Origin of the sequence: Bifidobacterium criceti (assembly GCF_002286935.1) — a bacterium.
GTDB lineage: Bacteria > Actinomycetota > Actinomycetes > Actinomycetales > Bifidobacteriaceae > Bifidobacterium > Bifidobacterium criceti.
This window is the reverse complement of sequence record NZ_MVOH01000006.1, coordinates 173015-288357: the sequence shown is the minus strand read 5'-3', so window position 1 is coordinate 288357 and position 115343 is coordinate 173015. Positions and strand designations below refer to the sequence as shown.

96 protein-coding genes, 5 tRNA genes and 1 pseudogene are annotated in these 115343 nt (G+C 63.6%); 80 read left to right on the top strand and 22 right to left on the bottom strand.

All coding sequences use genetic code 11. From position 1 onward, the window contains the following. Nucleotides 1-3 precede the first annotated feature (3 nt). Complete coding sequence (locus tag B1526_RS02930) at nucleotides 4-2556, top strand: GAP1-N2 domain-containing protein (RefSeq protein ID WP_095614595.1); 2553 nt, start codon at nucleotides 4-6, stop codon at nucleotides 2554-2556. 96 nt (nucleotides 2557-2652) lie between these two features. On the opposite strand, the gene B1526_RS09080 is transcribed toward B1526_RS02930, so the two are convergent. Beyond that, entirely contained in the window at nucleotides 2653-3102 is a 450-nt protein-coding gene (locus B1526_RS09080) for a hypothetical protein (protein ID WP_157908682.1), read from the bottom strand. Between the two features lie 154 nt (nucleotides 3103-3256). Here B1526_RS09080 and B1526_RS09075 point away from each other — a divergent pair, with 154 nt between their 5' ends. Together B1526_RS09075 and B1526_RS02920 are read left to right on the top strand one after the other, a co-directional pair. Then, complete coding sequence (locus B1526_RS09075; protein ID WP_157908681.1) at nucleotides 3257-3676, top strand: hypothetical protein; 420 nt, start codon at nucleotides 3257-3259, stop codon at nucleotides 3674-3676. Nucleotides 3677-3724: 48 nt separating this feature from the next. Further along, nucleotides 3725-4507 carry a hypothetical protein gene (locus B1526_RS02920; RefSeq protein ID WP_095614594.1) on the top strand — a complete coding sequence of 261 codons (783 nt, stop codon included), beginning with the start codon at nucleotides 3725-3727 and terminating at the stop codon, nucleotides 4505-4507. 63 nt (nucleotides 4508-4570) lie between these two features. Here the strand turns inward: B1526_RS02920 and B1526_RS02915 are convergent, their stop codons facing one another. Continuing rightward, complete coding sequence (locus tag B1526_RS02915; RefSeq protein WP_157908680.1) at nucleotides 4571-5785, bottom strand: helix-turn-helix transcriptional regulator; 1215 nt, start codon at nucleotides 5783-5785, stop codon at nucleotides 4571-4573. A 341-nt stretch (nucleotides 5786-6126) separates the two neighbouring features. Between B1526_RS02915 and B1526_RS02910 the strand changes: the two genes are divergently transcribed. Continuing rightward, nucleotides 6127-8256, top strand: a complete 2130-nt coding sequence (locus B1526_RS02910) for an oleate hydratase (RefSeq protein ID WP_095614592.1) — start codon at nucleotides 6127-6129, stop codon at nucleotides 8254-8256. Beyond that, nucleotides 8253-9248, top strand: coding sequence for a zinc-binding dehydrogenase (locus B1526_RS02905; protein ID WP_095614591.1), 996 nt, complete (start codon nucleotides 8253-8255; stop codon nucleotides 9246-9248). The genes B1526_RS02910 and B1526_RS02905 overlap by 4 nt, the downstream gene beginning before the upstream one ends. A 114-nt stretch (nucleotides 9249-9362) precedes the next feature. Here B1526_RS02905 and phoU read toward each other — a convergent pair whose 3' ends face one another. Continuing rightward, nucleotides 9363-10043, bottom strand: coding sequence for a phosphate signaling complex protein PhoU (gene phoU, locus B1526_RS02900; RefSeq protein ID WP_095614713.1), 681 nt, complete (start codon nucleotides 10041-10043; stop codon nucleotides 9363-9365). A gap of 161 nt (nucleotides 10044-10204) precedes the next feature. On the opposite strand from phoU, the gene B1526_RS02895 reads away from it, so the two are divergent. Further along, nucleotides 10205-11494, top strand: a complete 1290-nt coding sequence (locus B1526_RS02895) for a sensor histidine kinase (RefSeq protein ID WP_164470451.1) — start codon at nucleotides 10205-10207, stop codon at nucleotides 11492-11494. A 28-nt stretch (nucleotides 11495-11522) separates the two neighbouring features. On the opposite strand, the gene B1526_RS02890 is transcribed toward B1526_RS02895, so the two are convergent. Next, nucleotides 11523-11783, bottom strand: coding sequence for a DUF2530 domain-containing protein (locus tag B1526_RS02890; RefSeq protein WP_095614590.1), 261 nt, complete (start codon nucleotides 11781-11783; stop codon nucleotides 11523-11525). Between the two features lie 136 nt (nucleotides 11784-11919). On the opposite strand from B1526_RS02890, the gene manA reads away from it, so the two are divergent. Beyond that, nucleotides 11920-13278 (top strand): mannose-6-phosphate isomerase, class I, encoded by a 1359-nt coding sequence (gene manA, locus B1526_RS02885; RefSeq protein ID WP_095614589.1) that lies wholly within the window; start codon nucleotides 11920-11922, stop codon nucleotides 13276-13278. A 181-nt stretch (nucleotides 13279-13459) separates the two neighbouring features. Here manA and serC read toward each other — a convergent pair whose 3' ends face one another. Continuing rightward, nucleotides 13460-14599 (bottom strand): phosphoserine transaminase, encoded by a 1140-nt coding sequence (serC, locus tag B1526_RS02880; RefSeq protein ID WP_095614588.1) that lies wholly within the window; start codon nucleotides 14597-14599, stop codon nucleotides 13460-13462. A 313-nt stretch (nucleotides 14600-14912) separates the two neighbouring features. On the opposite strand from serC, the gene B1526_RS02875 reads away from it, so the two are divergent. The 3 genes from B1526_RS02875 to B1526_RS02865 all read left to right on the top strand — a co-directional run bounded on the left by B1526_RS02875 (nucleotide 14913) and on the right by B1526_RS02865 (nucleotide 18405). Then, on the top strand, nucleotides 14913-15941 hold the full coding sequence (locus B1526_RS02875) for a CHAP domain-containing protein (protein WP_095614587.1): 1029 nt from the start codon (nucleotides 14913-14915) through the stop codon (nucleotides 15939-15941). Between the two features lie 194 nt (nucleotides 15942-16135). Beyond that, a complete protein-coding gene (locus B1526_RS02870) occupies nucleotides 16136-16930 on the top strand; it encodes a C40 family peptidase (protein WP_095614586.1) in 795 nt (264 codons plus the stop codon). A 428-nt stretch (nucleotides 16931-17358) separates the two neighbouring features. Further along, nucleotides 17359-18405 carry a universal stress protein gene (locus B1526_RS02865; RefSeq protein WP_162287924.1) on the top strand — a complete coding sequence of 349 codons (1047 nt, stop codon included), beginning with the start codon at nucleotides 17359-17361 and terminating at the stop codon, nucleotides 18403-18405. Between the two features lie 134 nt (nucleotides 18406-18539). Here the strand turns inward: B1526_RS02865 and B1526_RS02860 are convergent, their stop codons facing one another. Beyond that, on the bottom strand, nucleotides 18540-18953 hold the full coding sequence (locus B1526_RS02860) for an OsmC family protein (protein ID WP_095614585.1): 414 nt from the start codon (nucleotides 18951-18953) through the stop codon (nucleotides 18540-18542). Nucleotides 18954-19194: 241 nt separating this feature from the next. On the opposite strand from B1526_RS02860, the gene B1526_RS02855 reads away from it, so the two are divergent. The 3 genes from B1526_RS02855 (at nucleotide 19195) to B1526_RS02845 (ending at nucleotide 21389) form a co-directional block, all read left to right on the top strand. Continuing rightward, nucleotides 19195-19995, top strand: a complete 801-nt coding sequence (locus B1526_RS02855) for a thymidylate synthase (RefSeq protein ID WP_201260118.1) — start codon at nucleotides 19195-19197, stop codon at nucleotides 19993-19995. A gap of 105 nt (nucleotides 19996-20100) precedes the next feature. Further along, complete coding sequence (locus tag B1526_RS02850) at nucleotides 20101-20784, top strand: dihydrofolate reductase (RefSeq protein WP_095614583.1); 684 nt, start codon at nucleotides 20101-20103, stop codon at nucleotides 20782-20784. Between the two features lie 110 nt (nucleotides 20785-20894). Further along, nucleotides 20895-21389, top strand: coding sequence for a low molecular weight protein-tyrosine-phosphatase (locus B1526_RS02845; RefSeq protein ID WP_235607014.1), 495 nt, complete (start codon nucleotides 20895-20897; stop codon nucleotides 21387-21389). Nucleotides 21390-21554: 165 nt separating this feature from the next. Here the strand turns inward: B1526_RS02845 and galE are convergent, their stop codons facing one another. Further along, complete coding sequence (galE, locus tag B1526_RS02840; RefSeq protein ID WP_095614711.1) at nucleotides 21555-22568, bottom strand: UDP-glucose 4-epimerase GalE; 1014 nt, start codon at nucleotides 22566-22568, stop codon at nucleotides 21555-21557. Between the two features lie 280 nt (nucleotides 22569-22848). Here galE and trmB point away from each other — a divergent pair, with 280 nt between their 5' ends. The 5 genes from trmB (at nucleotide 22849) to B1526_RS08955 (ending at nucleotide 26736) form a co-directional block, all read left to right on the top strand. Further along, a complete protein-coding gene (gene trmB / locus B1526_RS02835) occupies nucleotides 22849-23700 on the top strand; it encodes a tRNA (guanosine(46)-N7)-methyltransferase TrmB (RefSeq protein WP_095614710.1) in 852 nt (283 codons plus the stop codon). 100 nt (nucleotides 23701-23800) lie between these two features. Further along, nucleotides 23801-23872 (top strand) — tRNA-Glu (locus B1526_RS02830). 353 nt (nucleotides 23873-24225) lie between these two features. Continuing rightward, nucleotides 24226-24807, top strand: a complete 582-nt coding sequence (locus B1526_RS02825; RefSeq protein ID WP_095614581.1) for a BUD32 family EKC/KEOPS complex subunit — start codon at nucleotides 24226-24228, stop codon at nucleotides 24805-24807. Between the two features lie 313 nt (nucleotides 24808-25120). Beyond that, the gene (gene fucO / locus B1526_RS02820; protein ID WP_095614580.1) at nucleotides 25121-26272 is read left to right on the top strand and encodes a lactaldehyde reductase; all 1152 of its coding nucleotides are present in this window, start codon (nucleotides 25121-25123) and stop codon (nucleotides 26270-26272) included. Nucleotides 26273-26331: 59 nt separating this feature from the next. Next, nucleotides 26332-26736: a hypothetical protein gene (locus B1526_RS08955; protein WP_133088417.1), complete on the top strand. Its 405-nt coding sequence runs from the start codon at nucleotides 26332-26334 to the stop codon at nucleotides 26734-26736. Here B1526_RS08955 and B1526_RS02810 read toward each other — a convergent pair. Beyond that, nucleotides 26733-27437, bottom strand: a complete 705-nt coding sequence (locus B1526_RS02810) for a nitroreductase family protein (RefSeq protein WP_157908679.1) — start codon at nucleotides 27435-27437, stop codon at nucleotides 26733-26735. The genes B1526_RS08955 and B1526_RS02810 overlap by 4 nt on opposite strands. Before the next feature lie 407 nt (nucleotides 27438-27844). On the opposite strand from B1526_RS02810, the gene B1526_RS02805 reads away from it, so the two are divergent. The 5 genes from B1526_RS02805 to B1526_RS02785 all read left to right on the top strand — a co-directional run bounded on the left by B1526_RS02805 (nucleotide 27845) and on the right by B1526_RS02785 (nucleotide 34012). Continuing rightward, nucleotides 27845-28492, top strand: coding sequence for an HAD domain-containing protein (locus B1526_RS02805; RefSeq protein ID WP_095614709.1), 648 nt, complete (start codon nucleotides 27845-27847; stop codon nucleotides 28490-28492). A gap of 244 nt (nucleotides 28493-28736) precedes the next feature. Then, on the top strand, nucleotides 28737-30482 hold the full coding sequence (locus B1526_RS02800; protein ID WP_162287923.1) for a PASTA domain-containing protein: 1746 nt from the start codon (nucleotides 28737-28739) through the stop codon (nucleotides 30480-30482). Between the two features lie 89 nt (nucleotides 30483-30571). Then, complete coding sequence (locus B1526_RS02795) at nucleotides 30572-31477, top strand: cutinase family protein (RefSeq protein WP_095614576.1); 906 nt, start codon at nucleotides 30572-30574, stop codon at nucleotides 31475-31477. A 165-nt stretch (nucleotides 31478-31642) separates the two neighbouring features. After that, entirely contained in the window at nucleotides 31643-33076 is a 1434-nt protein-coding gene (locus B1526_RS02790) for a DUF2130 domain-containing protein (RefSeq protein WP_095614575.1), read from the top strand. 162 nt (nucleotides 33077-33238) lie between these two features. Further along, a complete protein-coding gene (locus B1526_RS02785) occupies nucleotides 33239-34012 on the top strand; it encodes a GntR family transcriptional regulator (protein WP_162287922.1) in 774 nt (257 codons plus the stop codon). Between the two features lie 121 nt (nucleotides 34013-34133). Here B1526_RS02785 and B1526_RS09070 read toward each other — a convergent pair whose 3' ends face one another. Beyond that, a complete protein-coding gene (locus B1526_RS09070) occupies nucleotides 34134-34538 on the bottom strand; it encodes a hypothetical protein (protein WP_157908678.1) in 405 nt (134 codons plus the stop codon). Between the two features lie 199 nt (nucleotides 34539-34737). On the opposite strand from B1526_RS09070, the gene B1526_RS09065 reads away from it, so the two are divergent. The 4 genes from B1526_RS09065 (at nucleotide 34738) to B1526_RS02765 (ending at nucleotide 35873) form a co-directional block, all read left to right on the top strand. Then, nucleotides 34738-35481, top strand: a complete 744-nt coding sequence (locus tag B1526_RS09065; protein WP_157908677.1) for a DUF4190 domain-containing protein — start codon at nucleotides 34738-34740, stop codon at nucleotides 35479-35481. 98 nt (nucleotides 35482-35579) lie between these two features. Then, a tRNA-Asp gene (locus B1526_RS02775) sits at nucleotides 35580-35653 on the top strand. 35 nt (nucleotides 35654-35688) lie between these two features. Then, a tRNA-Asp gene (locus B1526_RS02770) sits at nucleotides 35689-35762 on the top strand. A 35-nt stretch (nucleotides 35763-35797) separates the two neighbouring features. Next, nucleotides 35798-35873: transfer RNA gene (locus B1526_RS02765), tRNA-Phe, on the top strand. 445 nt (nucleotides 35874-36318) lie between these two features. Here the strand turns inward: B1526_RS02765 and B1526_RS02760 are convergent. Then, a pseudogene (locus B1526_RS02760) lies at nucleotides 36319-37230 on the bottom strand (glycosyltransferase); the annotation flags it as partial. A gap of 85 nt (nucleotides 37231-37315) precedes the next feature. Here B1526_RS02760 and B1526_RS02755 point away from each other — a divergent pair. From B1526_RS02755 to B1526_RS02710, 10 genes are all read left to right on the top strand, one after another. Continuing rightward, nucleotides 37316-38905 (top strand): AI-2E family transporter, encoded by a 1590-nt coding sequence (locus B1526_RS02755; RefSeq protein ID WP_095614572.1) that lies wholly within the window; start codon nucleotides 37316-37318, stop codon nucleotides 38903-38905. Continuing rightward, nucleotides 38905-40200, top strand: a complete 1296-nt coding sequence (locus B1526_RS02750; protein ID WP_095614571.1) for a glycosyltransferase family 2 protein — start codon at nucleotides 38905-38907, stop codon at nucleotides 40198-40200. Before B1526_RS02755 ends, B1526_RS02750 begins: the two co-directional genes overlap by 1 nt. 78 nt (nucleotides 40201-40278) lie before the next feature. Continuing rightward, nucleotides 40279-41160, top strand: coding sequence for an ABC transporter ATP-binding protein (locus B1526_RS02745; protein WP_407640983.1), 882 nt, complete (start codon nucleotides 40279-40281; stop codon nucleotides 41158-41160). A gap of 2 nt (nucleotides 41161-41162) precedes the next feature. After that, nucleotides 41163-42875 (top strand): ABC transporter permease, encoded by a 1713-nt coding sequence (locus tag B1526_RS02740; protein WP_162287921.1) that lies wholly within the window; start codon nucleotides 41163-41165, stop codon nucleotides 42873-42875. 29 nt (nucleotides 42876-42904) lie between these two features. Beyond that, nucleotides 42905-44377, top strand: a complete 1473-nt coding sequence (locus B1526_RS02735; protein WP_095614568.1) for a D-alanyl-D-alanine carboxypeptidase/D-alanyl-D-alanine-endopeptidase — start codon at nucleotides 42905-42907, stop codon at nucleotides 44375-44377. 3 nt (nucleotides 44378-44380) lie between these two features. After that, complete coding sequence (gene tilS / locus B1526_RS02730; RefSeq protein WP_095614567.1) at nucleotides 44381-45508, top strand: tRNA lysidine(34) synthetase TilS; 1128 nt, start codon at nucleotides 44381-44383, stop codon at nucleotides 45506-45508. Beyond that, nucleotides 45471-46034, top strand: coding sequence for a hypoxanthine phosphoribosyltransferase (gene hpt / locus B1526_RS02725; protein WP_095614566.1), 564 nt, complete (start codon nucleotides 45471-45473; stop codon nucleotides 46032-46034). Before tilS ends, hpt begins: the two co-directional genes overlap by 38 nt. Continuing rightward, a complete protein-coding gene (gene ftsH / locus B1526_RS02720; protein ID WP_095614565.1) occupies nucleotides 46031-48121 on the top strand; it encodes an ATP-dependent zinc metalloprotease FtsH in 2091 nt (696 codons plus the stop codon). Before hpt ends, ftsH begins: the two co-directional genes overlap by 4 nt. Nucleotides 48122-48222: 101 nt before the next feature. Further along, on the top strand, nucleotides 48223-49110 hold the full coding sequence (locus B1526_RS02715; RefSeq protein WP_095614564.1) for a hypothetical protein: 888 nt from the start codon (nucleotides 48223-48225) through the stop codon (nucleotides 49108-49110). A gap of 23 nt (nucleotides 49111-49133) precedes the next feature. Continuing rightward, entirely contained in the window at nucleotides 49134-49682 is a 549-nt protein-coding gene (locus B1526_RS02710; RefSeq protein ID WP_235606999.1) for a DUF3180 domain-containing protein, read from the top strand. 30 nt (nucleotides 49683-49712) lie between these two features. Here B1526_RS02710 and B1526_RS02705 read toward each other — a convergent pair whose 3' ends face one another. The 3 genes from B1526_RS02705 to B1526_RS02695 form a co-directional block, all read right to left on the bottom strand. Further along, nucleotides 49713-50642, bottom strand: a complete 930-nt coding sequence (locus tag B1526_RS02705) for an acyl-CoA thioesterase (RefSeq protein WP_095614708.1) — start codon at nucleotides 50640-50642, stop codon at nucleotides 49713-49715. 277 nt (nucleotides 50643-50919) lie between these two features. Next, nucleotides 50920-52596, bottom strand: a complete 1677-nt coding sequence (gene ettA / locus B1526_RS02700) for an energy-dependent translational throttle protein EttA (RefSeq protein WP_095614562.1) — start codon at nucleotides 52594-52596, stop codon at nucleotides 50920-50922. 180 nt (nucleotides 52597-52776) lie between these two features. Next, nucleotides 52777-54075, bottom strand: coding sequence for an O-acetylhomoserine aminocarboxypropyltransferase/cysteine synthase family protein (locus B1526_RS02695; RefSeq protein ID WP_095614561.1), 1299 nt, complete (start codon nucleotides 54073-54075; stop codon nucleotides 52777-52779). Nucleotides 54076-54300: 225 nt separating this feature from the next. Between B1526_RS02695 and B1526_RS02690 the strand changes: the two genes are divergently transcribed. From B1526_RS02690 to B1526_RS02680, 3 genes are all read left to right on the top strand, one after another. Then, on the top strand, nucleotides 54301-54825 hold the full coding sequence (locus B1526_RS02690) for an NAD(P)H-dependent oxidoreductase (RefSeq protein ID WP_095614560.1): 525 nt from the start codon (nucleotides 54301-54303) through the stop codon (nucleotides 54823-54825). Nucleotides 54826-55389: 564 nt separating this feature from the next. Next, nucleotides 55390-56739 carry a xylose isomerase gene (gene xylA / locus B1526_RS02685; protein ID WP_095614559.1) on the top strand — a complete coding sequence of 450 codons (1350 nt, stop codon included), beginning with the start codon at nucleotides 55390-55392 and terminating at the stop codon, nucleotides 56737-56739. Between the two features lie 368 nt (nucleotides 56740-57107). Continuing rightward, nucleotides 57108-58805, top strand: coding sequence for a glycoside hydrolase family 43 protein (locus B1526_RS02680; RefSeq protein WP_095614707.1), 1698 nt, complete (start codon nucleotides 57108-57110; stop codon nucleotides 58803-58805). A 13-nt stretch (nucleotides 58806-58818) separates the two neighbouring features. On the opposite strand, the gene B1526_RS02675 is transcribed toward B1526_RS02680, so the two are convergent. After that, entirely contained in the window at nucleotides 58819-59844 is a 1026-nt protein-coding gene (locus tag B1526_RS02675) for a LacI family DNA-binding transcriptional regulator (protein WP_095614558.1), read from the bottom strand. A gap of 289 nt (nucleotides 59845-60133) precedes the next feature. Between B1526_RS02675 and B1526_RS02670 the strand changes: the two genes are divergently transcribed. From B1526_RS02670 to B1526_RS02655, 4 genes are all read left to right on the top strand, one after another. After that, on the top strand, nucleotides 60134-61417 hold the full coding sequence (locus B1526_RS02670) for an ABC transporter substrate-binding protein (RefSeq protein ID WP_095614557.1): 1284 nt from the start codon (nucleotides 60134-60136) through the stop codon (nucleotides 61415-61417). Between the two features lie 85 nt (nucleotides 61418-61502). Next, nucleotides 61503-62567 (top strand): carbohydrate ABC transporter permease, encoded by a 1065-nt coding sequence (locus B1526_RS02665; protein ID WP_095614556.1) that lies wholly within the window; start codon nucleotides 61503-61505, stop codon nucleotides 62565-62567. Then, nucleotides 62564-63469, top strand: a complete 906-nt coding sequence (locus B1526_RS02660; RefSeq protein WP_095614555.1) for a carbohydrate ABC transporter permease — start codon at nucleotides 62564-62566, stop codon at nucleotides 63467-63469. Before B1526_RS02665 ends, B1526_RS02660 begins: the two co-directional genes overlap by 4 nt. A 76-nt stretch (nucleotides 63470-63545) precedes the next feature. Further along, entirely contained in the window at nucleotides 63546-65174 is a 1629-nt protein-coding gene (locus B1526_RS02655; RefSeq protein WP_095614706.1) for a glycoside hydrolase family 43 protein, read from the top strand. 215 nt (nucleotides 65175-65389) lie between these two features. On the opposite strand, the gene B1526_RS02650 is transcribed toward B1526_RS02655, so the two are convergent. After that, nucleotides 65390-66937 (bottom strand): xylulokinase, encoded by a 1548-nt coding sequence (locus B1526_RS02650; RefSeq protein WP_095614705.1) that lies wholly within the window; start codon nucleotides 66935-66937, stop codon nucleotides 65390-65392. Nucleotides 66938-67079: 142 nt separating this feature from the next. Here B1526_RS02650 and B1526_RS02645 point away from each other — a divergent pair, with 142 nt between their 5' ends. Both B1526_RS02645 and B1526_RS02640 read left to right on the top strand, forming a co-directional pair. Next, nucleotides 67080-68303, top strand: a complete 1224-nt coding sequence (locus B1526_RS02645; RefSeq protein ID WP_095614554.1) for an ROK family protein — start codon at nucleotides 67080-67082, stop codon at nucleotides 68301-68303. 289 nt (nucleotides 68304-68592) lie between these two features. Beyond that, nucleotides 68593-69204, top strand: coding sequence for an ECF transporter S component (locus B1526_RS02640; protein ID WP_095614704.1), 612 nt, complete (start codon nucleotides 68593-68595; stop codon nucleotides 69202-69204). 372 nt (nucleotides 69205-69576) lie between these two features. Here B1526_RS02640 and B1526_RS02635 read toward each other — a convergent pair whose 3' ends face one another. Beyond that, on the bottom strand, nucleotides 69577-70533 hold the full coding sequence (locus B1526_RS02635; RefSeq protein WP_133088412.1) for a hypothetical protein: 957 nt from the start codon (nucleotides 70531-70533) through the stop codon (nucleotides 69577-69579). A gap of 555 nt (nucleotides 70534-71088) precedes the next feature. Here B1526_RS02635 and B1526_RS02630 point away from each other — a divergent pair. Then, the gene (locus B1526_RS02630) at nucleotides 71089-72003 is read left to right on the top strand and encodes a hypothetical protein (protein WP_095614552.1); all 915 of its coding nucleotides are present in this window, start codon (nucleotides 71089-71091) and stop codon (nucleotides 72001-72003) included. A gap of 88 nt (nucleotides 72004-72091) precedes the next feature. Here B1526_RS02630 and B1526_RS02625 read toward each other — a convergent pair. Both B1526_RS02625 and rpmE read right to left on the bottom strand, forming a co-directional pair. After that, a tRNA-Ile gene (locus B1526_RS02625) sits at nucleotides 72092-72168 on the bottom strand. A gap of 121 nt (nucleotides 72169-72289) precedes the next feature. After that, entirely contained in the window at nucleotides 72290-72502 is a 213-nt protein-coding gene (gene rpmE / locus B1526_RS02620) for a 50S ribosomal protein L31 (protein WP_095614551.1), read from the bottom strand. Between the two features lie 508 nt (nucleotides 72503-73010). Between rpmE and prfA the strand changes: the two genes are divergently transcribed. The 11 genes from prfA to B1526_RS02565 all read left to right on the top strand — a co-directional run bounded on the left by prfA (nucleotide 73011) and on the right by B1526_RS02565 (nucleotide 85857). Continuing rightward, on the top strand, nucleotides 73011-74102 hold the full coding sequence (gene prfA / locus B1526_RS02615) for a peptide chain release factor 1 (RefSeq protein ID WP_095614550.1): 1092 nt from the start codon (nucleotides 73011-73013) through the stop codon (nucleotides 74100-74102). Nucleotides 74103-74361: 259 nt separating this feature from the next. Continuing rightward, entirely contained in the window at nucleotides 74362-75297 is a 936-nt protein-coding gene (prmC, locus tag B1526_RS02610) for a peptide chain release factor N(5)-glutamine methyltransferase (protein ID WP_095614703.1), read from the top strand. A gap of 89 nt (nucleotides 75298-75386) precedes the next feature. Further along, a complete protein-coding gene (locus B1526_RS02605) occupies nucleotides 75387-76046 on the top strand; it encodes an L-threonylcarbamoyladenylate synthase (RefSeq protein ID WP_095614549.1) in 660 nt (219 codons plus the stop codon). Further along, nucleotides 76043-77347, top strand: a complete 1305-nt coding sequence (locus B1526_RS02600) for an MraY family glycosyltransferase (RefSeq protein WP_235606998.1) — start codon at nucleotides 76043-76045, stop codon at nucleotides 77345-77347. Before B1526_RS02605 ends, B1526_RS02600 begins: the two co-directional genes overlap by 4 nt. Nucleotides 77348-77543: 196 nt before the next feature. Next, nucleotides 77544-79085, top strand: coding sequence for an IMP dehydrogenase (gene guaB / locus B1526_RS02595; protein ID WP_095614702.1), 1542 nt, complete (start codon nucleotides 77544-77546; stop codon nucleotides 79083-79085). A 403-nt stretch (nucleotides 79086-79488) separates the two neighbouring features. After that, nucleotides 79489-80133 (top strand): oligoribonuclease, encoded by a 645-nt coding sequence (orn, locus tag B1526_RS02590; RefSeq protein WP_095614548.1) that lies wholly within the window; start codon nucleotides 79489-79491, stop codon nucleotides 80131-80133. 14 nt (nucleotides 80134-80147) lie between these two features. Beyond that, nucleotides 80148-80993: a Cof-type HAD-IIB family hydrolase gene (locus B1526_RS02585; protein ID WP_407640982.1), complete on the top strand. Its 846-nt coding sequence runs from the start codon at nucleotides 80148-80150 to the stop codon at nucleotides 80991-80993. Then, entirely contained in the window at nucleotides 80993-82420 is a 1428-nt protein-coding gene (locus B1526_RS02580) for an ATP-dependent DNA helicase (protein ID WP_095614547.1), read from the top strand. Before B1526_RS02585 ends, B1526_RS02580 begins: the two co-directional genes overlap by 1 nt. Before the next feature lie 70 nt (nucleotides 82421-82490). Further along, entirely contained in the window at nucleotides 82491-83000 is a 510-nt protein-coding gene (locus tag B1526_RS02575) for a permease (protein WP_235606997.1), read from the top strand. A gap of 75 nt (nucleotides 83001-83075) precedes the next feature. Continuing rightward, nucleotides 83076-84878, top strand: coding sequence for a proline--tRNA ligase (locus tag B1526_RS02570; RefSeq protein ID WP_235606996.1), 1803 nt, complete (start codon nucleotides 83076-83078; stop codon nucleotides 84876-84878). Nucleotides 84879-85206: 328 nt separating this feature from the next. After that, nucleotides 85207-85857: a single-stranded DNA-binding protein gene (locus B1526_RS02565; RefSeq protein ID WP_157908676.1), complete on the top strand. Its 651-nt coding sequence runs from the start codon at nucleotides 85207-85209 to the stop codon at nucleotides 85855-85857. A gap of 59 nt (nucleotides 85858-85916) precedes the next feature. On the opposite strand, the gene B1526_RS02560 is transcribed toward B1526_RS02565, so the two are convergent. Beyond that, nucleotides 85917-87989 (bottom strand): M13 family metallopeptidase, encoded by a 2073-nt coding sequence (locus tag B1526_RS02560; RefSeq protein WP_095614544.1) that lies wholly within the window; start codon nucleotides 87987-87989, stop codon nucleotides 85917-85919. A gap of 301 nt (nucleotides 87990-88290) precedes the next feature. Between B1526_RS02560 and B1526_RS02555 the strand changes: the two genes are divergently transcribed. The 3 genes from B1526_RS02555 to B1526_RS02545 all read left to right on the top strand — a co-directional run bounded on the left by B1526_RS02555 (nucleotide 88291) and on the right by B1526_RS02545 (nucleotide 91481). After that, the gene (locus B1526_RS02555; RefSeq protein ID WP_095614543.1) at nucleotides 88291-88899 is read left to right on the top strand and encodes an HdeD family acid-resistance protein; all 609 of its coding nucleotides are present in this window, start codon (nucleotides 88291-88293) and stop codon (nucleotides 88897-88899) included. A 199-nt stretch (nucleotides 88900-89098) separates the two neighbouring features. After that, entirely contained in the window at nucleotides 89099-89905 is an 807-nt protein-coding gene (map, locus tag B1526_RS02550) for a type I methionyl aminopeptidase (RefSeq protein WP_095614542.1), read from the top strand. Nucleotides 89906-90185: 280 nt separating this feature from the next. Then, nucleotides 90186-91481 (top strand): citrate synthase, encoded by a 1296-nt coding sequence (locus tag B1526_RS02545; RefSeq protein WP_095614541.1) that lies wholly within the window; start codon nucleotides 90186-90188, stop codon nucleotides 91479-91481. Between the two features lie 52 nt (nucleotides 91482-91533). Here B1526_RS02545 and rlmH read toward each other — a convergent pair whose 3' ends face one another. After that, nucleotides 91534-92013: a 23S rRNA (pseudouridine(1915)-N(3))-methyltransferase RlmH gene (rlmH, locus tag B1526_RS02540; protein ID WP_095614540.1), complete on the bottom strand. Its 480-nt coding sequence runs from the start codon at nucleotides 92011-92013 to the stop codon at nucleotides 91534-91536. Nucleotides 92014-92117: 104 nt separating this feature from the next. Then, the gene (dapD, locus tag B1526_RS02535) at nucleotides 92118-93107 is read right to left on the bottom strand and encodes a 2,3,4,5-tetrahydropyridine-2,6-dicarboxylate N-succinyltransferase (RefSeq protein WP_095614539.1); all 990 of its coding nucleotides are present in this window, start codon (nucleotides 93105-93107) and stop codon (nucleotides 92118-92120) included. A gap of 155 nt (nucleotides 93108-93262) precedes the next feature. Here dapD and B1526_RS09365 point away from each other — a divergent pair, with 155 nt between their 5' ends. The 14 genes from B1526_RS09365 to B1526_RS02470 all read left to right on the top strand — a co-directional run bounded on the left by B1526_RS09365 (nucleotide 93263) and on the right by B1526_RS02470 (nucleotide 108404). After that, nucleotides 93263-93397: a hypothetical protein gene (locus B1526_RS09365; protein WP_268802220.1), complete on the top strand. Its 135-nt coding sequence runs from the start codon at nucleotides 93263-93265 to the stop codon at nucleotides 93395-93397. A gap of 139 nt (nucleotides 93398-93536) precedes the next feature. Beyond that, the gene (gene prfB / locus B1526_RS02530) at nucleotides 93537-94667 is read left to right on the top strand and encodes a peptide chain release factor 2 (protein WP_095614538.1); all 1131 of its coding nucleotides are present in this window, start codon (nucleotides 93537-93539) and stop codon (nucleotides 94665-94667) included. A gap of 100 nt (nucleotides 94668-94767) precedes the next feature. After that, nucleotides 94768-96135: a cell division ATP-binding protein FtsE gene (gene ftsE / locus B1526_RS02525; protein WP_095614537.1), complete on the top strand. Its 1368-nt coding sequence runs from the start codon at nucleotides 94768-94770 to the stop codon at nucleotides 96133-96135. Next, nucleotides 96132-97055, top strand: a complete 924-nt coding sequence (gene ftsX / locus B1526_RS02520) for a permease-like cell division protein FtsX (RefSeq protein WP_095614536.1) — start codon at nucleotides 96132-96134, stop codon at nucleotides 97053-97055. Before ftsE ends, ftsX begins: the two co-directional genes overlap by 4 nt. 126 nt (nucleotides 97056-97181) lie before the next feature. After that, the gene (locus tag B1526_RS02515; protein WP_095614535.1) at nucleotides 97182-98621 is read left to right on the top strand and encodes a CHAP domain-containing protein; all 1440 of its coding nucleotides are present in this window, start codon (nucleotides 97182-97184) and stop codon (nucleotides 98619-98621) included. A 163-nt stretch (nucleotides 98622-98784) separates the two neighbouring features. After that, complete coding sequence (gene smpB / locus B1526_RS02510; RefSeq protein ID WP_095614534.1) at nucleotides 98785-99279, top strand: SsrA-binding protein SmpB; 495 nt, start codon at nucleotides 98785-98787, stop codon at nucleotides 99277-99279. Nucleotides 99280-99429: 150 nt separating this feature from the next. Next, nucleotides 99430-100365 carry an ABC transporter substrate-binding protein gene (locus B1526_RS02505; protein WP_095614533.1) on the top strand — a complete coding sequence of 312 codons (936 nt, stop codon included), beginning with the start codon at nucleotides 99430-99432 and terminating at the stop codon, nucleotides 100363-100365. Between the two features lie 267 nt (nucleotides 100366-100632). Further along, nucleotides 100633-101553 (top strand): ABC transporter substrate-binding protein, encoded by a 921-nt coding sequence (locus tag B1526_RS02500; protein WP_095614532.1) that lies wholly within the window; start codon nucleotides 100633-100635, stop codon nucleotides 101551-101553. A 52-nt stretch (nucleotides 101554-101605) separates the two neighbouring features. After that, nucleotides 101606-102592: an amino acid ABC transporter permease gene (locus B1526_RS02495; RefSeq protein ID WP_095614531.1), complete on the top strand. Its 987-nt coding sequence runs from the start codon at nucleotides 101606-101608 to the stop codon at nucleotides 102590-102592. A gap of 59 nt (nucleotides 102593-102651) precedes the next feature. After that, entirely contained in the window at nucleotides 102652-103479 is an 828-nt protein-coding gene (locus B1526_RS02490; RefSeq protein ID WP_095614530.1) for an amino acid ABC transporter ATP-binding protein, read from the top strand. 126 nt (nucleotides 103480-103605) lie between these two features. Then, the gene (glmS, locus tag B1526_RS02485) at nucleotides 103606-105498 is read left to right on the top strand and encodes a glutamine--fructose-6-phosphate transaminase (isomerizing) (protein ID WP_095614699.1); all 1893 of its coding nucleotides are present in this window, start codon (nucleotides 103606-103608) and stop codon (nucleotides 105496-105498) included. A gap of 62 nt (nucleotides 105499-105560) precedes the next feature. Continuing rightward, entirely contained in the window at nucleotides 105561-106307 is a 747-nt protein-coding gene (locus B1526_RS02480) for a pseudouridine synthase (protein ID WP_095614698.1), read from the top strand. A 195-nt stretch (nucleotides 106308-106502) separates the two neighbouring features. Further along, the gene (locus B1526_RS02475) at nucleotides 106503-106907 is read left to right on the top strand and encodes a hypothetical protein (protein ID WP_095614529.1); all 405 of its coding nucleotides are present in this window, start codon (nucleotides 106503-106505) and stop codon (nucleotides 106905-106907) included. Nucleotides 106908-107027: 120 nt separating this feature from the next. Next, nucleotides 107028-108404 carry an extracellular solute-binding protein gene (locus tag B1526_RS02470; protein ID WP_235607012.1) on the top strand — a complete coding sequence of 459 codons (1377 nt, stop codon included), beginning with the start codon at nucleotides 107028-107030 and terminating at the stop codon, nucleotides 108402-108404. Nucleotides 108405-108543: 139 nt separating this feature from the next. Here the strand turns inward: B1526_RS02470 and B1526_RS02465 are convergent, their stop codons facing one another. Continuing rightward, nucleotides 108544-109305 carry a type III pantothenate kinase gene (locus tag B1526_RS02465; RefSeq protein ID WP_095614527.1) on the bottom strand — a complete coding sequence of 254 codons (762 nt, stop codon included), beginning with the start codon at nucleotides 109303-109305 and terminating at the stop codon, nucleotides 108544-108546. Nucleotides 109306-109604: 299 nt separating this feature from the next. Between B1526_RS02465 and B1526_RS02460 the strand changes: the two genes are divergently transcribed. Genes B1526_RS02460 through B1526_RS02440 form a run of 5 tightly spaced genes read left to right on the top strand, consistent with a single transcriptional unit; the run spans nucleotide 109605 to nucleotide 114709 of the window. Next, nucleotides 109605-111191: an ABC transporter substrate-binding protein gene (locus B1526_RS02460; protein ID WP_095614697.1), complete on the top strand. Its 1587-nt coding sequence runs from the start codon at nucleotides 109605-109607 to the stop codon at nucleotides 111189-111191. Nucleotides 111192-111213: 22 nt separating this feature from the next. Next, a complete protein-coding gene (locus B1526_RS02455; RefSeq protein WP_095614696.1) occupies nucleotides 111214-112173 on the top strand; it encodes an ABC transporter permease in 960 nt (319 codons plus the stop codon). A gap of 55 nt (nucleotides 112174-112228) precedes the next feature. Beyond that, the gene (locus tag B1526_RS02450) at nucleotides 112229-113101 is read left to right on the top strand and encodes an ABC transporter permease (RefSeq protein ID WP_235607011.1); all 873 of its coding nucleotides are present in this window, start codon (nucleotides 112229-112231) and stop codon (nucleotides 113099-113101) included. Next, complete coding sequence (locus tag B1526_RS02445; RefSeq protein WP_095614525.1) at nucleotides 113082-113894, top strand: ABC transporter ATP-binding protein; 813 nt, start codon at nucleotides 113082-113084, stop codon at nucleotides 113892-113894. The genes B1526_RS02450 and B1526_RS02445 overlap by 20 nt, the downstream gene beginning before the upstream one ends. Further along, the gene (locus tag B1526_RS02440; protein ID WP_095614524.1) at nucleotides 113891-114709 is read left to right on the top strand and encodes an ABC transporter ATP-binding protein; all 819 of its coding nucleotides are present in this window, start codon (nucleotides 113891-113893) and stop codon (nucleotides 114707-114709) included. Before B1526_RS02445 ends, B1526_RS02440 begins: the two co-directional genes overlap by 4 nt. Nucleotides 114710-115343 lie beyond the last annotated feature (634 nt).

Sequence of the window (115343 nt, the reverse complement as noted above, 5' to 3'; positions counted from 1 at the left end):
GCGATGATGCAAGCAGAGCAAGTGATCTACACGTCATGCCGCCAAGGTATTGACGGCAATGCCTCCGGATTCCAGAACTACTCGTATTCGCCGCATATGCACGACTGGATCGCCGCCGGCAATGGCATCGGCGTCATGCAGTCGTATACGCCGCCACGCCGTGACGACTATCCGGCGTTGCCGACGAAGGACGAGGCGCAATCCCTGTATCCAAGGCGGTGGTGTTTCGGACCATTGACCGGTCCTGACGGATTGTACGGCATGGCCGTGTGTTCGTACATCGGCCGCGATTATCCGGAAGGTTCGGTGCGCGGAGGCAACTTCATCAGCCATACGACGGCATTGCCGGCCGCACAAGTCGATGCCTATCCCTGCGGTTTCCTGTCATCCCCATCGTTCCTCACATGGATGGATGCCGAAACGGCAAGGAAGGACGAGCGTCCCGCATTGTTGGAGCCCCTCGGCATCACGCCTGCCGATGGGGTCACGATCGACGATGTGCGGGAGTTCCTTGACGAGGATGATCATGGGGAAGCAGCGAAGCTGCTGTTGGAGGCGCTCATCGCCGATGGTGATGATGACTTCAGCCGCAAGATCCTCATCAACGCGTCCGAACATGATTTCGCGCTATGGATCGCCGCGATGCAGTACGCGTTGCCGATACGCCAGGCGCTCACCTATGGGTTCTCGAGTTACGAATACGATCCGTTGCGTTCGCCGTTCCATCTGATCCGCGCCGTCGATGGTATGAACGGTTCGATCGACAGTCCCGCACTTTCGTACTGTGACCTCTTCGATGTGGATGCCGGGAGGTTCCCCGACCGTGAGTATCAGGAAGGGCTTGATGGGTTCGCCGACTTCGTCATCACGATGCTGCGGTATTCACAGGATGGTCTGGATTCGTTCCACACATTCCTTGATGCGACATCGTATGCCGCACTCGATGCGCAACTCGTGACGGCCTATGACCTCTACCGCATCATGATGGGGTCGCATCCAGTGACCGAACTCGATGCGGGGCAGGTCGCCGCGTGCGGCGAATTCGTGCTGCGATACGGCGCACCGTCCCAGCGCGCCGCATTCGCCGAATGCCTTATGGATGCATTGACGTCGGATGAACGTCCCGAAGCATGGTGCGCCGCGGCGACTGGCACCGTCGTCTCGTTGACACAGGACAACGAGCCGTTGCGCGCCGCATTGTGCAACGCGGCTGTGCAGGCTTGCGCGGACATCATCGCGAACGGTGTGGGTTCGCAGCGGCTCTACCGTCAGACGCACTCAGTGGGCGAACGATTGTTCTCGATTGCCGGCGGCGATTTGGATATGGAACTGTTCCATGCGATTGACGGCGAGGACCTCATCGGGGCGGCGTCGGCCACAGGTGTATCCGGTACGCAGAGCCAAGGTGTGCCATGGACGTTTGACGTGTATGCGTCGATGGTCACCTCGGTCATGTTCAATCAGTTGGACAAAGGACTGCGATTGCCGTTGGGTGTCCCCGGTTGCCAGATGGTGGCCGCATTCCAAGGCGATGTCCCCGCAGCCATCCTCCGTCTCATCGACACGGCGACGGCGCAGCCGGACTTCGCGACCGGCGTCGCGATGGTCGAGATGCTCATCGGCCGATGGAACGTACGTCTTGAACTCATTGTCATGCTCTCATTGCTTGTGATCGAACGCCGGGCGGCTATGGGCGTGGAACAAGCCGCAATCGGCGCGCTTGAGCGGGTATTCGCCACTTCCGCGACGGAAGGGCGTGTGTATTGCTGCAAGGCGCTCATGGTGGATCGGCGCGGGGACATCGTGAACCGTTTTGCTGACGGCCTCGCGTCACGGATCGACATATGCGATGGCACCGCGTCGGCGCGTGCCGCCAACGATGTATGCGAACTGTGCGGACGGTTGGGCCTTCCAATCCCGAATGTCGTGGTGCTTGCGCAACAACAGGCGGCGATCGCGCAGTTGTCGGCGCTCATGCAGCAACGCAAGCCGGATGCGATGGCGGTGCAGCAGGCATTGCGAACCGTGAGCGCACAAGGTGCGCGGTTGCCGATCTCCGATCTTGATACGGACAATCAGCGGAAATATCTCGCGGCGATCGCGCAACCACTCGCCACATGCGTGACCGATTCCGTAGATATCGCCGCCGTGCAGCTCAATGCAGTACCCGCGATGTTCATACAGCCGTATATGCGTCACGTGTTCGCATATGTCATCGTGCACAACGACGCCGCGAATACGCTCACGTTGCTCGCCTTGGATGCGGCGATGCTCAATGCGAAACCGGAGACGGGACAGGCACAGGTGGAGCGTTTCGCTGACATCGTCGGCGATGATATGACGAACAACGCCAATGTACATACGAACAACCTCGTCAAACTCGTCGACGATCCGAAGAGGAAAGCCAAGTTCGTCGCGCACTATGAAAAGTCACTCGGCAAGCGGTTCCCGGAGCGTGCCTTCGCTGCCGCATGGGGGAGGATTGCGCCCAAGTTGGGGCCGCGACAAGCGGGTGGTGTGTTCGGCTTCTTCACGAGGAAACGTGCCGACAAATAGCGTGCGTGCATACCGCCAACGTGACATGGCGATGCAAGCGCACGACCTATGAACAGGTCCCACACCCGGACGGGTCACATGGGATCACGCATGGGATCACAGTGAGAAAGGATTCATGATGTCCAGCAGTACAGGTGGTTCGCCATTCGGCAGCGCCGGTTCGCCATTCGGTAGTGGGGGGTCGCCATTCGGCAGTGCTCCGGCACCTGCTCCGGCTCCCACCCCGGCGCCCGCGCCCGCGCCAGGTGGTTCGCCGTTCGGCAGCGCCGGTTCGCCATTCGGCACCGGAGGGTCTCCATTCGGCGCAGGGACAGCGCCCGCTCCGGCCCCGGCACCCGCGCCGGCTCCCGCTCCAGCGCCAAGTGGTTCGCCGTTCGGCAGTGCGGGCTCGCCGGTCGGCACCGGAGGTTCTCCATTCGGCGCAGCTCCAGCTCCCGTTCCCGCGCCGGGGGCCGCGTCCGCTTCCGCTCCAGCACCAAGTGCCGCGTCGACGCCTGCACCGGCGGCGACCACTGCGAAACCGAAAAAGACCCGGGGAACGCGCATCGGTGCGAAATGGAAGGCGCGCACGGCCGCTGCGAAAGCCGCAGCCTCGTATACGCGGCGCATCAGTTTCGTGTCGCTTGCCGTAGCCTTATGTGCATCGCTGAGTTACTATCTGCTGTTTCCCGTGTTCGCGTGCATGGGGCACAGGTTGCCGATGACGATGGACAATTTCGGACGGATGTACCAGCTGCTCAGTGGTCAGCATTTCCTGTTGTTCGGCGGATCGCTCATCGTCCTGCTCGTGTTCCAACTGGTGTTTGCGATGTGCTATCTCGGCGTCATCTACATACCGGATTTCGATTTCCGTATCATATGCGCCGCGTTGGGTATCACGATGGCTGGGTATACGGTGTACGTCGCGGTCACGCTCAACCATGAGCTCTTCCTGCGTCTTTCCTTATACCACAACTACGACTTGTACCTCATCGATTCGGCTGTCAGTGGCGTCGCCCTCCTCGCGGCCGCATTCGCCGCGAAACTCGCGGAAAACCGTGGAAACAATATCGGTCGTATCGCGTTGTGGACACTTGAGGGATTGCTTGTCATCGTCGCCGTCGGCGCGTGCTTCTACTGAGCGTCCCACCACACACCCACGAACAGAACAATGGAGTGAACCACGATCATGCAACAGTTCTACAAACGGATCATCGTCTTCGTCTGCCTCATCTTCGGCCTCGGATTCGGATTCATCATGATCCGCAGTTCGATCGATGCGGAAACCGGCAAAAGCTTCGCCGACGCGATGTCGGTGCTGCCGTTCAGCGACACGATTCTGCATTGGCTGCGCTCGTTCCTGCCGCTTGACGCGACGGTGTTCGATATCCAGCAGCGACGCCCCTTCGTCATGCAACTGCTCATCCTGCTCGTCGAAGCCGTCGTCCTCTCACCGATCTTGCTCGCGATCAACAATCTCATGGGGCCGATCCTGTTGCGCACACGCGCGAACGAATACTCGGTCACCGGTGATTGGAACGCATCCCGAACGAAGGACAAGATCGTCCGACGCCTCGTCAAACTGCTGCTCATCACAATCATCGTGCCGCTCGTGGCGTTCTTCTCAGGCTATCTGCTCGATATGCTCTTCGGATGGGTGAATGGATTGTTCATCGTGTGGCGCGTGCTGTGCTATGCGCTCGCGTTCGTCATCGTCGTCGCGATCGCGCTGATACCGGTGTTCCTTGAGAACTCGCGGAAGCGGTTCGTCGCGTTCGGCGTCTCCGCGCTCCAGCGCATCCTCTATGTGTTCATCACGAATGTCGTCATCCTCGCTGTTGTCGCGTTGCTTGTCGCAGGCGCCTCCGGCTGGGATTTCATGGTCGGTCTGCTCGTCATGCTCGCGTGGATGACGTGCTATTCCGACACCGATGGTTTCCTCGCACACAAAATCGTGCGCGCGAGTGCGTGAACGATGGTTGATACGCGCGGGGGCACGCTCACGTTCCGTCCAGCGTGCCCCCGCGCCCCACCGCTATCCGCGCTGTGAATGCGCCTCCGCGCCGCGGTCGTCCTCCTTCTTCGCGCCGCCGTGATTCTCCATGAGCTGCCAACCCAGCTGTGCGAGCCGCTTGCGCACATGCGCGGGTTTGACGATGGTCGTCGGGAACCAGGACTGGTACTGCAGGACCCAGAACAGCAGGCCCATCTCCGGGGCCCTGACGTCCACGAGGTAGCTGGGGCTGCCGTTGATCCATTTGTCGTTCGGCAGTCGCCGCACTTGTGCGCTTTCGAACCATTCATACAGCACGGTGAGCATGCCCTCATTGATGATGAGCGTCGCGTCGATCATCGGTCCCATCGTCATGTGCGGACGCGACCTCGCGAATCCGGCGGGCGTGAAGGGAATGTGCTGCTCCGAGAACGCCATCGGCACGCCTTCGACGTCCCATGTGTCCGCGGGCACGGCGATCGCCTCGTCGGTCTCGCGGATGTTCACGATGCGGTCGATGACGAAACAGTAGAGGTTCGTATGGTTGTCGTCCGGTTCGTCCTCCGTCGGCAGCTCCCGGTCGTGGAACCAACCGATGAGATAGTATTCGCCGCGCTTCGTCACCATGCCGTAGGGGTCGATGCGGTACAGCTTCGCGCGTCCGTGCCCGTCGGTGCGCAGGACCGGTTTCCTGTCCGCCCCGTAGACTTGGTAGTTGAATTCGACGCAGTGCCCGTCCCGCGTCGCGCGGTCGATGGCGCCGACGGTGCCGAGGAACTCGATGTCCACGTATTTGTTGCTGCTGATGTTCGCCTCATACGCCACGGAATCGCCGTTTTGCCCGCGGCCGGTGATCTCGTCGAGCTTGCCGATCAGGTCGGACAGCGCCTCGCGGTCGATGCGCGAGAGCATGAGCGAATCGGCGAGCAGCCTTGTCTCGGCTCCCGACAGGAACGGCTCCATATACCATCCCGGCTTCGCGTCCGGCGTCTGCTTGAGCGCATCCTCGATGTCGACCTTGCTCACGCGCCGGCCGAGGATGGGGTGCTTCTGGATCGACAACCAATGGATCTGGTTGTAGATCGTGCGCGTCGACGGCGCGGGTGCATCGATGTCCCTGTCGATGTGCCGCTCCTCAAGCCGTTCCTGGATCTCGCTCTCGGTGAGCCCGTGGCATTCGTCCGTCTCCTCCCACAGCAGTTCGAAGATCTCGATGACCGCGTTCTTCGCATTCGTCTGTCCTCGGTTTGCTCCCATGGATTCCCTCTGGTCGTCGGTTGGATGGATTGGTCGGATTGGATGGATCGAACATACGTATGTACATATTGTAAATGAGATACCGGGGGCATGTGCATGCCGTATTGTCCGTACGATATTGTCCGCGGAACGGTACGCTGAGCGTCGCGTCAGCGTACCGTGGTGCGGAAAGGGAACGTACATGTGCGCATAGCGCACGGGACTGGGGGATGGCTGCGCGGCAAGCTCTTAGTGAAGTCCCCGCGTTCCCGCGCGCGAACGGACCGACAATGGGCTCTAGGGCGCCGAAAGCCGGCGCAAACACGTCTTCACGGGAACGGTCCCGCGCAAGAGGAGGAACCATGTACTATTCGGCAGGCAATTTCGAGGCGTTCGCACATCCGAGGAAGCCGGAGGGCATCGAGCACAAGAGCGCGTACATCATCGGCACGGGGCTTGCGGCGCTCACGGCCGCGTTCTATCTGGTGCGCGACGCGCAGATGCCGGGAAAGAACATCCATGTGTTCGACAAGGACGTGCTCCCCGGAGGCGCACTCGATGGCGCGTTCATCAAGGGCGAAGGCTACGTCATGCGCGGCGGCCGTGAAATGGACAACCATTTCGAGGTCATGTGGGATGTCTACCGCGACGTGCCGAGCATCGAGGACAAGCATGTGTCGATGCTCGACTATTATTACTGGCTCAACAAAGAGGATCCGAACTTCTCGAAGTGCCGTGCGACGAAGGGACGTGGACAGGACGCGCATACGGACAGGAGATTCAACCTGTCCGACAAGGCCGTCATGGAGATCCTCAAACTGTATCTCGCGACCGAAGACGAACTCGCGAACAAGAAGATCACCGATTACTTCGACGATGAGGTGCTCAATTCGAACTTCTGGCTGTATTGGCGCACGATGTTCGCGTTCGAGAACTGGCAGTCGGCGCTTGAGATGCACCGTTACATCCACCGTTTCATCCATCACATCGGTGGTCTTCCGGACTTCTCGGCGCTGCGCTTCACCCGGTACAACCAGTACGAGTCGATGATTCTGCCGCTCATGAACTACCTCAAGGCGCACGATGTGCAGTTCCATATGCAGACGTCGGTCGACGATGTGACGTTCGAGGTGAGCGAGCACGAGATGGGGCCGAAGCGTGAGTTCACGCATGTCGCGATGGATGAGATCATGCGCGCGCAGGCGGAGAACGGCGCGTTCCCGCGCAATCCGTATTCGACGCCGAACAAGAAGACCGCGAAGACGCTCGTCGTGACCGACCTCAAGACGAACACGACGAAGACGATCGAGCTGGGCGAGGACGATTTCGTGTTCATCACGAACGGCGGCCTCGTCGAGTCGACGACGGAAGGCAACCAGAACACGCCTGCCGGTTTCGACCCGTCGCTCAAGGCCGGCAACGGTTGGGATACGTGGAACCGCATCGCCGCCGTCGACCCGAGCTTCGGACACCCGCAGAAGTTCATCTACGACCCGAACCTGACGAAGTGGATGAGCGCGACCGCGACGACGCTCGATGACGAGATCATCCCGTACATCGAGAAGATCACCGGGCGTTCGCCGTTCGGCGGCCACACCGTGACGGGCGGCATCGTGAGCGTCGAGGATTCGAACTGGCTCATGAGCTGGACGATCAACCGCCAGCAGCAGTTCCGCGACCAGCCGGCCGACCAGATCAGCGTGTGGATCGACGCGCTGCTGCCGGACAACCCGGGCAACTACATCCGCAAGAAGATGCAGGACTGCACCGGTGAGGAGATCTGCGAGGAATGGCTCTACCATATGGGTGTGCCGACCGACAGGATCCACGAGCTCGCCTCGGAGCACTGCAACACGATTCCGGTCATGATGCCGTACGTCGACGCGTTCTTCATGCCGCGTGAGCTCGGTGACCGCCCTGACGTCGTGCCTGACGGCGCCGTCAACTTCGCGTTCATCGGCCAGTTCGCCGAGGAACCGCGCGACACGATCTTCACGACCGAGTATTCGATGCGCACCGGGATGGAGGCCGTCTACACGCTCTTCGACGTCGACCGTGGCGTGCCCGAGGTGTGGAACAGCGAATACGATGTGCGCGACATGCTCAACGCCGCCGTCAAGCTGCGCGATGGCGAACCGCTCACGACGTTCGGTCGCAACGGGCTCGAGCACAAGGCGATCGAGATCGCGCTCAACCGCACGAAGGGCACCTACATCTACGAGATGCTCAAGGTCTTCGGCGCGATCGCCGATCCGCAGCATCCTGTCGACATGAAGCCGGGCATGCGTTTCGACGCCTCGTTCAGTGAGGCCGATGAGGCGCGCCTCATGCAGGAGGCGAAGGACGCCGAAGCCGCCGCGTTCCCGAACCAGCAGGCCGACGCCGCGGCCGAAGCCATCACACCGGCCGAGGCAAGCGTGGACGCACAGCCTGCTGGCTCCGACAAGCCCGAAGCCGAGGAACGCCTTGACAAGCCGGAGGCCGCCAAATGAAGGCGTATGTGATCCCCGACGGGCAGGCCCGCGGGCTTGACGCGATCGAGCTCGCGGACGTGCCCGTACCGACGCCGACTCCCGGCCATGTACTCGTCCGCGTGCATGCGGTCGGCCTCAACCCGGTCGACTACAAGCTCGCCGAGGGCGGCAATGAGTCGTGGACGTACCCGCATGTCCTTGGCTTGGATGTCGCCGGCGAGATCGCCGCGATCGGCGAAGGCGTCGAGGACACATGGAAGGTCGGCATGCGCGTCGCCGGCCATGGCGACCTGCGTTACAACGGCTGCTTCGCCGAATATGTGGACGCACCGGCATATGAGCTGTCGCTCATCCCCGACGACGTCGCCTATACGACGGCCGCCGGCGTGTTGTGCGGCGCGCTCACCGCATACCAGACGATCAACAGGAAACCGAACCTCAACCTCGTGCGCACGGCGCTCGTGCACGGTGGTTCCGGCGCGGTCGGCGGCATCGCCGTGCAGCTTGCGAAGATGCACGGCATCACCGTGTTCACGACATGTTCGACGCGCAACATCGACTATGTGCGCGACCATGTGAGCCCGGACGCGATCATCGACTACCGCACCCAGGACGTCGACGAGCGCGTGCGCGAACTGACGGACGGCCTCGGCGCCGACCTCATCGTCGACACGGTGAGCGGTCGGGAGGCGGCGCGCGACCTCGGGCGCCTCGCCTACAACGGGCAGCTCGTCACGATCGTCGATGTGCCGCCGGTCTCGGGAGGCCAGATGTTCGGCGGCGCATTGAGCATCGACGTCGTCAACCTCGGCGGCGCGCATGCATCGGGCAATCCGGTCGAGCAACGCGACCTCGGCACGATGGCTTCGGACATCCTGTCGATGGTCTCGCAAGGCCAACTCGACCCGCTCATCACCGGCGTGCTGCCGTTCTCCGACCTCGTCGACGGATTGCGTTCGCTCGCCGACCACCGTGTCACCGGCAAACTCGTCGTCGACGTCGACGCGTGACCTGACGCCGATCACAGACGTCAGATACGAGTTGTCCCCAGTATCCACAACGGATACTGGGGACAACTCGTATCGGCCATCCACCATGCGGGACAGCGCGCGGGGCGCCATATGTCAGTCGATGTCGGTGCCTTCGTCGCGCGCAGGCGCCTTCGACGGGTCGAAGCCGGAGACGATGAACACGACACGGCGCGCCGCGGACACCGAATGGTCGCCGAGACGCTCCATGAACCTGCCGATGAGCACGACATTGATGAGCTGCTGGTTCGTGCCCGGGAAATCCTCGGATTGCGCAAGCTTGAGCGTTTCGAGATGCAGCGCGTCGAGCTTGTCGTCGTCCCGGATGATCTCCTCGGCCGTATGCGTGTCGCGGTCCGCGAGCATCGTCACGAGGCGATCCGCCGTCACATCGAGGAAATCCTGCATCTGCTGGAACAGGCCGACCGCATGCTCCGGCAGCGGCGAATCCGGATAGGTGCGACGCGCCGCCTCGGCGATATGCCGCGCGAGGTCGCCCATCCGTTCGAACGTGATCGCGAGCCGCATCGTCGAGACGACGACACGCAGATCGGTCGCGACCGGGTTCTGCCGCGCGAGCAGCTCGACGCACTGGTCGACGATCGACGTCGACAACGCGTCCGTCTGCGCGTCGTCGTCGATGACCTTCTGCGCGGCGTCGAGGTCCTGGCTGAGCAGCGCCGCACCGGCACCGTGGATCGCGTCACGCACGTTGCGCACCATATGGTCGAGGTCGTCGGCGATCGCCTTGAGCCCTTCATTGAAGATAACGCGCATCTTCCCGCCTTTCTTCCATGTCGTCACCGCCGGCCGTCCGCATGCGCCGGCGTCTTCCAGCTCAAGTGTAGAGGAGACGTGTCGAGAAACCAACCGCAATGCCCACCGCGTATGCGCGGCGGTGCGGAACGTGCGGCGCGGCGATGTGCCACAATGGCGGTATGCATATCGACACGTCCGCCATCATCGCCGCCGCGTTCGCATTGTTCGCGCTCGCGGCGCTCATAGGGATCGGCATCCTCCTCGTCGACGCGCTCGCGCCGCTGTTCGCACCGGGGACCGACGGTGTGCCGTTGTCGGAACGTTTCGACGAATTCGTCTCACGGCTGCGCAGACGACATGATGACGACGATGACGATGACGACGCGGACGACGATCTCCAGGATTCGACGGCGGCGTTGCTGACGATGATTCCGGCCGCGGCCGTCGTCGTCGACGACACCGGCGAAGTCGTCCGTGCGAATCCGGACGCGTACCGACTTGGTGTCGTCGACGACGACGCGATCGTGAGCGTACCAATCGCCGAAGCCGTGCGCGACGTGCGCGCGCACGGCGGCAAACGCACCCTCGAACTGATGACGCGTACGCCGCGCCGCTTCGCCGAAATCGACGACGACGCGCACGCGTCCACGGACGCGCGGACGGTGAGCCGTCCGAATTGGCTCAACGTCACCGTCGGCAGGATCTCGGACGGACTCGTCGTCATCCTGCTCGACGACGTGAGCGAAGCGGTGCGTTTCGCACAAGTGCGCGACGACTTCATCACGAACGTCTCACAACGCCTCGTCCAACCGAGTGACAAACTCAAGCACCTCGCGGCGACGCTCGAACAGGGCGGCCTCGACGAGGCGCAGATCGCGAAGGACGCGCGCCAAGTGCGGCGCACGATCGCGTACATCGACCATATGGTCGGCGACCTGCTGCTGCTCATCAAAGCCCAGGAGCAGGTGACGCCGACGGCGGACAACGCATTGCATGTGCTCGCCGAAGCGCAGGCGGCCGCCGACATCGCGCGGCCGATCGCCGACGAACGCGGGCAGCGCATCGATGTGCGCGGCGACGACACGCTCACCGTGCACGGCGAAAGCGCGCAGATACGCGCCGCACTCGGCAAACTGCTCGAGAACGCGCTCGCGTATTCGCCCGACGGCGCGACGGTGAGCGTCGACGTGCGCGCGAGCCGCGACGGCGACGACGCGGTCATCCGCGTCATCGACCGGGGCAGCGGCATCGCCGAGGACGAACAGCAGCGGATCTTCGAACGGTTCTACCGGGGGCATAACCAGAATGAGCATTCGCGTGACGGCGCGGGCCTCGGACTCGCGATCGTCAAACATGTCGCGCTCACGCACCACGGCAGTGTACAGGTGTGGAGCCGGCCGGGGCAGGGGAGCACGTTCAGCCTCGTATTGCCGATCGCACACGACGCGGCGCAGCGAATCGTGCCGTGAACGGCGCAGACGGCCCACGAAAGGCGCGTCACTGGCCGAGACGGCGGTAATCGGAACGGTCGAAATGCTCCCAGATGAGCATCGCGAAGCCGATTGCGACACCGCATGCGCATATGAACGTCGCGAGTTTGAACCATGCGATGTGCGCGAAGAACCAGCAGCAGCCGCATATGACGAGCGCGACCGCCCACAGGGCCGTGCCGAGGATGAACGCCTTGCGAAGGTCCACTTGCACCGGCTTCGGCATCGGGCGCCGGGCGTGTGGATCGATGATCGGGGCGAACTTCATAACCCATAACCTTAATACATGTGCGGACACGGCGCGGTCATCCTCTGGGCTGATTTCCACGCGTGGTGCGCATGGGCGCCCATATGCGCATCGCGTACAATGGGTGGGTCCGGAACGTCGGCAGAAAGGAACGCGCGTGTACACGATCCATCCGGTGCCCAAACGCTATGCGTGGGGATCGCGCAGCAGCCTGCAGCGGATGTTCCATCTCGACGGCGCGGACGCGCAGGGCCCGCTCGCCGAGATGTGGTTCAGCGGGCACGCGCAGTCACCGTCGATGCTCGATATGCCCAGCGCGGACGGCACGACACGCATGATCGCGCTCACCGACGCGATCGCGCAGGACCCGGACGGGATGGTCGGCGCGCGCGGCGCGAACGAATTCGGTCCGGTCTTGCCGTTCCTGTTCAAAACAATCGCCGCGGACGAGCCGCTTTCGCTGCAAGTGCACCCCGTCGGATTCCAGGCGCGTGCCGGATTCAACATCGAGAACCGCCAAGGCATCGCACTTGACGCACCCGAACGTTCGTTCAAGGACATGAACGCGAAAAGCGAAATGGTCGTCGCACTCGAACCGTTCCTCGCATCGGTCGGCTTCGCGTCGCACTCGTTCGCGCTGCGCAATCTGCAGCTGTTGCGTTCGCCCATCGCGCAACGCATGGTAGACGCGTTCGCGTCGGGCGGCAGACACGGGGATGATTCGTTCGCGGACGCCGACATGATGATGCCCGTCGCCGCGACCGTATGGCCCGAGTCGCGCAAACGCATCTTCCGCGCGTTCCATACGGCCGTCACCGCGCCCGCGAGCGACCCGGACGCGCTCATCGACGACATCAACACAGCGGCCGCGCACGCGACACACAGCCGCAACATCATGGCCTTCGATTTCGCGTTGCGCGCCGCACGCGCGTTCCCCGGAGACACGAGCGTGCTCGCGTTGCTCATGATGAACCCGGTGCGCCTTGAGGAAGGCGAATCGGTGTTCCTGCCGACGGGCGTGCCGCATGCCTATATATATGGGACGGGTGCCGAGATCATGACGAATTCGGACAATGTGCTACGCGCGGGGATGACGGTCAAGCACAAGGACATCGTGAACCTGCTGCAATGTGTCGACTGCCGCCCGACGAGTCCCGTCAATCCATCCGATGCGCGCCTTGGCGCGCTCCTCATGCGCGACGTCGTGTTCTATAAACCAGGCGTGAGCGAATATGTGCTCGCCTACGGACATGTCGACGATACGCGCGCATGGCCGATTGTCGAACGGCTCGCCGTACGCTACGACGCGCTCGTGCAGCAGATGCGCGGCCGCGCCGCCGTGCCGCATGCGGGGCCGCGTGTGCTGTTGTGCACGCAAGGCGAAGTCGTCTGCACGACACAGACGGATACGCGCACGTTGCGGCAAGGTGAGGCCGTGTTCATCCCCGCGTCCGATGGCGGGGTGCGCATCAGTGGCACGTCCGGTTCGTATCTGATGGCGTCGACGCCGTTCTGACCACGTCGCGTGCGCACACGTGCACGTATCGCATGCATCGACGTATGTGCTGCCTCTATATATACATATATATACGCGGACGCCCGCGCACGATGCAGTGCGCGGGCGTCCACAATATATCGGTATCGGTACCCCCATATATTCCGTATCGCCGTCTTCGTCGATACGGATGTGCGAACGACTACAGACGTTCGACGACGTAATCGATGCAGTGCACGAGCGCTTCGACATCGGACGGTTCGACGGAAGGGAACACGCCGATGCGCAGCTGGTTGCGGCCAAGTTTGCGGTATCCGGAAACATCGACGATGCCGTTGTCGCGCAGCGCCGCGATGACGGTCGCAGCGGGCACGGCCGCGTCGAGGTCGACCGTGACGACCGACTGCGAACGCGCGTCCGGATCGGTCACGAACGGCATCGCGTAGTCGCTGTGCTCGGCCCAATGGTAGACGATGTCCGACGAACGGCGGCAGCGTGCGGACGCCCACGGCAGGCCACCGTTCTCGTTGAGCCACGAGACCTGTTCGTTGAGCAGCACGAGCGTCGTGAGCGACGGTGTGTTGAGCGTCTGGTTCTTACGCGCATTGCCGATCGCGGACGTGAGCGACAGGAACGGGGGAATCCAGCGGCGCGCACCTTCAAGCCCCGCACTGCGTTTGACGCCCTCGGCGCGCTCGATCGCGGCCGGCGAAAGGATCGCGATCCACAGGCCGCCTTCGGAGCCGAAGGCCTTCTGCGGCGAGAAGTAATAGGCATCCGTCTGTGCGATGTCGACGGGGATTGCGCCCGCGCCGCTCGTCGCGTCGATGCAGATGAGCGCACCCTGCTCACGGGAACCGTCGATGCGGTACACAGGCGCCTGCACACCCGTCGACGTCTCGTTCTGCGCCCAGCAATACGTGTCGACGTATTCGGTGCGTTCGGGGATGCGGTACGTGCCCGGTTCGCCCTCGAAGAGGATCGGCTGCTCAAGGAACGGGGCGGATTCCACCGATGCCGCCATCTTGCCGCTGAACGACCCGTACACGCCGCACGCGGCCTGACGTGTGATGAGCGACGCGCAGATGACGTCCCAGAACGCGCTCGCGCCGCCATTGCCGAGGACGACCTCGTATCCGTCGGGAATCGAGAAGAACGACGCGAGACCCTCGCGGATCGAGCCGACGATGTCCTTGACGGGCGCCTGACGGTGGGATGTGCCGAGCACGGTGAGCGCGGCGCGGTCGAGCGCTTCGATCTGCTCGGGGCGGATCTTGCTCGGTCCGGAGCCGAAGCGCGCGTCCTCGGGGAGCATTGACTGCGGAATCGTGATTGTATCCATGACTCTCAGCGTAGCCACAACAAAGGAAAACGCCGTGCGCGGCATGGGCATACATGGATACCGCCGATTGTAGTGGACATGTGGTGATGCCCCTCGAAATGTGAAGATTTGGCGATTTCTCTCTCAGGGGAAAACGTTGTTCGTTCCTGCTGTTTGCGCGGGTTTTGTGCTATGTTCGCGCGCGCCGTCCGTGTCCGGGAAACGCGCGGCGCGCGCATTTTGGCGGTTTGTTGATGTACCCTAGAGCCTTGTGAGTCGAAGGCACGGACACCGTGCACGCTGTTGAGCGACGTTCATAAGGAGTGATTTGCGTATGAGGCATGCTGCCCACGCGACCCGCAAGGGTGCAGGCGCTGTAGCCCTGACGAAGTCCCTGTTTACCACGAAGCACGGTGCACATTCCGCGGAATCGGTCTACGCGAGCAAAGCCGCTGACGGCAACGCGGACGTGCTCGGCATCAATCCCGACCTTGCGCGCCGCCTCAACGAGGTCGCACCGCTGACGCGTCGCGCGATCCGCGAATCCGCACGTGCAGCGCAGCGTAAGAACACCGTGCTCGCGTCCGCGTCGCTCGCGGCGCTCGTCGGCACGGCCGCGACGTCGATGGCGTTCATGAAAGCGGACGACGATACGACGATGTTCCCGGTCGCTGACGGTGCGGAAACGACACAGACACTTGACATCTCGCGCGTCGCCGGCACCAGCGCGTCCCGTTCGGACGTGCGCGAGGCGCTCACGGCCGACGACGCGGACTCGCAGTATCTTGTGGACGCGGCGAACAACGCGGCCGCTGCTGGCGTGCAGACGCCGTACGCCGCGCAGGAATCGACGAATGTGACCGGCAGCTGGGACCTTGGCGAGACGAACGCGGTCAAAGACACGTCGAAGCTCACGACCGCGAAGGCATACAACGAGAAGGTCGCCAAACTCGTCGACAAGGACGAGGCGCAGCTGCCCGCCGGCTTCAACCCGAACCATGCGACAGGTGACACCGGCAACGCGTATCCGTGGGGGCAGTGCACATGGTGGTCATACGAACGCCGCCATCAGCTCGGCCTGAGCACCGGCTCCTACTTCGGCGACGCGCGAAGCTGGGGAGCTTCGGCGCAATCACTCGGCTACTGGGTCGACAACCAGGCGCGCGCCGTCGGCGACGTGCTCGTGTTCGCCCCCGGACAGGAAGGCGCGGACGGCTACTACGGACACGTCGCGATCGTCGAAGCCGTCAATCCGGACGGGTCGATCCGCATCTCCGAGTCGAACGCGAAAGGACTCGGCGTGATCTCCCAACGCGAATTCACGGCGGAACAGGCGAAGGCCTTCACCTTTATCCATTACTGATCGTTGCATGCGGCGTACGACAACGGTTGCGCCGTTGCATCGTGCGGTATGCAGAGTAAAAAAGACTCTCTATACTACCTGAGATTGTGAGTACGATTGCACTCGGCGTGTCGTAAGTGTGGACAATGTGTTCCCATCGATGGACCTTCACGCGACGCGACGCGTGTGTGCTAGCGTAGAAGGCGATGAAAAAGATGAAACGTTCTATTTCGATTACTACCGCTGCAGCACTCGCCGCATCCCTGTTCGCGGGTGCGCCTGCGGCTGTCGCAGATGATGCAGCGTCGAGTTCGAATTACGTCGTCTCGACACGCTCATTCCCCAAAGTGAATACGGCGAAGACTGACTTCTTCGCCGAAGCCACCTCCACGAACGTCGACGAAGACTCCAACTGGGGTGGCCTGGAGAGCATGGATGTTCCTCAGACCAAGTCGACCGCGGAGAAGGAAGCCGAACAACAGGCCAAGGAACAGGAAGAAGCACGCAAGCGGGCCGAGGAGGAGGCCGCACGCCAGCAGGCCGAAGCGGCCGCGCGCGCAGCACAGGAGGCGGCCGCGAGCCGCAGCCAGGAGCGCGAGCCGGTCGCCACTGAACCTCAGCAGGCCGCACAGGCTCCAGCTGCGAGCTGGAATGTGCCGGCAAGCAAGAACGGCGCGGCGATCGCACAGTTCGCATTGCAGTTCCAGGGCTATCCCTACGTGTTCGGCGGCAATACGCCGAGCGGATGGGATTGCTCCGGATTCGTGCAGTGGGTGTTCTCGCAGTTCGGCATCTCGCTGCCGCGCACCTCGGGTGCGCAGGCGGCCGTTGGTGTCGCCGTGCCGAGCATCGATCAGGCGCAGCCGGGCGACATCATCGCCAATGGCATGCATGCCGCGATCTACATCGGCAACGGCATGGTCATGAACGCGATGACCCCGGCACTGGGAACCGGTACGAGCAGCCTCGCTGTCTTCTCGGGCGGTTATTCCATCCGACGCGTGCTGTAATCCCAATCCCACATTTCACTGTTCTCGGGGGTGTGCGGTTCTTCGGAACCGCACACCCCCGCTTTTTTGTATGCAGCGTACCGTTCTACGGGTGTGGGGTGGATGCGTAGGTGGTGTCTGCGGAATGGGACGGAAACCACGCTGTTTGTGGGTGGTTGCGTCGGGCGCGTCTGCGGATTGGGACGCAACGGGTGGGTTGGTTGGTGGCGGCTGCGAAGTGGGATGCAAACGCGCGCGTTTGCGGGTGGGTTGGTCGGCGGCGTCTGCGGATTGGGACGCGTAGGACGAGCCCGCGGTGCCGAAACACGTTCCTGACGTAACTTTTCGCGGTTTTTCGGCTGCTAGTGTGTGTGATGAAGGAAAACCACGGTATTGTGGAACGTGGAAACCAACCGAAGAGAAGGTTGTGCTGGGCAAGGAGGTCTTTCATGGTGAACGACAACACGATTCTGGTGGGTGTCGACGGTTCGCACGCGAGCTACAAGGCGACGTGGTGGGCTGCAAATTACGCGAAACACGTCGGATTGAGCCTGCAGATCGTGTGCGCGTATTCGCTGCCGAGCTACGCCGCGGTCTCGTTCGACGCGACGTACACGGCGATGGGGGACGACAACGCCGCGCACAACGACGCCCAGGAGATCCTTTCGAAGGCGAAGGCGATCGCCGACGAACAGGGTGTCGACGCGCAGACGCTCATCGTGACCGGCGATCCGTCGTCGGTCTTCGTCGAACTGTCGCGCAACTACAACCTCATCGTCATCGGCAACCGCGGCAAGGGCGGCCTCGCGGAACGTCTGCTCGGCACAACGAGTTCGAGTCTGCCCGCGTACGCGTACTGCCCGATCGTCGTCGTCCCGTACACCGACGACAAAGGCAACCTCATGCACCTCAACAACGTCATCACGAAGGTCGCCGTCGGCTCCGACGATACGAAGTGGGGCATCCGCGCGCTCCAGCTCGCGGCGAAATTCGCGCACTCGTGGGGCGCGCAGCTCGACGCCATCACCGTCGTCCCGCCGAACACGAACCTCGCGAGCGACGAGGTGCGCGGCAAGTTCGAGGACGAGCTTGACGCGCGACTCAAGCCGATCCTCGCGGAGTATCCGGAACTCAACGTCCATAAGAACATCGTCGCCGGCAATGCCGTCGAGACGCTCACGAAGGCGAGCCGCGACCATGACATCGTCGTCGTCGGCTCGTGTGGACGTGGTGGGTTCACCGGTCTGCTCTTCAATTCGACGAGCCAGGGGCTGCTGCAGCATTCGGTGTCGCCTGTGCTCGTCGTGCCGCGCAAGTTCGTCGAAGCCGAAGAGCAGCGCGCAGAGCAGACGGACGAGCGGACGGCGACGGTCACGCTCGACGAACTCGTCACCGAAGTGCCCGTCGACCGTGCGGATGAGGACGTCGAACGGCAGATCGAGATCAAAATCGATCCACAGGCCGCCGACTACCACGACGACGCGAAACGTGGCTGATCCGTACACGTCCGCACAGATACAGACGTAGACTACGAACACCGTAGACGCGGACGGGGCGTGACACACAATCGATTGTGTGTCACGCCCCGTCCGCGTCTACGTCTGTATCGGTCTGTCTATGGGTGACGCCGTCAGTGGCGGACTTCGATGTCCATACGGACGGGCGTTTCCCGCTCGTACGTATGCATGACGGTGCAGCCTTTCTCGATGTGCGCCTTGACGCGCTTCTTGAGTGTTTCGACGTCGTCTTCACTGAGCGAGGCGTCGGTCGCGTCGATCATGACCTGTTCATTGAAGTTGATGTACGAGTCATCGTCGGCGTCGTACGTGCCATCGACGACGATGCGCGCGCCTTTGCCTTCGCCGAGCGCATGTTCGACCGCGAACTCGCTCGAAAGCGCCGCGCAGCCGGCGAGCGCGATCTTCATCAGATCGCCCGGGGTGAACTGGCCCCTGCCTTTGCCGAACTTGATATGGGCCCCGTCGTCGCTGAACGCATCCCACGAACCGTCCTTGTTCTTCTCGACCCACAGTCGCTTGCTCATATGCTCCTCATTTCCGCGGCCTCACATGGCCGCTGCGTTGTTCAACCACATTCTATGCACGCCCATGCCCGCGTGTCGCGGCGCACACCGCGCATCCGTCACCGTGGTTGTCGTCACAGCAGCCGTGTATTGCCGTTGTTCGATTGTCTGATTATGATGGCGAAACATGCCTTTGACTCAAGACGACCTCAAGTCCATCCGTGACCATGACATCCCTGCGCGTCCGCACACCGACATCCCGATGCCGTACGAGGACCTGCTGCGCAAGATCCTGATGGAAGGCAACCTCAAGAACGACCGCACCGGAACGGGCACGATCTCACTGTTCGGGCAGCAGATGCGGTTCGACCTCGCGAAGGGCTTCCCGCTGTTGACGACGAAGCGCGTGTTCTTCAAAGGGGTCGCCTATGAACTGTTGTGGTTCCTGAAAGGTTCGAGCAATGTGCGTTGGCTCCAGGAGCACAATGTGCACATCTGGGACGAGTGGGCCGACGAGAACGGCGACCTTGGTCCTGTCTACGGCGTGCAGTGGCGCAGCTGGCCCGCGCCGACGCCGGATGATCCGAACCGCACGATCGATCAGATCTCTAATGCGCTCGACCTCATCCGCAACAGCCCCGATTCGCGCCGCATCGTCGTGAGCGCGTGGAATCCGGCCGAGGTCGAGCAGATGGCGCTCCCGCCGTGCCATGCGCTCTTCCAGTTCTATGTGGCCGACGGCAAGCTCAGCTGCCAGCTGTACCAGCGCTCGTGCGACATGTTCCTCGGTGTGCCGTTCAACATCGCGAGCTATGCGCTGCTGACGATGATGGTCGCACAGCAGACGGGGCTCGAACCGGGCGAATTCGTCTGGACGGGCGGTGACTGCCATATCTACGACAACCACATCGACCAGGTGCTTGAGCAGCTGTCGCGCGAACCATACCCGTATCCGCGCCTTGAGCTGCGCAAGGCCGATTCGTTGTTCGATTACGATTACGACGATTTCACGATTGTCGATTACCGGTACCATCCGACGATCAAGGCGCCGATCGCCGTCTGAACGCGCACCGTGGCGCCTGTCGCGATTGCGTCCGCGGACGCCGGCGAGCGTCTGCGGGATTGCATAGACTGGGAATCCGGTTACCCACGTTCAAGGAGAGCTGAAATGGAGCATGACAGTAGCCGCAGTGGCTATCACGAACCCGCGCCCGGATTTGCCGGGCCGACGGAGATTGAGCTTGAGGACGATTGGGGCGATGACTACGCCAAGACGTTTTCGATCAATCTGATTTGGGCACAGGCGAACGACAAGGACGGTCGTTCGGGTGCCATCGGATTCGAGGGGACCATGCCGTGGCATCTGCCCGAGGACCTTCGACGCTTCAAGGCGCTCACCGTCTCGCATCCCGTCATCATGGGACGCAAGACATGGGACGCGCTCAATCCGAAATTCCGTCCGTTGCCGAACCGCGACAACATCGTGCTCACGCATGACCGTGGGTTCCGTGCGCCGGGCGCGACCGTCGTATGCGACATCGAGGAGGCGCTCGACCTCGCGCGTCAGGAGGCCATCCCCGATGATGGACTCGACCGCAGCGAGATCTGGGTCATCGGCGGCGCGGAACTGTTCAAACAGATGATGACGCTCGCGTCGAAGATCTATCTCACGCAGATCGATGCCGACGTCGACGCGGACACGTACGCTCCGGACGTCGACAAGGCGTTGCGCGACGGGGATTGGAGCATCGTCGAGCAGGGTGCGTGGATGACGCCCGAGCATGCTGATGGCGGCATCCGCCGGTACCGTTATCTGACGCTTGCGAACAACCGCCAACCCGAGGACGCATAAGCCGACACGATACAGGACACGAGACACAGGAGACGAGGCGGACCGCATCCGCCGTTATGAGGAGTAGGGACCTAGCCGTGAAGAGGAAAGAGACGAAGCCGTATACCGTCATGACCGTGTGCACCGGCAACATCTGCCGTTCGCCGATGGGGGAGATCATCCTCCGCCACGAATTCGACAAACGTGGCCTTGGGGACCGCGTCCGCGTCTTGTCGAGCGGTGTGAGCGACGAGGAGTATGGCAATCCGATCGACCGCCGTGCCGTCAAAGTGCTCAAGGAACACGGGTATGAGATTCCGCCGCAGCATTTCGCGCACCGTATCACACATCAGGAGATTGAGGACACCGATCTGTTCCTGCCGATGACGGCGTCGCATATGAACGCGCTCATGCATATGCTGCCGCTCAGCAAACGCACGGAAGTGCACATGTACCGCAGTTTCGACCCGTCGCTTCCGGATCCGGAAGCGGGTCACGAAAGCGAGATCGACCTCGTCGACCCGTGGTACGGCGGCATGCGCGAGTTCGAGACGGCAATCGATCAGATTGAGGAAGTCGCGCCGTACATCGCCGATTATGTCGAACGGCAGCTCACCGCCGAGTGAATGCGGCCACGTGAACGCGCGCCTATGCGTCGATATGGCTGATGCATACGATGTGTGCACACACGGTGTGGCCGCGCGGATATGAGATGGCGGGGGCGTCGCACGAATCGATTCGTGCGACGCCCCCGCCATCTCATTGGTGTCGTGTCGTCGACGGTGTGCGGATCAGGCGTCCTGCTGCTTCCATGTTTCGACGTCGATATGATGCGCCGGATTCGCCTGCCACGCGTCCCATGCGGATTCGACGATGTCATCGACGTCGTAGCGCGCGTGCCATCCCATTTCCTCGTTGATGCGCTTCGGCGAGCCGATGAGGTGCGGCGGATCGCCCGCGCGGCGCGCCATGACGGTCTCGGTGAACGGCAGTCCGGTGACCCTCTTCACTTCGTCGACGATCTGGCGCACGGACGTGCCTTCGCCGGTGCCGACGTTGAAGACGTCGTACTTGCGCTCGTCGCGGTCGAGGTACTTGAGCGCCGCGAGATGCGCGTCCGCGAGGTCGGAGACGTGGATGTAGTCGCGCACGCATGTGCCGTCCGGCGTCGGGTAGTCGTCGCCGAAGATCGCCGGCGCCTTGCCCTGCTTGAGGCGGTCGAAGAGCATCGGGATGAGGTTGAGGATCGCCGGGTCCTCAAGCTGGACGGGGCCACAGCCGGCGACGTTGAAGTAGCGCAGGCCGCAGAAGCGGATGCCGTATGGTTCCTCGCACGCACGCGCCATCCATTCGCCGAAGAGCTTCGTCTGGCCGTACGGGTTGATCGGGACCATCGGCTCGACGTCCTCGGGCACGACGTCGACCGGCGGCACACCGTAGGTCGCGGCGGACGACGAGAAGACGAGCTTCTTGACACCCGCCTCCTTCATGCCTTCGAGCACATTGAGCATGCCGTTGATGTTCTGCTGGTAGTACCACAGCGGCTTCTCGACGGATTCGCCGACCTGCTTGCGCGCGGCGAAGTGGATGACGGCGTCGACGTCCTCCGCCTTCATGATCTCGGCGAGACGCTCGCCCGCGCCGGGCGCGGCGATGTCCATGCCATAGAGGCGCGCATCGCCGATGCGGTCGGGCTTGCCATAGCTGAGGTCGTCGACGACGACGACGTCCTCTCCTGCTTCGTGCAGCGCGTAGACGACATGCGCGCCGATGTAGCCGCAGCCGCCAGTGACAAGAACAGTCATGTTGAGCCTTTCCTTCAACAGGTCGAACATCACATGTTTGTGAGGTTTTTTGTCGCAATGTTCGTTTTTGTTCGATTACACTATAGCACTCGCACACCATCGAACACAACTTTGCATGTTCGCCGTCGTGTCCGGTGTGTGTCGCGGGATGGTTGCGCGGATGCGACGACCTTCCCAGCCCCAAGTCTAGGACGCGGCCTGACGCGTTCACACTGCGCGCATATGGAAGGGTGCACCAAGGTCGGAGGCGCGATACATGTCGCCGCATACACTGTGGGGTATGGAACAACAGTATGAGGACGGCAACGACGGTGTGGCGGGAGCGGCGCAGGAGCCCGCGAATCCGCTCCATGGCAGGAAAGTGCTTTCGTTCGTGCGCAGGTCGGCGCGTCTGGACGCGCGCCTCCAGCGCGCGCTCGACAACCACGCGGACGACTATGTGCTCGGCGACATCGCTGCGCGCGAAGGCTCGCTCGACCCCGCGGAGGATTTCCGCTTCACGCGCGCGTATATGCGCGCGCATTGGGATGGCGATGCGCCGATCACCGTCGAGGTCGGCTCGGGGCAGGGTGAGAACATCGTCGCCGCTGCCGTCGCGCATCCCGAGCGCAATTTCCTTGCGCTCGAGGTCTACGACCCCGGTGTCGCGCACACGGTGCTCCTTGCGGCGAAGCAGGGGGTGCGCAACCTGCGGATCGCGCAGATCAACGCCCCCGAGTTGTTCGCCGTCGCCGAACCGGGTGCCGTCGACGAAGTGTGGACGTTCTTCCCCGACCCGTGGCCGAAGATGAGGCACCACAAACGAAGGATCGTGCAACCTGGGCTCGCCGCCGACGTGCATGCGGCGCTGCGTGACGGCGGTGTGTGGCGCATCGCGACCGATATCGAGGACTATGCGCTCCATGTGCACGAGGTCATGGATGGGCGCGACGATTTCGCGAACGATGGCGACCTCGTCGTCAGCCTGCCGACCGAACACGTCGGCAAAGGCAACGCCGCCGATGCGGCCGCGCTCCCGCATGCCGACTTCCGGGAATCCGAACGGTTCGACGGCCGCGTATTGACGAACTTCGAACGCAAAGGCCTCGACGCGGGGCGCGTCATCCACGATTTCACGTACCGCAAGGTGTGAGCGGCGCGCGCACGAGCGGTTTCGCCGCTTCGCGCACAACGCGACACGCCGAGAGTTGCGTGATGGCTCAATTCGTGTAATATCAATTGAGTTGTCGAAAGCCCCCTTCGTCTAACGGTTAGGACACCAGACTTTCAATCTGACAACGAGAGTTCGACTCTCTCAGGGGGTACGAATAAGAAGCCTTGGAATTGCAACGATTCCAAGGCTTCTTTCCTTCTCGGTACTAACCTGGTAACAACCCTGCGACCACGCGGCGTGCTGTGGGTGTGTCACCGCGACAGCAATGTCCACTGTGTGGATGCGGATACGGGCTGGGTGTGGATGTCGGCTCCACGTGTGTCAGGAGGCCCATCCTTGCGCTGTGGTCACGCAGGCCAGTCAGGCGCGAAAAAGGATGGCATGCGGGCGGGAAGGCCATGTGATGGGGCGCGCATCGTCCATGCCGTAACTTTTCCCCAGAAAACGCGGAAAAGGCAGAAAGTATCCGGGCCTCATGTCTGTCCTCATGCTACGCTTTCAACTATGGAGAAAAGCAAAACGATGACCGTCAACGGCACGCCGTACGACGTGATTCGCCTGCTTGGCAGGGGCAATGGCGGCTATTCGTTCCTTGTGCAATCGCAGACGCATCCGCCGACGCGCTATGTGCTCAAACAAATCTACTACGGCCCCTACGACTACTACCAATACGCGAACAAGATGCAGTCCGAGATCCAGAACTACCGCAAGCTGCGGGAACTCGGCGTCAAGCTTCCCTCGTTGTTCGACGTCGACCTTGAACGCGACCGCATCCTCAAGGAATACATCGATGGCCCCACGGTCTACGAACTCGTCCTCGCCGACCAGATGCGGGACGACTATCTCGACCAGATCCGCGCCCTCGCGAAGCGCCTCGCCGCGAAACGGCTCAACATCAACTATTTCCCGACGAATTTCGTCGTCGAGAACGATGTCGTACACTACATCGATTTCGAGTGCAAACCATACAAGGACACGTGGGATTTCGAGCACTGGGGAGTGAAGTACTGGTCGAAGACGCCCGAGTTCCTCATGTACGTCGCCGAACACGCGCCGCAATTATCGTTGGGCGGCGGCGAGAACTGACACCTGTCCCTTGATGGCGCGGACGATCCGCGAACGGCCATATCGATTGGGTGATGGGTCGTCCGTCGTCGTGCGTTCACGCAATGCGCTGGCTTCGAGGGGATGGGTCGCACATATCCTTTTTACCGCGCTGCGGTACGGTGGGGGCCTAAGCGTACCGCAGCGCGGAACAGCCGGAGCCTGATGTGTCCATGATCGGATCGTCAGCGTGGAATGGGACGCCGGCCGGCCTTGCCTTGCGCGCGCCGCGCCATCTAGACTGGGCATGAGTCGTCCCATTGAAGTGACGACACGGTTCCAAAGGAGCATCGATATGGTCTATCGCATGATTTTCAACCAGACGGCCTATTTCGGCAGGGGCGCGATCAACGAGATTCCGAACGAGGCGAAAGCCCGCGGATTCAAGAAGGCGTTCATCGTCACCGACCCTGTGCTCGTCGAGAACGGCACCGCGAAGAAGGTCACCGATGTGCTCGATGCGGCGCAGATCCCATACGAGATCTTCGATGATGTGCAGCCGAACCCACCCGTCGAGAACATCCAACATGGCGTCGAGGCGTTCAAGAAGTCGGGTGCCGATTTCCTCATCGGTCTCGGTGGTGGCAGTCCACAGGACACGTGCAAGGGCATCGGCATCGTCGTCGCGAACCCGGAGTTCGCCGATGTACTCTCGCTTGAGGGCGTCGCGGCGACGAAACATCCGAGCGTGCCGATCTTCGGCGTGCCGACGACAGCCGGTACGGCCTCGGAGACGACGATCAACTATGTCATCACCGATACGGCGCACAAGCGCAAGTTCGTCGCGGTCGACCCGCATGACATCCCGATCGTCGCGTTCGTCGACCCGGACCTCACGGACGGCATGCCGCGCGGCCTCAAGGTCGCGACGGGCCTCGACGCGCTCACGCATGCGATCGAAAGCGTCATTACGCCCGGCGCATGGAGCCTGTCGGACGCGCTGTCGATGCAGACGATCCGCATGATCGCGCAGAACCTCGCGAAAAGCGTCGCGGGGGACAAGGACGCGGGCGAGCAGATGGCCTACGCGTCCTACATCACCGGCATGTCCTATTCGAACGTCGGCCTCGGCCTTGTGCATGGCATGGCGCATCCGCTTGGCGGCCGCCTCGGCGTCGCCCATGGTGTTGCGAACGGTATCCTGCTCGCGCCCGTCATGGCGTACAACAAGGATCATTCGGGTGAGAAGTACCGCGACATCGCCGACGCGTTCGGCATCGAGGACGCCTATACGGGCAACCTCGAGCATGTGCGCGACGAGGCCGTCGAGGCCATCGCGCAATTGACGCGCGACCTCGGCAACCCGACGACGATCAGCGAGGTCGGCGCGACCGAGGAGGACCTCGAACCGCTCGCCGAGGACGCGTTCGCCGACGTCTGCACGCCGGGCAACCCGCGCAAGGCGACGAAGGAAGACATCCTCGAGATCTACCGCAGCCTCATGTGACGGACGTCTTCCTTCCGCCTTCCTGTCAGCCGCGGCGGCGCATCGCGACGATGAGCAGGATGGCTGCGATGACCGCCGCGATGGCTGCGATCCCGCAGATCCACGCGATGTTCGAGCCCGTCGCGGCGACCGGCGACGCCGTAGGGGTGGCTGAGGACGCCGGTCGCGGCGTGGGCGCGCTCGGTACCGGTTGTGTGGGCGCCGTCGTCGGCTGCGGCTGCGGTGTCGGCGTCACACTCGGCTGCGTTGGCGTTGGCGTCGGTTCCGTTGGCGTTGGCGTCGGTTCGCTTGGTGTCGGCGCCGGCTCGGGCGTCTTCGCGTCCTGCCAACCGTATTTCGAGAACGTCTCGTTCGGGTCGTCGCCCTACATCGTGATGACGTCGATCGTGCCGCACGGCACATGGTTCCCGTTGATGAGGACGTTGAACGGCGTCGGGCCGTTCGCGGGTTCGTTGTGCGGTTAGCGCCAGATCAACGGCGCGCGGTCGCCGGCGCCGATCTCGAAGAAGTATTTCGCGATGCCGAGGTCGGTTGTCGTGTATGGTCCGATGCCCGGGTCGGCGGCGACGCTGCGTCCGTCGGCTTCGAGCCGGAACGTGAACCGTTGCTGGTTGAGCGCGCTTGGTGCGAGAAGCGCCGCTTCGACGCCGCGTTCGAACCATGTGGGCACGGGGATGCCACCTTCGACCGAGGCGACCTGTCCGTAGGTCTTCGAGCGTGATGGTTTGCCGTGGGTGACGCCGTGGCCGAGCGCGATCGCGAAGCGCACTTTGCTGTCCTCGTCGAGCTTCGCGTGCTGCTGCGCCTTGTGTTTGCTGAACGACAATCCGACCCAGCAGGTGTCGAGGTCGAGTTGTGTCGCGCGCAGCAGCACATGCGCGCCGTAGTAGCCGCACCGTTCTTCCCAACCGCTGGTCTCGTCGGTGCCGATCGCGACGTAATTGCGTACGTTTTTGAATACGCCGTAGTGCAGCAGCGCGTTGCCGAACGCGTCGGGTTCGTCGGTCACGAGACGCATCCGTACGTCGCCCTCTTTGTTGAGTGTCGTGATGAGCGCGCGCAGGTCGTCGCATACGTGTGCGTCGATCGGTTCGTCGGTGTATGCGCGCACCGCGTGGCGTCTATGCATCGCTTCGAGCAGATTCACGAATCGTCCTTTCGCCACAACGGCCCCTCTCTTCTCTGTCATTATCGGCGTGCGCGGACGCGGGGCCGTGAACGTTCCCCCTACAGTGAAACACCGAATTCCGCGTACGTGTGCGGCACCATTGGGATTCCAACAGTGCCGCGAGCGCGCGCGGCAAGTGCATGAGAGGCCATAACTATAATCGCTATGGCCAACAGTGCCGCGAGCGCGCGCGGCAAGTGGAAACGCGCATGTAATACGACGTTTCGCGCTGTGAAACGCGTAGGGGATGATACTGGGAACGGAAGGTGGACATATTCGTCCCTTTCATGCAAAGAACATACAAACGCGGGCGCCGCGGCACATCCGATGTGCCGCGGCGCCCGCGTATGGACGGCGTATCATCGACGATGAACGGACATGACGATGAGAGGAAGGAATCGCGGATGACGGATACGGATACGGTGCATACACCACGGCCGCGCGCGGTCATCTACACCGATTTCGACGGTGTCATCAACGCGTTCCCCAAAGACAGGGCGGCGACCGCCGGCGACGGGCGCACGTTCGCGCTCGATGGCATGACCTATGTGCCTGCCGACGGCATCGCATACCCGGTGCATTGGTCGACGCAGCTCGCGGATGGCATGCGCGCGCTCGTGGACTCGGGTGCGGCCGAACTTGTCTGGTTGTCGACGTGGCAGCCGTTTACGCCCGCGCTCAACGCGACGCTCGGATGGGATGGCGCGCGCGTGCGCACCGCGCAATGGTACGATCCGGTCACGCTCACCGGGATGCGCGGCGGCAAACTGCGCACGGTCCTGCGCAGGATCGCGTATGAGGACGACGAGGCGACGCCGCTGCCGATCGTATGGATCGACGATGAGGAATGCACGGTGCGTGCGAAGCAGCTCATCGAAGCCGCCGGACCGTTGTTCCCGGTGTTCGCCGTACGCCCCGACGACCGGATCGGCATCTCGAAGCGGCAATGGCGGCTCATCCGCGAATTCGTCGCGAACCCGATGGCGTTCCCGACGGTCACACTCGACGTCGAACCGAGCGTCACCGAGCGCGAAGGGCATATCGGACTGTGACCGCGCGCGGCATCGCGCAGAAGGAGCGGCCGCGGGCATGAGACGGCGGTCGGTGCGGCGGCGCGGTTGGGATAGGATGGCGGATGCAGTGATGTGGTAACGAAGGCCGTCCACCGCGGTGGGCGGCAGTATATTGCACATGTGTGCATGTGCGCATATATATGGGAACTACAGATATATGGGAACTACAGATACATACACCATATAAGGGAACGATTGAGGGAAGTCATATCGGGAGGGAATGATGGCGAATTGCAACCATTGCGGCATACCATTGCGCGACGGGGCGAAGTTCTGCACGGCGTGCGGCGCGCGGCAGGACGCGCCGGCGGGGGCACCACAGCCGGGAACAGGGCAGAGGGGAACAGGGCTTGCGCCCGCCGTGCCGCCGGCTCCGGCGATGCCACCTGCGCCCGCGTCCTCATATCCGGCACCGACGGCCTCCGGCGCTACTGCGACGGCGGCAACGGCCGATGGGAAGCGCAAGCTCCTCATCGCGGCGATCGCGGCCGTCGTCGCCGTCATCGTGCTCGCGGTGACGGGCATCGTCACCTACCGCATGGATCTGTGGGGCTCGCGCACCGTGCCGACGATCGGCGCGGCCGAGAAGGCCGGCAGCGCCGACGATGTCGCCGCGCAGCTCGAAGGACAAGGGTTCCACACGACGCGCAAGCGTGAGTTCTCGGCGTCGGACAAAGGCGCATACCTGCGCATCGAAGGCGGGAAGGAAGGCGAACGCGTCGCGCGCTCGCAACAGCTGACCGTCGTCGAATCGCTCGGACCGGGCGTCCCCGACGGCACGGTCGGCCTCACACAGGACAAGGCCGTCGAACGCGTCGGCGGCATGGGTGTGCCGGTGAGCGTGACCGAAGTCGTCTCCGACCATCCCGGCGAAGTGATCGATACGAAACCGGCGCAAGGCAAGGCGCTCGCGGACAAGGACCGCTCCGGCGGCATCAGGCTCGCCGTCGGCGTCAAGAAGGACGGCATTCCGGTCGAAATCGCCGGACTCGACAAGGACCAAGCGAAGCAGCGGCTCGAATCGGACGGATTCGACGTGACCGTCATGCCGGTCGCGGCGAGCAAGGACATGGTCGGCAACGTCATCTCGGCAGATCCGGCGATCGGTTCGGTGACGAGCGGCGACGACGTGACATTGTATGTCGGTGCCGACGCGAACACGCTCAAGGACGCGATGCTCGTGCATACGGGCGGTCCCTATCCATACAATTCCTATGACCAATTGCAGCCGCTCGTCGGCGAGTGGTGCACCGACGGTGGCGACTGCATCGACCTCGAACCGACTGCGAAACATGCCGGCAATGATGACGACGGCAATGTCCGTGGTCTGACGATGAACGGTAAGACCTATGAAGGCGCATTCTTCGATCTGGGAGTATGCCCCTATGCGCAGACCTTCGGGTCCTGTGATCCGGAAAAGCCGGATTTCGCGTTCCAGCAGCTGCTCATATCCGGTGACAGTGGTGCGTTCGAACTGTTCGACAACACCGCATTGCCGTATTGCGGCACGACACTGATGGGTGAAGTCGCCTACTGCGACCATGGTGTGATAGGGGATTTGTCTTCTGCCAGTGGGAAGAGCACGGGCATCGAATACCGTATGAGCGACTTCCTGCTCGTCGTGCCCGTCGGCGCAGACATCGGACAGGTCGAGGATAGCGGTTATTTCAAGGACAAGCCGGGAGCGAAGGCGCCCGACGCGACCCGTCCGTACATCCTCAAACGTGACCCGTCGCTTTACGACAAGACCTCCGTTTCTGGAGACGGGGGTATCCATAATCCATTCCTGCCGAAAGCGATGAAGGCACAGACAGGGGAGACGGTGAAGTTCGCGCCGTCGCCATCCGCCGACGTCGCGTACTACAAAGTCGAGGACACCCTCGATTGGTCGAAGCTCGACGCAAACCAGGTGTGCCCCGACGGCGGCTGCACGACGAAGGACACCGCGGACAGCAAGACGTCGGACTGATGTGTTCGTTGTGGTGAGCCTATTCCGAGCGTGAGGTTGTATCATGTCGTGCGCAACGCTCGACATCGGTACGGTAAAGGGGTGCGGATATGCGCGGAACAGGCACACGCGGAACGGGAATCGTCGGCGCGCTCACGGCGTTCGCATGCACGGTGGCGCTCGTGTGCGCGGCCGTGCATGCGCTCGCCGGATGCGGATCGTCAGCGGATACGGCGAAGGGCACGGACGCATCCACTGCGCCGTCCACTGCGCCGTCGCCAAACGCGTCGGCGTCGGCGTCGGACGACGCAAGTCCGTCCGCGAACGAGCGCGCAGGCGCGAACATGCTGTTCAACGGGCCCGACCATTGGGATGGTGAGGTGCCAAACGGATGCGCGGCAGGCAAGGATGTGCGGATCGTCATCGTACGCGGCACGCTCGAACGGGCCGAAGGCAGCTCATTGGAAACGCTCGCGCAGTCGATCGGCGAACGGATCGGCGGACGTGCGTCGATCGACGTCCTCGATTACCCGGCGTCATGGAAATCGGGAAGCGAGGCACGCGGCGTCAACATGCTCATCGCGACGCTCAACGCGCAGGCGCGCGCGTGCCCGTCGACGAAAACGGCTCTCCTCGGATACTCCCAGGGCGCGATGGTCGTCGGCGACGCGTTGAGCGCCCCCGAAGCGCGCTTCAACGACGACAACGGACAGTCGTTGAGCGCACAGGCGCTCGCGAACATCGCGGTCGTCGAACTGTTCGGCGACCCGCGCTTCGACGCGTCCGCCGACTACGGCGCGGGAAGCTACGACCGGTCGGTCGACGGCATCCTCGGCGCGCGCGATGGCGATGACTTGCGCGCGTTGCAGGGGAGGATCGTCAGCTACTGCAACGCCGACGATTTCGCGTGCCAACTCGGCGGCCACGACGACGCGCATGGCCTCTACCGTTCGAACGGCACATTCGACGAAGCGGTCACGTTCGCCGTGCCGAGGACCGAAGCGGCGCTCAAGTAGCCACGGCGCGGCCTGTGTCGCGCAGTGTATGCCGCACTCCGGTGCGCTGAGGCGCGCGTAAGCGTACCGGAGTGCGGTCAGTATTGCGCGGTGGTACGCTGAGGTGTGCGCAAGCGTGCCGCACCGCATAGGCGGCGACGGCGGAGCAACAATGGGGAGGGAAACATGGACCATACGATCATCTGTCCGCACTGCCACACACAGTTCGCGATCGACGAGGACGATTACGCGGACATCCTGCAGCAGGTGCGCGGCGCCGCCGTGGACGACGAAGTCGAGAAACGCAGCAGACTCATCGAACAGAAGGCAGCCGCCGACATCGAACAGCTGCAGACGAAGCACGACGCCGCAATCGAAGCACTCAAAACGAAGCTCGACGCGCAAAGCGAACAGGCGAAGGCGGACAAGGACGCCGCGCTCGCGCAATTGCGCACGACGCTCGAAAGCGAAGCGCAGGTCACCGCGTCGCGCAAGGACGCGGAACTGCTCAAAGCGCAATCGGCACACGAGGCGCAAATCGCGAAACTCAAGGCGCAGCTCGACAATGCCGATGCGCAGACGAAGCTCGAAGTGCGCGACGCCGTCGCCGCAGCCGAGAAGGAACGCGACGAGCTGCGGCATACGCTTGAGCAGGAGCAGTACAAAAACCAGATCGACAAACAGACGATCACCGACCGATACGAACGCCAATTGCGCATGGACGACGAACAGCACCGCAAGGAACTGCAGATGCGCGACGAGGAAATCGAACGGCTCAAGGATTTCAAGACGCGTCTGTCGACGAAAATGGTCGGCGAATCGCTCGAACAGCACTGCATGAACGAGTTCAACCAGCTGCGCATGGGCGCATTCCCGACCGCGCGGTTCGGCAAGGACAACGACGCGCGCACCGGCAGCAAAGGCGACTTCATCTTCCGTGATTTCGATGAGGACGGTGACGAATACATCTCGATCATGTTCGAAATGAAGAACGAGATGGACACGACGTCGTCGAAACACAAAAACGCGGACTTCTTCAAGGAACTCGACAAGGACCGCAACGAGAAGGGCTGCGAGTACGCGGTGCTCGTCAGTATGCTCGAAGCGGACAGCGACTATTACAACACCGGTATCGTCGACGTCTCCTACGAATACGAGAAGATGTACGTCATCCGTCCGCAGTTCTTCATCCCACTGATCACACTGTTGCGCAACGCGGCGCGCCGCAGTGTGGAACTGCGGCGCGAAGTCGAACAGATGAGGCGGCAGAACATCGACGTGTCCAATTTCGAGGACAAACTCAACGAATTCCGTGACAAGTTCGGCAGGAATTTCGACCTCGCGCACCGCCACTACCAGGAGGCGATCAAGCGCATCGACAATTCGATCAAGGAGCTGCAGAAGACGCGCGATGCGCTCGTCGGCTCGGAACTGCAGCTCGAACGCGCGAACAACAAGGCGCAGGAGCTCACGATCCGCAAACTCACGTGGGGCAATCCGACAATGAAGGAGAAGTTCGCGGCCGTGCGCGACACAGCTGCCGACGCAGGCGACGATGCGGGGACCGACGTCATCGAGGCGACGGTCGAACGCGTGGACGATGAACGGGACGGCCGGTGACACCGATGTGACTGGCTGTCCATCCGTACGGACGATGTAACCGAATCGTTACCGCGCGCGACCTTCCCCGCAGTATGCACGCGCGACAATCTGGACACCGTCCTATGGATGCGGCGTCCGTGGGACGATGTCGTACGTCCGGTCACGGAGGGAGGCTCGCGGATGCCGCCAAGCACACGGTTGTCGAGGGAGGAAGTCGTACACAGGATCAGGTTGCTCGTCACGCGCCGTCAGCTGCTGCCGGGGGAGCGGATCGGCACCGAACGCGCGCTCGCGCAGGCGTTCGGCGTCTCGCGTTTCGAACTGCGCGCCGCGCTCGAACAACTCGAATCGACGCATGAGATCGTGCGCAGGATCGGGCGCAACGGCGGTGTCATCGTCTCCGACGGACGCTTCGAGTGCAACCTCAACACGTTGGAATCGCTTGCGCATATGGCGAAACGCCAAGGCTGCGAGCTCACGTGCGCGCTCATGCGCGCGGCCGTGACGTCGGCGAACGAAGCGGACATGCGCATCCTGCAGTTGCCTACGGGCCGTACGACGGTCTATGCGGTGCGCCGCCTTCGTCTGCTCGATGGCGAACCGCTTTCCGTCGAGACGAGCCGGTTGCCTGCATACATGTTCCCTGGATTCCTTGATTGCGACCTCGAGGCGGCGTTCTACACCCAGTTCGAACGACGGTACAGTGTGCGTGCGCAATCGGTCGACGAGGCACTTGACTGCGCGTCCGCGCCGCATGAGGTGTGCGAGGCGCTCGGCATCGGCGACCACGCCCGGGTGGTACGGGTGCGGCGCATCACCTATGACGGCGCGGGGCATCCATGCGAACGGTCGATGGACCTGTACAACCCCACGCGCATCCGCTTCACGTCGCGCGCGTCGGGTGCTGCGCGCGCCATGGCGCATGTCCGGAGCGCCGAGAGCGCGGCAGTGTAGATGTGGGCGGATGTGGTATGCGCATGATGCACGCACAACGCTTCGGTGTGTCTGCGATGTGCAGACACACCGAAGCGTTGTGCTATATGCGCCTTTATTGAAGATCGAAGAGCCGTGTGCGTTACTTGCGCAGCGCGTTCTGGGCGCGGCTGATGGCGTCCTCGGCGTCGTCGCGCATGTCGCGCACGTGCGTCGAGATCGTCTTCACAGCCTTGCGCACGTCCTCGTTCTCGGAGACGAGTTCAGGGACGCGCTTGACGTTGTTCTTGAGCGCCTCGAAATCGCGGCGGATCTCGTGGTCCTCACGCTCCTCGCGCACTCGCACGACGAGCCAGCAGACCGCGCCGATGAGCAGCACGCCGAATACGATGCCGCATATGATCGCGGCGATGTTCACGTTGTGCTGCGACGCGTCGACGTCCGCTTCATCGGGGTTGTCGTCCGGATTGTCGAGTTCGTCGAGTTCGGCGGCGGTCAGCTCGTCGGGCTCATCCGCCGGGTCGATGTTCGTTGTCTTGTTCGCCATGGTTGCCTCTTTTCCTGTGGTCGGTGCGGACGGTACGGGCGGTACCGTGGTGCGATGTCCACTGGCTCCACGGTACGGGGTTTTGCGCGCACATGTGCGTGAGTACTCTCACGGCTGCATTGTGCATGGGAGGTGTTCCCGCGCCCGTGTACCGGATGCCGCTTCGCATCTGGCGAAGTGGTTCGCTAGAGTGGGGGACATGAATGAAGACAACTATCAGCATGATGCCCCGAACGATGGTGCGCAGCAGCCCATCGACTACACCCAGCAAGGCCAGATGCAGTACGGCCAGGGCGGAGAGCAGCCGGCGCCGATGAACCCATACGGGGACATGCAGAGCCCATATGCCGCCGCGCCCCAATACGAGGAGTCCCGGCAGTTCGCGCAGCCGCCATCCCTGCAACCGCAGCAACCGACCTATGGGCAGCCGGCGGCGCCCGCGTATCCGACCGCCTCGGCGCCGCTGCCGCAGGGCATGCCGCCGCAGACGCCGTACGGTGGCCAGTACTACACCGACGCGCCCAACCCGGCCGACCGGTGGAGTGCGTTGTGCATCATCGGCTTCATCATGTCCTTCCTCATCGCCCCCGCGGGCCTCATCATCTCGGTCATCGCGCTCGCGCGCATCAGGAAGACCGATGAGAAGAGCCGCGGCATGGCGATCGCAGGCACGATCATCGGCGCCGTGTTCACGGTGCTGTGGATCATCGGCATCGCATTCACGATCTGGATGTTCAGCAACCTTGACATCGACGATGATGGTGCGGGCAACGTCACCGTGTGCTTCCAGGACGAGTGCACGACCGTCGACGACGCATATGATGACGACACCGACCGGCCATTCGGCGACGATGGCGCCGACGATATCGCGTTCCTCGATGATGCCGCCGCACAGCTGCCGTCCGAAGAGGATGCACGCGTCGTCTACGAACTCGCGATGTGAGGGCATGATCTGATGCGACACGCCGAGATTTGCGCTCAAGAGCGATTTCGGTAATATATACATCTGTTGCCGCGATGAGTTTTCATCGCAAGGCGCACGGCCCCGTAGCTCAGTTGGTTAGAGCGCCGCCCTGTCACGGCGGAGGTCACCGGTTCAAGTCCGGCCGGGGTCGCTTGGTCACGGAGAGCTTGCGCTCTTCATGATTAAGGCCGCGTAGCTCAGTTGGTTAGAGCGCCGCCCTGTCACGGCGGAGGTCGCCGGTTCAAGTCCGGTCGTGGTCGCGAAGTCCGGTGAACTTCGGTTCATTGGGATTCATGGCTCTGTAGCTCAGTTGGTAGAGCGAACGACTGAAAATCGTTAGGTCAGCGGATCGACGCCGCTCGGAGCCACCAACACAATCCCTCCGTGTCGCATGGCATGGAGGGATTTTCGTCGTGCGGATATGAGGATGTCCTGCCACGGCATATGGGTCTCGTCAGCGCATCGGGACACAGAGGGGCCGGTTCCGGGTGGCATCGCAGATCATGCCTGCATCGCCTCCCAAGAACCGGCCCCGTCCTGTCAGTTCCTTGTGCCGTCGGCCGTGTCCGCCGATGCGTCCGAACCGGTGTCGTCCGTCGCGAACGGAATCGCGGGGCCGTTCGCGGCTTCGTCGTCCTCGGCGGCGGCAACCGCGTCGTGTTCCGCCTGCGCCGCGCCGTCCTTGGCGTCTTCCGCGGCCGCCGCGGGCGTCTCCGCCGTCAACCCATCGGCGGTCGCCGCATCCTCGACATCCCCCTCGTCATCGAAGATGATGCCGTCGTTGACCATATTGATGCCGGGGACACCGCTCGGTGTCTCCTTGACGAATTCGTCGATGCCCGGCAGGTCGTCGAGGGAATCGCCTTCCGCGCGCGCGAGCTTCGCCTGCTCACGGAACCAGATGCGCAACGCCGGGTTGATGTCCCTCGAATCGAGGTACTGCTGGTACACCGGGAAGAGCGCATGCAGCCACGGGTACATCAGATAGAGCGTGTGCTCGGACTTGCGCTCACGCCAGTGCTGCGGATGGGCGGCGAACGTGTTCTTGAACCGTTTCATGTAATTGCGGAACGATTTGAAGGACGTGTCCATGCGTCGCGCGGAGATGCCGCAGATCATGCGTTCCGAATACACGGTCTTGAAACCGCGGCCGAGCAGATGCAACGAGATGTCGATGTCCTCGTGCATGACGTCCTCGCGGTCGCGGCACACTTCGTTCGCGATCGCGTGCCACGCCGTCGCGCGCAACGCCATGTTCGAACCGAACAGCAACACTTTGCCGCCGTCCGCGCGGAACGTGCGGCGCCGCACGCTGTCATCGCCGCGCAGCGCGATCCTGCGCGCCGGCATATCATAATAGGTGACGGGACCCGTCGCGCCCATCGCGTCCTTGTCCTCGGTGAATATGCCGGCGACGACCTCGACCCAATCCGGTTTGAGCATGCAGTCGGCGTCGACGCGCCCGAGCACATCGCCCGTCGCGGCGTTGAGCCCGAAGTTGCGTGTCGGGATGAGCCCCTGCTCCTCGTCCTGATGCAGCAGTTTGACGGGGGCCTGCGGATGCTCGCGCATGTACTGTTCGACGATGGCCACGGTGTTGTCCGTCGACCTGTTGTCCACGACGATGACCTCATGCGGCGTCACCGTCTGGCGCAGCGCGTTGTCAAGACAATCGATGATGCGGTCCTGCTCGTTCCATGCCGGGATGATGATCGATACTTTCAGCATGGTTCCTAGAATATGTGCGCGGCCGTACACCGCAACCATGTTCGCACACCGCGCGATGCGCGGTTCATGTGCTTTAATGATGCACATGAGCGAGTCACAGGCAGCAGATACCTCGGCACAGGACGAGAACGGCGTCGACACGAAACGCAAACTCGACGTCGCCTCGCTGTTCCCGGCGAAAGGCGATCCGCGGCGTCCCCCCGAATGGTACGGCCGCGCGCTGCTGTATACGGCGATCGCCGTGTTCCTCGCGTGGTTCGCGTTCTCATCGTGGTTCAAGATCACGTACATCGTGTTCGACATCGTCATCGCGCTCTTCCTCGCGCTCGCCGTCGAACCGCTCATCATCCGCCTCATCAAACACGGTTGGAAGCGCGGCATCGCGGCCGTGACGTGCCTCGTGGGGCTCATCATCATCGTCATCACGTTGCTCGCGCTGTTCGGCAACATGTTCGTGCAGCAGATGATCTCGATGGTCAAAGGATTCCCCGAGCTGTACAACCAGCTCGCCGCGTTCATCAACGACAAGACGAACTTCAAGATCCCCGAGATGAACGACCTCGGCGGCGAGATCATGAAACACATCCAAGGCGCGTGGGTGACGAACTTCGCCGGACAGGCGTTCAACACGACCGTCGGTGTCTTCTCGAGCCTGCTCAACTTCATCACGGCGCTCATGGTCGCGTTCTACATCTCGATCGCCGGTCCACGCCTGCGCCGCAGCCTGTGCAAGTGGATCGCGCCGGGTTCGCAGCGCCGTTTCCTGATGACGTGGACCGTCGTCCAGGAACAGATCTCCGGGTTCCTGTTCTCCCGTTCGATCCTCGCCGCGATCAACGCCGCGTGCATGTCGGTGTTCCTGATGATCATCAAGGTGCCGTACTGGCTTCCGCTCGCGTTGTTCTGCGGACTCGTCTCGCAGTTCATCCCGACGATCGGCACATACCTCGGCGGCGCGTTGCCGGTCCTGTTCGCATGGGGCGAACGCGGCATCGGCTACGCGATCGGCGTCGTCGTGTTCATCACGATCTACCAGCAGATCGAGAACCTGCTGCTGTCGCCGAAGATCTCCGAACGCACGATGGACCTCAACCCGTGCATCGCGTTCCTCTCGGTGCTGTTCTTCGGATCGATATTCGGCGCGCTCGGCGCGTTCCTCGCATTGCCGATCACGGCGAGCATCCAGGTGCTGCTCAAGGTCTCGCTCAAGCAGTACCCGCTCGTCGACGTGCCGCTGATGAACGATCCGACGACGAAGAAGAAATCGAAGATGGTCGAGGCGGCGGACGCGATCAACGAACATGTCATCAAGCCCGTCGGCGAGCATATCCCCGGTGCACGCCAGGCGAAGGGCTCGTCGGCGCACGTCTCGTTCGACGACGAGGCGATCGCGCAGTTGCGCGAGGCCGCCTACGGTGACGCAGCGGCGAACACCACCCCCGATGCGCCGACAGTCGCGATCCCCAAGCGCATCCTCGACGCCGACCACCACAAGGGCCTCGACGGGCTCAAGGGCACCGACGATGCCGCGGCGGCGGAAGGGTCCGCGTCCCCGGAGGACGCGGACATGTCGCCGGATGAGGGTGACGGCGCGCGTGTCAAGCATGGGCGGACCTCGGATAACAGGAAATCAGACGACAAGAACCCGAACAATCCAAGGAGTCACTGGCGCTGATGGTGCTGCTGAGTGTTCTCGACATCCTCCTCGTCATCGTCGGCGGCGTCGGCATGGTCTATCAGGGCATCTGCATCCTGATTTCGTTGTTCGCGAAGCCGATCTCGTTCCCCGATGCCCCGATGGACAAGCATTATGCGGTCCTCGTCTCCGCGCGCAACGAGCGTGCCGTCATCGGCAACCTCATCCGCGACCTCCAGACGCAGACGTATCCTTCGTCGCTCATCGACATCTGGCTCGTCGCCGACAACTGCACCGATGATACGGCTGCGATCGCGCGCGATATGGGCTGCCATGTCATCGAACGTTTCGACAAGACGAACGTTGGCAAAGGGTATGCGCTCACGTATCTGCTCGACACGATGATCGCCGACGGCACCGCCGACCGCTATGACGCGTTCTTCGTGTTCGACGCCGACAACCGCCTCGATGAGCATTACATCGAGGAGATGAACAAGGGGTTCCACGCCGGATTCCGCATCCTGACAAGCTACCGCAATTCGGTCAACCTGTCCGACAACTGGGTGTCGTCGGGTTCCGCGCTGTGGTTCATCCGCGAATCGAGGTTTGTGAGCGCATCGCGCATGTGGCTCGGCAACAGCTGCCACGTCGGCGGCACTGGGTTCATGTTCTCGCAGGCCGTCATGCGCCGCAACAAGGGGTGGAAGTTCCATCTGCTCACCGAGGACCTTGAATTCACGATGGATTCGGTCCTCCATGGTGACCGCATCGGTTACGTGGGATCGGCGATCCTTTACGACGAGCAGCCGGTCACATTCGCGCAGAGCTGGCGCCAGCGCCTGCGCTGGAGCAAGGGCTTCCTGCAGGTCTTCCGCTACTATGGGCCGGCGCTCATCCGCCGCGCCGTGCACGAGCGCGACTTCTCCTGCATCGACTTCACGTTGTTGCTGTGCCCGTTCATGCTGCTCGCACTCATCCGCATCGTGCTCGGCGCGATCTATGCGGCGTTCGGATTCGTCTCATGGCCGAGCCAGCTCGGCTCGCTCTTCAATTGGATGAACGGCATCCTGTGGTCGGTCCTGTTCATGATGGCGCTCGCCGCGTTGACGATCGTCGTCGAACGCAAACGCATCGGCGCGACGAACAAGGAACTGTTCGCCTATGTGCTCAGCTTCCCGATCTACATGCTCAGCTATGTGCCGATATCGTTTCAGGCGGTCTTCTCGAAGGCACAATGGAAGCCGATTGAACACAAGGGCGGCACACCGGAGAACGAGGAACTCGACGAGGAACGTGCGGCCGACGCGGCTGTGCACGCCGAACGCGTGCCATGACGTCCATGTCATGCGTCCCGCGTCCACGAGCTGAGATGGGCTGTCGTGGCCCTGGGCGTGTGCAATAGCGTGGCAACCATGACAATACCCTCAACATCCCCGACGCCTGCGCCTGCGCAGGCGATGCAGCCCGCGCCGGACGCGCGCCTGTTCGCGCCCGATCCGCATATGGCCGTCTCGATGCGTGGCCTGTTCAAACGCTTCGATGAGAAAGTCGCCGTCAACGGCCTGTCGCTCGACATCCCCGTCGGCTCGTTCTATGGGCTCGTCGGCCCCAACGGCGCCGGCAAGACGACGACGATCACCATGTTCACCGGCATGCTCGTGCCCGACGCCGGCGTCGCGACGATCCTCGGACACGATGTGTGGATGGATACGGCGCGCGCAAAGCGCCTCATCGGGCTCATGCCGCAGGCCGACGAGATCTTCACGACGCTCACCGGCATGCAGCTGCTTGTTTACGCGGGCATGCTGCGCGGCATGGGCCGCGCCGAGGCGTCCGCGCGCGGCAACGACCTGCTCGCGGCGTTCGACCTGACCGAATCGGCGAACGTCATGGTGCGTGACTATTCGGCCGGCATGACGAAGAAAATCTGTCTTGCGACGGCGATGATCCACAGCCCGCGCATCCTTGTGCTCGATGAGCCGTTCGAAGCCGTCGACCCGATTTCGAGCGCGAACATCAAGGACATCCTCGTCGAATACGTCGCGACGGGCGGCACTGTCATCATCTCGTCGCATGTCATGGCGCTCGTCGAACGCATGTGCACGCATGTCGCCGTCATCAACCGCGGCCAGGTCGTCGCTGCCGGTCCTGTCGACGAGGTCGCCGCGGGCGAGGACCTCGAGGAACGCTTCCTGCAGCTCGTCGGTGGCCGACATGGCGCCGCGCGCATCGCATGGCTCGACGGCGGCGCGAACGGCGAACAGTCCCAGGATGCACAAGGCGGCACACAATGAGCGTGGCGACACCTTCAACCGCAAGCGGCGATAGGTCCGCAACGTCGGCTCCGGTCGCGCAAAATCCGATGGCGCCCGTCGCGATCGGCACGTTCGTGCGTCTGCGTTGGGCGATCACGACCGGCACGATGCGCCGCTCCGTCTGGCAGCTCGTCGGGTTCATCGTCACGGTGATCATCGCCGCCGGATGCGTCATCTCCGCGCTCGTCGGCGGCATCGTGCTCGGCATGCAGGCCGATCCGCTCGTCGGCGTCGTCCTGCGCATCGCGATGCCGCTCGGCGGTTCGTTCGCAATCGTGTTCGCGATCCTCATTCAGCTCATGATCGTCGGCGAGAATTCGACGATGACGCCCGACAACTTCGCGATCTACGGCATTGACGACCGGCGTCTGACGACGGGGCTCATCGCCGCCGGCATCGCGGGGCCCGCCGGCCTGACGGTCCTCGCGAGCCTGCTGTTGTTCGCCCCCGCCTATCTGAGGCTTGGCGCTGCGGCCGTCGCCGCGGCCGTGCTCTCCGCGTTCGCCGTCATCATCACGGCGACATTGTTGTCGAAAGCGACGCTTTCGCTCTTCAGCGTCCTTGTGCGTTCACAGACCGGCAAGAACCTGTTCTACATCATCATGATGGTGCTTATCATCGTCATCGCTGAAATACCGAGCATGACGGTCGCCTCGTTCGATTCCCCGGATGCATTCGCCACCGCGTTCAGCGTCGCGAACCTGACGGCGATCGCCTCGGCATTCGGCTGGACGCCGTTCGGCGCGCCGTTCATGCTGCCGTTTGACGCCGCGGCCGGCGCTTGGGGACGTTTCGCGCTCCACATGCTCATCATCGCCGCGACATGCGCGGCGTGCTACTGGCTCACGATGTGGTGCCTGCGCTATGCGCGCACGCACGCCGACGCGGTGAGCGGCGGCAAGGCCGAGAAGGGCATCGGCATGTTCGAGAGGATGCCCGATTCGCCTTCCGGCGCCGTGAGCGCGCGCCTGCTGTGCATGTTGCGCCGTGACCCGCGCCAATCGGTCCTGTTCGTCATGCCGGTCCTCATCGTCATTATCTTCGCCGTCATGGGACGTCAGATTGGATCGTGGTATGTGTGGACAGGCATGATGCTCGGCTGCATGATGTTCGCGATGTCCGAGGCGAACGGATTGGCATACGATGGCTGCGGCTTCGCGATGGAGGTCATATGCGGCACGCGTGCGATCGACGACCGCCGTGGCCGCGCCCGCGCGTATGTGCTCGTCGGCGGCATCGGCGCGTTCGTCCTGTTCGTGCTTGCGATGGTGTGCTCGGGTTGCTGGCGCACACCGTCGGATTGGCTGCTCGGTGTCACGTTCGGCATATGCGGCTTCTCATGGGTCCTCGCGACGATCGGCGTCGCCGAGACGGTCAACCCGGTCCTCATGTATCCGACGCCGTCGCTCGACAAGCCGTTCAGCACACCACAGGGACGCGGCGCCGCGCAGATGTTCATCCCGCTGCTGCAGATGCTGCTCTTCGTCGTCGTCATGCTCCCGACGGTCGCCGTCATCGTCGGCCTCGGCATCGGCGGCGTGCTACACACGTGGTACCCGGTGCTCATCCCCGTCGCGCTCGCCAACGGCGTAGCGGCGCTCTGGCTTGGTACATGGCTAGGCGCTAAGCTGTTGGGGCGCCGCGAACTCAAAGTCCTCAGGACTCTCGACGATTTCGCGGCGCTCCAACAGTGAGGCTTTGACCACTTGGCCGGAAAGGGGACATGCGCGTGGATGACGAACTGACCGAGGCGCAACGCAGACGCCACCGGTCCAAGCGCATACGCCGCATCGTCCTCGTCACCGTCTCCGCGCTCGCCTCGATCGCGCTCGCCGTCGGCTATGTGTTCGCCGACGGGTTCGGACTCGTCGATGGCGCGCTCACGTTCGCGCCGGTCGACGAGCCACGGGCCGAGGCGCCTCGGACGTCGTACCGCAGTGCGACACTTGCCGCCGACGCCGACCTCACGCGCATGATCGACGCCGGCAAGGCGTCCGCGGCGATCGACACGCTCGCACGCACGAAAGGCGTCGGCGACGACATCTCCGTCATCGTGCTGCAGCCGGACGGCACGACGGCCGCGGCGAGCGCCGCGGGTACCGCGCGCGAACCGGCTTCGACGATGAAGACGCTGACGGCGCTCGCCGCGGCATCGACGCTCGACATGGGATCGACGTTCACGACATCCACGTATCTCGTGCACGAACAGGATGGGGCGGACACGCTTATCCTCAAAGGCGACGGCGACATGCTGCTCGGCGCGGGCGCGAGCGACCCCCACCATGTCAACGGCCGTGCGGGGCTTGGCACGCTCGCCGCGGACACGGCGAAGGCGCTCGCCAAGCGCGGCATCACGAACGTCCATGTAGCCTACGATGACACATTGTTCGGCGAGGAACGCCATCCGGTGCATATCGCCGAGAACAACCCGGACAACCTCTATTACACGGCCGTCTCGTCGATCGCCGTCGACGGCGGCAGGATGCGTGGCGGCGCGGCGGCCGCCGACCCGGATATGTTCGCCGACTATCCGACGCTCTCGCAGACGCCGGCGCGTGACGCGGCGACCGTATTCGCGGCGCGTCTCACCGAAGCCGGCATCGGAGTCGACAACGCGGACAAGCCGCGGCAGGCCCAGGTGCCGGAACACCGTACGCCGCTCGCGTCGGTCACGTCGGCGACGCTCAGCGCCGTCATGCGCTTCATGCTGCAGCATTCCGACAACACGCTCGCCGAGGAGTTCGGACGTCTTCTCGCGTTGCATGCGAATACCGGCAATTCGCCTGCGGGCGCCGTCAAGGCCGTCGAAGGACGTCTCAAGGAACTCGGCGTGCCCACCGACAGCCTTGTCATGGCCGATTGCTCGGGGCTTTCCCCGGGGTCGCGCGTGAGCGTAACGACGCTCGCCGATGTGCAATTGCGCAACATCGAGGTCGGCGTCGCCCCGGCCGCGGCCGAAGGGCTTTCGGTCCCGGGCCTCGTCGGCACGGCCGCCACGCGTCTCGCGAAGCCGTCGGCGGCCGGCCTCATGCGTGTCAAGACCGGCAGCCTCGGCACCGTGACATCGATGGCCGGCAACATCTCGCGCACGAACGGCGGTGTCGCCGTATTCGCGGTTATCATCAACAACCCGGACGACATGACCGCGGCGCGCGGCGCGATCGACGCATTCGTCTGCACATTGGCGGAGCTGTAGGCGATGGCGTATTCAGCGGCGATGAAACACGCGATCGGCGCCGTGCGCCGCAGTCTGACAGCCTTGGGCATCGGCGTCCAGGACGCGCGTTTCGCACGGCATGGCGAACACGAGCCGGCGCCCGACGCGCCGCTCGTGCTCGTCGCATGCTCGGGAGGACGTGATTCCCTCGCGCTCATGGCCGTCGCCGATACGGCGTGCGCGGCGTGGGGTGTGCGCTGTGGCGCCGTCGTCGTCGACCACGGCATGCAACCCGGCTCGGCCGAGACCGCGGCACGCGCCGCCGCACAATGCGCGGCGCTTGGCGCCGATCCGTGTGTTGTGCGCGCCGTACAGGTCGAGGAACGCGGACAGGGCGCCGAAGCCGCCGCCCGCGACGCGCGGTATGCGGCGCTCGTCGACGAGGCACGCCGCCTCGGTGCAACAGCCGTGCTGCTTGCGCATACGAAAGACGACCAAGCGGAAAGCGTCCTCATCGACCTCATCCGTTCGGGTGGCGTCGACGCGCTCGCCGGGATGCCGCCCGGGCAATGTGTCGACGGTGTGCGGTTCGTGCGCCCCTTCCTCGGCGTGACGCGCGCGGCGACGACATCGATATGCGAGGACCTCGACCTCGACTGGTGGGACGATCCGACGAACGGCGACGCCTTCGCCGCCGGTGAAGCGCTTCCCGCGCATTTCCCGCTGCGTTCACGCATACGGCATACGTTGCTGCCGTATCTCAACGCGTTCGCCGGACGCGACATGGTCGCGATGCTCGCCGACGGCGCCGCCATCGCGCGCCGCGACGTCGACTATCTCGACGCTCGCGCCGACGACGTGTTCGCGCGCACCGTCACGATCGCATACGATGATGACGGCGCGCCCCACGCGTGCATCGACGCGCGCGCGCTCGCGGCCGAGGACGCGGCGCTGCGGTTCCGCGTCGTCGCGCGCACGCTCTCAATATGCGCACCCGGAAGCGGCAAACGCCACGTCGACGCCGTCGAGGCGCTCGTCTCGCATTGGCACGGGCAGCAGGCGGTGCGACTTCCCAGAAAACGTACAGCGAATCGTAAGAAACACGTCATTGAGGTGTGCGAAGATGTAACGCATGCAAATCGTCGACATAGAGAACGAGATCGATCATGAGCTCCTGAGCCATGAGCAGATCATGGGGAAGATCACCGAGACCGCAGCGCGCGCGAGCGAAGACTACCGCGGCCGCACGCCGCTGCTCGTATGCGTGCTCAAAGGCGCGGCCAATACGATGGTGGCGTTCTCTCAGGCGATGTCGATTCCACTTGAAATGGACTACATGAGTCTGTCGAGCTATGGGGCGGGCACCGTGAGCAGCGGCACCATCACCGTGCGCCAGGACCTGTCGGCCGATGTATGCGGCCGCGACGTGCTCATCGTCGAGGACATCATCGATTCGGGACTCACGCTCAAATGGCTCGTCGACGAACTCAAACGGCGCGGCGCGGCTTCGGTCGAGATCTTCGCGCTGCTGGAGAAACCGGCGCGTCACCAGGTGCAATTGGATGTGAAATACAAGGGATTCGTGATCCCGGACGAGTTCGTCGTCGGTTTCGGACTTGATTATGACGAACGGTACAGGAACCTTGATTCGATCGCGGTGTTGAAACCGGAAGTATACGAAGGAGAGCAGGCATGAGCATCCCGCAGGGGCCGCAACAGCCACGCGGCAACCGCAACGGGTCGCCGGGCAACCGCCCGAACCCGTTCAACCCGTCCGACCCGAACAATGCGGGTGACGGCAACAATCCGAACGGTCCGAAGAGCGCATGGCGCTCGCCGTGGTTCTGGGGCACGATCATCGCGCTTGTAGCGCTCGTCATCGTGTTCTTCTCGATGTCCGGCGGCGCGAAGACGATCACGACCGAACAGGGCCTCGCGATCCTCAAGAACAACGCGTCGAACATCACGAACGCGACGATCGTCGACAACCAGAACCTCGTCGAGCTCAAGCTCAAGGACGCGTATTCGGGCAAGGACCCGAACTCCGGCAACGACCGCAACTACGGCACCGATGTGCAGTTCTACTTCGCGACGTCGCAGGACGCGGACATCGTCAAGGCCGTCGAGAACGCGAAGCCGGCGAACGGCTGGACGGCGACGATCAAGACGCAGGGTGCGCTCACCTACATGCTCACGTCACTGCTGCCGATCCTGCTCATCCTCGGATTCGGCTGGTTCCTGATGAGCCGCATGAGCAGCACGAGCGGCATGCTCGGCATGGGTGGCAAGAAGAACGCAGGCAAGCTCGCCGACGGCCAGATCCCGAAGACGAAGTTCTCGGATGTGGCCGGCGAGGAGGCCGCCGTGCAGGAGGTCGAGGAGATCAAGGACTTCCTCAAGGACCCGGCGAAGTACAAGGCGCTTGGCGCGCGCATCCCGCGCGGCGTGCTGCTCTATGGCCCTCCGGGCACCGGCAAGACGCTCCTCGCGCGCGCGATCGCCGGCGAGGCGGGTGTGCCGTTCTATTCGATGGCGGGTTCCGACTTCGTCGAGATGTTCGTCGGCCTTGGCGCGTCGCGTGTGCGTGACCTGTTCGACGAGGCGAAGAAGAACGCCCCGGCGATCATCTTCATCGACGAGATCGACGCCGTCGGCCGCAAGCGCGGCTCCGGCATGGGCGGCGGCCATGACGAGCGCGAGCAGACGCTCAACCAGCTGCTCGTCGAGATGGACGGTTTCGACAACGACACGAACCTCATCATCATCGCCGCGACGAACCGCCCCGACGTGCTCGACCCGGCGCTGCTGCGCCCGGGGCGCTTCGACCGCCAGGTCGCCGTCGAGGCCCCGGACCTCGAAGGCCGTGAGGAGATCCTCAAGGTGCATGCGAAGGGCAAGCCGTTCGTCCCGGACATCGACCTGCACGCGATCGCCGTGCGCACGCCGGGCTTCACCGGCGCCGACCTCGCGAACGTGCTCAACGAAGCGGCGCTCCTGTGCGCACGCGTCGGCGCCCAGCTCATCGACAACCGCGCGATCGACGAGGCGATCGACCGCGTCATGAGCGGCCCTCGCCGCCGTACGCGCGGCATGGCGCTCGACGAACTGCGCAACACCGCCTACCATGAGGGCGGCCATGCGCTCGTCGCCGCCGCGTTGCACAACACCGACCCGGTCACGAAAGTCACGATCCTGCCACGAGGCCGCGCGCTCGGCTATACGGCCGTCATGCCGACCGAGGACCGTTATTCGCAGTCGCGCAACGAACTGCTCGACCAGATGGCGTACGCGATGGGCGGACGCACGGCCGAGGAGATCGTCTTCCATGATCCGACGACGGGCGCGTCGAACGACATCGAGAAGGCGACGAACATCGCGCGCCACATGGTCGGCGAATATGGCCTGTCCTCGCAGCTCGGGGCCGTCAAATGGATCGACTCCGACGACGACCAGGGCCTCGACGGGCTGCGTCCACGCAACTATTCGAACGCGACGGCCGAGATGATCGACGAGCAGGTGCTCGACCTCATCGAGACCGCGCATCAGGAGGCGTGGCAGATCCTCACCGACAACCGTGAGATCCTCGACGAACTTGTGCGCCGTCTGCTCGTCAAGCAGACACTCAACGAGAAGGAGCTCAAGGAGATTTTCTCCGGGCTCAAGATGGCCCCGGAACGCCCCGTCTGGCTCAGCAACCCGAACCGTCCCGATTCGGATGTGCCTCCGGTCCCGATTCCCGAATCGCTCAAGAAATCGGCGGGCATCCCGCAGCAGCAGTTCTGAGGGACCGGACGAATCGGTCCCCGCCACAGGCCCGGCGCGACAAGCCCGGGCCTGTCCTGTTCCGGGTGGTCTGCAACAGGTATCGGAAGGAAGGAACGAACATGGGCCTTCGCACGCTCACATGCCACGGGGTGTGCCCCGGCGCGGTCGACATCGTCGACGACCCCTTCGATGGCGCCGCACGCGCCGTCATCGACGTCGAGGTACATGGCGGTCTCGTCCCGCGCGCATCAGCGTCGTCACTCGTCGGATGCGTCATCGAGACGGCCACCGCACATGACGGCGAGACCGGCGCGATGATCGCCGAAGCAGTCGCCGAGACCGCACGTCGGCACACGGAAGCGGACACGGTGTCCGTGACGCTCACACTCGATGCGGCACGAGAGGACGCACCATGCGCAAGCGTGAGCTGGCACGCGCATGCGGGGGAGGCGTCACCTGATCCGCGTGCGGCGGACACCCACATGAGCACAACGGCAGCACATGTCACACACGACACAGCCGGCGGGGCTGCGCCGCAGCCGCATGCCGCCGTCGTGTCGATGGAAAGCGCCTCACCACACGCGGCACGCCTCTTCCGCGATGTCATCGTCGCGCTCGACGCCGCCCCAAACACCCAAATCGACGGCATCTCACCGCTTTACCATGCGATGACGGCGGACGGAAACGACACACGCACCGCCGTCGTCACACTCGGCACGACGATGGACGTCGCGGCGTTGACCGCGTTCCTCAACGCGGCGTCGCGCGCCCACGACGGCGACGTCGCATTGCATATCATCGACATCGACGGCGTGGACGAACGCGAACGTGCACGTATCGACGACGGCGGTGCGGGCAACCGTGCCGCGATCCTCGCACCGTGGATGGATATGGACCCTGATGCGACGTTCCACGGCGACCCACTCGCGTTCCTGCTCGCGAGCGCACCCGACGCGCCGTTCGCGGGGCTCGAATCGGACCATTGGATCATCGGGGGGAAACAATGAGGGCGCATCGCATACGGTGGTGGGTGTACGTCCTCGCAATCATCATCGGCGTATGCGGTGGAACGGTGACGGCATCAATCGAGGAACGTCACCATGTGTCGCTCCTCGGACTGCCATGGTTCGTCTCCGCGGTCCTCATCGTGTTCGGCGTCGGTGTGCTCGTCGCCGCATGGCAGGTGCGCCGGTACACGACGACCGAGCCGCGCAAACGCGTCGAACTCAAGACGGTCACGCCCGAACGCGCCGTCGACACGCTCATCCTCGCGAAGGCGCTCGCTCTTGCGGGCGCCGTGCTTCTCGGATGGTATGCGGGGGAGCTGCTCATGGTCGTCGGCCGCGTCCAGGCGCCGTACTACCGCACAATCGTCATCGAATGCGCGGTCGCATGTGTCGCGAGCCTCATCGACATGGTGTGTGGCATCATCGCCGAAGGCTTCTGCCAGCTGCCGCCGTCGGAAGGCCCGGAGAACCCGAAGATGAAGAAGATGAAACGGATGAAGATGGACCGTGGCGACCGCGACCGTGGCGTCGCATGGGACGCCGATGACGGAGCCACGTCCGACAGGCGCTGACGGGCGCCGTCGGACGCCCGCGCCCGCGGCTTACTGCTGCTCCTGCTCCTGCTCCTGCTCCTGCTCCTGCGGGACGCGCACCATCGCCTCCTGCACGATCGCGGCGACGAGCGTGCCGTCACGGCGGTAGACCTTTGCCGTCGACAGGCCGCGCCCATGACCGGCCGTGGGCGTGTCTTGCACGTACAGATGCCAATCGGTCACGTCGATGTCACGGTACCACCACATCGAATGGTCGATCGACGCGAACGAGATGCCCGGCGTCATGACGGTGAGACCCGCGCGGCGCAGGATCGGTTCGAGCATGATCTGATCACAGCCGAGCGCAAGGATCGCACGGTGCATCGTCTGAGAGACGTCGCATGTGCCGTCCGCGCGCATCCAGACGAGCTGCTTGCCGCTGTCCTGCGCCGCGCTGTCCTTGTCCGGACCGAGCAGGATTGGTTGGGAGACGTAGCGGATGTCGAACGGGGACTTCTGCGCATAGTATTTCGCGAAGCTCGACTTGTCGGCGTACGGCGCCATGAGCTCCTTCGAACTCGTGAGCGTCTCGGGTTCGGGGATATCGGCCGGCATCGGATCGGCGTAGGCGACGCCCGGCTGCCCTGGCTGCTGGAAACTCGCGATCGCCGTGAGGATCGGACCCTGCGACTGCGTCACGTTGACGCGGCGCGCGGAGAACGAATGGCCGTCACGCAGGTTCTCGACGTCGAACAGCAGGTCCTCGTGGATGTCGCCCGGCGCGATGAAATACCCGTGGATCGAATGCGGCTCGCGCCCTTCGGGGACCGTCTTCGACGCGGCGACGAGCGACTGGGCGATGACCTGGCCGCCGTAGACGCGGCCGGTCGGGAAATACATGCTTTCGCCGCTGATGTAGGTGTGGTCACGGTATGCGGATGGCTCGCCAAGGCTCAGCACATTGATCAGATGCTGGAGTGGGGTGGTGTCCGACGGCATGCGGTGTCCTTTCTGCGATGCGCGGCGCTTGTCCGCGTCATGGGTGGCGCCCGATGCGCGGGCGATTGCGTTGACTTCTTGCAATCTAGCAACGGCGTGTTAAGAACGTGCCTCGAATTGTTACGCTCGGCGTATTTGACGCTCCGTGTCCGGAATGCGTGCAAGTGGTGGGGAAAGCGGACGGAAAACGGCCCCCCGCGCGTCCGGACTGGTCGCGGATTGCGACCAAGCCGGACGCACGGGGGGCCGTTGCAGCCTGTCCGTTGCTGGGCGGATGTCAGCGCGTGAGCTTGCGGTGCAGGCGGTGCGGGCGCGCCGCCTCCTCGCCGAGCCTTGCGATCTTGTTCTCCTGGTACGACTGGAAGTTGCCTTCGAACCAGTACCAGCGCGCCGGGTTCTCGTCATCGCCCTCCCACGCGAGGATGTGCGTCGCGATGCGGTCGAGGAACCAACGGTCGTGCGAGATCACGACGGCGCAGCCCGGGAACTCGATGAGCGCGTTCTCGAGGCTTTCGAGCGTCTCGACGTCCAGATCGTTCGTCGGCTCGTCGAGCAGCAGCAGGTTGCCGCCCTGCTTGAGCGTGAGCGCGAGGTTGAGGCGGTTGCGCTCGCCGCCGGACAACACACCGGTGAGCTTCTGCTGGTCGGATCCCTTGAAACCGAAGCTCGCGACATAGGCGCGCGTCGGCACTTCGACGCCGCCGACCTCGATGAAGTCGTTGCCGTCGGAGACCGCCTCCCACAGGTTCTTGTTCGGGTCGAGGCCCGCGCGGTTCTGGTCGACGTAGCTGATCTTGACGGTCTCGCCGATCTTGAGGTCGCCGCCCGAAAGCGGTTCGAGGCCGACGATCGTCTTGAAGAGCGTCGACTTGCCGACGCCGTTCGGGCCGATGACGCCGACGATGCCGTTGCGTGGCAATGTGAAACTCAGGTCGTCGATGAGCACACGGTCGCCGAACGCCTTGTGGATGTGCTCGGCTTCGAGGACCGTCGAACCCAGACGCGGTCCCGGCGGGATCTGGATCTCGGAGAAGTCGAGCTTCTTCGAATTGCGCGCCTCCTGCTCCATCTGGTCGTAGCGTTCGAGACGCGCCTTGTTCTTCGCCTGACGTGCCTTCGGCGACGAGCGGACCCATTCGAGTTCGTTCTTGAGGCGCTTCGCGAGCTTCGCGTCCTTCGCGCCCTGGATCTCCATGCGCTTCGCCTTCGTCTCGAGATACGTCGAGTAGTTGCCCTTGTACGGGTAGAGCTGGCCGCGGTCGACTTCGCAAATCCATTCCGCGACGTTGTCCATGAAGTAGCGGTCGTGCGTGACGGCGATGACGGCGCCGGGGTACTGGTGCAGGAACTTCTCAAGCCACAGGATCGATTCGGCGTCGAGGTGGTTCGTAGGCTCGTCGAGCAGCAGCAGGTCGGGCGCCTCAAGCAGCAGCTTGCACAGTGCGACGCGGCGGCGTTCGCCACCCGAGCATACCGAGACCGGCGTGTCCGGGTCGGGGCACTGCAGCGCGTCCATCGCCTGTTCGAGCTGCGAGTCGAGGTCCCAGCCGTTCGCCGCGTCGATCTCGGTCTGCAGCTTGCCCATTTCCTCCATCAGTGCGTCGAAGTCGGCGTCCGGGTTCGCCATCTCCTCGCCGATCTCGTTGAACCGGGCGACCTTCTGTGCGATGTCGCCGAACGCCATCTTGATGTTCTCGCCGACGGTCTTGTCATCATCGAGCGGCGGCTCCTGCTGGAGGATGCCGACGCTGTAGCCGGGCGTGAGCGACGCTTCGCCGTTGCTCACCGTATCGAGCCCCGCCATGATCTTGAGCAATGTCGACTTGCCCATGCCGTTCGGGCCGACGACGCCGATCTTCGCGCCCGGAAGGAAGCTCAGCGTGACGTTGTCGAGGATCACGCGGTCTCCATACGCCTTACGGGCGTTAATCATCTGATAGATAAACTCAGCCAAGGTTGAATCCGTTCCGTTGTCCGTCTTGCTTCGTTGGGAAAATCGAAGCGGTCACAAAATGCATGACCATTATTCCAAAAGCGGTCTACAGCACCGTACTACCGCATACGACGTGGCCGTATTCCCGGAAAAACCCGGGAATACGGCCACGATCAGTGCAATGTCGGGGGGTGTCCCTCGTCACAGCGCCGCGTCGAGCGCCTGGCGGATGTCGGCGATGATGTCGTCGGCGTTCTCGATGCCGCAGCTCAGGCGCACGAGGTCGATGCCGACGCCTGCCTCGTCGAGCTGCTCCTCGGTGAGCTGGCGGTGCGTCGTGCCGGCCGGGTAGAGCACGCAGCTGCGCGCGTCGGCGACATGCGTCGCGATCGAGATCATCTGGAGATGGTCAAGGAACGCGGACACCTTGTCGCGGCCGCCGGGCACGCCGAACGAGATGACGCCGCATGTGCCGTCCGGCATGTACTTCTCGGCGAGCGCATGATATTTGTCGCCGGGCAGTTCGGGGCAGCTCACCCACGAGATGCGCGGGTCGTCCTCGAGGAACGCCGCGACCTTGCGTGCGTTCGCGCAGTGGCGCTCGATGCGTACACCGAGCGATTCGAGGTGCATGCCCATGATCCACGAGTTGATCGGGGCCGGCGTCGAGCCGAAGTCGCGCATGAGCTGCGCGGTCGCCTTCGTGATGAATGCGGCCTTGCCGAAGTCCTTCGCGTAGACGACGCCATGGTAGGAATCGTCGGGCGTGCACATCCCCGGGAACTTCTCGGCGTGCGCGAGCCAATCGAAGTTGCCGGAGTCGACGATCGCGCCGCCGACGCACGAGCCGTGGCCGTCCATGTACTTCGTCGTCGCGTGCGTCACGATGTCGACGCCGTAGCGGAACGGTTGGCAGTTGATCGGCGTCGGGAACGTGTTGTCGACGATGAGCGGCACACCGTGCGCGTGCGCGGCGTGCGCGAACTTCTCGAAATCGAGGACGATGAGCGCGGGGTTCGCGATCGATTCGCCGAAGACGGCCTTCGTGTTCGGTTGGAACGCGGCTTCGAGCTCCTCGTCGGAACAGTCGGGCGAGACGAACGTGCACGTGATGCCCATCTTGCGCATCGTCACGTTGATGAGGTTGAACGTGCCGCCGTAGATCGCGCTCGATGCGACGATGTGGTCGCCTTCGTTGCAGATGTTGAACAATGCGAAGAAGTTCGCCGCCTGTCCGCTCGACGTGAGCATCGCCGCCGCGCCGCCTTCCATCGCGCAGATCTTCGCGGCGACGGTGTCGTTCGTCGGGTTCTGCAGACGCGTGTAGAAGTAGCCGGATTCGGACAGGTCGAACAGGCGGCTCATCTGTTCGCTCGACGTGTATTTGAACGTCGTCGCCTGGATGATCGGCGGCGTGCGCGATTCGCCGTTGCCGGGCTGGTAGCCGCCCTGTACGCAGATTGTGTCCTCGTGTTCGTTGCCGAGCGGTGCTGCTGCCATGCTTGCTCCTTCTGTTCGCTATCGGCGCTGTGCGCCGCGTTGGTGTGTGCCGCGCTGCGCGGCGCCCCTCGCCGGATGCCTGGGTCTCGTTGTGCTGTACCGGATGCCGGGGTAGATTTGGACATCACGTATTACATCATGGCCGCGCCGCGCGGCGCAACGGGTGTCCCACACTGTGTGCGGACGTCCGTTGCGTAGTGGGGTGCGCGAATCAGGAGGTGTCCGATGACGACGTCGCTTATGGTGTTCCACGACCGTCTCGCACAGTCGAAGGTCAACCGCACACTCATGGAGCGCGCGGCGCGCGAGGCGGACGATGCCGTCATCGTGCGCGACATGTACGCGTTGTATCCGGATTTCGCCATCGACGTCGACGAGGAGCACCGCGTATGCGAACGCTGCGACCGGCTCGCGTTCCTCTTCCCGTTCTATTGGTACAGCGCGCCCGCACTGATGAAACAGTGGGAGGACGCCGTGTTCACGCCGGGGTGGGCGTATGGCGGCGGCGATGCACTCGCCGGCAAGACGATGCTGCTCGCCGTGACGACGGGCGGTGCGCGCGACATGTACACGGCCGACGGCAAGCATGGCGCGACGATGGACGCGCTGCTGCTGCCGTACCGCATCACCGCGCGCTACCTTGGTCTCGAATATGAGGATCCGTTCATCGTGCACGGCTCGTCGAAGACGATCGATGACGATGCGCTCGCGCAAGTCGCGGACGATTTCGTCGCGTGGCTGCGCGCGTGAGCGCATCGTCCGCCGTCCGCACATCGAAACGTCCACCTATGAACATGGATGTCGACATCATACGATGACCATTGATTGCGATATGCGCAACGATTGATGTTGTATTGTATCGTGATATTCGTGAATGTCTTGTGAGGTTTCCGCGAACGCCGGTTGTGGCGGAAAACCGTTGCCGCACAATGGAAGTGAGCTGCATGCGCAGCTCATATGGGTGGGGCGGACGGAAGGGCGGGTGAGCGGGTCGCGACGCGCGGCGGGGACGGCATCGTGAGGGGGCCGACCTGCGCGCCTTTTCATCGTCCGTTGCCGTCGGATGTCGTTGTCATCGCAGTCGTTGCGTGGAACACGCCGATAAAAGTTAGATGATTTGACAAAGACGGAGCGTCGTTCTATCTTACTTAGTAAGACGAATGAACATAGTGTTCGTCGAAACAGAACAATAAGAACACAACAGCTGAAACGACCACGGTGACGTGGTCGGGCGATCCACGCGGATGGCGGTATGTCGTCTGTGGAACGCCTGAGCGATGAAGCACAACAGCACAGCCGGACAAAGGAGTGGCCATGGGACTGTGGGACATCGATACGATTGAGTACGTCGGACGCGGCAACGGCCCCGTCGAGGGACTCGGATTCCAGTATTACGACGCCGACAAAGTGGTCGCCGGCAAGAAGATGAAGGACTGGCTGCGCTTCGGCGTCGCCTGGTGGCACACCTTCGACGCGCCGCTCACCGACCCCTTCGGCAACGGCACCGCGCAGCGCCCGTGGGACGGCAAATACGCCGACCCGATGGACAACGCGCTCGCGAAGGTCGACTACGCGTTCGAGTTCTTCACGAAGCTCGGCGCCGAATACTTCTGCTTCCATGACCGCGACATCGCCCCGGAAGGCGACACGCTGCGCGAGACGAACGCGAACCTCGACCGCGTCGTTGACAAGATCGAGGAGAACATGAAGTCCACGGGCGTCAAGCTGCTGTGGAACACGTCCTCGCTCTTCACGAACCCGCGCTTCGTCGCAGGCGCGTCCACGTCGCCGTTCGCCGACGTCTACGCATACGCCGCCGGCCAGCTCAAGCACTCGCTCGAGATCGGCAAGCGCCTCGGCGCCGAGAACTATGTGTTCTGGGGCGGCCGCGAAGGCTACGAGAACCTGTGGGTCACCGACATGAAGCGTGAGCAGGAGCACATGGCGCGCTTCTTCCACATGTGCGCCGACTACGCGAAGCAGATCGGCATGACCGCGCAGTTCCTCATCGAACCGAAGGCGAAGGAGCCGATGACGCACCAGTACGACTTCGATGCGGCGACCGCGTGCAACTTCCTGCGCGCCTACGACCTCATCGACGTCTTCAAGCTCAACCTCGAAGGCAACCACGCGAACCTCGCCGGACACACGTACCAGCACGAGATCCGCGTCGCGCGCGACAACGGCGTGCTCGGCTCGCTCGACGCGAACCAGGGCGACATGCTGCTCGGCTGGGACCTCGACGAATTCCCGACGAACCTGTACGAGACGACCTCCGTCATGTGGGAAGTGCTCGACGAAGGCCAGATCGGCCCCCACGGCGGCCTCAACTTCGACGCGAAGCCGCGCCGCACGTCGTTCACGGCGGAGGACCTCTTCCGTGCGCACATCGCCGGCATGGACACCTTCGCGGCGGGCCTGCTCGTCGCCGACAAGATGCATCAGGACAAGTACATCGAGGACCTCGTCGCGAACCGGTACGGCTCCTATGATTCCGGCATCGGCAAGACAATCGACGACGGCACCGCGACGCTCGAGTCGCTCAACGACTACGCGATCGACAAGCCGCAGTCCGAGATCATCGCATCGACGCGCCCCGACCACCTCGAGGACGTCAAGGCGACCGTCAACAACTACATCATCGACGCGCTCGCGAACGCGTGACCCCGCGTGTCCCCGCCGCCGTCCGCATCGGCGGCGGGGACACCCCTCCATCATCACCAGCATTTCCTGTATTCCTCGTATTCCTTTCCTCCTCTTTCCTTTCCCAATGCATCGGCGACCGTTCCTTTCCTTTCCTTCCTCGGCGGGCGCGGGATGCATCCGCCTACGGCCGGTTGGAGGCGCGGCCCCTCGATGCGCCGCGCGTGACCTCCTCATCCGCGCGCCGCGCATCGCGTCGCCCTCCCCGGCATGCAGGCCCCTCCATCCGGGCGGGCACGACGGTGTGTCCGCCCTTTCCCATATATGACGACACTGAAAGCTGAGGCGCTCCGATGACGAACGACGCCGTATTGACGAACGATGGCACGATGGCGAACGACGCGCCCGCAATCACCGTATCCAATCCGGTGCTGCGTGGCATGTACCCCGATCCCAGCTGGATATGGGATGAGGACGGCGGGCGGGTCGCGCTCGTGAACTCGTCCTTCGAACTTGTGCCCGGACTGCCGATTCACGACTCGTGCGACCTTGCGCATTGGCGCCTCGTCGGGCACGCCGTCGACGAGGCGATGGCCCGCCGGCTGCTCATCCCCTTCGTCCTCGATTCCGGGGGCCTGTATGCGCCGACACTGCGCCATATCGCCGGACGCTATGTGATCTGCTGCACGGTCGCGCGCATCGACACCGACGCGGCAGCCGCCGCGGGCGCCGACGCCGCGATGATCGACGGGGCGCGCGCGAGCCAAGGCAATTTCATCATCGAGGCCGATGCGCTCGAAGGCCCGTGGCGCGGCCCCTATTGGGTCGAAGGCGCTGAAGGCATCGACCCCGACCTCTTCGAGGACATCGACGGCTCCGTCTATTGGACGCAGACGAGGCCGGCCGTCCATCCGCGCTGGGAGGGGCAGACCGAGGTGTGGACGCAACGCATCGATCCGGATGGCTGGCGCCTGATGACATCGCGTGACGATGACGGCATCCGCGGCGGAACGATCATCTGGAATGGATACGGCGTCGAGGCGGTCTGGGCGGAAGGGCCGCATCTGTACCGCATCGGCGATTACGTCTATCTGATGACGGCCGAAGGTGGCACGAGCTTCGACCACAGCGAGATGATCATGCGTGCGGCGGCGCCGCAAGGATTGCGGCAGGCGATCGACGGGTTCGTGCGTGATGCGCGCGCCCGCGGCGACGAGCCGCGTCCGCCGCGCCCCGACGAGCGCTCCGTCGTCGGCCGCTACACGAGGCTGTTCCATCCGGACAAGAAGAACCCGTTCCTCACGCACCGCCACCTCGGTGTCGACGAGCGCGTGCAATGCGTCGGCCATGCCGACCTGATGCGCCATCCCCGCTTTGGATGGTGGCTTGCCTGCCTCGGCTCACGCCAGACGCGCACAGGAGGGCACGGCACGTTGAGCTTCCTCGGCAGGGAGACCTTCATCACGCCGGTCGATTGGCAATGCGATCTGGCCCAATGGACGCTCGACGCCGCCCCCGACCTCAGGGACGACGACGATCCGGGGTGGCCGGTGATCGCCGGAGGCAACGGACGCCTGCCTGAAACGGTCCAGGTCGACGGCATGGACGGCGCATTGCGCGGTGTGCGCGTCGGGCGCTGCGAGGGGCGCGCCGTCATCGACGCGCGTGCGCCCTTCGACATGGCGTGTGACACGGCATGTGTGCGCGACGAACCGTCGGTCGTCTACCGCAGGCTCCCCGAGGACCGGTGCGTCGTGCGCTGCCCCGACCACGGATCGGTGCATATCCGTCAGGACAACGGCCATACGTTGCGCGTCGATATCGACGGCGATGCAGTGCATTGGAGCCTGCGCCGCGGGGAGGGCGCCGATGAAGGCGACATCGGCGCCGGCGGCGCGCACGGATCGGTCATGCTCGTCTTCGAGGACGGCGTCGTGCGCATCGTCGTGGCGCGCAGTGCACCGCTCGCCTGGGATGCGCCGGCGCTTGCCGCCATCGACGTGGCGCCGCTGAGCACCGAATGGTCCGGTGGGTTCGTCGGTTGCCTCGTCGGCGTCGGTGCAACCATGACCGCTGACGACTGCTGACCGACAATGTGGCTCATTGCGTGTTTGCTTCGCTGCCGTGCAATGCTTGTGTGCTGCCGCGCACGACGAGCGTCGTCGGCAGGATCACATGGTGCTGCGTCGGGCGTCGTTCGGCCGTGTCGATGAGCATGCGCGCGGCGGCCGCGGCCATGTCGTGCAACGGTTGACGCACCGTCGTGAGCGCGGGGCCGAGGAACGCGGACGTCTGCACGTCGTCGAATCCGACGACGGAAAGCTCCTCGGGGATCCGCAGCCCGTTCTGGCGTGCCGCCTCATAGACGCCCATCGCCTGCAGGTCGCTGCCGGCGAAGATCGCCGTCGGGCGTTGCGGGTGTTCGAGGAGCGCCGTCGCCTGTGCATAGCCGCCTTCCGTCGTGAAATCCCCTTCCGTCACAAACGCGGGGTCGACGGCGATGCCCCGTTCGGCGAGCGCCGACGTATAGCCGTCGAAGCGCGCACGTGAACACATCATCTCCTCGGGGCCGGTGATGATGCCGATACGTGTATGACCGAGCGCGAGCAGATGGCGTGTCGCGAGCACGCCGCCCGCCCAGTTGTCCGCCTGGACCGAGAAGTCGTCGTTCGACGGCTCGCCCGAGGGGTCGAATATGACGTAGGGGATGCCGTTGGCCTGCAGTTTCGTCTTCTCGCCGTCGGTCAGGTTCGCGAAGATGAAGATGACGCCGAATGGCCTGCGGCGCAGCACGCCGTCGATCCAATCGTCGTCGGGGTGCTGGCGTGTGCCGCTTTCCGTCGTGATGACGCTGATGTCCGCGTATTGCCGCGCCTCGCGCAGCACACCGCGCAGGACCTCGAGCGCCCAGATCGTGTCGAGGTCCTGGAAGACGACTTCGATGTAGCGTTGGTTTGGCGTCCGCTGCCCGCGCCGCTGGTATCCCGAGGCGCGCAGCGCCTCGTCGATCGCCGTACGCGCCTCGGATGAGATGTCGGAGCGCCCGTTGAGCGCCTTCGACACCGTCGCGAGCGAATACCCGGTTGCGCGCGCGATGTCCGCCAATGTGACTTTGTTCCCCGTCATGCCAGGCTCCTTCGCCATATCCGGGTCGTTGATGCAACTCTGCCGTCCAGAGTATCGAAAGTTTCGAAATATGTCAACACGTGTCGATGCAAAACGACGCGAGGATGTGGACATAGCGTGTGCAAAACCGTGATATATTATACGAAACGCCGAAGTCGGACTTAATTTGACTATTTAACTAAGTAGTCTTACGATAGTTTCTAACGAAAACAACGTAAGTTTTCGATACTGATCCATAGGCATCCGGAAACCGCTCCAATGACGGCGCGGACGATTCAGGAGGTACATCATGAAGGCCAAGTCAGTACTCGCCGCGACCGTCGCGGCGATGACCATCGTCGGCGTGTCCGCATGCGGAGGCGGCGATGGCACAAACGCGGACGGCAAGACCGAAGTCGTCGTGTGGATGAACTCCACGACGGGCGACGGCAAGAAGTTCTGGGAGGACGCGGCGGCCGCGTTCGAGAAGGAACACGCGAACGTCGACATCAAGGTCGAGGCGATCCAGAACGAGGATATGGACGGCAAGCTCCAGACGGCGCTGCAGGACCCGTCGTCCGCGCCGGACGTGTTCCTGGCGCGTGGCGGCCAGAAGCTGCGTGACGTCGTCGAGGCCGGTCAGGTCATGGACCTGACCGACAAGATCTCGGACCAGGTCAAGACGCAGATGAAGACGGCGCTTGACACGACGACGATCGACGGCAAGGTCTACGGCGTGCCGCAGGCGGTGCTCCCCGGAGGCATCTGGTATTCGAAGGACCTGTTCGAGAAGGCCGGCATCACCGAGACGCCGAAGACCTGGGACGAGTTCAAGACCGCCGTTGGCAAGCTCAAGGACGCCGGCATCACGCCGATCGCGCTCGGTGGCAAGGACGCCTGGCCGGCGGCTCATTGGTACTACTGGTTCGCGTTGCGTGAATGCTCGCAGTCGGCGTTCGACGAGGCCGCGAGCGACATGAAGTTCACGAACGACTGCTGGGTCAAGGCCGGCGACGACGTCAAGGACCTCCTGGATCTCGACGGCTTCAACGACGGCTTCCTGACGACCTCCGCCCAGCAGGGCGCAAGCTCATCGGCGGGCCTGCTCGCCAACCACATGGCCGCGATGGAGCTCATGGGCGGCTGGGAGCCCGGTGTCGTGCGTGACCTGACTCCAGACAAGAAGGACATGGCCGACCTCGGATACTTCACGTTCCCCGAGATGGAGGGCGGCGAGGGCGACCCGACGGCGATGCTCGCCGGCGCCGATGGCATGTCGGTCGGCGCATGGGCGCCACAGGAGGCCGTCGACTTCCTCAACTTCATCTCCGAGAAGGAATGGCAGGAGAAGTACGCCGAGGCGTTCGTCACGATCCCCGCGGCGAAGAACGCGCAGTCCGTCGTCACGAACGACGCGCTCAAGCAGGTGCTCAAGGTCTATGACGAGGCCTCGTCGGTCTCTCTGTGGCTCGACACGGTCTTCGGGCAGAACGTCGGCAACGCGCTCAACGAGGGCGTCGTCAACATGATGGCCGGCAAGGGCAATGCCGAGGACATCGTCAAGGGCATCGAAGCGGCAGCAAACAAGGGCTGACGATTCCCCGGGGACCGGGGCCGACGACCGCCGGCCCTGGCCCCCGCCACGTTCATCCAGACAGACATCATCAGAGGAGTAAGTCATGTCAGTCGCAACAAGCATGCGCGCCAAGCGCCGCGGCCGTCCTCGCAGCGAACGGTTCCGTCAGCGTTTCGAAATGAGCGTCCTGTCCGTCCCCGCGCTCATCATGTTCGTCGGATTCGTGATCCTGCCGGTGTTCATGGCGGCGTATTACGGATTCTACAGATGGAAGGGCTTCGGCAAGCCCAACGTCAACGGCCAGTTCATCGGTCTCGAGAACTACCGCATCATCCTCACCGACCCGAACTTCCAGCAGGCGCTCGGCCACACATTGTTCATCGCGGTCATGTCGCTCGTCATCCAGGGGCCGCTCGCGATCCTGTTCGCACTGCTGCTCAACCAGAAATTCAAGGGGCGCGGACTCATCCGCACACTCATCTTCGTGCCGTACGTCGTCTCCGAGGTCATCATCGGCACCGGTTGGAGCCTGATGCTCCAGCCGAACGGCGCCGTCAACGCGGTCATGAAGAACCTCGGCCTGCAGAGCGTCGACTGGATCGCCAATCCGAAGATCGCGATCTGGACGCTCATGTTCATCATCTCGTGGAAGTACATCGGCTTCGCCGTCATCCTGATGATCGCCGGCATGCAGGCGATCCCCGAGGAACTCTACGAGGCGGCGCGCGTCGACGGCGCGGGCTTCTGGCGCCAGCAGTGGAGCATCACGCTCCCGCTGCTCGCCCCGACGATCCGCATGTGGGCGTTCATGTCGATCATCGGTTCGCTCCAGCTGTTCGACCTCGTCTACATCATCTGGGGGCAATACGTCTCGTCGACGGCAGGCACCTCGACGATGGCCACGTACATGGTCAGGGAAGGACGTCTTGCCAACAACTACGGCTACGGCTCCGCGGTCGCCGTCGTCATCTTCATCATCTCGCTCGTCATCGCGCTCGCATACCAGCGCTTCGTCCTCAACCGCGACCTCGCCGGCGCCGTCGAGAAGCGCGAACGCAAGCAGCTCGAACGCCGCATCGCCAAGCGCGAACGCGAACGCATGGAGCGCGACGAGATCGAAGAGGCGATCGCCCCGAACAACGCTTCCATGGAGGTGGCAACATCATGACGTACACAGGTGAACGCATCGAACGCACATTGCTGTTCGGCAAGCGCAAGCGCAACGACCCATACGCATACCGCAAATCGGCGAAGACGCCGTGGGGCCATCCGATCGTCTACGTGCTGTCGGTCATCCTCGTGCTCATATGCGTCGTGCCGGTCCTCTACATCATCCTCGGCGGTTTCCGCACGAATTCGCAGATCACGCGCGACCCGGCCGGATTCCCGAGCCCCTGGAACTTCTCGAACTACGCGAGCGTCGTCTCGTCGGGCACGTTCTGGGTCGAACTCGTCAATTCGCTGATCGTCTCGATCGGCACGATGGTCGGCGTCGTCGTCCTCGCGCTCATGGTGAGCTTCGTCATCGCGCGCTACCGCTTCCGCTTCAGCCGCATGCTGTACACGCTCTTCTCGGCGGGCATGATGTTCCCGATCACCGTCGCGATCACGCCGCTGTACCTGCTGCTGCGCAACCTGCATCTGATCAACAGCCAGCTCGGCATCATCCTGCCGCAGATCGCGTTCGGCCTTCCGCAGGCGATCATCATCCTCGTGCCGTTCCTGCAGTCGATCCCGATGGAGCTCGAAGAGGCGGCGCAGCTCGACGGCTGCTCAAGGCTTGGCTTCTTCGCGCGCATGGTGCTGCCGTTGAGCGGCCCCGGCGTCGCGACGATCGCGATCCTGTCGTTCGTCGCGAGCTGGAACGCCTACATGCTGCCGCTGTTCCTCCTCAACGATTCGACGAAGTACACGCTGCCGCTCGGCGTGCAGATGTTCAGCTCGCAGCATTCCGTCGACACCGCGCAGGTGCTCGCATTCACATCCCTGTCGATGATCCCGGCGCTCATCTGCTTCACGATCTTCCAGAAGAAGATCGTCGGCGGCCTCGCTGGCGCCGTCAAGGGCTGAGCCCCGCGGCATACGACATGACGACGCGCGCATGGCCCGGTATCCCCGGGCCATGCGCATACGCAAGGAGACGATGATGAAGATCGAAAACCCGGTGCTCACCGGATTCCATGCCGATCCCTCGATGATCCGGGTCGGCGACACGTATTACCTCGCCAATTCCACATTCGAGTGGTTCCCGGGTGTGCGCTTGCACGAATCGAAGGACCTGGCGCATTGGAGCCCGCTGCCAAGCCCGCTCAGCCGGCGCTCGCAGCTCGACATGCGCGGCAACGCGTCGTCGGGCGGTGTATGGGCCCCCGACCTGTCATATGCCGATGGCCGGTTCTGGCTGGTCTATGCGGACGTCAAGGTCGTCAACGGCGCGTTCAAGGACTGTGTGAACTACCTCGTGACGGCCGACGACATCCGCGGCCCGTGGAGCGAACCGGTCCGGCTCAATGGCGTCGGATTCGACGCAAGCCTGTTCCATGACGCCGACGGACGCAAGTACCTCGTCCAGCAGACCTGGGATTTCCGCGAATACCACCATCCGTTCAACGGCATCACGCTCACCGAATTCGATGTCGACACGATGCGCCTCAAGCCGGAAACGGAACGCACGATCTGGGAGGGCACCGACGTCAAGCTCGTCGAAGGTCCGCATCTGTACCGGATCAACGACCTGTACTACCTGTTCTGCGCCGAGGGCGGCACCGTATGGACGCACCAGGAGGTCGTCGCACGTTCGGCGACGCTCGACGCGCATTCGTTTGAGGGCAGTCCGCTCAACCCGTTCCTGACGAACTTCGACACACCGCGCAGCTATCTGCAGAAGCAGGGGCATGGGGCGCTCGTGAGCACACCCGGGGGCGAATGGTACTACGCGTCGCTGTGCGCGCGGCCGTGGCACCATGCGAACGAGTCGGTGACCGATCCGCGCGGCTGGTGCACATTGGGACGTGAGACATCGATCCAGAAAGTCGATTGGACCGAGGACGGCTGGCCGTACATCGTCGGCGGCCATGGTGGCGAGCGCGTCGTCGACGCGCCCGCCGACGCCATCGAGGATGCGGATGCGCAGGTGTCGCGCGATGTGCATGACGATTTCGCGGCACCCGAGCTCGGTGACGGCTGGTGCACATTGCGCGTGCCGTTCGATGGGCGCATGGGGCATGTCGGCGATGGTGCGCTCACGTTGCGTGGTCAGGGTTCGCTGTGCAACCTGTTCGACCTGTCGCTCGTCGCGCGCCGTTGGCAGGCCTTTGGATTCGACGCGTCCGTCGGTGTGCGTTTCGATCCGGTGAACTACCGGCAGATGGCCGGGTTGACGAACTACTACAACGACCTGTGCTGGTCGTGGGCGTTCGTCACCTGGGACGAACGGCGTGGCTGCCGCGTCATCGAAGTCGCGCAGAACGATTTCAACGACTACACGTCGTTCCTGCGCGATGACGCCGTGCCGGTCCCCGATGACGTGGACATCGTGTGGCTGCGCACGCGCGTACGCACGCAGACATACACCTACGACTATTCGTTCGACGGCGAGCATTGGCATGGCCTCGGCGTCGAACTCGATGCGAAGGTCCTGTCGGACGACTACGTGAACCAGCGCTATGGCGGTTTCTTCACCGGGGCGTTCGTCGGGCTCGCGGCCGTTGACCTGTCCGGATACGACGCCGAGGCGCAATTCGTCGATTTCGACTACCGCGAGCTAACGGACTGACCGTCCGCAAAGCCCACAAAGACAAGGGAGGCGTCCCGCATGATGCGGGACGCCTCCCTTGTTGCATGTGGGACTCGACGTGTTGGCTGCACACAGTCGTGCGGTATGACATGGCGCCTCCCACCGTACCGCAGTGCGGCATGCATTCGCGGTACGGTGGGAGGCGCCATGTCATACCGCAGCGCGGTGAAGAGGCGTCTCCCGGAGTCCGGTGGTCAGCCGCGCGCCCGGACGTAGGCCTCGTAGACCTGTGGCGTCGGGACGCCTGTCGAGACCGCGTCGATCGACACCGGCCATTCGGGGGCGCTCGCGCCGCCGTCCAGCGTCCAAGCGGCCTGGCGGGCGGCGCCGATCGCCACGTATTCGTCGGTGGCCGGGCATGACACGTCCATGCCGAGGATGCATGGCGCGAGCGTGCGGATCGCGACCGACCTCGCGCCGCCGCCGATGAGCAGCACACGGTCGATCGGCGCGCCGAGCGACCTGATGAGTTCGATGCAGTCGCGCTGTGAGCACAGCAGCCCCTCGACGAATGCGCGCGCGATGTTCGCGGCGTCCGTGTTGCGCATCGTCATGCCGGTGAGCGTCGCCGTCGCATCGGGACGGTTCGGTGTGCGCTCGCCGTCGAAATACGGGACAAGCGTCATGCCGTCGGCGCCCGCGTGCGCGGCAAGCGCGAGGTCGGTGAGTTCGTCGTAGTCGACGCGCAACGCGGCGCGGGCGGCGTCGAGGATGCGCGACGCATTGATCGTGCACGCAAGCGGCAGGAAATGGCCGGTGCAGTCGGCGAAGCCGGACACGGAACCGCTCAGGTCACGCACGGGCTGCTCGCTCACGGCGGCCGCGACGCCCGATGTGCCGAGCGAGACCGAGACATCGCCGACGGCCATGCCGAGACCGAGGGCCGCCATCGCGTTGTCACCGCCGCCGGGGGCGATGACGCATCCGCCGGGCACGTCGGCGCCCGCGACATCGGACGCGGCGCGCGTCGGAGCGGCCTCGTGGGGTCCGAGTACCTGTGGCAGCACGATCCGTTCGGCATGTGCGAGCGCCGCCGGTTCGGGGGAGGCGTTCGATGACGCCGTCAGGCCCAGCGCGAGCAGGTCGCGGCGGTATGCATTGCGAGCGGCGTCGAAATACAAAGTGCCTGATGCATCGGATCGGTCGGTGCACAGCGCGTCGAGATGCGCGTCTGCGCCTTCGTCGACGGGGCCGTATCCGGCGATGCGCCAGCTGAGCCAATCATGGGGCAGGCATACGGCGGCGATGCGCGCCGCGTTGTCCGGCTCGTGTTCGGCGACCCATTTGATCTTCGTGAGCGTATACGATGCGACGGGCGACGAGCCCACCTCTTCGACCCAGCGCGCGACGCCGCGCGCGTGCACGGCTGCGGCGTCAGCTGCGTCATCGCCATTGCCGGCATCGTCACCTTGCGCGCCGAGCATATCGATGAGTTCCTCGGCCTGCGGCGCCGAACTCGTGTCGTTCCACAGCATCGCCTCGCGGATGACGGCGCCCTGTTCATCGAGCAGGACCATGCCGTGCTGTTGGCCCCCAACGGCGATCGCCGACACATCGGCGAGGCCCCCGGCCTGCTGCGCGGCCTCGAGGAACGCCCTCCACCACGCCTCGGGGTCGACCGTTGTCCCCGATGGATGCTTCGCCTGGCCGAAGCGGACGAGCGCGCCGGTGAGCGCGTCCGTCACGCGGACCTTGCATGATTGCGTGGAGGTGTCCACGCCGGCGACGAGTACACGAGACATCATCGTCTCCTTTCCGCGCACAGTCGCAGCGCCACTGCGCGACTTAGATAGTTAGATGAATAAACTATACTGGGTAGTGTAGCATGTCGGTAGTTCGACGCGCCAACGAAAGGATGCGCCGAAAGAACGAAGGTGGCGTGGAATGGCGAAGCTGAAGCGGATCAATCAGAACGATCTGAGGAACCACAACCTCTCCGTCGTCCTTGAGACGATGCTCCGGACGACGACCCCGTTCAGCCGCGCCGACCTCGCGAAGGAGACCGGATTGACGAAGGCGACGATGTCGCTCCTCGTCTCGCTCCTCATCGACAACCACATCGTCCGGGAGGGCGTCCCGATCGTGCAGTCGGTCTTCGGCAGGCCAAGCACACCGCTGTTGATCGCAGGGGGCGCGGTATGCGGCATCGGCATCCAGATCAACACCGACGGCTACGGATACATCGTCCTCGACCTCGACGGATTCGTCATCGCGGAACGCTGGGTCGACGAGGACCTGCACGACGCGGACGCCGACGCGATCTTCAACGACCTCGACAGGCTGCTGCGCGCCCAGGAGGAGACGTTGCGCGAGCACGGCTACGCAATCACCGGCACCGGTCTCGCATTGCCGGGCCTAGTGACCGAGGAGGGCCATCTCATCGTCGCGAGAAACCTCGGATGGGAGGACGTCGACCTCAACCAATACGACCTCATCCGCAGACTCGACGTCATCGCGGGCAACGAATCGAACATGGCCGCCGTCGCACAACTGCCCGGATACGCGACACAACGCGTCGACGAAGGCATCGTCGGACCGAACGGATCGTTCATCTACATCTCGACCGACATCGGCATCGGCGGCGCCCTCGTGCGCAGCGGCACCGTCGTACGCGGCGACCACGGGTTCGCAGGGGAAGTCGGGCATGTCTCGGTGCAGATGGACGGGCCGTTGTGCCGCTGCGGGCGCCGCGGATGCGTCGAGATGTACGCGGGACGCCGCGCGATCGTTGAGGACGCCGACATCGCGCACGGCGCCGACGCCGCAAGCCAACGTTCGCTCGACGAATTCTTCCGCCGCGCCGAAGAAGGCGACGCGCGCACGCTCGAAGTCATGGACCGCGCGATGCGCGCGCTCGAATCGATGATCGTCTCCGTCATCAACGCGACCGACATCGGCACCGTCATCCTCGGCGGCGCGTGGGCACGGCTCGACGGTGTGCACATCCGCCTCATGGAACGCCGTGTGCAGGAGCGGATCCTCGCGCGCGACGTCGTGCACGTGCGCATCATGTGCGCGCGAACCGACACACGTCCCGCGCTCATCGGCGCCGCCATCTGCGGATTGAGGAAGTTCATCGACGCGCCGCTCAGCTACATCGATGAATGAGCGCGCGCGGCCGCGCGGATGATGTGTGCGGTGGCGTCGGCGGATGTGCGGACGTCGGGCGGATGTGCGGATGGCGCTCGCGACATGACCACATTGTGATACGACGTGTCCATATGCTTCATGCGCGCGCCCTGTGCTGCTATGCTGGCGGAGGCGTTCCCGCCCGGACTGCGCAGGTCAAGGAACGTCATATGAACCGCTGTGCGCAGTACCGTCAGGAAGAGGGACTTCCATGGTCGAACACACCCAAAACCACTCCAATATCGAAGACGCCGCCGTCGTCCGTTCCATGAGACGATTCCGTTGGACGACCGCGGACATCGCCGTCGCCGCGGCACTCGGCATCGCCGCAGGCATCATATTCTGGGGCTTCAATTTCGCGTACGCATCCATTTCCCCGATCCTTGGCGGCTTGCTGCCGGGATTCGCAAGCATCCTGCACGCGGTGTGGTATTTCTCCGGAACGCTCGCCGTGCTGATCCTGCGTAAGCCGGGCGCGGCCGTATTCGTCAACCTCGTCGGCTGCGCGGCCGAGATGCTGCTCGGCAACTCGTTCTCCTTCGGATTCATCTTCCTGTCCGCCGCACTCCAGGGACTGTTCGCGGAGCTGCCGTTCGCGGTCACACGGTACCGCGTCTTCAATCTGCCGATTTCGGTGATCTCCGGCGTGTGCACGGCGCTCGAATATGGTGTGTACCTGATGCTGTTCCGGTATCAGGGCGTCGCGTTCCTCAGCCCGCGCGGCATCGTGCACATGGTGAGCGAAGTCGTCGGCGGTGCGCTCATCGCGGGCGTCGGTTCGTGGTACCTCTACCGTGCGATCGCGAAGACCGGCGTCCTCGACCGTTTCGCGTCCGGACGCGCTGTACGCGCCGCCGTCCGTGCCGAAGGGCAGCGGTAGCGGTAGTGCGGCTGCTGCGTTGGCGGCGGTGTTGAAAGACGGCCGTCCGTGGTCTCCTCTGGCGGCGCTGCCGCAATGTGCAGCCATCTGCAACGTGCGCATGGACGTTGGCGGCGGCACCGCCGCGAAGTGCAGCCATCTGCGACGTACGTATGGATGTTGGCAGTGGCGGTGCCGCAGTGTGCAGCCGTCTGCGACGCGCGTATGGACGTTGTCGGCGGTACCGCCGCGAAGTGCAGCCATCTGCAACGTGCGCATGGACGTTGTCGGCGGTACCGCCGCGAAGTGCAGCCATCTGCGACGTACGTATGGACACCGTCGGCGGCGGTGCCGCAGCGTACAGCTGTCTACGGTGGCCGTTATCGGTCGTGGTCAGCGTATTCGGGGGACGCCGGCTGCTTCGAGCTTTTGGTACAGACGTTCCGGATGGATGACATCGTCGAAATTGAAATGCACAATCGTCGTGACACCGCACCGCTTCAAGTATTCATCGCGCTCATACTGCTTGCTCACATGGGTGTTCACCTCGGTCCATGTGGCGCCGTATTTCGCCATGCCGTCGTATTCGGCGACGATGATCGTCCCGTCACTGAGCATCCAGATGAAATCCACCCGCAGCGGAAAATCGGGATTGTTCGGATTGGGAAATGTGTATTGCAGATGCGGCCGCATGAAGCCGCCATTCTCCATGACCGCACGTGCGCGCGATTCGCCGCCGTTTTCGCTGCGCGCGTCAGTGCCGGAGACGACGCGTGCGACTTTGTTCGCTTCGTCGACGGAGGAAACAGGAAATTGCGTGATCAAAGATACGTCGAAGTTCTTCCTCGCAGCTGCGTCCGCCATCGGCAGCGCAAGTTCGAACGGCAGCAAACGTGCGCAATCGAACAACGTCCGTGCGAACGATGTGACGACGACGCCTTCGATCGTCACGGTCGGTAGATTGCGCATGCACACGGTGTGCCGTATCGTGCCGCTTTTCGCGATGACGTGTGTGCCGCTATGTGAGGTGGATGCAACCGTTATCTCGTTTTCTGGGTGGATGTCATATGGTTGCTCGACGTCGAACATGCACATCGCGCTCTCCGCAGCGAACACGACGTTCGGATGGAGGATTGCGAGTGTTTGCACAACTGCACGTTTGCGCTGCGTTGGATTGAGGTTTTCCCAGAACTCAGGGCGAACGTACATCCTCGGATGTGGCGTGATGAGTTCGCCGCACGCGACGCGACGCGCGAATTTGCGGCGTTGGTTGTTGTCGGTCGACGTCGCGCATAGGTTGTGCTGTTGCGCCTCGTCGAGCAATTGTGTGATTTCGGTGTTCGTTCTCATGTGCACGACGGTATGGGGCGCAAACGTATGTGTGCAAGCGCAACCGGGTATTGTGTACGGGCGGGTGTGTCGTCCTCGAAATGTGGATAAGGGCACCTCGACCTGTGCATAGTGGGGATAACCGTGTGGATATCGGGAGTGGGCATTGCAGCGGACGATCATCTACGACGCGCATATGGCTGCTGTTGGCGGTGGTGCCGCAGTGCGCGGTCGTTTGCGGCGTACGTATGGACGTCGTCGGCGGCGGTGCCGCAGTGTGCGGCCAGATACAACGTACGTATGGACGTCGTCGGCGGCGGTGCCGCAGTGTGCGGCCGTCTGCAACGTGCGCATGGACGTAGTCGGCGGCGCTGCCACACCGTGCGGCCGTCTGCGGCATCGGTACTTCGTCCTTCGATTGTGTGGATATGTCGTCCCACTACGTAAGATGCCCGCGTACGCTGTAGGCGGACGTCCACGTAGACTGTTGTCGACGATGCATCGGTTGCATGGCGTGCATCGCGCGCACGAAGGCGACGTCATAGAGACTGAGAGATGGAGAAATAAGGATCGCTCATGGTGGACGACAGCACGATCGTGTACGCCGGGAACGAAGCCGGTACGCAGACGGAACTGATCAATCCCAATGAAATCGCGGCGCTCTCGAAGCGGCCGAATGGAAAGACACCGAACAACGGCAACAGGAAATACCTGTGGGTGATCTTCGCGTCGATTGCCGTGCTCGCGTTGTTCGCCGCCATCATTTTCGCGGGCGTGCAGATGCACAACCACCGTCAGCAGCAGCTCGCGCAGGAACACGCGCGTTGCGAAAGCGCGATGGCTGCGCTCAACGAGAAGGCGAAACAGTACGATGCGCTCAAAGCGGGCGATGGTGCGGCGGCCGGCACGGTATCCGACATCCAGGTCGCCGACACGTCCACAATCAAACTGCTTGACGAACAGCTCAAAGCGCAAGCGCCGGCGGCGACGAGCTGCGAGGTCCCGTCGGTCGACCAGTACGACGCGCGCATCCAGCAGATCCGCGACCATGAGGAATGGTACGACGCGCATATGAAGTCGCTTCAGGAAGCCGTCAACAACGTCAACGATTCGAAGGAACTCAAGGAAGTCGAAGAAGCGAAATCGACACTCGACGAAACGTTGCGCGAGGCGCAGACGACACTCGACCTCACACGTGGACAGGTCGCGGACGAATCGACGTGGAGCCACCTCTACGAACTGCACGAACAGGCGCAGCGCGAGGAGGAGAGCGGTGATTTGTCGTCGATCACATCGGTTGAATCAGACATCACATCGGCGATTGAGTCGGTGAACGCGTCACGTGACAAGAAAATCGCCGCTGACGAACAGAAGGCGCGCGAGGAGGCGCTCAAGAAAGCGCAGGAGGAGAAGAAGAAAGCGGACGAAGCGAACAAACGCGCCGACGACAACGCGAACAAGGACGCACACAAGGAGAACGACCGTCACTGAGTGCGGCGGACGTCGCGGATGTTGTGCACACTGCGGAAACGGCAATGAGGGAGACCGTCTGGATCGACGGTCTCCCTCATTGCGTCAATGGTGGGGCCTCAGGGGCTTGAACCCTGGACCGGCGGATTATGAGTCCGATGCTCTAACCGACTGAGCTAAGGCCCCGCGTCACTGACGGAACAGTCGGAACGGTTCCGCGTGTGCGACTCGCTAAAGTGTAGCAAACAGCGTGACCATACGAACAACGCCGACCCGAAGGCCGGCGTTGTTCGCATCAGCGATGCAATCAGTTGCTCTTCTTGCCGTAGCGCCTCTCGAAACGGGCCACGCGGCCGCCGGTATCCAGAATCTTCTGCTTGCCGGTGTAGAACGGGTGGCACTTCGAGCAGACGTCCACCGTCATGTGGTCGCCCTTCGCGGTCGACTTCGTGACGAACGTGTTGCCGCACGAGCAGGTAACCTGCACCGCATGATAATCAGGATGAATTCCTGGCTGCATAATTTGTCTCCTAAAGATACGGGGGACCCGGGTCGCCATGCCCCGATGGCAGGCGTGAACCGGATACATGCATTGTACGGCTGCGCATTGACGCGGCTGTACGGCGCGTCCCGCGGCGAACCGAGAGCGCTGCCAAGACAGACAACTCAGTGGGGTGGAGGTTTATTCCATAGATGTGCGATCGGCGTTTCACATCGGATGGGTGAGTGGGGGTGGCTGTCGGTTGCGGCGGTGCCGCGGTGGATGTCTGTTTGACGGCTATAGGTGGCTGCTGACCGCGGTGGTGCCGCAGACTGCAGCTGTTTGTCGTCTGCAGATGGCTGTGTAGTGCGGCGTTGCCGCCGCAGGCGGCCGCCGCGGCAGCGGTTGTCGGGTTGTTGGTAGGATGGAACGGTTTGAACGAAGGTCGCATGCGCCGCCGAATGGCATACGTGTGCGGCCGCCGCGTCGAAAAACATCGAAAACATCGAAAAACGAACAGCATCGGACAGGCATCGAAAAGGTGGAGATGGCGGAGGAACAGTTCCCGGCGGCGCGTACCGCACGTGAGGAATACGACAGGATCGAGCAGCAGATGGCGCAGCCGGACGTCGCGTCGGATCCGGACAAGATGCGCAAGCTCGGAAGGCGCCACGCCGAACTCGGCACAATCGTCGGCGCATACAGTGATTATCTGCACATCCGCGACGATCTTGAGGCCGCGCGGGAGATGGCCGATGAGGATCCCGATTTCGAAGCCGAGGCGCAACGCCTTGAGGAAGCGCTGCCGGCGGCCGAGGAGAAGCTGCGCATGGCGCTCATCCCGAGGGATCCGGATGATGCGCGCGACGTCATCATGGAGATCAAGGCCGGTACAGGCGGCGAGGAGGCGGCACTGTTCGCCGGCGACCTGCTGCGCATGTACACACGGTACGCCGAGAAGCGCGGCTGGGGCACGACGATCCAGAGTGAGAACACGACCGAACTCGGGGGTGTCAAGGATGTGCAGCTCGCGATTCGCGCGAAGGGCACGCCGTTGCCTGAGGAGGGTGTGTGGGCGTCGCTCAAGTACGAAGGCGGCGTGCACCGCGTGCAGCGTATCCCGGTGACCGAATCGCAGGGCCGCATCCAGACGTCGGCCGCGGGCGTCATCGTGTTCCCGGAAGCCGATGAGGATGACGATGAGATCGAGATCGATCCGAAGGACCTCAAAATCGACATCTTCATGAGTTCTGGCCCTGGTGGACAGTCCGTCAACACGACGTATTCGGCGGTGCGTATGACGCATATCCCGACCGGCATCGTCGTGAGCATGCAGGATGAGAAATCGCAGATCCAGAACCGCGCGTCGGCGCTGCGTGTCCTCAAGAGTCGTCTGCTCGCGATGAAACATGAGCAGGAGGCCGCCGAGGCCGCCGACATGCGGCATTCGCAAGTGCGTTCGCTCGACCGTTCCGAGCGCATCCGCACCTACAATTTCCCCGAGAACCGCATCGTCGACCACCGTACGAATTACAAGGCGTACAATCTCGACGCCGTCCTCGATGGCGATCTGCAGGCCGTCATCGACAGCGATATCCAGGCGGACGAAGCGCAACGTCTCGCCGACCGCAACGAGTGAGCGGAGCGGACGTTCCCTTTTTTCGCCATATGACAGCCGCATACGACAGTTCCATATGACGACTGCGGACGCCGGCACCGCGTACTTGTGTGCACACGGTACTTGTGTGCACACGTACGCACACATCGACAGACACGTGCGAGAGACGCACACCGATCATCTATGCATACCTATGCAGGAGGCGAGCATGACATCGGAAGCGAACGGCAACCGTTCCCACACCAACGACATGGGCGACGACGTCCGCGCCGACTTCGACATGACGACCGATGCCGACGATGCGGCCGACGTCGCCGACCTCATCGCACAAGGCGGCGCGCGTCTCGCACGGGTGGGTGTCGATACGCCGCAGCACGACGCGAAACTGCTCCTCGCCGAAGCGACACGCGCGACGTTGAGCGACGTCGACAAAGCCGCGCTCCTCGGCGACGATGTCGCGAAGCTCGTCGCGGGCACGTCGATCGGCGCGCGCGCCGCGCTCGCCGCGTACGCGGCGATGCTCGCGCGGCGCGAACAGCGCGAACCTCTCCAGTACATCGTCGGACATACGCCGTTCCGCTACCTCGACATCAAAGTCGGTCCCGGAGTGTTCATTCCGCGTCAGGAGACGGAACTGCTCGTCGACGAGGCGATCGGATGGATCACGCGCAACGGCCTGTACTGTCCCCGTGTCGTCGATCTGTGCGCGGGCAGCGGCGCGATCGGCTTGTCGATCGCGACCGAAGTACCCGGAGCGCAGGTGTGGGGCGTCGAAAAAGACGTCCTCGCCGCGCAGTGGACGCGCCGCAATATGGGCGAAACGGGTGCCGTGTTCCCTGACATCACCGCGAACTACCATCTCGAGATCGCCGACGCGACATGTCCGACGACACTCGGGCAGCTCGACGGCACCGTCGATGTCGTCGTGAGCAATCCTCCATACATTCCGCTCACCGACGTGCCCGAACAGTTCGAAGTGCGCGCATACGACCCGCAGATGGCGCTCTACGGAGGTTCCGCGGATGGTATGCTCGTGCCGGAACGCATCATCGTGCGCGCAGCGGCGCTCGTGCGCGACGGCGGCGTGCTCATCATGGAACATGACGTCACCCAGGCGGACCGCACCGTCGCGTTCGCGCGCGCGAGCGGCTTCGCCGACGCGCGCACCGAATACGACCTGACGGGACGTCCGCGGTACCTCGTCGCGACGAAATAGTGCGGAACCGGAATATCGTCTGACCGATTGACGTACTAGGTTGGTAATGCATACGGCCGCGCATCGCGCGACGCAAGGTAGGAGGCACATTGAGCGACGTACGCAAAGCGGATGAGGAATCGTTCGGGCTCGCGAAGGACACCATCGCGCGCGGTGGCATCGTCGTCATACCGACCGACACCGTGTACGGCATCGCATGCGACCCGTGCAACACCGACGCGATCGCGCGCATCTACGGCGTGAAGGAACGCCCGCGGTACAAAGCGCTCCAAGTGCTCATGGCGTCCGTCGACGATGCGGCCGCGCTTGGCCTCGACCTTCCGTCCCCGCTCAACCGACTCGCCGCGCAGTTCCTGCCGGGCGCGTTCTCTCCGATCGCGCTCGCGCGTGGGGACAGTCCACTCGCGACCGTGCGCGTCGCGGCGAATGGCGCGCGCACACAGGGCATCCGTGTGCCGAACAGTGCCGTCACGCTCGCGATGCTGCGTGTCACGGGACCGGTCGCCGCGTCGAGCGCGAACAAATCGGGTGAGGAGAGCGCGCAGTGCGTCGACGAGGCGGTCGCCGCGTTCGGCGATGACGTCGACCTGTACATCGACGGCGGCGCGACGGCAGGGCATGTCGCGAGCACGGTCGTCGCGGCGGATCCGCTTGCGCGGGACGGCATCGAGATCCTGCGCGAGGGCGTCATTCCGGCATCCGTCATCCGCCGCGCGGTCCATATGAACGGCGGCGGTCTCGGCGCATGAAGGTCTATCTGTTCATCTGCCTGCTCGCGGCGTGTGCGACGTTCCTGTATACGCCGATCGTGCGCCACGTCGCGATCCATGTCGGAGCGGTCGGCGAAGTGCGCGCGCGCGACGTGCACACGGTGCCGACGCCACGCATGGGTGGCGTCGGCATGCTGCTCGGCTTCCTGACAGCGATGTTCTTCGCGTCACGCCTCAACTTCCTGCAGGGCGTCTTCCGTGAGAACCATCAGGCGTACATCGTCATGGCTGGTGCCGCGCTCATCTGCCTGCTTGGTGTGTGCGACGACATCTGGGACCTCGATTGGATGCTCAAGCTCGCCGGGCAGCTGCTCATCGCCGTGTTCGTCGCGTGGGGCGGATTGCAGATCATCACATTGCCGATCGGTTCGCTCGTGACCGCGTCGCCGACGATCTCGATCGCGATCACGGCGCTGCTCATCGTCGTGTCGATCAACGCGGTCAATTTCGTCGATGGTCTCGACGGTCTCGCGGCCGGCATCGTCGCGATCGGCGGCGTCTCGTTCGGCATCTATTCGTATATCCTCGCGCGTTCGGCGCCCTCGTATGCGTCGATGGCGACGCTCGTCGACGTCGCGATGGTCGGCATATGCCTCGGTTTCCTGTTGCACAACTGGCATCCCGCGAAACTGTTCATGGGAGATTCCGGTTCGATGCTGCTCGGCTACCTCATCACATGCGCGTCGATCATCATGACGGGGCGCATCGATCCGGCCACGGTGAACGCGTCAATCTACCTGCCCGCGTTCATGCCGATCCTGCTGCCGATCCTCGTGCTGTTCCTGCCGGTGCTCGACATGATGATGGCGATCTGCCGACGTCTGAGCAAAGGGCAGTCGCCGATGCACCCCGACCGCATGCATCTGCACCACCGCATGCTGCGCATCGGGCATTCGGTGCGCGGCGCCGTGCTCATCCTGTGGGGGTGGGCGGCGCTCATCGCGTTCGGATCGCTCATGCTGCTGTTCTTCCAACCGTTCCACGTCCTCATCGTCTTCCTCATCGCGGCCGCACTGCTCACCGTCGCGACGATGTATCCGTACATCCACAGACGCATGAACGGCGAAGTCGAGGCGCTGCCCGGCGAGCACGACGCCGACCATCCCGAACACGCGAAATCGCGCGCACAGGAAAGCATACATGCGCATACGCAGGAACGTGCGCAGGGGAGGGACGGCAAACGCCGCGCGCGCCACATCCGCGCGTCGAAGACGACGTCGTCGTCGACATCGCCGAATTCGTCATCGTCGACATCAGACGATGTCCAGGCACAGCTGTGACCTATATCCATCTCCGTCTGTCGTAGCCCTGAATTCGCACGATGGTACGCTGACGGACGTTTGGGCGTACCGCGCTGCGGAAAATCAAGGTGTTGCACGACGTCGTCCGCGCGTCGCGCGCACCGTCGGAAACGGCGTGTGCTGCATTGTGGAACGGCGTTTGGTGTTCGTCGTCGCGCATCCATATAGTGTGTCTATGGCTACAAATCCTGATATGAACGCAGAATCCCCGTACGCTCCACTTCCTCCCATTTTCGCTCAGCTCGGCCTCGCCTATGACGATGTGCTGCTCCTGCCGAACGAAACGGACGTCATCCCCTCCGAAGTCGATACGACGACCCATCTGACGCGCAACATCACGATGAAGGTTCCGGCGATCTCGGCCGCGATGGACACCGTGACGGAATCCGAGATGGCGATCGCGATGGCCCGTAACGGCGGCATCGGCGTCCTCCACCGCAACCTGTCGATCGACGACCAGGCCGCGCAGGTCGATTACGTCAAGCGCTCCGAATCGGGTATGATCACCGATCCGCTCACCGTGAACCCCGATGTCACACTCGCCGACCTCGACAAACTGTGCGGCAAGTTCCACATCTCCGGTCTGCCGGTCGTGGACCGCGAGAACAAGCTTGTCGGCATCATCACGAACCGCGACATGCGTTTCATCGCGTCGGACGACTACGACCATCTGCGTGTCAAGGACGTCATGACGAAGGACAACCTCATCACCGGTCCGTCGAACATCTCGAAGCAGGACGCGCATGACCTGCTCGCGGCGAACAAGATCGAGAAACTTCCGCTCGTCGACGCCGAAGGACACCTCACGGGCCTCATCACCGTCAAGGACTTCGTCAAGACCGAGCAGTACCCGGACGCGACGAAGGACGAACAGGGACGTCTGCGCGTCGCCGCCGGCATCGGCTTCCTCGGTGACGCATGGCAGCGCGCGACCGCACTCCTCGACGCGGGCGTCGACGTGCTCGTCGTCGACACCGCGAACGGCGAGGCGAAGCTCGCGCTCGACATGATCCGCCGCATCAAGAGCGATCCGGCGTTCGCAGGCGTCGATGTCATCGGCGGCAACATCGCGACGCGCCAGGGTGCGCAGGCGATGATCGACGCGGGCGTCGATGCGGTCAAGATCGGCGTCGGCCCTGGCTCGATCTGCACGACGCGCGTCGTCGCAGGCGTCGGTGTGCCGCAGCTCACGGCCGTGTACGAAGCATCGCGCGCGTGTCGTGCGGCAGGCGTCCCGTGCATCGCCGACGGCGGCATCCACTATTCGGGTGACATCGCGAAGGCGCTCGTCGCCGGCGCGAGCTCGGTCATGCTCGGCGGCGTGCTCGCGGGCTGCGAGGAGGCCCCAGGTGAGAAGGTCCTGCTGCACGGCAAGCAGTACAAGCTTTACCGCGGCATGGGTTCGCTTGGTGCGATGGCTCCGCGCGGCAAGAAGTCGTATTCGAAGGATCGTTATTTCCAGGCGGACGTCACGAGCTCGGACAAGGTCGTGCCGGAAGGCGTCGAGGGCGAAGTGCCGTACCGCGGACCGCTCAACGCCGTGCTGTACCAGATGATCGGTGGTCTGCACCAGTCGATGTTCTACATCGGCGCACACAACATCCCCGAGATGAGCGAAAAGGGCCGCTTCATCCGCATCACCGACGCAGGTCTGCGCGAATCGCATCCGCACGACATCGTCATGACCGCCGAAGCGCCGAACTACTCGGGTCGATGAGTATCTGAGTATCTGAGAATGTCGTGGACGATCATCGTCCGCGAATAGAGAGGAACGAAGAACAGGGCGGGGTCGCATGTGCTTGACTGCATATGCGCCCCCGCCCTGTTGTGTACCGGAGTGCGGATATGTTCGATCCGCGTTCGACGGGCCGCCACGCCGGCTGAGTGTACGCTCCTGACACCGCGTTCAGCGCCGTGCTGAGCGCGTGACGCCACAGACGACGGGGCCGTGCATGGAACTTCGATGTTCCGCGCACGGCCCCGTCGTCGTGTTGTACGCTCAGGATGGAACGTGACACATCGAACATGGCACACGGCGCCGCCGTGAGGTACGCTCGAATGTTCACGCGCAACCGCGCGGACGATCGGACAACACGGAATGAACAAGGAAAGAGGACGATATGGTGGACGCACACGATGACGAAGTGTATTCGGCGCAGAACTCACGGCTCATCTGGATCGATTGTGAGATGACGGGACTTGACATCTTCCACGACGAATTGTGTGAGGTGTCCGTCGTACCGACCGATTTCGACCTCAATGTCCTCGACGACGGCATCGACATCGTCATCCGTCCGTCCGACGACGCGATCGCGCATATGAACGATTTCGTGCGCGCGATGCACACCCGTTCCGGTCTCATCACCGAATGGGAACAGGGGTTGAGCGTCGAGGACGCGCAGCAGAAGGTCGTCGAGTACGTGTCGAAGTTCATCCCTGAGGGTGTCAAGCCGCTTCTCGCCGGGAACTCGGTCGGTTCGGACAAGAAGTTCCTCGACCGTTACATGCCCGAATTGATGGAACGGCTGCACTACCGCGTCATCGATGTGAGCACGATCAAGGAACTCGCACGCCGCTGGTATCCGGACGTCTACGAGCACCGTCCGGCGAAGAAGGGCGGGCACCGTGCGCTCGCCGACATCATCGAATCGCTCGACGAACTGCGCTACTACCGCGCGGCGGTCATGGCGCCCGCTCCGGGGCCTGACGCAGCCGACGCGGAGCGCATCGCCAAGGACATCGAACGCACGAGCATCGCCGAATGAGCGGAGGAGACCTGATGACGATGACGGAACCCAAGGATTGGAAGACACTCGACACACTCGACGACATCAAGCTCATCGTCGCGGACATGGACGGCACGTTGCTCGACGCGGACAGCCGCATTCCGCTCGGCTTCGCGCCGATGTTCGACCGTATCACGCAGCTTGGCATACGCTTCGTGCCCGCGAGCGGACGGCAGTACCAGACGCTCGGGAAGATGTTCGCCGATGCGCCGCAGCCGTTGCCGATCATCGCGGAGAACGGCAACGTCGTCGCGCTCGACGGACGGATCATTGAGACGCATGGTGTGAGCGACGACATCGTCGATGAGACGATCGCGATGACGGAACGCACACACGACGACCTCGGTCTCGTCGTATGCGCGCTCGGCGGCGCATATGTGAGCCGCGAGGACGACGCGTTCATCGCCGAAGCGAGCAAGTATTACACGAAACTGACCGTCGTGCCGAACCTGCGCGACGTATTGCGGTACAAGGACGAGAAGATCCTCAAACTCGCGATATTCGACTTCGGTGACGCGCAGGAGATGGCGCGCCGCGAACTCGGTTTCGTGACCGACCCATACATCGCGCTCGCGTCGAGCCCCCATTGGGTCGACATCATGGACAAGCACGTCGACAAAGGCGAAGGTGTCAAGGCGCTCCAACGTGCACTTGGTGTCACATGCGCGCAGACGATGGTCTTCGGTGACTATCCGAACGACATCGGCATGCTGCGCGAGGCCGACTATTCGTTCGCGATGGCGAACGCGCACCCGGACGTCAAGAAGGTCGCGCATTACCTCGCGCCCGCGAACACAGAGGAGGGCGTAATCCGCGTCGTCGATCGGCTGGTGCACTGATGCTGCAGACGGAGGCGCTCGCGATCATGAACGCCGGCGCAAGCGTCTTCCTGACGGGTGCGCCGGGCGCGGGCAAGACATATGCGCTCAACGCGTTCATCGCCGACGCGCGCAAGCGTGGCGCGAGCGTCGCCGTCACCGCGTCGACGGGCATCGCGGCGACGCATATCAACGGACAGACGATCCACTCGTGGAGCGGTCTCGGTGTCGCGAACGCGCTCACCGAGGCGGTCCTCAAGAACGTGCGCACACGGCGGCGCAAGGCGTTGTGCGCGGCCGACGTCCTCGTCATCGACGAAGTCTCGATGATGCATGCGTGGCTGTTCGATATGGTCGACCAGGCGATGCGCGTCGTGCGCCATGACGCACGCCCGTTCGGCGGTGTGCAGGTCGTGCTTTCGGGTGACCTGTTCCAGTTGCCGCCGGTGAGCGTCGGCGCGCGCAACCATGACGTGATCGCGCCGAGTCCGGAATTCGTCTCGTCACGCGAGCGCTATGCGCGTGCGGGGCTCGATCCGGACGGGTTCATCACCGAATCGTTCGCATGGGCCGAGCTCGACCCCGTCATCTGCTATCTGAGCGAGCAGCACCGCCAGGATGACGGCGCATTGCTCGGCGTGCTCACCGACATCCGCGAGGGGCGTGTCACGCAACAGGACCGCGACCTGCTCGTGACCCGGCTCAGCGTCATGCCCGAAGAGGGGAGGACGGCCGTCAACCTGTTCCCGGTCAACCGTCAGGCGGACGCGCTCAATGACCGCAGGCTCGCCGAGATTGATGCGCCGGCACATGTGTTCCACGCGCAATGCGCGGGTCCCGCGAACCTTGTCGAACGCCTCAAGAAGAACATGCTCGCACCGGACGTGCTCACGCTCAAGGCGGGCGCGGAGGTCATGGCCGTGCGCAACGACGCCGACCATCAGTACGTCAACGGCTCGCTCGGCACCGTGAGCGGGTTCGCGCCGGAGAACAAGGGCGGATGGCCGATCGTCGCGTTCGAGAACGGCAACATCGTGACGATGAAGCCAAGCGATTGGGAGCTCACCGACAATGAGAAGACACTCGCCGCCGTCTCCCAGGTGCCGTTGCGCTGCGCATGGGCGATCACGATCCACAAGTCGCAGGGCATGACGCTCGACGCGGCCGTCATGGACCTCAGGCGCACGTTCGCGCCTGGCATGGGCTATGTCGCATTGTCGAGGGTCGGGAACCTCGACGGGCTGTATCTTGGCGGTGTCAACAACCATATGTTCGACGTGAGCGCCGACGCCGTGCGCCTCGACGGCACGTTGCGCGAGCGTTCGGCGCTCGCGGCGCGCATGTTGCACGACGACGGCGCCGCGTCGGTCGTCGCGGCGCAGCGGCATGCGCAGACGTCCGCGGAGGACGGTGAAGAGGACGAGTTCGCACAGGACGAGCTTTTCTGAACACATGTGCCCTGTGCACGCCCTTCGTGAACACGCACCCATGCGCGCGCCGCTACAATGTGGATGGCATATGAAGCGCGTGCGGCAGGCGTCACGCGCGGCCGCAAGGCAGGAGGAAGGCATCATGAAGCATAGGAACGCGTATATCGTCTCGGCGATCGGCGCGGTCGTGCTGTTCGTCGCGTTCGTCATGTACAACGCGCAGCCGGTGCCGCTGTGGAACTGGATCAAACTCTCGGACATCCTCACGATCATCGGTGGACTCATGTTCATCGTGCCGTTCTACCAGCTCTCGGTGCGTACGAAGGCGCGTGAGCATGCGCCGAATCCGTGGGTGTGGCAGGTGCTGCCCGCCGTCGGCATGTTCGTCATGGTCGTCGGACTGCTCATCCCGAACGATTTCGTCAGTTTCGGAGCGGTTGCGCTATGCGACGTGCTGTATTTCATCGGCTGCGCATGCATGCTCATGATCTTCGTCTACCCGTGGCGCATCGTGAACGACGAGATGCTCGAGCACGACATCGAGAACCGCGCGGACGACGCGGCGGATATGGGCGTCGCACGGCCGAAGTCGAAGTGAACGATGCCGCACACGGGTGCGGACCAACGTCACCGCACCCCGCGGATGTCTGCCAATGCGCATAATTTGAGGGGTATGACGAAAGCTCTTCGAATGTCCACCATGTTCCTGCGTACGTTGCGTGAAGACCCCGCCGACGCAGACGTCGATTCCGCGAAACTGCTCCAGCGCGCCGGCTACATCCGCAAGGCCGCGCCCGGCATCTGGACGTGGCTGCCGCTCGGCCTCGCCGTCCTCAACAAGATCGAGGATGTCATCCGTGAGGAGATCAACGGCATCGGCGCCCAGGAAGTGCATTTCCCGGCGCTCCTGCCGCGCGAACCGTACGAGGCGACGCACCGCTGGGAGGAATACGGCGACAACATCTTCCGCCTCAAGGACCGCCATGAGGCCGACTACCTGCTCGCGCCGACGCATGAGGAGATGTTCACGCTCCTCGTCAAGGACATGTATTCGTCCTACAAGGACCTGCCGGTCACGCTCTACCAGATCCAGACGAAGTACCGTGACGAGTTCCGTCCGCGCGCGGGCCTCATCCGTGGCCGTGAGTTCATCATGAAGGACGCGTATTCGTTCACCGTCGACGAGGAAGGCATGCGCAAGGCGTATATGGACGAACGCGGCGCATACGAACGCATCTTCCAGCGCCTCGATCTGGAGTATGTGCCGGTGTTCGCGATGAGCGGCCCGATGGGAGGCTCGGCTTCCGAGGAGTTCCTCGCGCCGATGCCGATCGGCGAGGACACGTTTGCGCTTGCGCCAAGCGGCAAGGCGTGGAACGTCGAGGCACTGCACACGCCCGAAGTCGAGGCGGTCGACTGCTCGGCGACACCGGCGGCGGAAAAGCGCGCGACGCCGAACGCGAAGACGATCGACGAGATGGTCACGTTCGCGAACGAGACGTATCCGCGTGAAGACGGCCGCGCATGGCAGGCATCGGACATCCTCAAGAACGTCGTCGTCGCGGTCAGGCATGCCGAGGATGACGACCATGACGAACCGTGGCGCGAACTCATCATCGTCGGCATCCCCGGCGACCGCACGATCGATATGAAGCGCCTCGAAGCGCAGTTCGCACCGGCGGAACTCGAGGAGGCGACCGAAGAGGACCTCAAGGCGCATCCGGAACTCGTCCAGGGCTTCATCGGGCCGATGGGATTCGGTCCACAGAACGACGCCGACGATGCGCTGCGCTATTTCATCGACGCGCATGTGGCCGAAGGTTCGGCATGGTTCACCGGTGCCGACGAACAGGACGTCGACTACTACGACCTCGTCTATGGCCGTGATTTCAAGGCCGACGGTGTCGTCGAGGCGGTCGAGGTGCGAGACGGCGACATGAGCCCCGACGGCTCGGGCCCGTTGAGCTTCGAACGCGGCGTCGAGATCGGGCAGGTCTTCCAGCTTGGCCTCAAATACTCCGAGGCGCTCGGGCTCAAGGTCCTCGACCAGAACGGCAAGACGGTGCCGGTGTGGATGGGCTGCTACGGCATCGGTGTGAGCCGTGTGCTCGCATGCATCGCTGAGACGCACCATGATGAACGCGGTCTCGCATGGCCGGCGAACATCGCGCCCGCGCAAGTGCACGTCGTCGCGACCGGCAAGGACGAAACGGCGTTCGAGGCGGCCGAGCGGCTCGTCGAACAGCTCGAGGCCGATGGTGTCGAAGTCATCTACGACGACCGCAAGAAGGTCTCGCCGGGCGTCAAGTTCAAGGACGCCGAGCTCATCGGCGTGCCGATCATCGCCGTCGCAGGTCGTGACACCGTGAGCAACGGCACAATCGAGATTCGAGACCGTGACGGTGGCAACAAGGAGGCCGTGCCGGCGGAAGCGGCTGCGCAGGTCATCGCCGACCGTCTTGCGAAGCTGCTCTGAACCACGTTGCCGGCACGCCAGTCCCGCGATGCGGTACGCTACGGCGCCTCCCACCGTACCGTGGTGCGGATTTTTTCGCACCACGGTACGGTGGGAGGCGCCGTAGCGTACCGCATCGCGACAAAGCGTTGCATATGCGATGTGCATAGATGATGGACGATATGCACAGCGCGGATGTGGAAACCTGTGGACAATGGAGTCGGTTTTCCACATTCCGGGCGCGACACACCCGTCCGTACACATACCCCTGTTGTCCTTGCATGGCGGATGCGCCGTCGTCGATAGTGGTGACACAAGCCGGACACGGCACCACACGACACAAGGAGACATGATGGCGATACAACAAGGACAGATCACGATCACCGGCTTCGCCGGCAACGATCCGACACTGCGCGGCGGTCAGGACGAATCGAGGTCCGCATGCCGCTTCCGCCTCGCGAGCACGCGCGGCTATATGGACAGGAACGGCGTATGGAGGGAGCAGGCGACGACGTGGGTCACCGTCAAGGCGTTCCGCACACTCGCGCTCAATGTCGTCAATTCGGTCCGCAAAGGCGACGCCGTCATCGTCACCGGCATCCTGACGACCGAGACGTGGAGGGCGGAGAATGGTGATACGCGCTCAAGCATGATCATCGAGGCGAGCAACATCGGCCATGACCTCAACTATGGCGTCTCCGCGATGCGCAAGATCGCGAAGTCGAACGAACAGACGGCTTCATCAACGCAGCAGGGTGCAGGGAGGACGCCTCAACAAGGCGGCGGCGACCATGACCCCGGATACGGCAACGGCGAACGGCATACGAACGCACCGGTCACGTTCGGCGCGCCACCTGTCGACCCGCAGACGGGTGAGGTCGCGTCCGAAGAGGACATGGCGGCGGTCGTCGCCGAAGCCGCGGCCGTCGCCCAGCGCGCGATGGACCCTCAACCCGTCGGCGCACGCGATGAGTTCGATGACGGCGCCGGCTCCCTATGACCGGGACCCTATGATCCAGCGGGCCCGGCGCCGTCATCGGATTGCGGCACAAGGACGTGTCACCAGATGTGGACGCGTTCCTCGGGCTTGAGCCACATGCGGTCATCCGGCGTGACACCGAAGGCCTTGTAGAACAGGTCGACGTTGCGCGCGATGCCATTCGTGCGGCATTCGGCGGGCGAATGCGGGTCGATCTGCAGATACTGTTCGGCGAGCTCATCGCGGTTCTTCGTGCGCCAGATGAGCGCATAGCCGAGGAAGAAGCGCTGCAGGCCGGTGAAGCCGTCGAGGACCGGGGCGGTGTCAAGCGCCGCCTCGATCGCCGTCGGATCGCCGTCGATCGGCTTGCCCTGCGCCTCGTCAAGCGAGAACGCATAGGCCTTGAGTGCGATGTTGACGCCCGACAAGTCGCCGATGTTCTCGCCGATCGTCAACGCGCCGTTGACATGCGGCGCCATCGACGGATCATCCGCGTACTTCTCCCGCAGCTGCGTCGGCACGAACTGATCGTACTGGTCGATGAGCGCCTTCGTCAGCTGCTGGAAGCGCGCCTTGTCCTCGGCCGTCCACCAGTCCTCGAGCTTGCCTTCGCCGTTGAACTGCGCGCCCTGATCGTCGAAGCCGTGGCCGATCTCATGGCCGATGACCGAGCCGATGCCGCCGTAGTTGACGGCGTCCTCGGCCTCGGGGTTGAAGAACGGCGGTTGCAGGATCGCGGCCGGGAACACGATGATGTTGAGCGTTGGCTCATAGTACGCGTTGACGGTCTGCGGGTTCATGAGCCATTCGTCCTTGTCGACCGGCTTGCCGCATTTGGCCATCTGGTAGCCGAATTCGTACGCGGCAGCCGCGCGCATGTTATCGACGAGCCCGGCGTCGCCGTGCACGTCGAGCGCCGTATAGTCGCGCCAGTGGTTCGTGTAGCCGATCTTCGCCTCGAAATGGTCGAGTTTGTCGAGCGCCTTGCGTTTCGTCTCATCGCCGAGCCAATCGCTGTTGAGGATCGAGACATGGTAGGCATCGATGAGGTTGTGCACGAGCTGCTCCATGCGCGCCTTCGAGCTTTCCGGGAAATGCTCGCGCACATAGATGCGGCCGACGTCCTCGCCGCATATGCCGTTGACGAGCGCGACGCCGCGCTTCCAACGCGCGCGCTGCTCCTTCGCGCCCGAAAGCGTTTTGCCGTAGAACTCGAAGTTCGTCTTGTCGAAATCACTGGACATCATGCTCGCACGTCCGATGATGATGTGTGCGCGCGCCCACAGCTTGAGGTCCTCGACGTCGGTGTCCGCCCAGAACGTGCCGAGGCCCGTGAAGAATGACGGTTCCATGACATTGACGTGCGCGAGCGCGCCAAGCACGTCGACGTCGTAGACATCGGAGGTCTTCGAACGGTCATACGACGTCTGCATCGCGTTCGCCCATGTTTCGATGTCGAACGCGGCGAGCATCGCGCGCAGTCCGGCGAAGTCGGTGGGGTTGTTCGTCTTCTGCGAATCGCGTGTCTCGACGTTCGTCCAATGGTGCGATGCGATCGTCGTCTCGATGTCGAGGAGGCGCTCGGCCTGGCTGCGCGCGTCGTCGGCGTAGCCGGCATGTTCGAGCTGGCGGGTGACCATGAGCACGTACGCGTCACGGATCGGCGCATAATGGTCCTCGCGGTAGTAGGCCTCGTCAGGCAGGCCGAGGCCGCCTTGGCTCATATGCATGATGTTGTTGTCGGGGTCGTTGAAATCGCCGAAGATGTCGAACCCGAACAGGTCGGGGCCGCCGTAGGGGCTCAGTTCCCCGAGGAGCGCGGCCAGCTTGTCTTTCGACTGCACGGCGTCGATGCGGTCGAGGTCGGCGCGGACCGGTGTGACGCCCGCGCGTTCGATCGCGTCGGTGTCGAGGAAGGAACGGTAGAGCGCCTTCGATTTGACGGCTTCGTCGGCGTCGGATTCGAGGATGTCACGGATCTGGGATTCCGCGTTCTCCGCGAGCCGGTCGAACGAGCCGAAGCGCGAACGGTCATCGGGGAGTGCGTAGGTGTCGATCCACGGACCGTTGACGTAGCGGAACAGGTCGTCGGCGGGGGAGATCACGGAGGAGAAGGCTGCCGGATCGATGCCGGATACATAGGTGTTGCTCATGGTTCCACACTATAGAGGTTTTCTGACAACATGTGTGGTGCCGCAAAGGCGTGACGGGGCCTCCCGGCGGCGCTCTCGCGATATGGTGTGCCGTATCGCATACCCGGGTGTGCATAGGTGCGCATCCGGTTATGCGGGGAGGGAAACAATCGCGAAAACAGGCCACCGCGGCGAAAAAATGTACAACACTGGAACCATGGCCGCGACAGGAACACTGACTGCGCGGAAACGTGGCCGCGGATTGCACGGCGGCGCTTATGGGCGTCCCACAGCATGACGCGGCGGGAAGAAAGGAGACATCATGTCTGACATCAATGATTCGCCGAATGACGATTGGGGCCCGTTCAAGCTCGTCGAGCAGTCGCTGCCGACCGGCGCGAAGAACGCGGTGCGCATCGCATACGCCGTCATCGGCCTCGCCGCGCTCGCGCTCGGCATCTGCCTGCTCGTCTGGCCCGGCAAGACGCTTGTCGTCGCCTGCATCATGCTCGGCATCTACTTCCTCATCTCCGGCATCGTGCGTATCGTCAGCTCGATCGTCGAAGTCGGCCTGCCGGCAGGATGGCGCATCCTCGGCATCCTCATCGGCATCATCCTCGTCATCGGTGGCTTCGTCGTGCTGCGCTACACGGCGTTCTCGACCGTGACGCTCGCGATCATGTTCACGCTCGTCGTCGGCATCGGCTGGATCATGGAAGGCATCATGGCGCTCGCCGAATCCTGGTCGATGCGCAGCTCCGGCTGGGCGATCGCGTACGCGATCATCTCGATCATCGCCGGTTTCGCGATCCTGTGCATGCCGACCGCGTCGACCGTCGCGCTCATCATCTTCGGCGGCTGCGCAATGATCGTCATGGGCATCGTCGCGATCGTGCGCGCGTTCACGTTCGGACACGTCTCGAAGCGCTGAACATACCAATGCAGTCCGCGCAGGGCATCCCGCCGCGCGGCATCCGCAAGGCCGGCCATGCTTCATGCATGGCCGGCCTTGCCATGTCAGCGCGGGCGGATGGCATGACGACGCCGCGCAAATGTAAGAAGTGGGGGATAGTGTGGTACTCAAGTCGCTGCAACGATTGGCAAGCGTGATAAAAGGTGGTGGACACTCCATGATCGAACTCAAGACCCCTTCGGAAATCGAAGAGATGAAGCCGGCAGGCCGCTTCGTCGGCGGCATCCTGCATGACCTGCAGGAAAAGACGACGGTCGGCACGAACCTACTCGAAATCGACGAATTCGTGCACAAGCGCATCGTCGACCGCAAAGGGGCCGAATCCTGCTACGTCGACTATGCGCCGGACTTCGGCACGGGCCCGTTCGCGCATTACATCTGCGTATCCGTCAACGACGCCGTGCTGCACGGCGTGCCGTACGACTACAACCTCAAGGACGGCGACCTCGTGAGCCTCGACCTCGCGATAAGCGTCGACGGCTGGGTCGCCGACTCCGCCGTGAGCTTCATCGTCGGCAAGGACAAGGACCACGACGACGTGCGCCTCATCCGGTGCACGCAGGAGGCGCTCGCGGCCGGCATCGCCGCCGCGCAGCCGGGCAACCGCCTCGGCGACATCTCGCATGCCGTTGGCGACGTCGCACGCGCGTACGGCTATCCGATCAACCTCGACTTCGGCGGCCACGGCGTCGGCCACATCATGCACGGCGACCCGCATGTGCCGAACGACGGCAAGGCACGTCACGGCTACAAGCTGCGCCCGGGCCTCGTCATCGCGATCGAACCGTGGTTCCTCAAGACGACCGACGAAATCTACCAGGATCCGAAGGATGGCTGGACATTGCGCAGCGAGGACGGTTCGCGCGGCGCGCACAGCGAGCATACGATCGCGATCACCGAAAGCGGACCGATTGTGCTCACACAGCGCGAAGGAGACCCGATCTCGGCGGAATTCAAAGGATGAGCCAACCCCATCGTCCTCATCGTCGACAATCGTCATGACGTATGAATGATCGATGATGGGGACACGGACGACATATCTGAAGGGACCCCGTGCACGATGCACGGGGTCCCTCAGCATGCCCAGCCGAACGCCGCGCACATCTTGCGCGTCGCTTATGCGCCGCCGCACGCGACACGCGTTTTGAGACACCGACGCGTCAACGAAATACGGATACCTTATAGTGGTCGGCAGTGCCCGGCCCCGTCGGGCGGAAGGAATCGTCACACATACAGGAGGCGGCATGGGCGTAGCGCAGTTGCATGTGGAATCCAATCAGTTCGAATTGCCTGTCGTGAAGGCGAGCGCGGGACCCGACGGCATCGTCATGTCCTCACTGCGCAACGACAATTGGGTCTCGCTCGACCCCGGATTCCTGACGACCGCGCAATGCGAGTCGAAGATCACCTACATCGACGGCGAACATTCGATCCTGCGCTACCGCGGCTACCCGATCGAACAGCTGTGCGAGCAATCCGACTTCCTTGAGGTCTCATGGCTGCTGCGCAACGGCGAGCTGCCGACGCGCGCGCAATATGAACGGTTCGTCGACGACATCAACCACCATACGATGGTCGGCGAGGACTTCCGCACATTCATGGGGGCGTTCCCGCGCGAGGCGCAGCCGATGAGCGTCATGGCGTCGGCGATCAACGCGCTCGCGACGTTCAACCCGGACACGACCGACATATGCGACCCCGACCAGCTTGACGAGGCGGCGACGATCATCATGGCTAAGGCGCGCACGGTCGTCAGCTACATCCTGCGCCGCCGCCGTGACGAGCCGATGCTCTATCCGGATTACGCGCGCGGCTATGTCGATGATTTCCTGCGCATGTGCTTCGCCGTGCCGTATGAGCAGTTCGAATCCGATCCGCTCTATGTGCACGCGCTTGGACGTCTGCTCATCATCCACGCCGACCATGAGCAGAACTGTTCGACGTCCGTTGTGCGCATCGCGGGAAGCGCGCACGCGAACCTGTATTCGGCCGTCGCGGCCGGCATCAACGCGTTGTCCGGTCCGCTCCACGGGGGCGCGAACGAAGCGGTCCTCCGCCAGCTCATGGCGATCCGCGATTCCGGCATGAGCGTGCGTGAGTTTGTCGACCGCGCGAAGCTCAACGGTGACCGCATCTCCGGGCTCGGCCACCGCGTCTACAAGTCCTACGACCCGCGCGCGGCGATCGCGAAGCACTACCTTGAGCGGATCATGGAGCAGACGGCGACGCTCAAGCTGCTGCCGGGCGACGAGGAGCTCTTCGACGTCGCATTGCAACTTGAGGACATCGCGCTGCACGACGACTATTTCGTCTCCCGCCATCTGTATCCGAACGTCGACTTCTACACGGGCCTCATCTACCGCGCGATCGGATTCGGCCCGTCGATGTTCACACCATTGTTCGCGCTTGGCCGCATCCCCGGATGGATCGCCCAGTACCGCGAGATGCTCGCCGACCCGATGACGAAGATCGGCCGTCCGCGTCAGGTGTACACGGGCGAGGTGCTGCGCGACTACGTGCCGATCGACGAACGCGGCTGATTGCGGATCGTCTGACGAAGGGGCGCGCCCGTGCATGCCGGGCGCGCCCCCTTCATTTGTGGTACGGTTCGTGCGCGTTGATTTTGTACGCGCGGTAGACCTGTTCCAACAGGATGACGCGCATGAGCTGGTGTGGGAACGTCATCTTCGAAAAACTCAGCAGCATGTCCGCACGTGCGAGGACACGCGCGTCAAGCCCGAGCGAACCGCCGATGACGAACTGCAGATGGCTTGCACCGTGCAACCCCCAATCCGCGACGCGCGCCGCGAGCTGTTCGCTCGTCAACTGCCGTCCTTCGATCGCGAGCGCGACGACGTAGGCGTTCGCGCGCAGATGCTTGAGGATGCGTTCGCCTTCCTTCGCTTTGATCTGCTCGTTGACGGCGTCCGACGCGTGTTCCGGTGTCTTCTCGTCGGTGACTTCGATGATGCCGACTTTCGCGAACCGAGACAGTCGTTTCGTGTATTCGTCGATGGCGTCGCGCAGATAGCGTTCCTTGATTTTGCCGACACAGACAATATCGATGTTCATCGTCGTTCCTTGTCCTCCTATGATGTGCGCCCGGTGGGATGCATGTCCGGACGATTTTCCGGACATGCATCCCACCGGGCGCACATCGTGTGGATATGGATCCGTCAGTTCTTGTGGAGTGCGTCGTTGAGCGCGATGCCGACCTTGCGCGCACGCGCCTGCACGGCGCCCGTGAGCGAATTGCGGATGAACATGATGTTGTCCTTGCCGCTCAGGTCGGCGCCTTTGACGACGTCGAGCGCGACGCCCGCGGCGGCCTTCTCCTTGTCCCACACTTCGATCTTCGTGCCGGCCGTCACATACAGGCCCGCTTCGACGACGCAATTGTCGCCGAGCGAGATGCCGATGCCGGCGTTCGCGCCGAGGAGCGAATGCTCGCCGATCGAGTTGCGCAGCTTGCCGCCGCCCGAGAGCGTGCCCATGATCGACGCGCCGCCGCCGACGTCGGAGCCATCGCCGACGACGACGCCCTGTGAGACGCGGCCTTCGATCATGCATGTGCCGAGCGTGCCGGCGTTGAAGTTGACGAAGCCGGCGTGCATGACCGTCGTGCCTTCGCTCAGGTAGGCGCCGAGGCGCACGCGGTCGCCGTCGCCGATGCGCACGCCGCTCGGCACGACGTAGTCGAGCATGCGCGGGAACTTGTCGATCGCGAGGACGTTGACGTCGGCGTGCATGCCCGGCATGCCGGCGCCGGCGTTCTCGTTCATGACGTCGAGGCGGCGCAGTGCGAAGTCGTCGACGGCGAACGGGCCGTAGTTCGTCCACACGACGTTGTTGAGCGCGCCGAAGATGCCGTCGAGGTTCATCGAGTTCGGCTTGACGAGGCGCATGCTCAGCAGGTGCAGACGCAGATAGGCGTCGGCGGCGTCCTCGATCGGCGCGTCGATGTTCGCGGCCGTGAACACCGGCACACGCTTGACGCCGCGCGCGTCGGGACCGTCGTGCACGAGCGCGCCGAACCCGTGGTTCGGGCGGTCGGCTTCGGCGGGTGCCTCACCCAATTTCGCCTTCGGATACCATACATCCAGCGTGTTGCCGGCGGCGTCGATGCTCGCCAGACCCCAGCCCCACGCCTTGCGCTGTTCGGCCATAGTGTCTCCTTCATGCTCATATACGGTGCTGCGGCCACTCCGCGCACTTCCAAGGCAACGATACAACGCGGCCCGCGCAAGCGCGCCTCGCGGTCTTACCGCCGCGAGCATAGCCGGAGCGGCTCGGGTAGCGGATGCAGTATACTTTGTGTGCTGTGAGCGCCAAAAAGAACTTTCAAGACCAGCACCGTGAGGGGCACAGCCATGATGCCACGCGCATCGTGGCCATTGTTGTTGCCGTCGCGCTGATGCTGAGCTTTGCCGCGCCGTTCGTATTCGCTGGTCTTTGACCACGCGGGCCGCTGTGACGCCCTGCGCCGGCCGCCCATCCACATCGGCACTTCCTGCAGGGGCGTGTCTCAGGCCGCAACGGCCATACACAGGAACAGCTGAACAACACGAACGAATCATTACAGAAGCGAGAACATCATGGCAGAATTTGATTTTTCCCAAGCGATCGCCGACGCGCGCGCGAAATACGAGGAGATCGCGCTCGCGCTCGACATCGACCGACTCAAGCAGCAGGAGCAGGACCTCGAGGTCGAGGCGTCGGCGCCCGGCCTGTGGGACGATCCGGAGAACGCGCAGAAGGTGACGTCGAAGCTGTCCGCCGTGCAGTCGCAGATCAAACGACTCAATTCGGCGGCGACGCGCATCGACGACGTCGAGACGCTCGTCGAACTCGGACGTGAGGAGAACGACGAGGACACGCTCACCGAAGCGCAGACGGAGATCGACAACATCACGGGCGATCTCGAGGATATGGAGATCCAGACCCTCATGGATGGCGAATACGACGAACGTTCCGCCGTCGTGACGATCCGTTCCGGCGCAGGCGGCGTCGACGCGGCCGATTTCGCGCAGATGCTGCTGCGCATGTATCTGCGTTGGGCTGAGCGCAACAGATACAAGGCGAAGGTCATGGACACGTCCTACGCCGAGGAGGCCGGCATCAAGTCGGCGACGTTCCAGGTGGACGCGCCATACGCGTACGGGCGTCTTTCGGTCGAGGGCGGCACGCACCGCCTCGTGCGCATCTCGCCGTTCGACAACCAGGGGCGTCGGCAGACGAGTTTCGCGGCCGTCGAGGTCGTGCCGCTCGTCGAGGCGACCGACCACATCGATGTGCCGGACAGTGAGATCCGCGTCGACACCTATTGCGCGTCGGGCCCCGGCGGGCAGGGTGTCAACACGACGTATTCCGCCGTGCGCATCACCCATCTTCCGACCGGCATCGTCGTGACGATGCAGGATGAGCGTTCGCAGATCCAGAACCGCGCCGCGGCGATGGCCGTCCTGCAGTCGCGCCTGCTGGTGCTGCGCCACGAGGAGGAAGCGAAGAAGAAGAAGGAACTCGCAGGTGACATCAAGGCGAGCTGGGGCGACCAGATGCGCTCGTATGTCCTGCACCCGTACCAGATGGTCAAGGACCTGCGCACCGGCTATGAGACGTCGCAGACGCAGGCCGTGTTCGACGGCGACATCGACGCGTTCATCCAGGCCGGCATCCGCTGGCGTCACGAACAGCGCCGCGAAGCCGCTGAACAGGCCGACGAGTAAACTGCTGCACTACGCGGCACGTCCGTGAAGACGCCGTGGAGCCCGGTGCGACGGCCACGGCCGCAGGCTTCGCCGGCGCGCACGATGGATAGGAGATGACATGGCACTCATTTCGCTCGACCATGTGAACAAGATCTACCCGAATTCCACGCGTCCTGCGCTTGAGGACATCGACCTGCAGATCGACCGTGGCGATTTCGTCTTCCTCGTCGGCGCATCGGGCTCAGGCAAGACGTCGCTGCTGCGCCTGCTGCTGCGCGAGGAGGAGGTGACGGGCGGTGAGATCCGCGTCGGCGGCTACGACCTGCGCCGTCTGCCGAACCGTCAGGTGCCGCAGTACCGCCGTTCGATTGGCATGATCTTCCAGGATTACAAACTGCTGACGAACAAGACCGTCTGGGAGAACGTCGCGTTCGCGCTCGAAGTGATCGGCACACCGCGTTCGGCGATCCGTTCGCTCGTCCCGAAGGTCCTCAAGACGGTCGGCTTGACCGGCAAGGAACGCAACAGGCCGCTTGAGCTGTCCGGTGGCGAGCAGCAGCGTGTCACGATCGCGCGCGCGTACGTCAACCATCCGCAGCTGCTGCTCGCCGACGAACCGACAGGCAACCTCGATCCGACGACATCGCTCGGCATCATGGAAGTGCTCGACGCGATCAACCGCACCGGCACGACGATCGTCATGGCGACACATAACGAGGAAATCGTCAATTCGATGCGCAAACGTGTCGTCGAACTGCACAACGGGCACATCGTGCGCGACCAAGCGGCGGGCGTCTACGATTCGGCACTCTATTTCCCCGACGCACAAGTCGAAGCGAACGCGCACGACGCGATCAGCAACGACGCGTCGATGGCGTCGATCACCGTGACCGACCTTGAACGCGCGGGAAGCCCGAAGAACCGCAAGGAACGCATCGAACGTGCGCAAGCGGCCGCCGACGCCGTCAACGACGTCATCGAACACGACACGAGCGAAGGCATCGCGCGCCTCGCGAAAAGCGTGCACGCCGGCAAGACCGGACGATACGGCGAGGCGTTCGCACCCGTCGAGGAGACACTCACGTGGGGCAGCGGCCTGACCCTTGAGGAACTCGAAGCGCGTGAGGCGAACGGAGGGGACGGCGGGGAGTCCGGCGGTGCGGAACTCGCCGAGACCGAGGCAATGGAGGCCGTCACCGACGGCGGCATGCCCCCACACCCGCCCATGGAACGCCACTCGCGCCACGCGAACGCGTCGGAAGCAGCGGACACGTCAGCTGCGTCGGACGTATCCAATACGGCAGACGCATCCGATGCATCGATTTCCGATGCCTCCGCGGAACAGGGCGGACAGGACGCCGGCGCACCTCCGCAGCCGCCGCAGCCGCCACGCCCGCCGCAACGCGCGCGCCGGCGCCACGCGGCCGCACGTGACGGCGCTCCGAGTGGGCGGCAGGAGCAGCATGGGCAGGAGGACAACCGATGAGATTCCGCTTCATCCTCAGCGAAACATGGACGAGCCTCCGGCGCAACGTGCCGATGCTGCTGTCCGTCATGCTCGTGACGTTCATCTCGTTCCTGTTCATCGGCGCGTCGCTCCTCACGCAGGCGCAGATCACGAAAGCGAAAGGCGACTGGTACGACAAAGTCGAAGTCGTCGTATGGCTATGCCCGGACGGCACGAGCCAGTCGGCGAACTGCGCGGCGGGCAAAGCGGCGACGACACAGCAGATCAACGAACTGCAAAGCGTCATCCAGAAGGAACTCGGCGACGACGTCTCGTCGGTCACCTACGAGAGCCCCGAGGACTTCTACAACGATTCGTTCCTCAAACAGTACCCGAACGGCGAATTCCAAGGGCGCACCCTCACGGCCGCCGACATGCAGGGTTCGCTGTGGCTCAAGCTCAAGAACCCGGAGAAATACAAGGTCGTCTCCGAAGTTCTTTCCGGACGTGACGGCGTCGAGGACGTCGTCGACCAACGGCAGATCTTCGAACCGGTCTTCGCCGTCCTCAACCGCGCGACGGCGGCGACGGCGGCGCTCGCGGCGGTCATGGTCGTCGTCGCGGTCATGCTCACGAGCACGACAATCCGCATGTCGGCGGCCTCACGCAGCGAGGAGACCGAGATCATGCGCCTCGTCGGCGCGTCGAACTGGACGATACGGTTGCCGTTCATCCTCGAAGGCACCGTGGCGGCGTTGCTCGGATCGGTCCTCTCATGCCTTGCGCTCAGCGCGCTCGTCAAGGTCTTCATCACCGATTGGCTCGCGAAATCGGTCACGTGGATCCCGTACGTCAACCAGATGACGGTCCTGTGGATCTCGCCGCTGCTCATCGTCGGCGCCGTCTTGCTGTCCGTCATCGCGTCCTCGGTCGCGCTCAACCGCTACCTCAAGGCGTGACCGGCGAAGTCGGAACCGATTTGTGAAGAACCTGTGAACAAACACAGGCGCCGTCCGCGGCACGCCGGCGGTGCTCAGGATGGGAATGCTAAGGTATGTGCCGGAACAGATGTCGAAAGGTGTGCAATGATTCGTCGAACCACACACAACCGTGGATGGTCACGTCGACCCCTCATCGCGGGTGTACTCGCGACGTCGCTGTGTGCGGCGGCCTTCGCGGCGCCCGTGTTCGCCCCGGTGCCGCTCGCGCATGCGGACACGTATACTGATCTGATCAACGCGCAGAACTCGCATCAGGAAAGCGTCCAGCGCGAAGCCGAACTGCGCGAACAGCTCGCGGGCGTCAAAAGCGAGCTCGCGGACAAAATCGTCGAACTCGACGACCTGACGAACAACCAGATCCCCGCGGCCGCGAAGGAAGTCGAAACGGCGAACGCGGCGGCCGCCGCGGCGAAGTCCGAAGCCGACACCGCGGCGCAGCGCCTCGCCGCCGCGCAGAAGGACAAGGAAAACCTCGAAGCCGAAATCAAGAAAACCGGCGAGGATTACGACGACGCGCACGCGGCGGTCGCACAGGTCGCGCGCGAATCGATGCACGGATCGGACACGTCGGACGTCATGAGCGTCATGACCGGATCGACCGACACGAAGGAATTCATCCGGCAGATGCAGTCGCGTGACGCGCTGTCGCGCAACGAGGCGAACGCGGCGTCCGAAGCGGCCGACGGCCTGAGCATCTCGATGAACCGCGGCGAACGCCTCAAGGCGATCGAAGCGCGCATCACGACATACAAGTCCGACGCTGATAAGAAGTCAGCGGCGGCGCAGTCCGCGGCCGCCGATGCGCAGGCGAAGAGCGACGCGCTCGACGCGCAGCGCGTCAAAGGCGAACAGATGCGCTCCGACCTCGAAGGCCGCAAGGACGAGCTGAGCACGGCCGCGGCGCAGCAGGCGGCGGAAACGGTCATGCTCCAGTCGCAGATCGACGCGAACAACAGGAAGTACCGTCAGGAGCAGGCGGCCGAAGCCGCCCGCGTCCAGCAGATGCAGGCGCAGGGCACGACGCGCCCCCCGCAGGGTACGAACACCGGCACCGCCGTCCAGCCGTCCCGACCGAGCCAGCCCGCACAGCCGAGCCAGCCGTCGACGCCGGCCCAGCCGAGCCAACCGAGCCAACCAAGCCAACCATCGGGTGGCTCCTCGGGCGGACAGGGCACGTCGAACGGCGACTATGGAAACGCGTACGCCGCAGGGCAGTGCACATGGTGGGCCTACGAACGCCGCAAGCAGATGGGCATCGGCACACCGTCCTATCTCGGCAATGGCGGCGACTGGGCGTCGACCGCACCAAGCTACGGCCTGCGTGTCGACAACGTGCCGCAGGTCGGCGCGGCGCTCTCGTTCCCCCCGGGCCAGGAAGGGGCGTCGATCCCGTGGGGGCACGTCGCCGTCGTCGAAAGCGTCGGTGCGAACTCGGTCACGATCTCCGAATCGAACGTCGCCGGACTCTATACGATCACGTACCGCACGCTGTACAATCCGGGACGGTTCCTCTACGTGCACTGACCGTTGCGGCCGTCGCCGCACACAGGCACACGTCACGAATCCGCCGTATCCGCCATGCGCGGGCGGCGGATTCGCATATCGTGCGCTAATGTGGAAGGTCGAGGATACGACGGACACCGGCACAAAATCACACGAATCGATAGGGACAACGGGAGGAGCGGTCATGGCGAAGCACAAGAAGACCGTGGGCGATCAGATTGTCGCCCGCAACAAGCGCGCGCGGCACGACTACGAAATCGAGGACCGATACGAGGCGGGCATCGCGCTCACGGGCACCGAAGTGAAATCGTTGCGCGAAGGGCGCGCGTCGCTCGCGGAGGCGTTCATCAGCATCGACAAACGCGGGGAGATCTGGCTCGAAGGCGCGAACATCCCCGAATACCTCAACGGCACATGGAACAACCATGCGCCGAAGCGCAAACGCAAACTGCTGCTGCACGCCGAACAGATCGAGAAACTCGGACGCCAGATCCAGGCGAAAGGATACACGATCGTGCCGCTGAGCATCTATTTCAACGACGACGGCCGCGCGAAAATAGAGATCGCACTCGCGCGCGGCAAGAAGGAATACGACAAGCGGCAGGCGCTGCGTGAGGAACAGGACAAGCGCGAGGCGCAACGTGTGCTGCGCTACAAGAACATGCACGCGCGCGGCTGACAGCGTGTGCATCCGCACAACGGCGCACGTGTCCACATGTTGCACAGCGGAAACGCGTTCGTAGCATGACTTGGCTTAGTCTGTGTGCGGATTCGGACAATACGGCCGAATGCGCACACAGCAGATGGAAGAACGAAGGTAGGGAACGCTATGCGCAAGAACACGTTGAAGTCGATTGTCTCGCTCGCATTGGGCGCGTCGCTGTGCCTCGCGGGCGCCGCGTGCGGTACATCGGACGATTCGGGGAACGGTACGAAGAACGCCGACGGCAAGACGACGCAGGGATACGATGTCTCGAACGTCGAGACGGTCGATGAGATCGCCGCACTCGTGCCGGACGACGTCAAGAAGGACGGCAAGCTCACCGTCGGCATGGACACGTCCTACGCGCCCGCCGAGTTCCTCGCCGAGGATGGCAAGACGCCCGTCGGCTACGACGTGGACATGTCGAAGGCGCTCGCGAAGGTCATGGGGCTTGAGGCTGAGAACAAGGTCGCGAGCTTCGACATGATCATCCCGTCGGTCGGTTCGAAGTACGACGTCGGCATCTCGTCGTTCACGATCACGCCCGAACGTATGGACGCCGTCGATTTCGTGAGCTTCTACAAGGCCGGTTCGACGTGGGCCACAAAGAAGGGCAATCCCGACAAGATCGACCCGAAGGACCTGTGCGGGCAGACGGTCGCCGTGCAGATCGGCACGACGCAGGAAGAGGAGCTCACCGAGATGAACAAACAGTGCAAGGCCGATGGCAAGCAGGAGATCAACGTCCTGTCGAGCAAACTGCAGACCGATGTGACGACGAACGTCACGACCGGCAAGGCGTCGGCGTTCTACGCGGACACGCCGGTCGCCGGCTATGCGATCGCGCAGACGGACGGCCAGCTTGAGAAGCTCGGCGAGGACGTCGGCGTCACGAAGCAGGGCGTCGTCATCAAGAAGGGCGACAAGCAGATGGACGAAGCCGTGCAGAAGGCGATGCAGAAGCTCATGGACGACGGCACCTACGAGGCGATCCTCGAGGAATGGGGTGCGAAGGACGGCGCGATCGAAGTCGCCGAAATCAATCCGACCGATACGAAGTGAGCACGCGGCCGACCGCAGCGCGCGCATATGCCGCATGACTGCGGCGTCGTCAGGGCGTGGTTCGCGCACAGCGCAGAACCGCGCCCTGCATGTTTATGCAGAAGACTACATATTATTCAGTACGACGACTGACGAAGTCGTCGTCCAACGTAACCGTTTCGTAGCACGCCGTCACTACACTGGGCAGGATGTGTCACGCGCGTCGCGGACACGTCAGACGTGTCCGCGACGCGCGCCGAAGATGAGATGACAAGAGGAGTAGGTTCGATGTCTCTGCATCGTATGAAGAAGTTCGTGGCGGCGCTCGCGGGCGCCGCGCTGCTGTTCGGGGCCGCCGCATGCGGCACGAGCGACGAGTCCGACGCGAACGCGGAGAAGAAGGCCGCGTTCGACGTCGCGAGCGTCAAGAAGGACGACAGGATCGCGGCGATGGTGCCGAAGTCGATCGCCGACAGCGGCAAGCTCACCGTCGGCATGGAGCTGTCCTACGCTCCCGCCGAATTCCTCGCGAACGATGGCAAGACGCCGCAGGGCTATGACGTCGACCTCGCGAAGGCGCTCGGCAAGGTCTTCGGCCTCGACACCGAGATCGTCTCGTCGACGTTCGATTCGATTGTGCCGTCCGTCGGCAGCAAATACGACCTTGGGATCACGGCGATGACAATCACGCAGGAACGCATGGACGCCGTCGATTTCGTCAGCTACTACAAGGCCGGTTCGAGCTGGGCGGTCAAGAAAGGCAATCCCGAACACGTCAACACCGATGATCTGTGCGGCATGAAGATCGCCGTCCAGGTCGGCACGACGCAGGAGGAAGAGGCCAACGAGATCAAGGAACAGTGCAAGGCCGACGGCAAGAAGGACGTCGAGGTCCTGCCGAGCAAGCTGCAGACGGACGCCGCGACATCCGTCGTCTCCGGCAAGGCGGACGTGTTCTACGCCGATTCGCCCGTCGCCGGCTACGCGATCTCGCAGACCGGTGACGAACTCGAGGAGCTCGGCAGCGCCGAAGGCGTCGTCAAGCAGGGCGTCGCGGTCAAGAAAGGCGACACCGAACTCGCGAAGGCCGTGCAGGCGGGCATGCAGCACCTCATGGACGACGGCGACTACATGAAGATCCTCAAGGCGTGGGGCGTCGAGAACGGCGCGATCGACAAGGCCGAGATCAACCCGACCGACCTCGGCTGACGCATACCGACATATCGACATACCCGACATACCACTGACATAAGGAGAGACGATGCCGCATCATGTGGAACCGGACGGTGAGGGACTGCCGATCCCGAACCGGATCAACGCGAAACCGGTCAGGCGCACCGGCGCGATCGTCGCGGCCGTCATCGTCGCGATCCTCGCGGCGATGCTCGTCAAAGGCCTCATCACGAACCCACGCTTCGAATGGGACATCGTATGGAAATACCTGTTCAACGAACGCGTGCTCGAAGGCGTCGGCTATACGCTGCTGCTCACCGTGATCTCGATGGTCGTCGCGATCATCCTCGCCGTGATCCTCGCGGTCATGCGCAAATCGGTCAACCCGGTCCTGCGCGGTGTCAGCTGGTTCTACATCTGGTTCTTCCGCGGCACCCCTGTCTACACACAGCTCGTGTTCTGGGGCTTGTTCGCCGTGCTCATCCCACGGCTCTCGATCGGCATCCCGCTCACGTCAATCGAATTCTGGAGCGTCGATTCGCAGACCGTCATCACCGCGTTCAACGCCGCATGGATCGGCCTCGCGCTCAACGAGGCCGCCTATCTCGCCGAAATCGTGCGCGCGGGCCTCGAAGCCGTCGATCCCGGGCAGGCGGAGGCCGCGCAGGCGCTCGGCATGAAGCGGTCGATGATCATGCGCCGCGTCATCCTGCCGCAGGCGATGCGCATCATCATCCCGCCGACCGGCAACGAGACGATCGGCATGCTCAAGACGACATCGCTTGTGCTCGCCGTGCCGTTCACGCTCGAACTGCAATACGCGACGAACGCGATCGCGAACCGCATCTACAAACCAATCCCGCTGCTCCTCGTGGCGAGCATCTGGTACCTGCTCATCACGTCGATCCTCATGGTCATCCAGTCGATGCTCGAAAAGCACTTCGGCAAAGGCTTCGAAGCGCGCCCCGTCGGCACGAAAGGCAAGCAGCCGCCGCTTCCGGGCAAGACCGAAGGCGAACCGAAGGACGACGTCGAGAAGACGAACGAGGCGGCGTTCCTCGGATACAACGCCTAGCGCCGCACACACAGCGCACACGAAGACGTGACGAGACGAGACCTGAACGGAGACATGAGATGAGTGACGACAATACAACGCTCGCGGCACAGGACACGGCCGCCGAACGGCGCGGTGAGCGGCCGGGCAAACCGGCCGTCGAAGCGAAGCAGGTGCACAAGGCGTTCGGCGACCTGCATGTCCTCAAAGGCATCGACATGCAGGTCATGCCGGGCACGGTGACGGTCATCCTCGGTCCTTCGGGATCGGGAAAATCGACGTTCCTGCGCCTCATCAACCAACTCGAGACGCTCACGGGCGGCGAAATCGACGTCAACGGCGAGATGATCGGCTACAAACGCCTCGCCGACGGCACACTGCAGACGCTCAACGACAAGGAAGTGGCCGCGCAACGCTCGAAACTCGGCATGGTCTTCCAGAAATTCAACCTCTTCCCGCATATGACGGCGCTCGAAAACGTCATGGAAGCGCCCGTGCACGTCAAGAAAATGCCGAAGGCGCAGGCACGTGAGCTCGCCGTCAAGGAACTCGAACGCGTCGGTCTCGGCGACCGCCTCGACTACTATCCCGGGCAGCTTTCGGGCGGCCAGCAGCAGCGCGTCGCAATCGCGCGTGCGCTCGCGATGAAACCCGAGATCATGCTCTTCGACGAACCGACGTCCGCGCTCGACCCGGAACTCGTCGGCGAAGTGCTCGCCGTCATGCGCCAGCTTGCCGACGAAGGCATGACGATGATCGTCGTCACCCATGAGATCGGCTTCGCGAAGGAGGTCGCCGACCAGATCGTGTTCATGGACGGCGGTGTCGTCGTCGAACAGGGCGGACCCGAGATCATCGACAACCCAAAGGAACCGCGGTTCAAGGACTTCCTGCAGCACGTGCTGTGACCTCTCGCCGATGTGCGCGTCGTGGACGTGCGCATCGGCGGTACGATATGTGCACAATCGGTGAGGAAACGGCGGTTTCGCTGGGAACGTGTGCATTTGCGGCATCCGTCCGTTATGCTGTTGCCTATGTGTGGAATCGTAGGATATGCAGGTAATGTCAACACCCCGTCGATGAGGCCGCTTGAAGTGTGCATCCAGGGGCTTCAGCGTCTTGAGTACCGTGGGTATGATTCGGCGGGTGTCGCGTTGACGGCGCCGGGTATGGGGCGTGTCGCGGTGCGTAAGAAGGCGGGGCGTCTGTCGAATCTCATCGATGACATCGAGGCCGATCCGATGCCTGAGGCGACGGTCGCGATCGGGCATACGCGTTGGGCGACGAATGGTGTGCCGAACGATGTCAACGCGCATCCGCATGCGAGCCGTGACGGCAAGGTCGCGATCATCCACAACGGCATCATCGAGAACGCCTCGCAGCTGCGTCTGGATCTGCAGGCGGAGGGGTACCGGTTCGCGTCGAGCACGGACACCGAGGTCGCCGCGAAGCTGCTTGGCAAGATCGTCGACAATGTGATCGCCGAGACGGGCGCGCCGGACCTGCTTGAGGCGATGCGCAGGCTTGGGCGCATGCTTGAGGGCGCGTTCACGATCCTCGCGGTCGATTGCCGCCAGCCGGGTGTCGTCGTCGGCGCGCGCCATGATTCGCCGCTCGTCGTGGGTCTGGGCGAGGGGGAGAACTTCCTTGGGTCGGATGTGGCCGCGTTCGTCGCGTACACGAAGACGGCGATGGAGATCGACCAGGACCAGGCGGTCATGATCACGGCGGATGGCGTCACGGTGACCGATTTCGACGGCAACCTTGTCGGGGATCCGGCCGTCTATGAGGTGGATTGGGACGCGTCGGCCGCGGAGAAGGGCGGTTGGGACTCGTTCATGGACAAGGAGATCCATGAGGAGCCGGCCGCCGTGCAGCGCACGTTGTTCGGCCGTCTTGACGAGGACGGCAACATCAACCTCGACGAGGTGCATATCGACGAGCATGATTTCAAGGCGGTCGACAAGATCATCGTGATCGGCTGCGGCACGGCGAGCTATGCGGGCATGGTCGCGAAGTACGCGATCGAGCATTGGGTGCGCATCCCGGTCGAGGTCGAGCTCGCGCACGAGTTCCGCTACCGCGACCCGATCCTGACGCCGCGCACGCTCGTCGTCGCGATCTCGCAGTCGGGCGAGACGATGGACACATTGATGGCGTTGCGCCACGCGCGCGAGCAGGGGTCGAAGGTCCTCGCGATCTGCAACACGCAGGGCGCGAGCATCCCGAGGGAGTCGGACGCGGTCCTGTACACGCACGCGGGCCCCGAGGTCGCCGTCGCGTCGACGAAGGCGTTCGTCGCGCAGATCACGGCCGCGTACATCCTCGGCCTGTACCTCGCGCAGCTCAAGGGCGCCGTGTTCCGTGACGAGATCCACCAGACGCTCGATTCGCTCAAGGCGATGCCGCAGAAGATCCAGTGGGTGCTCGACACGCAGCCGCCGCGCGTGGCGCGGGCGGCCGAGCAGCTCGCCGACGCGAACTCGTTCCTGTTCCTCGGACGCCATGTCGGCTACCCGGTCGCGCTCGAGGGCGCGCTCAAGCTCAAGGAGATCGCGTACACGTTCACCGAGGGCTTCGCCGCCGGCGAGCTCAAGCACGGGCCGATCGCGCTCGTCGACGAGGGCGAGCCGGTCGTGTTCATCGTCCCGCCCGAGCGCGGGCGCAACATCCTGCACGCGAAGGTCATCTCGGGCATCGAGGAGGTCAAGGCGCGCGGCGCGTTCATCATCGCGGTCGCCGAGGAAGGCGACAAGGACGTCGAACGCTACGCGGACATCATCTTCTGGCGCCCGCAATGCCCGACGCTCATGAGCCCCCTCGTCGACGTCGTCCCGCTCCAGCTGCTCGCGATGGATATGGCCAAGCAAAAGGGATACGACGTCGACAAGCCACGCAACCTCGCGAAATCGGTCACCGTCGAGTGACGTGCGCGTCCACGCCCCGTCGGCACCGTTTCGTCACCGACGAACCGGACATCCCATTCGCGATGCCCGTCATATACGAGGATGCGGCGATCATCGTCGTCGACAAACCACATTTCCTCGCGACGATGCCGCGCGGCATGTGGTATCGGCAGACCGCGCTCATGCGGTTGCGCGAACGGTACGGTGAACCGCAGATCACACCCGCGCATAGGCTCGACCGTGCGACCGCGGGTGTCCTCGTCTTCGTCCGCGACCCCGCGTTGCGCGGCGCGTACCAGACGTTGTTCCAGGATCGCCGCGCCGTGAAGACATACGAATGCGCCGCGCCACTCAAACCGGTACGTCATCCGTCGACGGGCGTTGTGCGCGCGCTTGAACCGCCACGTCCGTTCCCACTTGAGCGTCGTTCGCGCATCGTGAAGACGCGCGGTGTGCTGCAGGCGCGCGAAGTGCGCGGCGAGCCGAACGCGCACACCGTCATCGACCGCGCGCAGCTGCTCGGATACGCGCACACGGTGGGGGATGGGTGTGGTGTGCGCGATGTACACCGTGTGCACGATGCGCGTGCGGTGCCGATCGCGCGGTATGTGCTCACGCCGCACACCGGCAAAACACATCAGCTGCGCGTGCATATGCACGCACTCGGACTGCCGATCGTCGGTGACGACCTGTATCCGACGATCGAGGAGCGCGCATACGACGACTTCAGTCGTCCACTTGAACTCGTCGCGCGCCGCCTCGCGTTCGACGACCCCATCACCGGTGCACACCGCGTCTTCGTATCGTCGGTGCCGCTTCTGCAGCGCTGATGTGCGGCGTCCAGCGTCGCAGAAACGGCCGACTGCGGCGGCACTGCCGCAGTAAGTAGCTATGTGTGCGCTGCAAATGGCAGTACGTTGCGGCACCGCCGCATACACCACCCACCGCACTTGTGCATGTAGCGCAAAACGCTTCCGCACATGCGCCGATTTGCTACAACGGTAGTGACAACCGAAGGAGCAGACATGGGATACGTAATCACGATGTGCGTTGTCGTGATCGCGGCGTTCGTCGCGATCGCCTATGTGCTTGGCCGTGACAACGGCGAACGCGAGGAGAAGTGCTTCACCGGCATCGATGCGGACACGCAGGACGAGTTGTACCGCACGCCGATCATGTTCGATGACGATTCGCGGCGCACATGGCATCAGAAGGGGTTTGTGCACCACATCGAACCGAAATCGGATGGCAGCGCCGACGTGCGCGTCCTGTGGTACAACGCGCATCCCAGCAAGACGATCCGCAAGACCGAGACCGGTGTCGACACCGTGAGCGTCGCGCAGAAGGACATCAAGGCGAACGGCGTCAAGGAAGGCGACATCGTGCGCATCGCGGTGCGTCCGGGCGAAGGCGTCGCGATCGATATCTGACCGGTCCATGGACCGGTCCGTCCGTCCGCTTCCGGTACGGCCGGACGGATGCGTTATATTGAAACGGTGCAGGTTTCACGAATCATGAAGTCACGCGCATGCGCGCTCAGGCGGCGGATCATGCGCGCGCTCGCGGCGGCGCTCGCGCTCGCCGCCGCTGTGTCCGCCGCAGGATGCGGCACGTCGGACACGCGCACACAGATCAGCGTGTGGTCGTGGGAGCCGAGCATGGCCGCGCTCATCGCGGGGTTCGAGCAGGACAATCCGGACATCCATGTCACGCAGATCGGCACCGCCGATTATGCGAGGCTCAACGCGGCGATCCAGGACGGCTATGGCACGCCCGACGTCGTGCAGCTTGAGTATTTCGCGCTGCCGCAGTACGCCGTCAGCGGGCAGTTGCGTGACCTGACCGACCGTACGCAGGGGTACGGTGATTTCTATACGCCCGGTTCGTGGGCGTCCGTGCAGCTTGCGAAACGCGTCTATGGTGTGCCGATGGATTCGGGGCCGATGGCGTTCTTCTACAACGAGGATGTGTTCCGCCAGGCGGGCGTCGACGCGACGAGGATCCGCACATGGAACGACTATTACGAGGCCGCGAAAAAGCTCAAGAACATCGGAGTGTACATCGCGGCCGACGCCGGTGACGCGAGCTTCTACAACGCGATGATCTGGCTTGCGGGCGGCATCCCGTACGCGACGAGCGAGGACGGCAAAGAGGTGTCGATCACGCTCGACACCGATGAGGGCACGCAGGCGTTCACCGATTTCTGGCAGAGGATGATCGACGAGGAACTCGTCGACACGCGTCTCGTGACATGGTCGGACGCCTGGAAGCGGGCGCTTGGCTCGGGGCGGGTCGCGTCGATCTTCGCGGGGGCGTGGATGCCGTCGCTGCTGCTCGCCGATGTGCCCGGCACGGCTGGATTGTGGCGTGTCACGCAGATGCCGACGCGCAATGGTGCGCTCATGAACGCCGAGAATGGTGGTTCGGCGCTTGGTGTGCTCAATTCGAGCCGCAAACCCGATGCCGCGTTCCGTTTCATCGACTATGTGTGCCACAGCAGGGACGGCATCCGCACACGCGTCGATGGTGGTTCGTTCCCCGCGGACAACGCGACGCTCAACAGTGACGCGTTCCTTGACAAGACGACCGTCACGGACGCGCGTGGCATCAGCGTCCCGTATTTCGGTGGCCAGAAGTTCAACCGTGTCCTCTCGCAGGCCGCGCGCCATGTGAGCACGGGCTTCAGGTATCTGCCGTTCGAAGTGTATGCGCGCGCCGATTTCCGTTCGACCGTCGGCACCGCGTACGCATGGGCCAACAAGGAGACGCGCTATGATGACGCGGTGCGCCGCGTGCAGGAGGGGCGTCTCAAGGCGAAGGAAATGCCCGAGCAGCCGGGTCCGCAGGTCACGTTGCACGACGGCATCGAGCTGTGGCAGTCAGACCTCAAGGAGTATGGCACGAACCAGGGCTTCATTATGCGCTGAGCTGCGCGTGTGCGCAATCTGCTTCCGCACTGCGGTACGCTGCGGCGCCTCCCACCGTACCGTGGTGCGGGAAATTCCGCACCACGGTACGGTGGGAGGCGCCGCAGCGTACCGCAGTGCGAAAAGGGACTCTATACGATTATTGGTTGCGCTTGTAGATCGCGAGCATGCCCTTGAAGATGAGGTCGGGGTCGACGACGTCGATCATCGGTGTTTCGAACACGCGCGACAGGCCGCCCGTCGCGATCACTTGGAACGGTTCCGCGATTTCGCGGTGGAATTGGGTGATGATGCGTTCGATGCCGCCGAGGAAATCGTAGTACAGTCCCGCTTGGATCGCCGATTTCGTATTGTTCGCGAGGATCGTGCGCGGACGTGTGATCTGCACTTCCGGAAGCTGCGCCGTCGCGGACGAGAGCGCTTCCGCGGCCGTGCGGATGCCCGTCGTGATGAGGCCGCACGTGATTGTGCCGCGCGCGTCGACATAGTTGTACGTCGTCGCCGTGCCCATGTCGATGACGAGGCTGCGCCCGCCGTACGCCGCGTAGGCGCCGGCGCAGTCGGCGAGGCAGTCGGCGCCGAGCGAACGCGGGTCGTCGATGCGGATGTTCATGCCGGTTTTGATGCCGGGGCCGACGACGATCGGTTCGAGACCGATGAACTTGATGATGCTCGACGTGAACGAATGCATGACCTTGGGTACGACGGACGCGATGATGACATCGTCGACGTCGGTTGGTTTGAGGTCGTTCAACGCGAGGAACTGCAGCAGCATGAGGCCGTATTCGTCCGACGTGCGGTTCGCTTTCGTCGTGATGCGGTACGTGCCGAAGATCCGCTCGTCATCGTCGATGAACCCCATGACGATGTTCGTGTTCCCGATGTCGACTGCGATGAGCATGGCACTCCTTTGCCGTAGGCGAATCACCCGGGCCGCGGCCTGGGGGAAAGATATGGTCCGTCCTCTACAATACCGAACCGGTGGCCGACCCCGCGGGGCAGCCAACCGCCCGCCGGACGGCGACGCCGCCGGCAGGGGAACAATGCAACAATCCACAAGCGAATGGGAATCCCATGGCATCACAGCAAGGTGCGCACGGCACGGACGGCGCAACCGACAACAATACGAACGCGCACGACGCGCAGCAGCCAAACGCGGCGAACACCGGAACCAATCCGACGGGAACCGGCGGCGACGCGATGAGCACCGACGCGTCGCTCGCCGCGAAGACGAAGAAGAACGGCGGATGGAAGAACCACGGACCGTGGATCGGCCTCGTCATCGTCATCGCGATCATCGCCGCGATCATCATCGGCGTACGCGTCAGCAACGCGCACATGGACGCGAAGGACGAAGCGAACGCGTCGGCGACGGCGAAAACGGTCACGATCGGCCTCAAACTCGCGCCGACGAACCTCGACATCCGCAACACGGCGGGGTCGAGCCTCGACCAGATCCTCATCGGCAACGTCTACGAAGGACTCGTCGCGCGCAACAGCAAGAACGAAGTCGTGCCCGCGATCGCGAAAAGCTGGGACGTGAGCGACGACGGCCTGACGTACACGTTCCATCTCAACAAGGACATGACGTTCTCGAACGGCGACGCGCTCACGGCGGAAGACGTCGTATGGTCACTCGACGAACTGATCCACAAACAGTACCACGATGCGGACATGCTCAAGAACGTCGAGACGGTCGGCGCGAGCGGCGACGACACCGTCGTCCTCACGTTGTCGAAACCGTATTCGGAACTGCTGTGGGCGCTCACGGGTCGTGCGGGACTCGTGTTCGACAAGGATGCGACATACGTCGCGAAGACACAGGCGGTCGGCAGCGGCCCGTACACGGTCGAATCGTTCACGCCGAACGACTCGATCGTGCTCAAGGAGAACACGAAGTACTGGGGCGCGAAACCGAAGACGCCGACGATCGTCATCAAGTACTACGCGGACGACAACGCGGCGGTCAACGCACTCAAATCGGGAGCAGTGCAGGTCCTCGCGCCAATCACCGCGCAACTCGCCGAACCGTTCGAGAAGGACCCGGCGAAATACGTCGTCGAAGCAGGCGAAGGCACCGACAAATACGTGCTCGGCATGAACAACGCGAAAGGCCATCCGACGGCCGACAAGAAGGTACGTCAGGCGATCCGGTACGCGATCGACCATGACGAGCTCGTCGCCGCACGTGGGGGCGCCGACAAGACGCTCGGCGGCCCGATCCCGTCGCTCGACCCCGGATACGAGGACCTCACGAAGCTCTACCCGCACGACGCGGACAAGGCGAAGGCGCTGCTCAAGGAAGCCGGCTATACGAAGGAGCATCCACTCAAGCTCACGCTCACGTACCCGAACACGTACGGCAGCGAAATCGGCGACCAGCTGCGCTCGCAGCTCAAGGAAGTCAACATCGACGTCAACGTCAACGTCGTCGAGTTCTCGACGTGGCTGCAGGACGTGTACACGGACAAGGACTACGACCTGTCCCTCGTCGACCACAACGAGAGCCACGACTTCACCCAGTGGTCGAACCCCGACTACTACTACGGCTACGACAACAAGGACGTCCAGCAGCTCACCGGCGAGGCGCTCTCGGCGACGAGCGACGAGGAACGCGACGAGAAGCTCGCGAAGGCGGCGCGCATCGTGAGCGAGGACGCGGCCGCCGACTGGCTGCTCAACTACCGTGTCACGACGGCGATGGACAAGGGCGTCGAAGGGTTCCCGCTCAACATGAACCAGACGTACCTGCCGCTGTGGGACGTGACCTACACACCGGCGAAGTGACACAGGAACGGTCCGGACGATGATGAGGTATCTGCTGCGCAGGCTCGCGCTGTTCGTGCTTGCGCTCGCCGTCATATCGGCCGTCGTGTTCCTCGCGCTGCGCGTGCTGCCGGGGGACATCGCGACGATCATGGCGGGGCTCAACTCGCCGCCGGAACGCGTCGCCGCATTGCGCGAACAGCTCGGGCTCGACCGTCCGCTCATCGTGCAATACGGCGATTGGATCGGCGGCCTGCTGCGCGGCGACTTCGGCACGACGATGCTCACCGGACAGCCGGTCGCGTCCGTCGTCGGCGCCCGCGCGCAAGTCACGTTCCCGCTCATCATCCTCGGGCTTGCGATCGCGATCGCGATCGGCATCCCGCTCGGCTGCGCGTCGGTGCTCGCGACATCGGCGCGCGCCCGCGGCGTCTACCAGGCGGTTGCAATCATCGGCGGCGCGGTCCCTGCACTGTGGGGCGGCCTCATCCTCATCCTGCTGTTCGCGCGCGGCTCGGGCCTCCTGCCGATCCTGCCGGCGTCCGGATTCCCGCAAGGCGGATGGCAAGAACCGGCGCAGGCTCTCGCATCGCTCGTATTGCCCGCGCTCACGGTCGGCATCATCGTCGGCGCCTCGATCATGCGCTACACGCGTTCGGCGTTGCAATCGGTCGCCTCGACCGGCACGATCGACATGGCGATGGCATGCGGCATGGCGCGCCGTCAGGCGCTCATCCGCGTCGGCCTGCGGCTCGCGATGCCACAACTCGTCTCCGTGATCGGCCTCACGTTCGCCGAGATGATCACCGGCGTCATGGTCATCGAGAACCTGTTCGCGCTCCCCGGCATCGGCAGCGGCCTCGTCGGCGACCTCGGGCACCGCGACCTCATCGCCGTGCAGAGCGAACTGTTCATGCTCGCGGTCTTCTTCCTCGTCATCGGCCTGTTCGTCGATTTGACGCACCGCGCGCTCGATCCGAGATTGGGGGAGGACGATGACTGACACACCGAACAACGGCACTACAACCGCATCCGCAACCGGTGCACCACGTGGCTTCATGCGCCGCGCGGGCGTCGTCATACGCACGATGTGGGCGCGTGGCACAGGACGCTTCGCGCTCATCGTCCTCGGCGCATGGATCCTCGTCTCACTCGTCTCGCTCGTCTGGACACCGCATTCCATCTGGCAGACGAACGGCTACCACGTATGGGCGCGCCCATCGGCCGACCATTGGCTCGGCACGGATGGCACCGGAGCGGACGTGTTCAGCTGGCTCATGGCCGGCTCACGCACGAACCTGCTCATCGTCGTGCTCACCGTGCTCTTCGCCGCCGCGTTCGGCCTGCTGCTCGTCGCGATGCTCGTCTCACGCCACACGGCGCTCGCGCACGGCTCCGTCGTCGCGATTGACGCGTTGATCTCAATCCCGACCGTGCTCATCGCACTCATGCTCGCCGTGCCGCTTGGCGCGTCGGTCACCGTCATCGTCCTCGCGTGCGGATTCGGCTATGGCCTCAACCTCGCGCGCGTCGCGAGGCCGTCCGCGATGCTCGCCGCACGCAGCATGTACGTCGAATCGGCGCGCGCGAACGGCGCAAGTGCGCCCCGTGTCTTCTTCACGCACATCGTGCCGAACATCATGCCCGTGCTCATCGTGCAATGCTCATTGTCCGCGGGCACGGCCGTCCTCGCCGAGGCGGGGCTCACGTATCTCGGCGTCGGCGTGCCATCCGGTGTGCCAAGCTGGGGGCATTCGCTGAGCACATCGGTGCGGTTCATCAACATCTATCCACTCACCGTCCTATGGCCCGGCCTCATCGTGACGATCGCGGTCGTCGCGCTCAACCTCTTCGGCGACGCGTTGCGCGAAGCGGCCGACCCACTGACGAATCCACGATTGCGAGGTGCCGATGGGCGTCGTCATCAATGACCTGAACGTCGCCGTGTCCGGGACCCCGATCCTCGACGGCGTGCATCTTGACGTGCGCGACGGGCAGCGCGTCGGACTTGTCGGCCCCTCAGGATCGGGCAAATCGATGATCTCGCGCGCGATCATGGGACTCCTGCCGCCCACGGCGACATGCACGGGGTCGATCGCACTCAACGGCCGGCAGCTCGTCGGGCTTCCCGACGCCGAACTCGCCGCATTGCGCGGCGCGGCTGTCGGCATGGTCTTCCAGAACCCGGGCACCGCGCTCAACCCGCTCCTGACGGTCGGCCGGCAGATCGCGCTCCCGCTCGAACTGCACTACGACGTGTCCGCCGGGGAACGCGAGGAACGTGTGCGCGCGATGATGCACAAGGTCGGGCTCGCGGATGACCTCTACAAGCGGCATCCGCATGAGCTGTCCGGCGGTCAGCAACAGCGCGTCGGCATCGCGACGGCACTCATCACGTCGCCGCGTCTCATCATCGCTGACGAACCGACGACGGCGCTCGATTCGATGACGCAACGGCACATCGTCGACCTCCTCGTCTCACTCGTTGACGAAGCGGGCGCGGCATTGCTGTTCATCACCCACGATTTCTCGGTGCTCGCACATGCGACGCAGTACTGCTATGTGCTTGACGCGGGCCATATCGTCGAACAGGGGCGTACGTCGGCGCTCCTCGACGCGCCGCGCACGCCGCAGGCGTCGACGCTCGTGTCCGCGGCGCGCGCGCTCACCTTGCACGCCGACACGACGTCCACAGAGGGGACGTCCACAGGAGGGCGACGATGAACGAATCGACGAACGCGCGCACGGCACTGCTCGAAGGTGTCGACGTGCGCAAAAGCTTCGGTACAGGCGCACGACGCCACGAAGTGCTCCACGGATGCACGGTCCGCGTGCACGAAGGCGAATGCGTCGCCGTCATCGGCGGTTCCGGGTCGGGAAAATCGACGCTCACACGCATCCTCCTCGGACTTGAGACGTGCGACGGCGGCGATGTGCGCTTCCGTGGTGCGTCGATAGGCGCACACGGCGGCAGGCGCGGCGACGCCGGGCGCGCCGCGATGCGCGCGCTGCGGCGTGCGTCGGGCATCGTCTACCAGAACCCCTTCGCGTCGCTCGATCCGCGGTGGACGGCGTTCGATTCGGTGAGCGAACCGCTGCGGCTGCGCGGAGCACACGGTGGATGTGGCGACACGGCGCTTGAAGACCGCGTCGCCGACGCGCTGCGGCTCGTCGCGCTCGAACCGCGTGATTTCCTCTACCGGTATCCGATGGATATGTCGGGAGGGCAGGCGCAGCGCGTCGCGATCGCGCGCGCGATCGTCACCGAACCGCAGATTCTGCTCGCCGACGAGGCGATGAGCGCGATCGACGTCGCCGCGCGTCTGCAGATCCTCGACGCGTTCGCCGCCGTGCGCGCGCGCAATCCGAAGATGGGGATGGTGCTCGTCTCCCACGACCTCGGTGTCGTGCAGACGATCGCCGACACAATCGTCGTGTTGCACGACGGCGTCATCGTCGAACAGGGGAGCGCTGCCGACGTCCTCGGCCATCCGCAGGCGTCGTACACGCGCGACCTTATCGCCGCCGCGACCCTGTGAGCGGCAACCCCGTGTCTGGCGTACCCCACCATGTCTGGTGGCGACAACCCAACGCGGAATCGCATCGCCTGCACGCCGCCCCAAACCACCTTGCCCGGCGCAAAACCAGCCCACTTGCATGCTAATTCCGCGCTGCGGTACGCTACGGCGCCCCTCACCGTACCGTGGTGCGGGAAATTCCGCACCACGGTACGGTGAGGGGCGCCGTAGCGTACCGCAGCGCGGAACAGCCAAGACCCATGAGTGTCGTCATCCTTGATGGCGGCGGCCAGCTTCGCACCTATCGCGCCGGCAACGCTGCTGTAACACGGTGAGCATCCAGCTCGCGGGCGGGGGTGTTCATTATGCGGACAGTGCATTATTTGTTTGTCAGCGCGCTGTTATATGCTTCAACCATGATCAATCGTTCATGTTGTTGTTGTCGCTGACCGACGCCTCCGGCGCGCGGGTATCGACGCATAACTTGAAACGACAGGATCATTCATCGGCGGCAATCCGTCGCCATTATCCGGTGCATCATCCACAAACCCTTACGGGACAAGCGTATTCGGACGCTTCTGCGTAGGGTGGAGTGTGGGGAATGCGGATGTCCACATTGACTGTCCTTTCAGGAATACTGTGAATAAATCGGTTC

Excerpts from the sequence above, each read along its gene's own strand:
- B1526_RS02930 (WP_095614595.1), top strand. The coding sequence starts at position 4 with ATGATGCAAGCAGAGCAAGTGATCTACACGTCATGCCGCCAAGGTATT.
- B1526_RS09080 (WP_157908682.1), bottom strand. The coding sequence starts at position 3,102 with ATGCGCGTTCCCCGGGTCTTTTTCGGTTTCGCAGTGGTCGCCGCCGGT.
- B1526_RS09075 (WP_157908681.1), top strand. The coding sequence starts at position 3,257 with ATGACGATGGACAATTTCGGACGGATGTACCAGCTGCTCAGTGGTCAG.
- B1526_RS02920 (WP_095614594.1), top strand. The coding sequence starts at position 3,725 with ATGCAACAGTTCTACAAACGGATCATCGTCTTCGTCTGCCTCATCTTC.
- B1526_RS02915 (WP_157908680.1), bottom strand. The coding sequence starts at position 5,785 with ATGGGAGCAAACCGAGGACAGACGAATGCGAAGAACGCGGTCATCGAG.
- B1526_RS02910 (WP_095614592.1), top strand. The coding sequence starts at position 6,127 with ATGTACTATTCGGCAGGCAATTTCGAGGCGTTCGCACATCCGAGGAAG.
- B1526_RS02905 (WP_095614591.1), top strand. The coding sequence starts at position 8,253 with ATGAAGGCGTATGTGATCCCCGACGGGCAGGCCCGCGGGCTTGACGCG.
- phoU (WP_095614713.1), bottom strand. The coding sequence starts at position 10,043 with ATGCGCGTTATCTTCAATGAAGGGCTCAAGGCGATCGCCGACGACCTC.
- B1526_RS02895 (WP_164470451.1), top strand. The coding sequence starts at position 10,205 with ATGCATATCGACACGTCCGCCATCATCGCCGCCGCGTTCGCATTGTTC.
- B1526_RS02890 (WP_095614590.1), bottom strand. The coding sequence starts at position 11,783 with ATGAAGTTCGCCCCGATCATCGATCCACACGCCCGGCGCCCGATGCCG.
- serC (WP_095614588.1), bottom strand. The coding sequence starts at position 14,599 with ATGGATACAATCACGATTCCGCAGTCAATGCTCCCCGAGGACGCGCGC.
- B1526_RS02875 (WP_095614587.1), top strand. The coding sequence starts at position 14,913 with ATGAGGCATGCTGCCCACGCGACCCGCAAGGGTGCAGGCGCTGTAGCC.
- B1526_RS02870 (WP_095614586.1), top strand. The coding sequence starts at position 16,136 with ATGAAACGTTCTATTTCGATTACTACCGCTGCAGCACTCGCCGCATCC.
- B1526_RS02865 (WP_162287924.1), top strand. The coding sequence starts at position 17,359 with ATGGTGAACGACAACACGATTCTGGTGGGTGTCGACGGTTCGCACGCG.
- B1526_RS02860 (WP_095614585.1), bottom strand. The coding sequence starts at position 18,953 with ATGAGCAAGCGACTGTGGGTCGAGAAGAACAAGGACGGTTCGTGGGAT.
- B1526_RS02855 (WP_201260118.1), top strand. The coding sequence starts at position 19,195 with ATGCCGTACGAGGACCTGCTGCGCAAGATCCTGATGGAAGGCAACCTC.
- B1526_RS02850 (WP_095614583.1), top strand. The coding sequence starts at position 20,101 with ATGGAGCATGACAGTAGCCGCAGTGGCTATCACGAACCCGCGCCCGGA.
- B1526_RS02845 (WP_235607014.1), top strand. The coding sequence starts at position 20,895 with ATGACCGTGTGCACCGGCAACATCTGCCGTTCGCCGATGGGGGAGATC.
- galE (WP_095614711.1), bottom strand. The coding sequence starts at position 22,568 with ATGACTGTTCTTGTCACTGGCGGCTGCGGCTACATCGGCGCGCATGTC.
- trmB (WP_095614710.1), top strand. The coding sequence starts at position 22,849 with ATGGAACAACAGTATGAGGACGGCAACGACGGTGTGGCGGGAGCGGCG.
- B1526_RS02825 (WP_095614581.1), top strand. The coding sequence starts at position 24,226 with ATGGAGAAAAGCAAAACGATGACCGTCAACGGCACGCCGTACGACGTG.
- fucO (WP_095614580.1), top strand. The coding sequence starts at position 25,121 with ATGGTCTATCGCATGATTTTCAACCAGACGGCCTATTTCGGCAGGGGC.
- B1526_RS08955 (WP_133088417.1), top strand. The coding sequence starts at position 26,332 with ATGGCTGCGATGACCGCCGCGATGGCTGCGATCCCGCAGATCCACGCG.
- B1526_RS02805 (WP_095614709.1), top strand. The coding sequence starts at position 27,845 with ATGACGGATACGGATACGGTGCATACACCACGGCCGCGCGCGGTCATC.
- B1526_RS02800 (WP_162287923.1), top strand. The coding sequence starts at position 28,737 with ATGGCGAATTGCAACCATTGCGGCATACCATTGCGCGACGGGGCGAAG.
- B1526_RS02795 (WP_095614576.1), top strand. The coding sequence starts at position 30,572 with ATGCGCGGAACAGGCACACGCGGAACGGGAATCGTCGGCGCGCTCACG.
- B1526_RS02790 (WP_095614575.1), top strand. The coding sequence starts at position 31,643 with ATGGACCATACGATCATCTGTCCGCACTGCCACACACAGTTCGCGATC.
- B1526_RS02785 (WP_162287922.1), top strand. The coding sequence starts at position 33,239 with ATGCCGCCAAGCACACGGTTGTCGAGGGAGGAAGTCGTACACAGGATC.
- B1526_RS09070 (WP_157908678.1), bottom strand. The coding sequence starts at position 34,538 with ATGGCGAACAAGACAACGAACATCGACCCGGCGGATGAGCCCGACGAG.
- B1526_RS09065 (WP_157908677.1), top strand. The coding sequence starts at position 34,738 with ATGAATGAAGACAACTATCAGCATGATGCCCCGAACGATGGTGCGCAG.
- B1526_RS02755 (WP_095614572.1), top strand. The coding sequence starts at position 37,316 with ATGAGCGAGTCACAGGCAGCAGATACCTCGGCACAGGACGAGAACGGC.
- B1526_RS02750 (WP_095614571.1), top strand. The coding sequence starts at position 38,905 with ATGGTGCTGCTGAGTGTTCTCGACATCCTCCTCGTCATCGTCGGCGGC.
- B1526_RS02745 (WP_407640983.1), top strand. The coding sequence starts at position 40,279 with ATGACAATACCCTCAACATCCCCGACGCCTGCGCCTGCGCAGGCGATG.
- B1526_RS02735 (WP_095614568.1), top strand. The coding sequence starts at position 42,905 with ATGCGCGTGGATGACGAACTGACCGAGGCGCAACGCAGACGCCACCGG.
- tilS (WP_095614567.1), top strand. The coding sequence starts at position 44,381 with ATGGCGTATTCAGCGGCGATGAAACACGCGATCGGCGCCGTGCGCCGC.
- hpt (WP_095614566.1), top strand. The coding sequence starts at position 45,471 with ATGCAAATCGTCGACATAGAGAACGAGATCGATCATGAGCTCCTGAGC.
- ftsH (WP_095614565.1), top strand. The coding sequence starts at position 46,031 with ATGAGCATCCCGCAGGGGCCGCAACAGCCACGCGGCAACCGCAACGGG.
- B1526_RS02715 (WP_095614564.1), top strand. The coding sequence starts at position 48,223 with ATGGGCCTTCGCACGCTCACATGCCACGGGGTGTGCCCCGGCGCGGTC.
- B1526_RS02705 (WP_095614708.1), bottom strand. The coding sequence starts at position 50,642 with ATGCCGTCGGACACCACCCCACTCCAGCATCTGATCAATGTGCTGAGC.
- B1526_RS02695 (WP_095614561.1), bottom strand. The coding sequence starts at position 54,075 with ATGGCAGCAGCACCGCTCGGCAACGAACACGAGGACACAATCTGCGTA.
- B1526_RS02690 (WP_095614560.1), top strand. The coding sequence starts at position 54,301 with ATGACGACGTCGCTTATGGTGTTCCACGACCGTCTCGCACAGTCGAAG.
- xylA (WP_095614559.1), top strand. The coding sequence starts at position 55,390 with ATGGGACTGTGGGACATCGATACGATTGAGTACGTCGGACGCGGCAAC.
- B1526_RS02680 (WP_095614707.1), top strand. The coding sequence starts at position 57,108 with ATGGCGAACGACGCGCCCGCAATCACCGTATCCAATCCGGTGCTGCGT.
- B1526_RS02675 (WP_095614558.1), bottom strand. The coding sequence starts at position 59,844 with ATGACGGGGAACAAAGTCACATTGGCGGACATCGCGCGCGCAACCGGG.
- B1526_RS02670 (WP_095614557.1), top strand. The coding sequence starts at position 60,134 with ATGAAGGCCAAGTCAGTACTCGCCGCGACCGTCGCGGCGATGACCATC.
- B1526_RS02665 (WP_095614556.1), top strand. The coding sequence starts at position 61,503 with ATGTCAGTCGCAACAAGCATGCGCGCCAAGCGCCGCGGCCGTCCTCGC.
- B1526_RS02660 (WP_095614555.1), top strand. The coding sequence starts at position 62,564 with ATGACGTACACAGGTGAACGCATCGAACGCACATTGCTGTTCGGCAAG.
- B1526_RS02655 (WP_095614706.1), top strand. The coding sequence starts at position 63,546 with ATGAAGATCGAAAACCCGGTGCTCACCGGATTCCATGCCGATCCCTCG.
- B1526_RS02650 (WP_095614705.1), bottom strand. The coding sequence starts at position 66,937 with ATGTCTCGTGTACTCGTCGCCGGCGTGGACACCTCCACGCAATCATGC.
- B1526_RS02645 (WP_095614554.1), top strand. The coding sequence starts at position 67,080 with ATGGCGAAGCTGAAGCGGATCAATCAGAACGATCTGAGGAACCACAAC.
- B1526_RS02640 (WP_095614704.1), top strand. The coding sequence starts at position 68,593 with ATGAGACGATTCCGTTGGACGACCGCGGACATCGCCGTCGCCGCGGCA.
- B1526_RS02635 (WP_133088412.1), bottom strand. The coding sequence starts at position 70,533 with ATGAGAACGAACACCGAAATCACACAATTGCTCGACGAGGCGCAACAG.
- B1526_RS02630 (WP_095614552.1), top strand. The coding sequence starts at position 71,089 with ATGGTGGACGACAGCACGATCGTGTACGCCGGGAACGAAGCCGGTACG.
- rpmE (WP_095614551.1), bottom strand. The coding sequence starts at position 72,502 with ATGCAGCCAGGAATTCATCCTGATTATCATGCGGTGCAGGTTACCTGC.
- prfA (WP_095614550.1), top strand. The coding sequence starts at position 73,011 with ATGGCGGAGGAACAGTTCCCGGCGGCGCGTACCGCACGTGAGGAATAC.
- prmC (WP_095614703.1), top strand. The coding sequence starts at position 74,362 with ATGACGACCGATGCCGACGATGCGGCCGACGTCGCCGACCTCATCGCA.
- B1526_RS02600 (WP_235606998.1), top strand. The coding sequence starts at position 76,043 with ATGAAGGTCTATCTGTTCATCTGCCTGCTCGCGGCGTGTGCGACGTTC.
- guaB (WP_095614702.1), top strand. The coding sequence starts at position 77,544 with ATGGCTACAAATCCTGATATGAACGCAGAATCCCCGTACGCTCCACTT.
- orn (WP_095614548.1), top strand. The coding sequence starts at position 79,489 with ATGGTGGACGCACACGATGACGAAGTGTATTCGGCGCAGAACTCACGG.
- B1526_RS02585 (WP_407640982.1), top strand. The coding sequence starts at position 80,148 with ATGACGATGACGGAACCCAAGGATTGGAAGACACTCGACACACTCGAC.
- B1526_RS02580 (WP_095614547.1), top strand. The coding sequence starts at position 80,993 with ATGCTGCAGACGGAGGCGCTCGCGATCATGAACGCCGGCGCAAGCGTC.
- B1526_RS02575 (WP_235606997.1), top strand. The coding sequence starts at position 82,491 with ATGAAGCGCGTGCGGCAGGCGTCACGCGCGGCCGCAAGGCAGGAGGAA.
- B1526_RS02570 (WP_235606996.1), top strand. The coding sequence starts at position 83,076 with ATGACGAAAGCTCTTCGAATGTCCACCATGTTCCTGCGTACGTTGCGT.
- B1526_RS02565 (WP_157908676.1), top strand. The coding sequence starts at position 85,207 with ATGATGGCGATACAACAAGGACAGATCACGATCACCGGCTTCGCCGGC.
- B1526_RS02560 (WP_095614544.1), bottom strand. The coding sequence starts at position 87,989 with ATGAGCAACACCTATGTATCCGGCATCGATCCGGCAGCCTTCTCCTCC.
- B1526_RS02555 (WP_095614543.1), top strand. The coding sequence starts at position 88,291 with ATGTCTGACATCAATGATTCGCCGAATGACGATTGGGGCCCGTTCAAG.
- map (WP_095614542.1), top strand. The coding sequence starts at position 89,099 with ATGATCGAACTCAAGACCCCTTCGGAAATCGAAGAGATGAAGCCGGCA.
- B1526_RS02545 (WP_095614541.1), top strand. The coding sequence starts at position 90,186 with ATGGGCGTAGCGCAGTTGCATGTGGAATCCAATCAGTTCGAATTGCCT.
- rlmH (WP_095614540.1), bottom strand. The coding sequence starts at position 92,013 with ATGAACATCGATATTGTCTGTGTCGGCAAAATCAAGGAACGCTATCTG.
- dapD (WP_095614539.1), bottom strand. The coding sequence starts at position 93,107 with ATGGCCGAACAGCGCAAGGCGTGGGGCTGGGGTCTGGCGAGCATCGAC.
- prfB (WP_095614538.1), top strand. The coding sequence starts at position 93,537 with ATGGCAGAATTTGATTTTTCCCAAGCGATCGCCGACGCGCGCGCGAAA.
- ftsE (WP_095614537.1), top strand. The coding sequence starts at position 94,768 with ATGGCACTCATTTCGCTCGACCATGTGAACAAGATCTACCCGAATTCC.
- ftsX (WP_095614536.1), top strand. The coding sequence starts at position 96,132 with ATGAGATTCCGCTTCATCCTCAGCGAAACATGGACGAGCCTCCGGCGC.
- B1526_RS02515 (WP_095614535.1), top strand. The coding sequence starts at position 97,182 with ATGATTCGTCGAACCACACACAACCGTGGATGGTCACGTCGACCCCTC.
- smpB (WP_095614534.1), top strand. The coding sequence starts at position 98,785 with ATGGCGAAGCACAAGAAGACCGTGGGCGATCAGATTGTCGCCCGCAAC.
- B1526_RS02505 (WP_095614533.1), top strand. The coding sequence starts at position 99,430 with ATGCGCAAGAACACGTTGAAGTCGATTGTCTCGCTCGCATTGGGCGCG.
- B1526_RS02500 (WP_095614532.1), top strand. The coding sequence starts at position 100,633 with ATGTCTCTGCATCGTATGAAGAAGTTCGTGGCGGCGCTCGCGGGCGCC.
- B1526_RS02495 (WP_095614531.1), top strand. The coding sequence starts at position 101,606 with ATGCCGCATCATGTGGAACCGGACGGTGAGGGACTGCCGATCCCGAAC.
- B1526_RS02490 (WP_095614530.1), top strand. The coding sequence starts at position 102,652 with ATGAGTGACGACAATACAACGCTCGCGGCACAGGACACGGCCGCCGAA.
- glmS (WP_095614699.1), top strand. The coding sequence starts at position 103,606 with ATGTGTGGAATCGTAGGATATGCAGGTAATGTCAACACCCCGTCGATG.
- B1526_RS02480 (WP_095614698.1), top strand. The coding sequence starts at position 105,561 with ATGCCCGTCATATACGAGGATGCGGCGATCATCGTCGTCGACAAACCA.
- B1526_RS02475 (WP_095614529.1), top strand. The coding sequence starts at position 106,503 with ATGGGATACGTAATCACGATGTGCGTTGTCGTGATCGCGGCGTTCGTC.
- B1526_RS02470 (WP_235607012.1), top strand. The coding sequence starts at position 107,028 with ATGCGCGCGCTCGCGGCGGCGCTCGCGCTCGCCGCCGCTGTGTCCGCC.
- B1526_RS02465 (WP_095614527.1), bottom strand. The coding sequence starts at position 109,305 with ATGCTCATCGCAGTCGACATCGGGAACACGAACATCGTCATGGGGTTC.
- B1526_RS02460 (WP_095614697.1), top strand. The coding sequence starts at position 109,605 with ATGAGCACCGACGCGTCGCTCGCCGCGAAGACGAAGAAGAACGGCGGA.
- B1526_RS02455 (WP_095614696.1), top strand. The coding sequence starts at position 111,214 with ATGAGGTATCTGCTGCGCAGGCTCGCGCTGTTCGTGCTTGCGCTCGCC.
- B1526_RS02450 (WP_235607011.1), top strand. The coding sequence starts at position 112,229 with ATGCGCCGCGCGGGCGTCGTCATACGCACGATGTGGGCGCGTGGCACA.
- B1526_RS02445 (WP_095614525.1), top strand. The coding sequence starts at position 113,082 with ATGGGCGTCGTCATCAATGACCTGAACGTCGCCGTGTCCGGGACCCCG.
- B1526_RS02440 (WP_095614524.1), top strand. The coding sequence starts at position 113,891 with ATGAACGAATCGACGAACGCGCGCACGGCACTGCTCGAAGGTGTCGAC.